Genomic DNA, 115,343 nt, shown 5'->3' with positions numbered 1-115,343 from the left:
CTATATAAAGGGCAACCCAACCATGAAAAAACCAAAAGTCATACGGACAATTACACTCTCACTCTCACTCGGTGCTTTGATTGGCGCAATCGACTCTCCGCTAAACATCTCTAAGGTCTCTACCCCGGTTTCATATTCAACGCCTGGAATGGTCGGCTTTGGAGCCGTGCCTTCGGCGCCAATGCCCCAAATCACGCCAACCTCGGTCGTAATTGGAGCAGCGACAACCCATAGCGGCGCTGGAGAGTGGTACGCAACTGCAAATGGACAGGTAATTACGACCGGCGATGCCAATAGTTACGGCGATCTCTCACAGACCGCTTTGAATTCGCCTATAATCGCATTTGTGCCAACTCCAGATCAGAGAGGTTACTGGATGGCGGCCTCAGATGGAGCAGTCTATGCCTTTGGTGACGCCAAGAACTACGGCGATCTCTCACAGACCAAACTAAATGGACCAATAGTCGCCATGCTTTCGACACCGTCAGGCGGAGGATACTGGCTAGTAGCAACCGATGGAGGGGTCTTTACCTTTGGTGATGCCCGCTTTTATGGCTCCATGGGAGGGCAACATCTAAATGCTGCCGTAGTAGGAGCCGGCGCGACTCCATCAGGACTCGGTTACTGGCTTGCTGCAAGCGATGGAGGGGTCTTTACCTTTGGGGATGCTCCATTTTATGGCTCCATGGGCGGACAGAGTCTAAATGCTCAGGTTATGGCTATGGCCCCTACCTCTGATGGCAAAGGCTATTGGTTGGTGGCCAACGATGGAGGGGTCTTTACCTTTGGGGATGCCCGCTTTTATGGCTCACTTGGATCAGCTCTACCTAATACACCAATCAGTTCGATCATTCCTTCTCCAAACAATCTCGGCTACTGGCTACTGTCACCTGACTCCTTCAAATACAGCTTTTCCACCATCGCAAATGAAAGAACCTTCAGTAACTCTTCCGCAATCGTGGCAGCAGCTCAATCTCAAGTAGGACCAGTCACTAGTGGAGGATTTTGCAACCCTTATGGACCTTGTGAAGAGTGGTGCGCCTTATTTAGCTCCTGGGTCTGGAATCGAGGTGGCGTACCCAGCGTGTCAGATGGCTTTACTGGCGACCTCTATAATTGGGCTGCCACCCACACGAATGTTATTAGCGGCACCTCCACGCCAGCCGCTGGAGACATAGCATTCTACGGAACAAGTCCAGCCAATACCGCAACGTCGGTCCACGCTGGCGTTGTTGTCCAAGTATGGCCCGATGGATCTATTATTACCGTAGAAGGCGACTCAGGGCCAGGCCCGGATGGATACCTTGGAGTCACGATCAATGGTCCATTTCAAGCTGGTCGTTCCACAGAGGTGAATGGCGACCCTATCTATGGCTATGGCGAGCCCCAATAACCTCAGACATAAGACTATAAAGAGTTGAAAGACGCATCAAAGGGTCGCAGATGACCGGTTAGTGCATTTGCCATCCTCCACTGAATCTCAGCCACGGATATATATATATACATACTTATCAAGTTTCGTAAGCAAGAGCCATTTTGGAATCAGATTCGCGGAGTAGCGGATGTGGAGACGCAAACACACATGTATTGAGAAGTCGCTCTACCAAGGACATTTCAAAGTGCCTTCGGTTGAATCGGTATGCGAATTCCTCGAGGTAAAGTTGCTTATGTTCCTCACGTCCGTGGTATGTTCCGTCGATAAATTTCTTGCAGTTCCCTATCAGGATGTTGAGCCATTTGAATGTTACATGTGCTTGTTCGTCTTTGGATAGAGTGATCGAATGCGCTAGTCCAAGGTCTCGAGCACATACCCCGTAACTTGGGTTACCATCACTTATCAGCTTGGTATCGGAATCTAAACGTCTCACAAAAACATCTTTGGGTGATTTAGCAGTGGTATCTTTGATTACTTCCATGAAGCAATGAGTAGGAGCACCATTGCTAATCGACACTCCAATTAGGACATTGGTTTGTTTTGTTCCCTTTCCTCTTCTGCCTTCGCCATGGCTCTCACCACCTAAAAAGAACTCATCTACCTGGACGTTTCCTCCAAGTTTATATAAACCATTTCGGTCAGCCATTGCTTTTCGTAGCTTATTTAGCATCAACCAGCCAGTCGAATAAGATACTTGAACGAATTTAGCAATGGTAGTAGCCGAAAGACCACGCTTGTCGTTGGACAATAGATAGATAGCGGAGAACCACTTGGATAAAGAGATATGGCTTCGATGGAAGATGGTTCCGGAGGTAACGCTAGTTTGACGGTGACAAGATTTACATTGAAAAAGTGGAGCTCGAGATGCTGCATTTCTTCGATGGTTTGGCCTGATTAAGGTAAACTGGTCAGAGTCACACTTTGGGCATCTAAATCCCTCTTTCCACCGCAATTTGATCAAATGATCTTCACATGCTTCCTCTGAAGCGAAGCGTACCATAAAGCCTGAGATATCCACCATGCCTCCTTAATCGAACATCTGTTCTACTAAAGATTAGCTCCAATCTGGTCTCGGTGGAGGCGAAACTTACGAAACTTGATAAGTATGTATATATATATCAAAAAAAACCAACTGTCAACGGCCATTTGGAATGGATGAATATGAACACGAAAAATACATATCGGATGACCGCCTAGCGTGACGGCCTAGCGTGACGGCCTAGCGTGACGGCCTAGCGTGACGGCCCACTCTCGGTTCCCCTGGACCCTAGAGTGGGCACGCAAAATCCCTCTGGCTATCACTTCTTGAGAAAAAAAAGAATGAAGGCCATTATCTCGCGCCATTATGGATTTACACACGGTCCTAATGCCGAGGCTGGGCCCCAAATAAAAGATAACAAAGAATCCATGGAAATCATTGAAGCTTTGGTTGGTTTTGGATATAAAACTAAACCTTCGCAAGTTGGTTGGGGTTTTCCCAATGACCGCCCGAGAAGTTTTCAGGGCAATCTGGCCGAGCATCGTAAATGTTGCTTTATCCATCTTGGCACTTGAGAAGGACAGCTGATCACGATGGTCTCCCGTAAAGCAAGAATCTGGCCCTCACCGGCTAATGGCGATACTTTTAACGCAAAAGATAACAGTATCGTTTACTTCTGACACCTTCAGTGTTATACAACTTCTTGACTAGAAAGTTGGCATACTGTGTTACAATCCTAGAAATCCGTGTTCATAACTTCAAATTTAGGGTTCAAGAAGTTCTGCACGTTTCATTCAATTCTTGCAAACACCCAAAAGTTGTTATCGCAGGAACAACAGATCGGTTTTAGGGTCTTGCTGACCCACATTAGTGTTAGGAGCGTCATTTTTACTCATTATAGATCTGAGTCAGCTAACTTTTTTAATTGATAACTCTCGGTTAGACCATATATGAATCGACTAAAACCGTTACATTCACATGATACCCTAGAATCGGCTGAAAAAAAGACTGAAATATAGTAGAAATGGCGAAAGTAGTAGAGGTAGCCAAGTAGCCAAGTAGCCAAGTAGCCAGGTAGCCAGGTAGCCAGGTAGCCAGGTAGCCAGGTAGCCAGGTAGCCAGGTGCATATTAGAAAAGCAAGGCGAAATGCCCGCACTTCCTTTGGTATCCGCATTTTTTAAGACACCAAAGAAAGTTAATCAGACGAAAAATCAGTTGGTCCGAATATTTCGGCGAGGTAGTCCAAAAATTATGGAATCAACGTTCAAAGATAACAGAGAAGTCATCCAAGGGCCCAAAAAAAACGAGCGACTTAAATGCCATTCTCCCCTATGGCAAGGGTGGGAAGAGACCAATATCTAGACCTCTACGAGTCCCCTTGGTCAATGCAATAAACTTAAGTAGCAACTGGAACCCTCTAGAATCTACTTTACAAGTCACAAAAAGCCGACTAATATGGTCAACAATATATATTGTAAGTCATGACCTCAAATTACAAGGGCTTTGAAACCCGCCAAATTCATGCTGGAGCAACGTCAGATCCAACAACAGGAGCACGTGCCGTTCCGATCTATCAGACCACGTCTTATGAATTTAGAGACTCCGATCACGCCGCTGCGCTCTTTGGACTGACAGAAGTCGGCAATATCTACACGCGAATCATGAACCCAACACAGGCAGTTATGGAGGAGCGCATAGCCAGCCTCGAAGGTGGCGTAGCCGCATTAGCAACCTCTTCGGGACAAGCAGCTGAAACCTTGGCTATCTTGAACTTGGCCGGTGCTAACGACCACATAGTAGCCTCATCGTCACTATATGGTGGCACCTACTCCCTGTTTCGTTACACCTTCGAAAAGCTAGGCATCTCGGTAAGCTTTGTATCCAATCCTGACGATCTCAAGGAGTGGGAAGCTCTAATTCAGCCAAACACCAAAGCACTCTATGGCGAAATGATCGGCAACCCACGCGGTGATGTCCTTGACGTCCCTGGAATAGCCGGCGTAGCACATCGGAATTCTTTGCCACTGATCGTCGACAACACACTTGCCTCACCATACCTAGCCCGTCCACTAGAGCATGGAGCCGACATCGTAGTTCACTCGGCAACTAAATTCATTGGCGGCCACGGCACCTCTGTCGCTGGCGTCATCGTCGATGGCGGAACATTCAACTTCGGTGAGAGCCCACGTCACCCTGGATTTTCCGAGCCAGACCCATCCTATCATGGCCTCAAATTCTGGGAGGCACTAGGTCCAGGCGCCTATGCAGCTAAAGCTCGCCTCCAAGGCCTTCGAGACCTCGGGGCAGCTATCTCTCCATTCAATGCATTTCTAATCATCCAAGGCCTTGAGACCCTTTCGCTGCGAATGGAACGACATGTTCAAAATGCACAGGCAGTTGCAGAGTTCCTAGAGTCGCGATCAGAGGTAGGCTGGGTCAACTATCCAGGCCTAAAGTCCTCAAAGTGGAACGCACGAGCAAGCCAACTTCTACCTCGTGGGGCAGGAGCAGTCCTAAGCTTTGGGATAGAAGGCGGCCTAAAAGCCGGAAAGACATTCGTAGACTCGCTTGAACTTCACACAAACCTTGCTAACGTAGGAGATGTGCGTTCACTCGTTATACATCCGGCATCGACAACACATTCGCAACTAACTCCCCAGGAACAACTGGCCTCGGGCGTAAGTGAGGATCTGATTCGTATCTCAGTCGGACTAGAGAGTATTGACGATATCATCGCCGACCTTGAAGCCGGATTCCGGGCTGCAAAGTAGAAGTGGCTGACCATGGCGAACCGACCGAGCTGCACGGTCTCATAAGCAGGCAAATTCATTTACCTGAATCTGATCCCGGTCACAAGCGGTTCGCCACCCTATTTTCTGACACTCCCCTCCACCTCGAATACGGAGGGGAGCTCAGGGGTACTATTGTCGCCTATGAGACATGGGGAGAGCTAAAGGCTGACAAGTCAAATGCGATTCTTGTTTTACATGCCTTAACTGGTGACTCTCATGCCGTAGGAAATGCGGGTCCAGGTCATCCTACACCGGGTTGGTGGGATGGCCAGATAGGACCAGGCATGGCTATTGATACCAACCGCTACTACGTGGTCTGCCCAAATGTTCTTGGCGGATGCCAAGGAACTACTGGCCCATCCTCAATCGATTCTTCCTCCATGTTGCCCTTTGGCTCACGCTTTCCCAAAATTACAATTCGTGACCAAGCAAGGCTCGAAATAGAACTCTCACGTTACCTTGGAATTGAGAGATGGCAGGCGGTCATCGGGGGCTCCATGGGAGGGATGAGGGCACTTGAACACGCCGTCTTAGAGCCCGATTCAACTGAAAGATTGATAGTACTAGCTACAACCGCATCGGCATCCGCCGAGCAGATTGCCCTTTGCTCAATCCAAATCGAAGCTATCGAATTAGACTCTAACTTTCATGGCGGCGACTATTACAGCGTGGGTGACGGCCAAGGACCAACCGCAGGGATGATGATCGCTAGAAAATTGGCGATGTTGAGTTATCGAAGCGATTTAGAATTTGGCGATCGGTTTGGTCGCACATTGGTAAAAGGCAAGGAACCTCTAGACCCACGTGCATTTGAGGTTGAAAGCTACCTCCATTACCACGGTGAGAAGCTCAATCGACGCTTCGACCCAAATACCTATATAGCCCTGTCACGAGCTATGAACAGCCACGATCTTGGACGTGATCGTGGGGGTGTAGACCGAGCATTGGGTCAAATCAAAGCCCGGACTTTCGTGGCTGGCATCGAATCGGATCGCCTCTATCCCCTCTATCAACAAAAAGAGATTGCCAGCTCCATAAGGGCAACCGAATCATTTGTCGGTATCGAATCATCCTATGGACACGATGGTTTTCTGATTGAAGAGAGCGCAGTCGCCACTTTCATAAACAAGGCGCTGGCCTAGTTCAATCCATCCTGGCCTAGTTCAATCTTTTAGGAAGATCCCCCTGGATAGTTTTTAGAAATGACAAATCTCATCTCGATTCGCCCATAACTCAATCTCTAATGAAAATCCAGAGTCGACCACACACCCATCTTCAACCAGTGAGGCCTTCGAACGCTCCAAAGTTGGAGCCATTTTGGTCTAGCGTTTCCAAAAAAGGCGCGCTCGACTCTTAGAAAGATCGTTACTAGCTGCATCGCTAATAGTTGTATGGTTATTAGACATAGAGCTACTGGGCCAAAGCCTAACTAGCAAAACCAACCGGGCAAAGCTCCATGGTAGATCCTTAGGTCGATCTAGAAGTGCTCTGGGAGTAAATAGAACACGCTCACCTTAACCACTAAGGAGTGCCATTGAGGAAGATCCCTCAATTGAAATAGTCGATTGTCCCTTCGACAATGGTCATTTGACTGATCAGTTCCTGCAAATCGAGAGGTGCTGGAGCACTAAATCGAACTTCCTCATTAGTTCGAGGATGCAAAAAACTCAGTTCGTAGGCGTGTAAAAAGACTCGAGGGCCAAAGTCGTACTTTGATCCATAGACCACATCCCCCACGATCGGAAATCCATGAGAAGATAGGTGAACCCGAATCTGATGGGTCCGCCCAGTCTCCAGCGAACAGTCCACCAAAGAGTAGATCTCATCACCTAGGCTTAGGATGGCCAAACGGCTATAGTGAGTCCGTGCCCACTTACCTTGGGCACTAACAGACATGATTCCAAAACCACGAGTTGACTTTCCAATTGGCCCTTCCAAAAGTGCACTCGGAGGTAGTATTACTCCGTGTACCAGGGCCAGATAACGGCGTTCAACGCTGTGGTTGCTGAGTTGACCAACGAGCAGGTCATAGGCTAAAGCCGAACGAGCCACCACCATCAACCCTGTTGTGGGACGATCAAGGCGATGCACAATTCCTGGCCGCAAAGGAGAACCTATACCAACAATCTCTGGATATCTAAATAACAATCCAGAGGCGAGAGTCCCTGAGGGATTTCCAACTCCAGGATGGACAACTAAGTTAGCAGGCTTATCGATAACTATGATGTCCTCATCTGCATAGATCACATCGAAGTCAACGCTCCCATCAGCCTCAATAGGGATATCCTCGACGCCCTCTAGTAATGTGGCTGGAAAGGTAATTACGTTGGCGCTAGAAAGCTTTGTAGAGCGAGACGTTGCCAACTTGCCGTCGATTCCAACTTGACCGTTGTCAATAGTTGAACCCGCGAGCGCCCTTGAGCAACCCGTAAGGGTCGACAACGCCCGATCAAGCCTCAGTCCTACACACGACTCCGGCACATCATAAGATACCAAGGTGTCGTCGTCACTAGGTTCATCGATTCGGATCACATTGCTCAAATTTACCTGCAGTCTTCTAGTCCGAACTTCTTTCTACTTCGAACAAAAAAGTTGAAGCAGAAACAGTACCTATTAGCCTAGCGACCTTAACGATTTGATGACGATGATGCCTGTCGCTGACGAGAACCAACCATAATAACAATCAGTCCCACCACTACACCCATATCAGCCAGGTTGAACGTCGGCCAAAATCCTGAATGGATAAAGTCAATTACCGCGCCCCCATTGTGACGAAAGAGGCGATCCACCACATTGCCCAAGGCACCCCCCAAGACGAGGCCAATTCCTAGGGCAATCGTCCTACGTGAAGTACGCCATAGGGCGAAGATTAAGCCTGCTGATACGATAAGGCCAAAGATAGTGATGATTGCCGAAGAGCCCGAGGCGATGCCAAAAGCAAACCCAGAGTTATAGATCAACTCGAAGCCAACATGTCCAAATAAGAAACGAGGATGACCCATTAAATTACTCTGAGCCCAGGTCTTTGATATCTGATCTAGAACTATCCAGATTCCCGCGACAAGCAATCCAAGAAATCGGAGCCTCAAAAGTCGAGCCGTCAATAATCTTCCTTTACAAAAAGTCAAAGGGTCTATCTGAGTCTTCAAGGCAGGAAGATAAACCCGCCTCTTCATCTTTAGGTAGGCACCTACCAAAAGATGATAGCTAGGATCAACGCCTTATTATCGATCCACTCTTGCAGTGAACACAAAGTCGCGCATACGGCAGAGCCCTTAGACGAATTCTCGGAATCTCACTATGGCAGTTCTCACACTTACCATAGGCGGCCTTAGCAATCTTTTCAATCGCCTCGTCAATCTCAGAGACCGTTGCCATATGCGAGGCAAGCAACGCTAGATCGCGCTCACGCTCCATAGTCGAATTGCCACCTTCACCAGACTCTTCATCGAATTGAACGTCGCCGGGCTCGGACTCTCTTGCTAAGGTTGCAGCCTCTTCTTTGAACATCTCAGCCTGGGTGAGATAGACCGACTTCTCTGCCTCAAGGAGAATTACTTGAGCTGCTATGAAATCTTCGTGGCTCAAAGAATCATACTCGTCGTCGCTAAGAGCATCGATCTCTTGTTTGGTCAATGTTGCCATCACAGCCTCCTGATTGCCTTTGACATCTCCTCGGTCGTCCATTATTGAATCGGCCGATATGGCGTTACTTTTTATACCTGCGGGTCGTTTATTCATTGGTGAAACTACCTTAGCAACATTCTTTTTTTCTGTCATCAACCTTCAAATCTTGTAAACCTAAGATCACATTCGCCGTTAGAGATCAAACGACGAGCCTTTCAAACTTATGCCCGTATACAGATTGAGTCAATTTTTCGAGATCGACTCATAATCGACTGACACAATATCTGCAAACTTCCAATTGGCTGCTAAATCGACGATGGCAAAACAAAGAAATCATGCGAATTAGCCTCTGGATGCTGGAGTTAACCATCCACCTTCAAACCATTACGAAGACAAAATACCTTATCACTTTTCTAGTGCTCTAATGTTTTCGAAGATTATACACTATCCGAGAATTACCTAGGCCCTGTAGCTCACCGCCAGCTTGTATCCCAATCGCATTGCTCTAGACGGATTCGATTGCCACTAAAACCGCCTAATTTGGTTAAATGGCCTTTAATCACCCAAACGAGAACAACGATAAAACGCAATATCCAAAGTTGACCCCTGGATTACGTCTTCCACAAATTGAAGAATCGATTCTCGACTTCTGGAAGATAGACGACACATTTAAAGCGTCGATAGAAAATCGTCGCCAAGGTGACAAAGAGTTCGTCTTTTATGACGGCCCCCCATTTGCCAATGGCCTCCCACATTACGGCCATCTATTGACCGGATTCGTAAAAGATGCTGTCCCACGATATCAGACGATGAAAGGGTTTCGAGTCGAGAGGCGCTTCGGATGGGACTGCCACGGTCTGCCCGCAGAGATGGCGACAGAAAAAGAGCTGGGAGTCACCGGACGAAATGAAGTCATCAACTTTGGAATAGACAAGTTCAATGACCATTGTCGAGGTCTAGTTCAGCGCACTACTGACGAGTGGCATCGATACGTCAGTAGGCAAGCACGATGGGTCGATTTCGTAAACGACTACAAGACGATGGATATCGACTTTATGGAATCGGTGATTTGGGCATTCGCAAAACTTCATCGCCAAGGACTGATATATGAAGGCAGAAGAGTTCTGCCTTACTGCTGGGAGTGTGAAACCCCTCTATCCAACTTTGAAACTCGACAGGACGACTCCTATCGACCCAGAGTCGATCCTTCGGTTACTGTTGGTTTTCGCCTCATAGAGGATGCAAATGAGACCAATCCCCTTCTTAGTGGAGAGATCGAGATTTGGGCGTGGACGACGACGCCCTGGACCCTGCCGTCCAATCTTGGAATAGCACTGGGCTCTGAGATCTCCTACAGCGTCTTTGACCACCCCCTAAGGGGTCGTAAGGTCCTTCTGGCAGCCGCTTGCGCCTCAAACTATGCCCAAGAGCTTGAAGGAGCAACCTACCTAGGTGAAGTTCTGGGCCGTGAAGTCGAAGGGCGCAGATTCAAGCCGATCTTTGACTACTTTAGCGATGCTCCCAATGCATTCTTAGTAATGGTCGGAGACTTTGTAGCCACAGAAGAAGGTACTGGCGCAGTCCAAATGGCTCCTGGCTTTGGCGAGGATGACCAGAAGTTGTGTGAGAGTTACGGAATCGAAGTCGTCTGCCCAGTCGACTCAAGAGCTCGATTCATAGATCCGGTCGTGGACTATGTAGGACTTCAGGTCTTTGAAGCAAACCCAGAGATCGTAAAATACCTAACCGAACACCAATTCTTGATCTCCCTTTTGAACTATGAACACTCCTACCCGCACTGCTGGCGTACCGATACCCCACTTATATACAAGGCTGAAAGCTCATGGTTCGTAAGCGTTTCAGCCATCAAAGATCGCCTGCTCGCCAAAAATCAAATGATCAACTGGACGCCAAGCCACATAAAAGATGGATCGTTCGGGAAGTGGCTCGAAGGATCGCGAGACTGGACGCTCACGCGAAATCGATTCTGGGGTGCTCCGATTCCAATCTGGAAGAGCGACAACCCCCAATACCCCCGTGTCGACGTCTATGGCTCATTGGATGAACTTGAGGCAGACTTTGGAGTTAGGCCCAAGGATCTTCATAGGCCCTATATAGATGAGCTTACGCGACCAAACCCAGACGATCCCAGCGGACAATCCAAAATGGTCCGAGTTACTGACGTTCTAGATTGTTGGTTTGAATCTGGGTCAATGCCATATGCGCAATTGCACTATCCCTTTGAAAATCGCGAAAACTTCGAAGAACACTTCCCTGCTGACTTTATTGTGGAATACATTGGCCAAACTAGGGGCTGGTTCTACACCCTCCATGTCCTTGGCGTTGCCCTTTTTGATCGACCGCCATTTAAAAACTGTATGGCCCACGGCATCCTATTGGGACAAGATGGACGAAAGCTCTCAAAGAGATTGGGCAACTACCCCGACCCATGGGAAGTCTTCGAAGAAATTGGCGCCGATGCCATGCGTTGGTTCCTTCTGTCGTCACCGGTTCTAAGGGGACAAGACGCTATTGTCGATCGCGAATCGATAGTTGACGCTCTAAAGCGAGTCATAAACCCAATCTGGAACGCTTATTACTTCCTAAGCCTCTATGGCAACGCAGATGGAATCAAAGGTACCCTAGATTCCTCGTCCACGAATCTAATCGATAGATATATCCTCGCAAAGACGTCGGCATTGATTGAGTCCACTACCAATGCTCTCGATGAATACGACCTATACGGTGCTGCAACTGGGATAGAAGACTACCTAGAGGCTCTTACGAACTGGTATATCCGTCGCTCAAGAGATCGGTTCTGGCGCGAGACTCCTAAAAAGGTCACCGACGACCAAGATAAGTTAGATGCATACAATACCCTCCACACCGCCTTGGTCTACCTATGCAAAATAGTGGCGCCAATGCTTCCTATGGTCTCGGAATATGTCTATAAAGGTCTCACAGATGAGAGAAGTGTTCACCTAGTTGACTGGCCCACAACACAAGGACTACCCTTAGATAACGACCTAGTTTCGCAGATGGATCTAGTGCGTGAAGCCTGTTCGCAGGCCCACTCGATTAGAAAAGCACGAGGGCTCAGGGCCCGCCTCCCTCTAGCCAGCCTGACGATAGCCACTAAAGGCGCCCTTAGTCTGACACCATTTATCGACCTAATCGCCTCAGAGACCAACGTAAAAGAGGTGATACTCCTCGAAGATACGTCCGTCTTAGCTAAAGAGACCCTTGCGATAGTACCCCGCAAGCTAGGACCTCGCCTTGGTGGAGCAACTCAAACGGTAATTGACGCGGCAAAAACAAACAACTGGATAAAAACACCGGAGGGAATGGTCACAGCTGGTGGCTATGAGCTTCTAGAAGGCGAATTCCAACTCACAGTGGATGTGATCTCAAAAGAGGCGTCTCGGCCCCTCTTTGAACAGACCGGGGTAGTGGTACTTGACATTGAGCCCGGAGAAGAATTGATCGCTGAAGGTGTAGCCCGAGACTTCGTTCGCCAGGTTCAAAATCTTCGAAAAGAAGCTGATCTAAACATAACAGACCGCATTAATATTACGGTATCCGTAAGGGAAGATGCTAACTTAATTGGAGCACTAAGAAAGTGGATCGACTACATCCTTACTCAAACCTTAGCAGATTCGCTCTCTATGGATGAAGCAAGTACATCCAGCGAAAACTGGACAATTGAGGTAGAAAAGGCCTAGCCCAGGAAGAACCAAGACCAGGAGTTGTAGCAAATTAACTGCTTACAAAGAACCATGATTGTCGACCATATTCAATTGCCGCGGTAAAGGCATTAATTACAGATAGCTATTGCTTACAGCTACCAGTACAACTATCTATGAGGGCGATTTAGAATAATAATTCGCCCTCATAGATCTTTTTACTTCGCACATAATAGATAGCACTGAGCACACAACTATCTGGTTATAGTAGCCGCAATAAGATGAAATCCCTAGTCGGGTAGGCATGCTAGCCGATGAATCCATTGACAATACGACCGGAAGTTCTATCGCTACCTAGTGCTAAATATAGCCAAATCGAATATCTCAAGATCCGATGAATTCGACCAAATAGCTAGATCGCCCTTATAAGACGTCATCAACAATCCTCGTAAGGGCGATCTTAAAAGGACCAATATTCGACATATCTCCACTTATTAGAATCGACATTACAAGTTTTTAGCAGTTTCTAAGAATGCAACTCCAGCTCAAAAAGACCAGTTTAACTGATCCCTTCGGACGCTTAATGGGTGATTTAATGAGAAGTAGATCTCGATTCAATTGAGTCAGTCTAGGGCCATCCTGAAACCTATAGATCCCGAAATGACCGATCATTCAATTCCAACACCTGGCTTATTTAGCGGAATTGATCCCATCGAACCATAAAACGTTGCATCTCCAAAAGAGAAGATGCCTCCATCGGCTGCAACTAACCAATAGCCTTTTCCATCAGGTGTGGAGGCGATTCCAACTATTGGTTGGTTTAGATTATGGTTAGCCAGTGAACCATAAAACGTTGCATCTCCAAAAGAGAAGATGCCTCCATCGGCTGCAACTAACCAATAGCCTTTTCCATCAGGTGTGGAGGCGATTCCAACTATTGGTTGGTTTAGATTATGGTTAGCCAGTGAACCATAAAACGTTGCATCTCCAAAAGAGAAGATGCCTCCATCGGCTGCAACTAACCAATAGCCTTTCCCATCAGGTGTGGAGGCGATTCCAACTATTGGTTGGTTTAGATTATGGTTAGCCAGTGAACCATAAAACGTTGCATCTCCAAAAGAGAAGATGCCTCCATCGGCTGCAACTAACCAATAGCCTTTTCCATCAGGTGTGGAGGCGATTCCAACTATTGGTTGGTTTAGATTATGGTTAGCCAGTGAACCATAAAACGTTGCATCTCCAAAAGAGAAGATGCCTCCATCGGCTGCAACTAACCAATAGCCTTTTCCATCAGGTGTGGAGGCGATTCCAACTATTGGTTGGTTTAGATGGCTATTAGCCAACGAGCCGTAGAATGCCGCTGATCCGTAGTCAAAGACTCCCCCGTCTCCAGCTGTGAATCTATATCCCTCCGAGATCGCAGATGGAGATAGAGCCGGGGTCAAAGTGGACGGAGATAGCGCCGAAGTTGTAGCCGAAAGCTCATTTGAGCTTTGAGAGAAGCCCGCTTGGTTAAGTGCCTTTACGTAAAAATAATACGTTGTTGCTTCTTTTAGGTTTGTTATCACATAGGAAGTTCCCACAATCGGAGATGAATTGACCGCGACGGCTGACTCCGATCCCGCAGAGGTACCTTCGTAGATGTAATATCCACTCACCACGGAGCCACCGTCGTTAGCTGGAGGATTCCAATTAAGACTTACAGATGCTGGCGACGAGCTAGGAGATGGCGCTGTCGGCGAGCCCAACGAGGAGGTAGCTGAAGTTAGAGTTGGGGGAGTTGGCACTGTTATGGCAGCAACTATTGGTTGGTATTGAAATGAACCTATAGAACAATAACTAGATCCACCAGTTGGACGAGGAAATCCTCGCTGATCACTTGAAGGTATCACAGCACCGCTTGGAACAAAGCTAGTTGAAGTTGCAGGCGGACCACAAAGTCCACTTGAAACCGGCACAACATCATAAGCAGGCGAACCTGGCACAATGGCCATCGTTAGAGTTGGTCCAGAGTTATCGACCAGAGATCCAAGGTTGGGAGCAGTGGTACTTAGCGAAAATGTCGAGGTAAATCCACATGAGCTATCGCTTGAAAGGTTGTAGCCGAAGTCAAAAAAACTACTAGTCGCACTTTTTTCAGCACAGTTGGCCGTAATTGCAGCAGTTGCGGGCGGTGATCCAGTGGTGGACGCTGCACCGGAGGTGGAATTAGCGAGAATATCCCCAGCAAGTGTGGTTTTTGCAGCGGATGAATCATAGATTGCTCCACCTCCTCTAGTTGGGGCGCTGTTACCAGAGAAGGTCGAATTCGTTACAGTTGCTGAATTGTCATTATAGAATCCGCCGCCCGACTTCTTTGCCAAATTACCGGAGAATGTCGTATTCGTCAGGGTAACCGAACCCGCATTATAGAATCCGCCGCCAGACTTCTTTGCCAAATTACCGGAGAATGTCGTATTCGTCAGGGTAACCGAACCCGCATTATAGAATCCGCCGCCAGACCAGGCACTATTATTAGAGATTTCGTCATCATTCAATTGGCCGCCAACATAACTGAATATTCCACCCCCAAGGCCATGACCTCCCTTGGCGCTATTGTTCTCTATCTGATCCATAGATGACTTAAAAGTGCCAAACCAGTTGCAGATAGCCCCGCCGTAACCAGATTTACCACCGCCGTTTTTACCAACACGATTATTCGATATAATGTCGTAACTAGAGTTCACTGTGCCTTTGAGGATATAGATTCCACCGCCTTGTCCCCGTGCACCGGAGACATTATGGGTGATTGAATCGTTGGACAGACTAATTTTGGCCGAACTCGAACCATTTATGGCCAATCCACCACCACCGCTGAGCGCCCCTGGTGTTGCGTTGTAGCTAAATATATCATTGGTTGCAACCAGGCTCTTACTGCCAGAAAAATAGAGTCCGCCACCCTCGCCATCTTGTCCGCGAGCATGGTTGTGTGAGATCTTATCGCCTATAAGTTTTGCCTTTCCATCGATAGAAATTCCACCTCCCAAACCGCCCTTGGAGGATTTGGCTCGATTGTAGGAAATCACATCATTTTTCGCCAGTAATATACCCGATGCGCCACTGTAGATTCCACCGCCACCGAGAGAGCTATGTAAAGCCACATTGTGCGAGATAGTGTCATTGAAAAGAGTTAGATTACCTTTGTTGTAGATTCCCCCACCGCCATTGTGAGACGGATGAGTCTTGTGGATACCATTGCCATATTGAATGGTCAAACCCGATATTGAAACAGTCGTATTCTTTTTTATTCTAAACACAGGGCCTAGAACCCTTTTATTCTTTGCAGTTCCACCTACAAAAGTTGTCGAGGAACCCGCCCCAAGAATCTTTATATCTTTACCTATGACGATAGTTCCACTTGCTGATGTATTATAGTTCCCTGCCAAAACATCGATAGTATCATCGGCATTGGACTGCGCTATTGCGTATGCAATAGTCAAACATGGAGATGCGAAAGTACAACCACCGTTATCAGTTCCACTCGTAGATACGTACCTTGTGATAGAAGAAGAACCAGCATAAGCTGGTCCAGGTCCGGCTATCAAAATCCCAACCATGCCAAAAAGACAAACGATTGACAGCGCTATATCTCGCGTACGCCTCAAACCTCGAGTACCCAAAAGGGACCACATTCTTCTATTGTTACCATACCTATTGGCACGATGCTCATTGGCACTATCGGATGACAATACTTTGAAGGGCCAAAGACGTAAGTTGCAACTATTAAACATATCTGGTGCGACCCTTCATTTAAATACACAATCCCAGAGGTAACTTCTAAAAACTTCAAGAGCAGTATTTGATTCCCCAACAAATAACCACGCTATCACATGCTACGCATAAACCTGGCGGATAAGCTGTCCTTAAATACGTAAATCAAAATTCCATAATAAGGATCAAGGCGAGCCCATCGACCTATTCAAAACCATCTACTTCTAAGCATCTTTTGGGCTCGGCAAAAAATTCAAAGTTCAATATATAAAAAACAAAGATCGTCACCCTTGGTAGTCACTCGAAAATACCACGGCTCACCAGATCTCTTTTAACTACACTTTGACTCATGCCCGCCACAAACCAGTCGAGTGTGAATCAGAGTGGCTATTCATAGTCCTCCACATCGGTCTTGGTGACCTCAGTGTCTCAAAAATGATGGGCTTAAATAAGGCAGTACCCGTTATAAGCGATCGTGCATCAACCAGCACAAACTCAGTAATCTCAGAAGACCAAAAACCAACGACCAACGACTCCAGAAGAAGAGAGATGGCAACAGAAAAAGAGATGGAGCCAGAAAAAGAGAGATGACAACGGACTACCTAGAAGTAAAATAAAATATCAGACGTTCCGATAGTACCAATTTATCAATTTGGCCTTCAATAGCTTTGGAGGCAGGAGCGAACCGAACAATACCTTGCGCAGCTTAGGCCTTATGAGCTAATTTCTGTCCCAGCTATCGCATATATTCATCGGGATTGTGGGTTACCATCCATTGACTTCATTTCTCCTTTGAATTATTTTGTGAAGGCGAGAACAGCTGTAGCGATTCGCCATCTAAAACTGCAATGAAAACATCCAATCAAAAGGTATCCTGGACGCCACTAACTATTAATCTAAATGCTAAAATCCTCTTGCACCCGGCACAAGCGAAGTCGTATAAAGCCATCGCTTCATCGCTTATTTGGGCTCCACCGACCACCTATGACATCGCCACGACTAAAAAAGCTCATTTCACCCTCACCGCTCGGAAGAAGGAGCCTATCTCGACTGTCAAGTGGCTTTAAAATAAAATACCCATTGGCACCTAGGAAGAGTATCAACCTAAGTACCAATGGATCCATCCAAAGCTACAAAAACTATCCGTTGAACTCCGACGGAGACTCTGTTGACTCCGGAAGTTGAGGGTTCTCGCCCTCTTCGCTGTATAAATCAGCAAATGAGTTCTCAACCGCGTCAAGCGCACTGTGAAGGGCTAGACGAACCGTAGAACGGGCTTCAGAGGCTACAGCGCCCAAACGCTTAATATCGCTCTTGAGCTCATCCCTACGCCTCTTGTGATCCGAGACGTCCATCTCGAGTCGTGTCAATTCGGCATCCCGCATCTCAGCTACCTCTTGCGCAACCTTTGTACGCATCATGTCGGACTCTTGGCGAGCCCTAAACAAGGTATCCTCAGCGGTGAATTTAGCCTTTTCGATGATCTCGTCCGCCGATTGTTCGGCATGGAGGAAGATCGACAAGATTCGATCTCCGGCAGGAATAGAAGAGGCTGGTGGTGCCTGTGCCGGTATCGGCTCGACTTGGAATGAGCCACCACCTTGAGTTGCCTCAGCTTGGGCTAATCGAACCTTCAATCGCTCGACCTCTTGTTCAGATCGAAGCAGTTTGGAAGTTAAATCTCTGATCTCTTTTTCACGACTTTCAGCACCGGCTGCAACCTGCTCTAAAAAAGCATCGACATCGTCTGGGTTGTAACCTCGCATCTTCTCGCGAAATTGCGCTTCTCTTATCGCCTTTGCGTCAAAGTCCATCCTTTAAAGGGTAGCAACTTACAAAACTACAAGGATGGTTTTTTCAAACAAATTCAAAGGATTGCGGTCATATGTACCCTTTGGCAGCACGATCACACCCCAATGAGAGAATCGACGATCCTCTTTGATGTACTCTTGCCCCTCAAAGTAGCTCTAGAGCGCAAATTTGGGCAACTCGACCCTAGGGGCCCGGGTTGACGATCCTCATCAAAATCTGTATTACCAAAAGGATGATCAGTGGAGATAGATCCAGAGCCGCCGAGCCAAAAGCTACCGGAGGAATAATCCGACGAAGAGGTAGATATACCGGATCTGTGGCTCTTCTGAGATAGATGTTGACCCTATACAAGGGGCTTCCTGGGTGTGTTGGAAAGAAACTCAAGAGAATCTGTCCAATTATTATTAGAACATAGACCTCGAGGCCTCGGTAAAGAATTTCCTGTAGGATCCTCAATGCTCTACTCCTAAAATACTCCGCGTTCGGACAGATTTGCGCGTTCCTCTTGAGAAACAGTAACGTTGCTCGGACTCAATAAAAATACGCCATCGGCTACTCGCTCCATCTTACCCTGCAAAGCATAGGTAACTCCAGAACAAAAGTCAATCATACGTCTTGGCAGGTCGCTCTCTACGTTTTGAAGGTTCAAAATAACAGGAAGGCCATCTCGCATAAGATCGGCCACCTCAGTGGCATCCCTAAACCTCTTGGGGTAGACGATATGAACTGTAGGCTTTACCTGATTTATAATTGGACGTATAGTTGGAATTCCGCTTGCCATCTTACCTCTATCTGGTAGATCCACTGGTTGCCTCGATCTCGCCTCATTTTTGAGGGCGACATCCGAATCTATGCCAAAGGGATTTCGTCCCCCATGTGCAGCATTTTCTGGTGCCTTGGCGTGAACCTGGGAAGGCGCCTGCCTTGGAGGTCGTTCCGGATTATCTTGGTAAACCTGAACGTTGGGACCCCTTGGATAGGTTTCTTCTCTGAGCTCGGAACCATTTCGAACCCCATAAGGGGGATCATATTCCGGATCAAATTCTTCAGGCGAATCGGTGAGACCCAGCCATTCAAGTACTTTCCTCATAGCGGGAGCCATTATCTCTCCATACTTTTCATCTATGTTCCAACTTGCAAACCGATTGGAGCTTTACTACCCAAATCAAAACGATTTACGATCTTTAATTCTAAAAGCGAGCAATTCATCCTAGAGGATGATCTCAAAATACTTAACATTCTATGAACGTTCGTAGTTGTTCATATTGTCAGTTCTTGCCTTGAACTATCTCCCGATCCCCAAAGATCGCTCGACCCACCCTTACAATCGTAGACCCTTCTGAGACCGCCGCCTCAAAATCATCTGTCATTCCCATTGAAAATTCCGAAAGATCCAAAGATCTACCAAGTTGATAAAGATCCCTAAAGATAAAAATGCGCTCTGGCATAGAGACAACCGGGGTTATTGTCATTAGACCGACTACGTTCAAAGAAAGCGATAATCCCTTCTTTAGGGCCTGTTCAACCTCCGATACAGCAAATCCCGACCGTTGCTGCAACTTCGAGTAATCAACTTGCAAAAAAAGCTTTGATTTTGAGTCATTAGCAGCCAATAGTTCGAGCTCTTTTATCCTCGAAACACTGTGCCATACCCCAACGACACCAGCAAGACTGGGAATTCTACGACTTTGTATCGCACCTATCATATGCCAGTTGAGAACGGAATTTGAAAGAACGGTGGCCTTCTCCAAAAGTTCATTAGGGTAATTTTCTCCAAAATCAACTATTCCCAATTTATTGACCTTTGAAATCACATCAACGTCAATTCGCTTTGAAACAGCCACGACACTAACTTGAGACCCACCAGCACGAAGGACCCTGTCTTTTACCTTTTGGTAGTTTTCATAGATAAGTTCAGATCTGTCTTCCAAAGGTGCCATCTCCTAGTTCGATATGCAGATCAACTCGAGAATTATCCCTACTTCCACAGTTATGAATCCGAGCCTACGACAAACATGGCCATTCTAGAGGCAAGATCTCCACCTCTATATGAAAAATACCTCTCATCACAGATCGTGCAAGGCGGCCGCGTACTTTGCAGAAGGACGCCACTTTTTTGAAAGAGATGCGAAATTGATCCATAGATGTCAAGCGCAACAGCTCCGCCCTCGAGCGGGACGCTGGCATTGGTTCCAACCTTTTGGGAGAAGATATCGGCGTCACCGCTGGAGAATTCATAACAACAAATCCCCGCATGAGGACCAACCACGCCAATCAGTTCACCAGATCCGGCTGCCCTTAAGCGATCGATAGCCCCTTGAATAATGCCGCCATAGATTCCACGCCAGCCCGCATGAATAGCGACATAGCACAATGAGGAAGAATCAAAGATAACAACAGGGGCACAATCTGCCACCAAGATTATTGGGACGGAACGGGGTTCATCAACAAAAATCGCATCTCCCTCTAGAGGTTCTCTCAGTTGCCCCTTGCCAATTTCACCGTCTTGAGAAAGCTCTGCACTATCTCTTATGATGCTGGAGTGGGTCTGACGTAGTAAAGCTCGACTTTGGTATCTGCCGCCTGCCGCGACAATCAGCTTTTCGGCCACTTCGCTATTCCTAGCGTTGCCATCGCTTCGATTCGAGAAAAAGGCGGACCTTCCATCTGCATGGCGATAAAGAAGCTCCATCAAAAGACCCCAATCAATATATGAAGAACGCCTAATGTCACTAGCGGTACCTTCCTTCACGCAAACAAGGACAAGACCAAACAGTTAGATAATGCCCAAATAGAAACCAAGAGCAAATAGCACAATCTCTGTCGGGCTTATCTCAGGTCCATCTGCCAAAATACTCGATCGAAAGGTTCGATTCGATCCCTCGGCTAGACGATTGCTAAAAAGCAAAAAACAGAAACATCCGATAGACCGATTGGATCACATGCCTACCCAGGTGACCTTTGAGTCTTGTCTTGTCCTAGTATCCTCTCCCGGTATCGTTAAGTACTGCTCAGGATCATCCTCGTCGTAAAACCTTATCCATCGTTGGCGAAATATCTCCACCTTGAATTCAAAACTCGATTTCTTGGTCTGATCTCTTAGCTCAGCATGGTCCTAATTATTAAGATGCAAATAAATTACTTAGACGGCAATGCGCGTTAGTGAGGCCATCGATCAAAACAACGGTAAAAACAGACCAGAGAGATCTACCTAAAAGTAAAATTTAATCCCATTTGGGAAAAGTCTTCAAGTTAGAGGTTCTTTAAAAAAGACGGAACGTCGATATCTCCATTGTCATCCTCGTCAAAGTTAGCTTTATGATTGGAGCCATTGCTTGACTTCTTAGATGCTAACGAATCGTGATCGCCATTCAACCCTTCAGTTGCGCCGCCACGAACACTCGCGCTATTAGCCTCGTTATTAAACTTATCGATTGAAGAAATATCGATTTTCTTCATAATCGATTCGACTGTTTGGCTCTTAGCGTCATTGAGTCCAAAACCGGTGGCGATAACGGTAACCCTTATCGAATCCCCGAGACTCTCATCAATCACATTTCCAAAGATGATATTAGCATCTTCATGCGCCAACTCTTGGACGACTTGCGCCGCACGATTCACCTCTAGAACCTTGATATCGTGACTTCCCGCGATATTTATCAGAACACCCCGAGCACCTTCCATTGAAGATTCAAGGAGATGCGAGGTAGTTGCTAGCTTGACGGCCGTGACTGCTCGATCCTCACCCGTAGCGGTGGCCACGCCCATGATCGCAGTTCCGGCATTTTCCATTATCTTTCGAAGATCGGCAAAGTCAGTATTGACCAATCCTGGCTTGGTTATAAGATCGGTGATACCTTGAACGCCCTGCATCAACACTTCATCTGCCATCTTGAAGCCATCCTCAAGAGTGGTCCGATCGGTTGCAGCTGAGATAATCCTATCGTTCGGTATCACAATAAGGGTATCGACCTCTTCGCGAAGGCGTAGAATACCCGCCTCTGCCTGTCTTGAGCGATTACGTCCTTCAAATGCAAACGGACGTGTAACAACGCCGATGGTAAGCGCTCCTAGGGATCTTGCAATCTGTGCTACTACAGGTGCGCCACCAGTACCAGTACCGCCGCCTTCTCCAGCTGCTATGAAGACCATGTCCGCCCCTCGGAGCGCCTCTTCAATCTCCTCACGGTGATCTTCAGCGGCCAATTTGCCAACCTCTGGATCACTGCCTGCACCCAAACCTCTGGTTGTGTCCTTACCGATCTGCAACTGAATATCTGCATCAGAGCCAACCAATGCCTGTGCATCCGTGTTGATAACTATAAATTCAACTCCACGAAGCCCAGCGTCGATCATTCGATTGACGGCATTACTACCGCCACCACCGATACCCACCACTCGAATCATCGCCACATAATTATGCGAATCGACATTGATCATCGATATTCACCCCATCAGAAATCTCTTAGACAATTGCACCGAGTCTTTGAATCAAACCAGGTCCCCCCAACATAGCCACGTAGAACGTGCCATCTCGTAAGTTCATGCCTAGATGTAATCTCCAACTTTTACGGCTCGACACATAGCGGCCGATATCGCAAGTCCGTGCGGATTATTCTAGCGGTTTCAACTCTCCACCAACCGATAGAACACTAAAGGAATTAAGCATTTCTGGAAGTACTTCTCTGCGCGCACTAATAACGCTGAGTATGTAATTCTCTCAGTACTTTGAGGAACTTTCAAGAGATAATTATTTATAAAATAGCGACTAGCGACTTTGGTAATTGCGCCATCTAATTGCCGGCGGCCCAACCATCGCGCCAATATGATCGTATTTCCATAATTTCGTATCCATTGTAATTGGGTGGACTAAGTGAGCACTCAAAGCGCAAATCAGAACATTCTCTAGCTACGACATGGATACTTAATAAATTTCAAGAAACAATCAACCTAGCACCGGAGTCGAAAAGTCCATCCAGCCACCAGATCGCCAACTCTGGATGTTCTGTCGATGCGACTAAAAGTGACCGTCATGATCAATTCATCAACATCGGCCCAAGAGATCTTTCAAAGCAACAATTCAATTGCATATCAATCAAATAATTCCACATAATAATGATATCTACCATGCACAATTTAAAAATCCTCAAAAGCTATTTATGGGGTTTCTTTTATCGCAACTTACTAAAACAACCTCAAATAAGGACCTTCTCATTTTCCGTCTTTCACAACTCCTAGGGGCAAAATCCCAATTCACCGCCCCTAGATCAATTACCGCAAAAATAAATAGCCCCTTTTCGCAGCGAATCGATCCAAACCACAAACCGCAATTACACGCCAAAACCATTCCAAAATAATCAAGACAACATCGCACTCTCCCGAAGGTAAACGATTCGCTTAAATTCAAATTCCAAGCTCATCGCTTGGGAAAAGGAATATCTTGAAGGGTCAATCAAACGACGAGCCCTTATGACAGTTTCAGAGTTAGATAAGTCCAGAGCTCCCCAAAAGGCACCTCTGCCCTTTTGACTTGGCCACTATCAACGAATCAGCCCCGGCAAAATCAACGACACAAAGGGCCGTTCTTCACCCAACCCGTCGCCGAATAAGATGCAAAACCCAGAGAAAATAGACCAGAAAGAGAGTAACCCAGAGTCAATAGGCGATAGGCCACTTTCGATCCATCTATTGCGCTTGCCCATTCAAACATCACACAGCAGAATCACACAGTTAACTTTTGGTAACTTTTGGCCTAAGCGACCTGACCAAGATTACCCTGGCCCTCTAGGAAGAAGATGGCGGTATCAACGACGGATGAGAGATATCGGTCAAGTCCAAGATGCTTCCTGGGGCAAGTGGAGTCGCCTTCTCTAAAAGTCCAAGTTCAGCAACGGTAGCACTGATCTTATCTTGATTGGAGATGTAGACAAATGTATGGTTTGAATCCTCAAACCCCACACCTGTTCCCGGAAAGACGAAATATTCAATCGGCAGATTCAATAGACCACCAAGGTGCCCCTCGATATATGCAATCCTAGAAAATGCTGGTTTCACCATCGAAACCGAGGTGTATGTGGCGCAGTTAAAGTCCACTATCACTCCGCCATAGGGGTCGGTTGCCTTACAGATTGCTGGCATGGCGACTGGGGGCGTAACGCCCGGGAGGACTTGTCCTCTTTGACCTATCACTATGCGATGAATGGAGAGTGAGTCTGTGGCTACGACAAAAGTTGCCTGGGCAGAGGTGACTAGCACATCCAAAGTATTTGGAAACTTCTTCTCAACTAAGGCCGAATTGATCTTTGGATTTTTGAGCAATAAAGCTTGGATCGTACTTGTGGGGACAGAAAAATAGCTAATGTGAAGATACTTCGAGACGATCCCGCTGACAAAAGAAGAACTTGCCAAAGTGCCTTTTATGACAATATTCGTCTTTGTAATCTTAAAGATAGAAAGAGAGGAGATGACCCCCAAGTAGCCTAGGCAAAAGAGACCAAGTGAAGCCAGAGCGATAGCAACTCTACGCCGGAGAAATCGCTTCGCAATCTGGTTCCTTCGACGCTTTATCCGCGGGTCAATTCCACTCTTATCATCCAATTTTATAAAAAACGCTTTCTAGTCAAAAAGTACTATAGAGATTCGACCGAATCGGTCGTGGAACGATCCATCGACAAAACAAAGATAACACGCCACCCATATCCAGCAACCATAGTGTTCGGAAAATCTAAGGCGAGATCGTCACCAAAGAGAGCTCCAACCTAGTGAGATTTGACGGTGTTTAACCCTTCCAATCCGTAGGTCTCGTCGAATCCTAAAAATCGAATCTCGCTATGAAGTCGTATCGAGAACTTAGCATCGACAATATCACGAACTTTAGCCATAAGAGTTATGACGTCAAGGGCCGAAGCTCCGGGCTCTGCCTGAATAAAATTCGCATGCTTTTGTGAAACACTGGCACCGCGATAGGTAAATCCCTTTAGCCCCGCTTGTTCAATGAGGCTACCGGCGCTTATTGAAGGAGGATTAACGAAGACACTTCCAGCATTTTGCCCACCTGGCTGATTGTTCCGACGCCATGTCACAATCTCGCTAATTCTGGCTTTGGACAGCTGCGGATCCCCCTCCACCATTCGAATCGTCGCACCTAAAACTACCGCTGTGGGTGACAGTCCCGAACTTCGATATCCAAATCCGCATTGACTAACGCTCAAACTTTTGTAGCCCAAAGGCTCATTTGGATCATAGATCTCGATCGATTCAACCGAATCCGCCATAGTCGAACCATGGCCACCTGCATTCATACGAATAGCACCACCAATCGACCCTGGCACCCCTACTGCCCACTCAAAGCCACTCAACCCGATGCCGCCCGACCGTCGAGCAAGAATGGGTAAATGCACAGAAGATCCTGCCCTAGCGGACAAACCTTCAAAGTCAATGCGATCAAAGTCACCCCCTAAGCAAAGTGCAACCCCAGAAAAACCAGAGTCAGAGACCAACAAATTCGAACCATTACCGATCACAAAAATCGGTATCTCACCCTCATTTCTGATCAGCTCATAGAAGGTCAAAAGGTGCTCTTTAGTCCCAAGAGTTACACCAATTGCAGTAGAGCCGCCCACTCGATAAGTAGTACGAGAAGCTAGAGATGGATCAGACCAGATCGACAAACCAGCCAGCGCAAGGGCATCTCTCAAACCATTGAAATTCCAGTGGTGATCCATCAGCCTCTTTGTGCTCCATCCCGTCGCAGCCCTGCACGATCGATCATCTCTTGGGCCAAAGATGTGATGTCTCCCGCGCCAAGTGTTAAAAAGATATCGCCCTCTGAAATAAGGGCCAAGGAAAAGTCAGCCATATCGCTGCGACTAGGGTGATACAAAACCTCAACATTCGGATGGTTGGTATTCATATGTACAGCAATCAGCTCACCAGATACTCCAGGAATTTGATCCTCACCTGCGGAATATACGTCGCCTATAATGACTAAGTCCCCGCCGGCTAACGCGTCTCCAAATTCGTCAGCCAATCTCGCAGTCCGGCTGTAACGATGTGGCTGAAAAGCCACAACTATGCGACTATGTGGCCATTGAGCCCTCGTAGCCTCAATCACCGCACGAATCTCTGAAGGCAAATGGGCATAGTCATCGATAAATTGAACTCCTCGAACCTCCCCTTTTCGCTGATATCTGCGAGAAACCCCGGTAAATTCCAAAAGCGAATTAGCCGCCACTTCAATCCCGACACCTAATGAGACCGCCATTGCGATCGCTCCAGCAGCGTTCAATGCGTTATGCATCCCCGGTACCACTAATTCAACCCTCTGGGACACTGAACCTCTCTGGTTCAGGTCAAAGTGCGTCTGATACTCCCCAAAAGAGACATTAGAGATACAGAAGTCATCGGTCTCGCGGACTCCAAAGGTTTTAACGCCCTCTATCGAAAGAAGGTCACCTACATCTCCAAGATAGGAGCCAATCAACTTAGGCCCCTCGGCGTTCTTGACAAATCTAAAGAAGTGGTCTTTTAGGTCTTCATAGCCGTTGTAATTTTCAATATGGTCGGGTTCTAAGTTTCCAACAATTACACCATAAGCACCTAGCGCCATAAAGCTCTTATCGCTCTCGTCGGCCTCGATCACAAAATAGTCCCCAGCACCCTTAGCTGCAGAGGTTCCCGTCTCGTTCAGTTCGCCACCGATAATGTAAGATGGAGAAAGGCCCCCAGCCAACAGGCAAAGTGTCAGCATCGATGTAGTTGTGGTTTTACCATGTGTTCCCGCCACGCCAATCACCTTGCTATCGCCTAGGAGAATCGGGAAAAACTCAGACCTATCCAAAACGGGTATTCCCTTTTGAAGTGCCGCCAGCACCTCTGGATTACTCTGTCGAATCGCAGATGAGATAACTACCACTTGTGCATCTCTAACGTTTGAGGATTGGTGGCCTAGATACAGTTCGACCCCATAGCCCCTGAGCCGCTCAAAGGAGGACGACGCCTTCAAATCTGAGCCACTAACTTCTACACCACGCTCAGATAGAACCATAGCTATTGCTGACATTCCAGCTCCGCCAATGCCAACTATATGGACTCGTTCCGGCATAACAAGGTCTTTCATGGCGACTCCTTTCATGGAAGTATCCCTAGAGATCTATGCGGACAAACCTTTATTAAAGAGCATAATCAATGGCTCTTTTCGCGATCCGTATTGCAGCATCGCCAACTTCGTCGTCACTTGGCTTATTGGGAAAACTTTGGTGAAAAACTTTGGTTGGCGAGCTGATCAATTTCTCGATCATGTCGCCAAGAAGTGCCGGGGAAAAGTCGCCTTCTCTTACAAAGACTGCCTCGCTTCTCTCGCAATACCAACGAGCATTCTTTGTCTGGTGGTCGCCTGGGGAGTTCGGAAGCGGAATCAAAATAGCTGGCACTCCAAAGTAGTCGAGCTCAGCCACCGTATTCGAACCTGCGCGCGAGATCACAAGATCCGCATTTCCCATATATGAATAGAGCTCGTCACTATAGTTTTCAAAGACGACCTGCGCCGATGACACCTTTGATACTTCTGTTAGTTCTTGTCGAACCTCCCCGAAGTCACGCTCTCCTGTAATAACAAAAAAGCCCACCTTTGGGAAGCGATTTGGGAAGTTAGATAAGGTAGCAATAATTGCATCATTTATTCTTCTTGAACCTAGCGAACCGCCAAAGATAACAACAAAGCTATCTATCTCATCAACCTCGAAGCCCGCTTTCGAAAAGAGATCCCGCCTTGCCTCTTTGGAGACATCGACAGCCATTATCTCTCTTCTTAGAGGGACTCCCGAGCGGTTCGCAAAACCATTGGGATCGATCTTGCCCCGATGGATCTTTGACTCTTCAAAACTTAAAAAGATCTCCTTGGCTAGTTTGGAGATCAACCGGTTGGCTCGCCCCATAACAGAGTTTGTCTCCACTACTAAAACTGGAATCCCCAAGCTATAACTAGCCAGTGCAACAACGACTGAGATGTAGCCCCCAAAGACGATGGCGACCTTCGGCCTCTGCACCTTGAGCAAAGCCCTTATCGCAAAAGATGCAGATACAAGGGAGGCAACGCCTCGTACTTTGGATAGTACTGTTGAGCTAGCGGTAATTCCCCTTACATCAAGTCTTTCTCTACCATAGGGCAATTGCGAAAAAATAGCATCCTCGACCGGCCTACTAGAGGTCACAAAACAGATTTCGCTCGCCGAAATCGATCTATCCTCAAGACACTGCGCTACTGCCACCGCTGGATAGATATGACCGCCGGTGCCTGCCGCACCTATGACAACCTTCATATCGTACCTACTTTTTAACTTTAAGACTTCGAGTTGCAACTCTCGAGAATCGAGTTTGAAAATTTCACCATCTTTGGACCATCATCGCACGCACCAAGCAACGCTATGGCCGCCTCGTTGCGCGCTCGGACATCTATTCAATAGATGCATCCGGCGCACACTACAGCCAGCGACGATTTCCTTTTGAAGAATAACCCTAGCGCCTAATGCCTTGGCGGGCTTGCGCCCTGAGTTAGGTTTTCGCATCCATGGTCGCAATGTAATCGATCACTCAACGGTTCATCCACTAAGATTTAATGGCGACAATAAAGGCCAAACCAATGCGTCAAAGTCCGCTCAAATAAGATCCAAAGGCCTCAGCTTTACCGAGGCCAATTAATCAAGGGCATTCAAAGACCTTTGTTAGCAACACTATTAGCAACATAAAATATGAATACGCACTAACGAGATAGCAATCACATGCCCTAGCGCTAAGGCAAATCAAAAACAAAGTGTGATTACTCGCTCAACAAGAAAGTCCAAATTCCAAGGTTGATAGCAATGGGACAATTTTTACCTTCAAAATCACCATCAAAGTCACCTTCAAAAATCAAGCCCTAGCACTCTTTGAATCTTCTAATCGCAGTAGCACAATTGCCTCAACAGATAGGGTCAACTAGCATATCCACCTCATATGCATGACCCAACTCGCTCTATGGGAGGATTCGTTGCCAAGCTTTTTAATCTCTGCCGATCAGCTCTGTCGATCGTCTCTTGCCGCTAAGAAATCGACGCGATAGCTGATATAGAGACCTGAGGAAGAGAAACGACGATGATCTTCCATCCAACAGCTTTCTCCTTGGCAGTTCGATTGAAGCTACAGGTCTATTGAGACTGTAGTCACATGGACAAGCAACCCTCAAGGAGTCACTTTCTTACTCGCAGACAGCCTTACTCGCAGACAGCCAAGAACCACCTGCCGAAACCCCTACCATGTAAATCAAAGCCAGATCAAAGCCAGATCAAAGCCAGATCAAAGCCAGATCAAAGCACAGACTACTTCGGCAAAAGGTTTTATATTAAAAATAAATTCACCCTTCACTAGCGAGATCCAACCTCTCAACGATTAAAATAACCCTTATAAAATACCAAGTTCAAAACGCGACAATACTAAGATATTAATCACAGCCATGAAAAACTTTAAATGATTTCTAGTTGCCCCTATAGATAAGTCACTGGAATCAAATCTTCAACTTTAATAAACCATGGTAATTATTTGCAATGACCGCCATTTAGTCAGCCAAAAAGTAGCAACATATTCATTTACTGCCATCTTTATCAATTCAAGATAGGTCATCAAACAACCTATCTCCTAACCAATCACCGCAAATTATAAGACTCATTACGCGACAATTATCAAGAGCCATCGACCAAGTCAAAGACGACCAATTGTCGATGGCTGCTCAACAGCAGCTAATTACATCTCTATGAAATACAAATCGCGACCACTTCGAGGAGCACTTCGAGGAGTACTCTCACGACCACAGGGAGAAGGCACCGGTTATGAGGTCTTGATGATCCAAATGATGAAGGGGAAGCCAAAAAAGCCAAGGCCGTCCCAAAATAGCAAAATCACAGATCCAAGGCGATGATGACCTTCAGAATTGGAATACCGCTTGTTATGGACTGGAGCGTTCCGGAGACTAGTGTCATCACACTAATGGTAAACTCCAAATATTACGATAAGTCGGCGCTATTGTTCCTGATAATTTTCGACCGTAACTACTTTTTTTTGATTTCGCTATCGCCCAAAACCTGCCATTAACTTCATTACCATCCGCATCGAATCGAAGCAGTAACAACCCAAAGTTACTTAATAAACAAACCCGAAGGGCAAGAATTTGAATCAACATTTGATTCAAAATCGATTAGAAAAGCGTAGTTAGTCGCAAAAAGGAAAGTCCCAAGGGGAACTAGCTTCACTCCTGGCATAAAAAATACCACGGATCTTGCGCTACTTTTTCAATAAAAGGTGCCACCTTTTCCGGCAACATTGGCCTGGCAATAAGATATCCCTGCACGTTTGCACAACCCATACGTTGCAGAACCTCAAATTGTGCTATAGTTTCGACCCCCTCCGCCACGATCTCAGCGCCCAGAGCATCTGCAATCCTTATGACCGACTCTACTATGGTGCTAACTTCAACGTTCTCAACCAATTCACTCGTAAAGCTTTGGTCGATCTTGATCGTTGTGGCGGGAAATTTACGAAGATAGCTGAGAGACGAATAGCCTGTGCCAAAATCGTCGATGGAGATGCCCACGCCTAAATCTTTTAGCTTTTCGATCTGTACCTGTGACTCATCAACATTTGTCATAGCGATAGTTTCAGTAATCTCCACCTCTACCACGCCATTTCCAAGACCATATTGGCGTAGCTTGTCTCCCAAGATCGAGACCAAGCTGCCGTCTAAAAACTGAATCGCTGATACATTGATCGAGAGCATCGCCACATCGACCCCATCACGATGCCAGCTAGCCAACTGCGCGAGGGCTCGACTAATTATCCAATTTCCCAGTGGAATTATAAACCCAGATCGCTCAGCGATTCGGATTATTTCGGATGGCGGGACCTCACCCAATTTAGGATGATTCCAACGTAAGAGAGCCTCAAAACTTCGAATTGACCCATCCCTGAGCGAAACTATCGGCTGATAAACCAAGTACAGCTCATCATTGGAAAGCGCCCTTCGGAAAGACTTCTGGATCTCGAGGGATCGAGTATAGGCCCCAATATTCGAGGAGTCGAAAAGAAGGATCTTATTTGAACCACCATGACGAGCGCGTTCTAGAGCCGAATTAGCCAAGATAAAGAGTGACTCAAAGTCACTAGAATCATCCGGGTAAAGCGAGATGCCAATGAAAGCTCCTAAGTGAACTTCACCGGCATCCGTCTCAATTGGCTGAATTATCAATCCCAAAACAGACTGTGCGAAATCCAGCGCATCGAGTGGATCCTTCGTGGCAACGGCCATCGCAAATTCATCGCCGCCCAAGCGACAGATCGGCCTCTTTGGATCTATCATAGCTTCAAACCGACTACCAAGCCTCTGCAATGCGACGTCGCCTATCGAATAGCCATAGGCCTCATTGACAGCTTTAAAGTGATCGAGGTTGACAAGCAAAAGAGCAACGCCACCCATTGCCTTTGACTCTGACTCAAAGAGTTCAACCGTGGCCACCATGAAGGAGTTGCGGTTCATAAGACCGGTCAAAGAGTCAGTCATCTCGGCGTTACGAAGGCGTTCCTCGTTTGATCTCTCCTGGGTGACATCCTTATAAAATCCGGCGTAGCCCACCACCATCTCTCGATCGTCACGAATGTGGCGAATTGAAAATCGATTCAAATACCCGAATCCATCCTTGCGATGGCTCCATAGGTCGCCGTCAAACTCACCGTTCCGCAACAGCTTCGACCAATCCTCACCGAAACCACCATCAAAGACCATCGGTGAATCAGTCGGTGCTACATAAGTACCGATTGCATCTTCTTCGCTATAGCCGGTAATCCTCGTAAAAGAGGAGTTGATAGCAGTGACCCTAAAGTCGGCGTCAGCAATCGCTATGCCTTCTCTACTGTTAGTAAAGAGACTCGCCGCAGTAAGAAGACGATCTCGACTCTCAATCCGAGCGGTAATATCCAATACAACAGCGACGAAGAAACGCTCCTCGCCCACTTCGGCAATCTGAAGGTGAACTTCTACTGGATATCTTGACCCATCTTTGCGTTGATGGACCGACTCAAAGACCAATATCTCCTTAGTCTTATCCAATAGCGGTGAGGCCAGCTCCATGAAGCTGGCCAAATCAAAATCAGGCTTAATCGCCAGAGCATCCATCTCATTTAGCTCTAAAGCGCTATAACCAAGGTTAACCAATGATCCACGGTTGGCCCATGTAAAGCGCAGCGACTTGGCTTCATAGATTAGCACTTCGTTGAGAGAATTATCGATAATTCGACCGAGTAACTCTATCCGATTGCGCCGTTCGTCACGCTCATTTACATTTTCAACTGCAGCGACTAAATAGTCGAAGTTACCCAAAGCATCAGTGACCACCCCTACGGTATTATGAACACGAATAGTTGAGCCATCCTTATGGATGTAGCGCTTATCTAGGACAAAATAACCACCAGTCGCCTGAGAAGCTCTAGCTAAAAACGCCTTACTCAGCTCAATGTCATCGGGGTGCGAGAGGCCATATACGATATTTCTGGGGAGCTCATCTTGTTTGTAACCGAGCATCTCACAAAAGCGACTATTCGCCTCTAGGATCATCCCATCCTTGGTTAATGCTATCATTCCAACCATCGAATGCTCGAAATAGGCGCGGAAGTGGCGCTCCTTAGCAGCGAGCTCAGAGGAACTTCTCTCGATTTCCGCGTTTCGGTCAAAGTTTTCAAGAGCAAAAGTTACATCACGAGATAGCTCGTCCAAGAGCGCAACAACATCGCTATCGAAAGCACCTATCTGTTCGTGATAGGCCGTAAAGATCGCAAAGATCTCACCGCCACGAAAGATTGGGAAAGATCCACATGAATTAATTCTATTGGTAACAGCACGCTCTTTCCATGGATCTGTCATTTCAGAAGAGTGAAAATCATTGATTATGACATTTTGACCTTCACGCCAAACGTGTCCAGTTGGGCCTTGTCCGAAGTCAGAAGATGGATCGACGAAGATCTCAATTCCATCTAAATACGCAGTAGCCCCAGAAGAGACTAGGCGAGTCATACTTCCTGATTCGAGATCCGGGCGCCCAATCCAAGCAAGTCTCATTCCACCAAGAGAAACCGCAATGTCGCAGATCAGCGGAAAGAGGTGGCTTTCATCTTCGAGACGCAAAATAGCTTCATTGATCTCATAGAGGGCCTGATAAAGACGTGACATCTTCTCGAACTTCTCGTCCATTTAGCTCCTCCCTCTATCCAAAACTGACTCCGGGCTTACCTCTGGCAATGATCTATCCAAAACTACCCAGCGAGTGAAAATAAAGCAATCAATACACCCCTCATAAACGCCTGAATCTCTCATTTAGAATCTCAAATTCGGATCGTCCTTTTAGCAATACGAATTATCTCTCAGTGATATGGCCAATAGAGACCCCAAACTCATAAGCAATGCGCAACTCAATCCCATGAGCCTCATCTTTATTCACCTGATGCCACAAAAAACCGTCTTGTAATAGAGCTTCCTTGATCCATTTGATCTCTCGAAACTCTACTTTCAAAGCTCATCGGAGCTGAAGCTCACCTACGCATAACCACAGTCTTGCCCCAATTTAGGCGTTCCGCTCCTAGAAAACCTATCAATGGATATCGACCTATAATCGATTCTCATTAGTTGAACTTAAATAACTATAGTAATTTATAATTTCATCAAACTATAAATCAAACTTTTAATTTCGCCTATCTGGCCTCGTGCCGCCCCAGTTAGAAAAGAGCGATCTCATAGACGGCGGACAAAAGGCTATACAATGAACCGAAACTTATCACACAAAATGACCATTTGGAAAAGCAAAAGCTCCCAATTGCATAAAAATCATGAACTACTCACCAGCAATCTAGTGCGAATTGATCTCTTGGTAATATCTGCACTGATCCACTATCGCCATCTCATCCCAGATATTGTAATGTGAATGCTCGATAGGATATCAGCCATGAGGGATTCCCTAAGGCGTATCATGATCTGGCACCAAAGAAAGAGCGTTCGACAATTTTGCCTTTGCCTTGATATCGATCTAACACTGCATGGCACGACGGATAGAAAATCGATCAATTCCATGGTTCATAAACTTGCCTAAGCATTTCAAACGGTCAACTTTAGATATCTATATCCACTGGTAATAGACCCAAGAGTCGTAATCTTGGTCACCCCAAAACTCCTTTGGCATTCAGTCAATGCCTTAGGGTGTCCAATCGACAACTATAAACGAATCTAGCCAAGCCTCAGAAAGACCAGTGTTCACTCTGACTCGAGCTTTTAGAAACTCACCTTGATGAGCGCGGTCTCGAATCATCACAGCCCAGAATTAGGGGTGAAAACACCCTCTATTGACACATGCTAGTCAATTGATGCAATAGAGTGTCGCGCTCGAGAAACAATCTAGTATTCCAAAAAAAACAAAACCCAAAAGACTTTCGACCGGCCCGATGCTCATATTACCCCGCGCCTAAGTAGATCAATCGATCCTAGGAGCAAATATCAACCAGTAGATCTCGCTCACTCGCCAATCTAACATATTCTTGGGTTGCCTAGGTAGTTACCCTCTCCTGGCAATCTCCTTCGGAACCTGCAATAGCTTTGTAACTTTTATACGATCTAAGCCACCTCCATTCTTGTACCGTTAGTCGTATCTCAAACTGAATTATTCGTGGGGATAATCGGTACCTCAACTAGGAGTTCGAGACAACCTATTCTCCTTTTCCTGGGAAGATTTAGATTTTTGAGACCATCTACCTCTAAGCCCATAAACAAATCATCTTTCCTAATCATCGATGAGATTAGAGTCGAAAAAGATGGACCGAAAGTCTTATACCACAGCGCAACACAGCTTCTCCATGCAACCCTCAAGTACTTTTCCAAAAAGGTTTGGCCAAGAAAAGCGCGATCTCCTGGCCAAATCAATAATATCGACTGATCGAAGGGGTCGCCTTAGCACTTGGTTATCACGGTATTGCTAATCTCTGTTTCGCTAATCCGAGTGTGGTTGAAAAACCGCATCAACAGCACGATGCTCCATGCGGAGGTAAGGATTCCGCCTCGATCAGCTATGTTGCTTTTGGAAGTTAACTCTGCAACCATTACAACAAAAGTAGTAGTCGATGCCACCTAAATTGACAGTAATGGCGCTGGCGTCGATCACTACATCCATCCCACAGATTGGGTCAATCCCAATCTGTGGATAGTTGGGCGCCAAAGTTTCAGCTCGGTGCGACCTTGAATTTCTTCGGGTAACTATCTCTGCCAAGATGGATATTGCAATCTCACCAGGAGTCCGCCCACCGATGTCTAGTCCAGCTGGAGACTTTATCCTACTTAGGTCATAGCCCTTATCCTCTAGAAGACTTAGAACGCCAGCTCCCCGCCTCTTTGAAGCCACAAGGCCGATATAACTTGCCTTTGACTCCAAGGCCTCAATAAGCGCCGGCTCTTCGTCGATCCCATGGGTAGCGATGACGACGAAGTCACTTTCAAGCTCCTTAGATCCCATGAAAGTGCCCTCAAGTGGCCTAAAGCCAACAACTGCCGCTGCATCTAAAAGTGCCTGAGCAATTGGAGAGTCACCATAGATCACAATCGTCGGCTCAGGAAGTGAAGGTTCTAAAAACATCTCCAAGGTCCCGCCTGAAAGGCAAGGGTTGAAGGCCCTTATCACCTCGCCATCTGAGTCATTTTCATCGCTTTGAGTACTATGGGGCGAGATGATCAAAAGTGCCGAGGACTCTCTTGAGAGAACCCGCAGCGACTCAGCCTTAACTGTAGTCAAGGCACAAGAGCCACCAACAAAACCTTCGATCGTCCCATCCGAAAGAATCACCGCACAGTCTCCTGGCCTTGCACTCGTTGGCGATTGGGCCCGCACTACAGTTGCCAAGACAAAGGGAACCCTCTGTCGTCGCAACTCCGCTGCTCTATCCATTACATCGATTCGTGTCACTGGATTGCCAAATCCGTCCTATAGGGCGCACCTTGCATTGCCTGCCAGACTTGAGCTGGCGTAAGCGGCATATCTGCGTGCTTGACGCCATACGGAGCTAGCGCATCAATGACTGCATTGACAACCGCCGGCGGCGATCCTACTGTAGCCGATTCACCAACCCCCTTTAGCCCAAGAGGATGATGTGGGGACGGCGTTACAGTGGCACCGGTCTCCCAAGAAGGACATTCTAAGGAAGTAGGAATAAGGTAGTCCATAAACGACGCACCAAGGTTATTGCCATCTTCATCAAAGGCAATAACTTCCATGAGGGCCATTCCCACTCCGTCTGCAAGACCACCATGTACCTGACCTTCAACGATCATCGGATTGATTCTTGGACCACAGTCATCGACAGCAATGAATCGCCGTACCGAAACCTTGGCAGTTGCAGGATCCACATCAACAACACAAATATAGGCTCCGAATGGATAAGTCAAATTCGGCGGATCATAGACACACTCAGCATTTAGGTGACCTTCTACCCCTTCTGGTAGCTCTACCGTTCCGTGAGCACCAAGTGCTATCTCGGCCATGGTTTTGCCCACTGACTTATCACCTTTGATGTTGAAGCGGCCCTTCTCCCATTCCAGGTCTTCAGGTGCGCACTCCAGCATGGCACTAGCCACAATTCGTGCTTTATCAACCACACGTCGTGCAGCTATAGCTGCGGCTGCGCCAGATACCGGGGTCGAACGAGATCCATAGGTGCCAAGGCCAAATGGGGTATTGTCGGTGTCACCGTGTACCACGTCAATATCTTCTGGTGGAATACCAGTTACCTCAGAGACGATCTGAGCAAATGTAGTTTCATGGCCCTGTCCTTGACTCTGAACCGATAGCCGAACAACCGCCTTACCGGTAGGATGAACACGAACTTCACAGCCGTCAGCCATTCCGAGCCCTAAAATATCCATATGGCGCTTAGGACCAGCGCCAACCGTCTCGGTAAAAAAGCTAATGCCTATTCCCATTAGCTCGCCTTTGGCCCGTTTTTGTGCCTGCTCCTTTCGAAGCTCCTCATAACCAGCTATATCCATTGCTAAGCGAAGGGCCCGAGGATATTCACCGGAGTCGTACTCCCAACCCGTCGGAGATGTATATGGGAATTGCTCTGGGCGAAGGAGGTTCTTCATTCTCAGTTCTGCAGGGTCCATTTTTAGCTCTTGAGCCAAACGATCAACCATTCGTTCAACGAGATAGACAGCCTCAGTAACCCTAAACGAACATGCGTAGGCGACGCCCCCTGGTGCTTTATTGGTATAGACACCCCGAACAGAACAATGTGCAGCCATGAGATCGTATGAACCCGTAAAGACGTGGAAGAACCCTGCGGGAAACTTGGTCGGCTGAGCGGTATTATTGAAAGCACCGTGGTCGGCTAAGACATCTACCCTTAGACCCAAAATCTTTCCATCGGCGCTAGCTGCAATCGAACCCTTCATGTGGTAGTCACGTGCGAAGGAGGTGCTCATCAAATTCTCAGAGCGATCCTCCATCCACTTGACTGGTCGCTTGGTAAGGATCGATCCAACTATAGCCAGCACATAACCCGGGTAGATTCCAACCTTGTTTCCAAAGCCGCCACCAATATCAGGGGAGACCACCCTCAACTTATGCTCTGGCAATCCCGCCACTAGGGCATATAGGGTTCTGTGTGCATGTGGAGCTTGAGTTGTGGAATAGATCGTAAGTTTTTGATCTATCGGATCCATATAGGCAACAGCCCCGCAAGTCTCCATCGGTGCAGGATGGACTCGAGGATATAACATATCTTGGTCGACTACAATGGCAGCGTTCGCAAAGACCTCATCTGTAGCAGCTTTGTCACCCGACTCCCAATCGAAAATAAAGTTATCAACCTTGCCAGCGATGTCATCTCGAATCACCGGCGCATCTTTATCAAGTGCTTTTTTGGCATCCACCACCGGTGGTAAAACTTCGTAGTCAACCTCAATAAGTTCCAGCGCATCTCTTGCGGAATAACGATCCTCAGCAACCACAAAGGCAACCTCTTGACCTTGAAAGCGAACTTTATCGGTCGCTAAAACAGCTACCACGTCATGAGAGAGTGATGGGATCCAAGCCAGATTCAGCGTCTCAAGGATTTCCCCAGTGATAACCGCTTTTACTTTAGGATGAGCTTGAGCTGCGGAGATATCAATTGACTTGATGCGAGCATGGGCATAGGGAGATCGCAGAACCGCACCGTGCAACATCCCAGGCAAATTGAGGTCATCTACATAGTTTCCCTTGCCCCGAAGAAAACGTGCGTCTTCTTTGCGCAACATTCTTCCAAAGCCAATCGGATTTGCTTGATTTTCTGTGGTCGTCATTGCGCAACCTCCGCTACATCCAAAGCGCCATTCGAAGAAGAGTTTGCAGCCGCCCATCGAATCGCTCTAACAATATTTTCATAACCCGTACATCTACAGATCTGTCCTGAGATCGCCTCTCGAATCTCAAGGTCGCTTGGATTGGGATTTCTATCCAAAAGGGCACGAGCGGTCATCAGCATTCCTGGGGTGCAAAAGCCACACTGAAGGCCGTGTTCTTGCATGAAGCCCTTCTGCACTGGGTCCAGTTCCCCACCTTGTTCAAGATCCTCTACCGTTCGCACTCTGTGGCCATCTGCCATTGCCGTCAAGACAGTACAGGACTTAACTGGAAGATCATCCAACCACAAGACACACGTACCGCAGTTGGATGTGTCACAGCCCCAATGCGTTCCGGTTAGCCCGATTTGATCTCTTATAAAGTGAACCAACAGAAGTCTAGGCTCTATCTCCTCGGAATAGTTGACTCCATTTACCTCAATATTCACACGCACTGCTAGTTTGCCTTTCCCTTGGAATTACTTAGTGCCCCATCGAGAGCCCTCCTGGTTAATACCTCCACCAAGTGTCGCTTATATGCGCTTGGTCCACGCTGGTCAGAGTTAGGATTACACTCCGCACTAGCCATTCTTGCTGCCTCATCAAATAGGTCGGGGGTGGCATCCTTACCCAATAGATATGCCTCCGCGCGACTGGCACGAAAATCAGGAGCACCAACAGCGGCCAAGCCGATTCCTGCTCTTTGAATCTTTCCATCTTGGAGAGCGATAACGGCACCCGCAGCCGCAATAGCCCAATCGCCAACGCGGCGCTCTACCTTTTCATAGGCACTACCTAAATTCTTTTGTGTTACAAATGAGACTTCAGTCAAGATCTCATCGGGCTCCACAACCGTAGAATAGGGGCCCGTATGAAAACCATTTACTGAGACAACTCTGGTCCCTCGTGGCCCTCGAATCTCAACCATGGCATCTAGGGCGGCAAAGACTGCAGAGAGGTCTTCAGCGGGATCTGCTTGACACATGGAACCACCTACAGTTCCACGATTCCTTACAATCGGATCCGCAATGACAGCTTCAGCGTCTGGGATTATCTTCGCAACTTCGGAAATGACCTGAGAAGCCAAAAGCTCGCTATGGCGCGTCATAGCACCAATCCGAAGCACATTCCCGTCACGTCTTATGAAAGAGAGATCTGCCAATCCATTTATATCGATCAGACATTCGGGTCTAGCTAGTCTCAGCTTCATCATTGGTAATAGGCTGTGTCCTCCCGCTACCAATCGAGCCTCGGGCCCTAAGCGAGTGAGACGCTCGATAGCGTCATCTACACTCAGAGCGCGTTCATATTCCACCGGTGCTGGCACCTGCATGCATATCCCCCAACTTCATAGTGCGCCTAAGCTTCAGAAGCAAACCCAGGCAACCACATAAGTACATCTTGTAGCTAAGCGATATTACACCACATTTAATTGGCGAATCGGAATTTAACTTCAAATGTCAAAGTGATATCAAATTTTCCAAAGCCACCAAAAAGAAGAGCAAGCTGGCTTCGAATCACCGATCTACCGTCAACAAAAAGAACGATCAAGAAGAGGTCTCTTTGAGTCACTACGGATCTTTGAGTCATTACGGATCTTTGGAGGTACGAACCAGAGGTAGTCTCCTCAGCAAGGTGCTTTCGTAGATCCTCATTTCAAAGAGGCGTTGATTCAAGAAATACAAGAAATAGCCCTTGTTCGGCGTGGGATAATCTCAGAGTGATCCAGAAATTCCAAAATTATATTGCAATGAAGAAATATAAAAATTAATTCACCAAAGATCATTCAAAGTAATAGATGCCATTTCACGAACTAATTGCTATCTAATTACCCAGCAAGCAAGAGGTTCAACTTTCATAAAAATCAATAACAACGGTATTCAAAAACAGCCTATAGAAAGGACCGGGTAACCAATATCTTCCTTAGAGACAACGAATCACGCACTTACCCAAGAAAAACCAAATAGTGAGGCACAAAGGTGTCACTTTCTCTTGTGAAAGAAGCTCACCGATCGCCGAACAATTTGACTAGCTATTAGAGCAACTTCGGCACGAACCGCAAACCTTAGTCAACAAAGTGTCTGTTCCAAAAAAACATGCACCATTTTCTGACCCTAAAATATACCTGTGAGCTGCAGATTTAAAATCTAACTACGGAATCTGGTAACGCTACAATGTAACATCGAGCCATGGAGTTCAACACAATAATAGAACCATTTCGAATTCATTCCGTGGAGCCGATCAAGCTAATGAGCCGGGATGAACGAAAGAGTGCTATCGAAAAAGCAAAGTACAACGTCTTTAATATTCCCGCCAAAGACGTCCTAATAGATCTGCTCACCGATTCTGGAACCGGAGCGATGAGCAGGGACCAATGGGCGGCAATTCAACATGGGGATGAATCCTATGCTGGCTCACCATCCTGGGAGATCTTTCGTGAAGCAGTCGTTGATTTATTCGACTTCAAGCACATAATTCCAACCCATCAGGGTCGAGCGGCAGAGAAGATTCTCTTTTCATCTATCGCTGGAGATGGCATGGTCATCCCCTCCAATACACACTTTGATACAACCCGAGCCAACATTGAATTTGTTGGAGCTCAAGGGGTAGATCTGGTCATCGAAGAGGGAAAAGACCCAGCAACTATTCATCCCTTTAAGGGAAATATGAATACTGACGCTCTAAGAGAGTTGATCGACCGAGTTGGTCCTCAAAATATCCCAATTATCATGCTGACGATAACAAACAACTCAGGTGGGGGCCAACCCGTTTCGATGGCCAACATTGAAGAGGTCTCTAAGATTGCACATGAATTCAACATAGCGTTCTTCTTGGATGCCTGTCGATTTGCAGAAAACGCCTGGTTCATACGTCTTCGAGAAGCCGGCTATGAGAATATGGATGTAAAAGAAATAGTAAAAAAGATGATATCCTACGCTGATGGAATGACCATGAGCGCCAAGAAGGATCCTCTGGCAAATATCGGCGGATGGCTCGCCTGTAACGACGACCTTCTAGCCGAAAAAGCACGAAACATGCTCATTCTCACCGAGGGCTTTCCAACCTACGGGGGCCTTGCCGGAAGAGACCTAGAGGCAATCGCAGTAGGGCTCAAGGAGGCGATCTCACACGACTACCTCCAATATCGAATCACATCCACCTCCTACCTAGGCGATGCACTCGACAAGGCGGGCATTCCTGTAGTAAAGCCCTACGGCGGCCACGCAATCTACATAGATGCCCGTGCTTTTCTATCCCACATTCCACCGCTACAATACCCTGGACAAGCTCTAGCCGTTGCCCTCTATGAGATGGGCGGAATTCGCGGATGCGAGATCGGTACTGTCATGTTTGGGATGACTCCGCAGGGAACTGAAGTTCCAGCCACTATGGATCTAGTTCGCCTTGCGATCCCAAGGCGAACCTACACCCAAAGCCACATTGACTATGTTATAGAGGTCGCAAAAAAGGTAGCTGAGGATGCCAAGGGTTTAAAGGGGTACAAGATAACTAAAGCTCCGCAATTTCTGAGGCACTTTACCGCGGAATTTGAAAGACTCAATTAACCCTAAAATCAAAGACCTAAAGTAAAAGTTTTCAACCGACTACTTCGTTTACCTTTTGATTTCCCATGATCGATCCATAGCCATCACCATCACAATCACCGTCCTAGGTGCAAAAATCCAGAGGTGCAACAACCATGGCGCCTCTGGAGCAAACGTCCTGAATCGAACCAGCCCTGAAAGATCCACAAAGTGGCAATGACATGGCAATAGAAATGGACAGCTGTCAACTTAGAAGAAGAGATCTCCGCCGGATAAATCCCCATAAGAAGCAAAAATTACCTTTGGCCGCGTCCATCTACCATCCAGCCCAAAAAGCACCTAAAGTGGGTAGAGTTCAACCCTTTTTCGACACAGAGATCATGCAATCCTAAATGGCGCATCCTTATATCTCCGTGACATCATCCCCGCCCTTACGGACGGGGTTTTCCGGCGCGCTTTGATAAAAACAAAAGAGCTACCTTTTATCTTCAAATCGCAAGACAAAGCCACAGACAAAGCTAAACCACGATTCAACTGGGTTCAACATTATAATCACCCGCTGGGAATAACCAAAAGTCGGCTATTTCGCTCTGTATTAATCAGCTCCGTATCAATCAGATGCTGGTATTAACGTCGCAGAGATGGATCACTATGACGAGCAACCCCTAGAACTATTCCAAGGCCAGCCATCATAAAGAGGAGCGAGGAGCCTCCGGCAGAGATCAACGGCAAGGGAACCCCGGTCACGGGCAAGAGACCCAAAACAGCGCCAATATTTAGCAGTGTTTGGCTCCCCACCCAAAGAGCCATGCCTATACAAACCAAAAACTCAAACCGACTTGGCGCTCTCAGCCCCACCCTAAAGATGGCATAGGTCAAACCTGCCAATAGTCCAAGCACAAAAAGACCGCCGATTACACCGGCTTCTTGGCCAATTACAGCGAAAATAAAGTCCGTCTGGCTGTTGGGCAGGTACCCCCACTTTGCTGAACCGGCGCCGATTCCAACACCATGAACTCCACCTGTAGCAAATGCAACAAGCCCCTGTACCTCCTGATAGGAGTAGCTCAACCGATTCTGCCAAGGATGAAGAAATGAGAGGAGTCTCTGGCGTCGATAACTTCGAGCAAGCGCTGCCACTGTGGCAAGGCAAATAGTTGCGAAGGCAAATGGTGCAAAGACCCTCATACGCATACCCGCTAGAAAGAGCATCCCAATCAGAATCGATCCGACCACCATGGCGGTACCCATATCGGGCTCAAGCAGAACCTGACCACAGATCAATCCAACCAGCAATATAGCCGGAAGAGCCTTTGAAAATCGTTGCAAACGAATAGGAACCGCCGGCGTAAAGAAGCCAGCCAGGTACAAGATGACAGCTAACTTCGCAAATTCAGAGGGCTGAAAACGTAAGAAGGAGATCCCAAGCCATCGCTTGGCCCCACCTACAGCAAGTCCCACGCCTGGCACAAGCACAATTATTAGAAATACTATGGCTGGAACAATTCCCAATCGAGCAAATGGTGCAATTCGCTTGGGGTTGATTCGAGCGATACCAAAGAATAGAAACAAGCCCATCACGATCCAGATCGCCTGGCGTTCAAAGATCGAAAAGGGAGAGCCCGAACCCTTTAAACCAAGTGAAGGGACGAATGACGTTGATAGGACCATGGCAGAGCCAACCAAGAGAAGGACCAAAACCAGAGCGATTAATGAAAAACTAAGCGAGCTTCGCTCATAGATGCGATCGCTCTGACTTAACTCATCCTCTAGTTCGTCATAGCCCATTCCATCGAGAGATAGAGTCCCTAAACGCCCACTAGTGCGCCTGCGAGAAAAAATGCCATGGCCCGAATCGGACTCCGAACCAGATACCTCGCCAGGTAGATCTTCCTGATCAGTCTCCAAATTCGATTCCGCTGTCGAGACGTTGGAGTTGCCACCGCTGATCAGATGAAATCTTCGATCCGGCTTTGCCTTTGAATCCAAATTCATACCAGTTCCTCCGAAACCCCACTCAAATCATGGGATAAGATACAACGACCTAACATCATGAACCAAAAACTCTCATATCAGCCCACGCAACCGAGCACTTTTTTTAATTGAACTCTGAAAGTCCAAGCCTCGCTCAACGTAGGAAGAGTACCAATCCCAGGAGGTACAACCAGGTGAAAGAACGATGGAATCACCCATTTGAGCCATACCAAAGGCACCTTCGACCGCATCAGCCATAGAGAAAGCTCGCACGACAGAAAGGTCGTGACCCACAAAGGCACCTTCAATATCACTTGCGGACTCTCCGATTGCAACTACACCACGTAACTTTGGTGCCAAAATCGCCAAAACCGATAGGTCCAACCCCTTGTTCTTGCCACCTGCAATCAAGACCACGTCCTGCAGAGACTCCATGTCACAGATAACAGCATCCGGAGTGGTTGCCTTGGAGTCATCAAAGACCTGATACCCCCCAAAGGAGCCAACGTATTGCATACGATGGGCCAACCCCTCAAATTCAAGGCACGTTGAACGAATTGCATCGTAGTCACAACCAAAGGAGGCTGCTATCGCACCTGCAAATAGAAAGTTCGTCAAATCGTGGTTGAACTGTCTCTTGAGGTCAGAGATCGGCCCGATCGATCGCCCTAGAACTATCAACTCGTTCTCAAAGATGTCGCCACCCTCGCCTAAAATCTGCCTGTAGGAACGCCCGATAGCGTCCAAGGAGCCAGATACTTCGGGTGAGAAGTTCGAAATCCAAACCTGCGCATCGTCATCCATCCCCTCAACGATTCGCATCTTCGAAGCTAGATAGTGCTCAATAGAGCCATGCCAATCCAGGTGGTCAGGGGCAAAGTTTAAAATCGCCGCCTGAATAGGTGCAAGGTTAGAGGTATAGGCCAATTGAAAAGAGGAGGCTTCAAGTACTATAAGGTCAAGATTAGAACCAACAGCCTCACTTAGGGGCGTTCCGATATTTCCAAGAGCCCTAACGCTGCTCCCCGATCGCTCAGCCATCTCAGCCAATAGCGTTGATACAGTCGTCTTTCCATTCGTCCCCGTAATAGCGATAATAGGTGAAGTAATGCGCTCTCTGGCGAAAGCCATCTCACTTTGAACCTTTGATGGATCGCTAAAGAGACCATGGGTTGGTTCTATACCCGGGGAGACGATGACCTTATCAACATCGACGATCAGATCCGCAAGTTCATTTTCATCTCGAATCACGCTCAGATCTCCAGGAAGATCGATAGCCAAATTCGACTCAAAGACTATCACGTTGCATCCAAGTTGTCTTGCTAGCCTTACCGCGCTCTTACCCGCGCGTCCGTAGCCTCCCACCAGAATTGATTGGCTAGAATGTCCAGTCGCTGAATCACCTTGGTTCTCCTGGGTCAAAGGCTTCATCGGCCACCTCGAGGTCCCAAGGTAGCGTGTCGCAACCAACCGCAACGATCCATGGATATGCCCTCTGCTAAAGATGGGGTCGTAGGCTCAATCATTGTTTGATCAGATTTCCAATAGAGAGAAAGTCAGCATAGAAAAGGCCAAGCGCGATCGCTGTAAAGATTCCGGCCATCATCCAAAAACGGACGATAACTGTCGTTTCGGGCCATCCAATCAATTCAAAGTGATGGTGAAGTGGTGCCATCCTAAAGACACGACGATGAAATACTCTAAATGAGATGACCTGAATAACCACGCTCAATGTTACGATAACAAATAGCCCCGCAAGAATAGCCAGCCAAAGATCTAGCCCCATGATCAGTGTGGTAGCTCCTAAGGCCGCCCCAATCGCTAAGGAGCCCGTATCTCCCATAAATATCTTTGCGGGCGCAGCATTCCACCATAGAAATCCAGCTAAAGCCCCACACATCGCTACGGTTATTATTCCTATATCGATAGCACTAGAGACGTGATAGACAGATTCGTGACGGAATTGCCAATATCCAATAATCGTCAAGCACCCAAAGGCAAAGATTGCCGATCCTGCGGCCAATCCATCCAATCCATCAGTCAGATTGACGGCATTTGAAGAACCTATGACTACCAAGGTCGCAAAGACTATCCAAGCCCAGACGGGAACGTGGAAAGCAAAACCACTGAAACGCACAAAGTCGATCGACGATGGCACATGTGCCCAAAAGTGGGCGCCAAAGGCGAAGAGGCCTGCCACAATAATCTGACCAAGGATCTTGGCCGACTTTGTAAGACCAAGGGAACGAGCCTTCCTGATCTTGATAAAGTCGTCCAAGAAGCCAACCAACCCCGCTCCAAGAGCAGCAAACAGAACGAGCAAGCCACCAGAGGAGATTGGAATTCCCAAGTTGGCATGAGCTCCCAAATATCCGACTAGAACTCCCAGTAAAATTACAATGCCACCCATCGTTGGGGTTCCAGCCTTAGAGACGTGACGCTTTGGCCCATCTTCTCTGATCTGCTGGCCAATCTTATAGGCCCGTAAAAACTTAATCAGATAACTGGTTGCCAGGACAGCAACCAAAAATGCAAGTGCCGACGAGACAAGAATCGCGATCACGTTATCAGCTCCTGCCTCTTTAAATTCAAAACCAATCGAGCCACGTCACCATCGATAAATTCAAAACGATTAGGTCCAATCAATTGATAGCGTTCATGGCCCTTGCCTGCAATCAAAACAACGTCCTTATCGCCCGCAGCCATAATCGCATGCTCAATTGCGCTACGACGATCGTAGATAACGACGCTGGGAACGTCTCTTTTAGAATCGCTCAAACCGGCCAATATCGCCATAGCTATCGCTTTGGGATCCTCATTTCGAGGATTGTCATTGGTCACAACGACCATATCTGCGTACCTGCCAGCTACCTCACCCATCAGTGAACGCTTGATAGAGTCGCGATTACCACCAGCTCCGAAGACCAAAATAAGACGACCCTCATCCTCTAAAAGATTCTTTAGCGAGGAAAGAACATGCTCTAGAGCATCGGGAGAGTGCGCATAGTCAACAAAGACCCGGGTTGGATCGTCACCACTAACTAGCTCTAGCCGTCCTGGAACCCCACTAAAGGTGGATAGGGCGCTAGAGATCTCCCCAAGTCCAAAACCCATCAATCGAAGGACCTCAATTGCCCCAAGCGAATTTGAAAGGTTATGTTCTCCGGTCAATGGAACCATAAAGCCACGACCGCAGTAGGTGAAGGTGATCTCACTCATCTTCAAGGAAAGATCTGTCGCGTCACTTATGCTATAGCTAGTGCCCGAAATGTTGCCAGACAAAAGCAGTCTAAGTCCATATGGAGTATCTCTGTTGATCACACAAAAACGGCTTCGACCGCCCTGGAAGAGCTTGGTTTTGGCTAAAAAATAGCTCTCTATGTCGCCATGATAGTCAAGGTGATCTGGAGTGAGATTAGTAAAGACCGAGACGAAAAAGGTGAGGTTATTGATTCGCCCCTGATCGATCGCGATCGAGGACGCCTCCATCGCCAGGTTGGAGGCACCATCTGAGATGGCACTTGCGATCCTGCTAAACAGTTCAGGCGACTCGGGGGTCGTGAGCTCACCATTTAAGGTACCAATCACTCGAGATGGTGAACCAAGCACATTTAAGACGTGTGCAACCATATGGGTGATAGTTGTCTTGCCGTTGGTTCCAGTTACACCTATAAGTCTAATTTTTTCTGAGATATCACCATAGAACGCATAGACAAGATCAGCTAAAACTTTACGATCCAGCCTTTCAATGACTAACAGACCCTCCAGTTCAGCCTCTAGATCGTCTTTGTGATAATCACTGATAATCGCACTACAGGCACCACGACTTAAGGCATCCCTCGCAAATGTGGCGCCATCATAACTTCTTCCTGGAAGACCAACAAAAAGATTACCAGGGGTCACCTTTCGAGAATCGATGGTAATCCCGGTAACTTCGCGATCTGGGCAGTGGTGAGCAAAATCACCGATCCCTGCAGCCATGAGTAGCCTCGATAATCGAATGAGATCCTCCTCAAAGAGAAATGCATTTTTTAGTTCCCGGCTTGCCCAGTCTAACAACTCACAGTGATCCATGATACCGCTACCTAATCAAGCCGAATACGAGATATTAGTGGAGCCTGAGTGGTTCCTAGGCACTTTGTGGCGATCAAACTAGCACCAAAACGAGCAAGCGGAAGCGAGCAGGTTGAAATGGCCGTCCCAGGAACTTTCGAATTTACCGTTGGCCTAGTCACTATTGACGAGGAAGGAGGAGTCGAAGGGGCTACAACCTTAGCGCCAAGATGGTATAGGGCATATGTCATGCTTGATGAAAAGACTTTTGCCGCGGTAAGGCCACCATAGAGTTGATTCGGCTCAGTCAGGACTACCATCTCCGATAGGGGAACCGAAGAATCGGTCGTAAATCCAACAAAGGTAGCCATGTATTGATGGGGAATGTAGCCAGCTCTTCCGTTCGGATAGGCAATCGATGCAGTTCCGGTCTTACCCGATATCGAAAAACCTGATACCGTCGCGGCTGGCGCTGTCCCGTTAGCACCAGTTACACCACTTAGAAGTCCAGTCATCACCGATGCTAGGGGTTTCGATATTACCCTGCGCTTTATTACCTTTGCTGGTGTGGTTCCCACTGCTTGTACAAGTCGAGGAGTTGCCATGACGCCCCCGTTGGCAATAGCGTTATAGGAGTCAATAACTTGCAGAGGGGTCACTGCTTCATCCTGGCCAATTGGCGCTGAGCCAGGAGCTGTTCCTGACCACTTCTTAGACGGATCCAAAAACCCCAAAGACTCTCCAGGAAGATTCAATCCCGATGCCACACCCCACCCAAAATTGCGAAACGATGCATTGATCTCATGGGGAGTGAGATGCGAAGCGATGGTGATTGTGCCGACATTAGAGGATTGCGCCAAGATATCCTTAGGGGTCATAATTGTAGGCGGATGAACTTCAGCGTCGTGGAAGTTAGTACCACCAACAATTATTTGATCTGGAACAACCATCTCTGTTCCAGGGGTGATTATCCCCCTAGAGAGGGCGGCCGCAAAGGTGGCAATCTTGGCGACCGAACCTGGCTCATAGACGTAGTCAACAGCCATATTGATCGAAGACTGTTGAGTAAAGGTAAATTTAGGCTGAGGAAGGTTTATTGGAGCTTCGCCAGTCAACGCACTTGAGGTGGGAGGTGCGCCAGCTACCAGATTAGCCATCGCCAAAATATTGCCATTTGTCGGATTCATAACTATTGCAACGCCAGCCCGTGCCTGAGTGGCCACCATCTCATTCGAAAGAGCCGTTTCAGTCTGAAGTTGAATAGCAGTATTTAAGGTAGTTGTGAGATTCTTTCCCTGTCGCGATGGAGTCAAGATCTTGGTTCCACCCGGAAGTGCACCCCCCGAAGGAGCAGTATTGACTAATTCGGTTCCTGGAGTTCCAGTGAGCAGAGAGTTGTAACTCTGTTCAATCCCGCCCACTCCCCCGTTGAACGTTGAGACACCACCGATAACCGATGCCGCCATCGCCTGATTAGGACGCACTCGAAGAGGCTCTTGGATTAAAGCGATCCCCGCCAGTGACGAAAGCTCTTTATTTATCTTTGCGGTCTGACTTTGAGTTATCTGATGGGCGATATATTGAAACTGGCCACTGGCCACCAAATGAGCACGAATAACCGATGGTGAAATCGCCAAAATAGAAGAAAGAATCTGCGACTCCGCAATTGGATTCTTAACTTGTAAGGGGTCCGCGACAACAGTATAACGAGGCTCTGATACGGCCAAAACGTTACCTGACGAATCAAAAATAGTTCCTCTTGACGGAGTGATTTTAAAGATTGAGTAGCCCTCTCCAGCTGCCAATAGTCGGTAATTCGTAGATGGTGCAAGACTAACTACGCTAAGGCGAACGATAAGGGCGCCTAAGACCAAGAGTGAAACTACCTTAATAAAGCCGACGCGCGAACGAGAGACTGGAAGCCATGAAAGGCCTCTATGACCCTTTGGGCCAGCCCCTTTAAAAGCGCTAGGCTCAAAGTCGCGCTGATACGAGCGCGACTTTGGCGATGGTGAAGCTGGCCTACCGCCCCCACCCTTGTTATCTTTACCTAAAGTGTTATCTTTACCTAAACGTGGAAATCTGGCCACAGTCAACCTCCATTGCGGGCCGTCTTTGAGCTCTGCATTGTAATCGTACGAATAGGCGCCGAAGTAGTAGTAGTCGAAGCAGCTGACGGCTGGGTGGTCGCCGACGCCGACGAGCTCGCTGAAACCGAAGACGAAGAGCTACCAGATGCAACCTGTGTAGCAGCAGTGGCAGATGACGACGCACTTGAAGGAGCAGCTGTCTTCACAACCTTGGATCCAGAGACATTCGTGGTAACTGGAGCACTTCCGCCAGGAGTGTAATAGAGAGAAAGAGGGGTCGAGGTGGGGGAAATTCCGGAACTATTCGTATAGGTCGAAGTGGTTCCAGGTCCAGATGAAAAGACCATATGCAACTTAGTCTGGGCATATTGCGCAATCCGAGCTGGCGCAGAAAGGGCCTCGCTGCGAAGGGCTAGCTCATTATTTGTCGTAGTCAAAGATGCAATCTCTGGTGCGATAGTGTTTACCTCTAACTGCATCTTTGCAATCTCTGCCCTAGCCATGACCGAGACGAAGATACCGCCAAACAAAACTACTATCGCGATGCCTAGATAGACACGTCGCAAAAGCACATTCCGCCGCGAATTCCTAAATGTCTTACCTGTTGGAAGTGACTTTAAGTGGCGAGGCGCATGTGTTAGAGGTTGCGGAGTCGGCGGCGAATCAACTCTTTCGATAGGTGCGTTTATGGCAACCCCGCTAAATCTTGTTCGGCGGGCCCTGCCACCACCCGAGGAAGTTCGCAGATGTGAAGGCGAGCCTTCGGTGGAGCTCTCCTTGGGAACAGTTGGAAGCCCGTGAACGAGTGGAACCTGATCTGTAGCGGTTCTAGTCAAAGACGGACTTTCACGAAAGCTGCGACCCGAGAGCCACTCCTCGAATGAGCTTAGCCTTGCACTTTCAAAGTCGTCTAAATGCTCGATCTGGCTCATTTTGACCGTCCTTTTATCGTTGAAATAGCGATCGGCTCGATGAACTCAATCGCTCGCATCTTGGCCGAGCGACTCCTGGGATTTATAGCGACTTCATCTTCTTTAGCGGTTGCCAATCGAACAATTGACCGCGCTCGGGCTACTGCTCCACAGACACATCCAAGCTGGGCCAGACAGTGACAATCTCCCTTTAGCATCAAAGAGATAAAGGATTTGACCTTTGCATCTTCCCCGGAATGATAAGAGATAAAAACGACGTGCGAACCAACAGGAAAAACCTCAGGGATATTTTCAAGAAGAGAGGAAAGCTCCTCCATCTCAACATTCACCAAAACCCGTATAGCTTGAAACACCCGCGCCTGAGAATCACGTCTTCCCTTGGTATATCCCTTAGGAAGAACTCGGTCTATCAATTCACTTAGTTCAAAGGTGCTCGACAAGCCAGCGCGAATCTCCATCTTTATCGCCCTAGCCAAAGCCTTGGCATATCGACCTTCGCCATTTGCACGTATTGCATCGGCTAGTTGGTTTTCGGAGATATTTGACAAAACCCCAATCGCATCCAATTGGGAATCCCTGTCCATCCTCATATCTAAAGCACCATCCAAACGCAAGGAAAACCCTCGCTCGGCACTATCGAATTGATGTGAACTCACACCAAAGTCAAAGAGACCGCCCACTAGCGGTGATTCTGCCATAAAACTCTCTGCTTCAGCACCGCGAAGTAGATCGGCGAGCTTTGAAAAAGGCGCCTTGAAGCTCAAGAACCGTCCTTCAAAGGCCGAGAGACGCGCAATCGAAAAGTCAATCGCGTCTTGGTCTCGATCTATCCCAATAACTCGCATGGCAGCTAGGTTGGCCAAAATGGAATGGCTATGACCCCCTCCGCCAAGCGTCCCATCCAGAACAGTTCCGCCAAGATCGCCGAAGATCTCCACCACTTCGCGCCACATAACTGGCGCGTGATATGAAGATGAAAACTCTCCAGGAGCAAATTCAAAGTTAGGATGCTGCATTAACACCCCTAAATTCATCCCAGTTGGATGGAGACCACAGCTCAATGGTGTCGAGCGCACCTATGACGACGACCTCACGGGTCAAATCTGCCATATTTCGCAATCGCTGCGGGATGGCTAGACGACCGCTGGCATCTATCTCCTGGTCAAACGTATCCGCCAGCCAGACCTTGACAGGTCGTCTTACGTCGATATCGCTAATATCTTTCGCTCGTTGAATAGCGCAATAGTCGTCAAAATCGCTCATGCGCCAAAGAACTAGACACTTATCTCCATATTGGGAAACTGAAATTACACAGGCGTCGCCAAGATTGCTGCGGAAGCGTGACGGGAGCGTGATACGTCCCTTCGCATCGAGCGAATGTTCATGAGTACCAATGAAATGGCTCAACGTGCCTGCCATCAGTACCCCCTTTCGAACATTTGCCCCACAATCATCCCTAATGACCCACTCTACACCATATTCACCCACTGTCAAGCAATTTTCAAGCACTTGACCTCGCAATATCACAAATTGTGGGTGACCAAATGCCCGGCGTGAATTCATAGGGGCGATTTAGGATGCAATTGGTAGAAAATCTCCCATCTCGAAGTACAACTTGTCGCGCAAATGAGCACGAAAGTAACGATTAGATTAGGAATATAAAATCGGGGGGGGGGACGGGGAACGATTGCCCACGTCCCCCAAAGGACGCTTTAGGGAAACAAGCCCCCACTAATGAGTCGATACGATCATTCAAAAGGTGATTTTGTCAATTGCGCCAGATCTCAACGAATGAAAGCCACAACTATCGAAGATCAATTAGCACAGTTTGCTCCAGCAAAATCTAAGTCCTATTTGCAACAAGATGCCCTTAGCCAGGAAAAGGCTCAAAAGCAAGGCAGCGCCACGTTTAGGCGACAAAAGGTTAGAGATCCTTCAACCTGGATCTAAGTGCTAAAAGATTGCCTCTCCGATAAGATTGCCAATCGTAAGATCATCGCTTTGGGCAACCCAAGGCGCTACATCGATGAGATCTGTTACCATCTGACGTAGGTGATCTACACTATCAATCTCTCCCAATAGGAGTTGCGATGTTAGATCGTAAGGAAATTTTATGTAACACATCGTGTGAATAAAACACGCGTGGCGACTTCGTCGTTGCGCCATTCCTACTAGCTTCCTGCCGCCGACCAAGATCTCACCCGGAGCTTTGCTGGTAAAGCAGACTTGTGAAGCCAATGGGTCCATCACGATCGGTCGACCTTTGACCTCAAGGCCAGAAACACCCAAAAAAGAAAGTGCGTCGAACCACCCTCGCGCAACTAGGTCAAACGATCTACTCACATTTGCCTCAATTAGAGGATCATCTACAGGAAAAGAGATATCGATCCAGACACATTCGTGAGGAAGCGCAATGACACCTGTGCCGCCCGAAGATCGTCGAACCAGTTCAAAGTCGATTTCCTTGGCTTTTGATACCATATCATCGGACAGTTTTTGGGTTGAACCAAGTATGATAGCTGGCCGTTGAAGGCGAGACACAAACACGCTGCGCGTGAGCGGTGGTATGATATGGTCTCGGTGAAAGTCTGCGGCACCACCTTCGACGACATGCAATTCAAATCCCACCAAGGGGCCACCCTTCACCTATAGCCACTCCAGCACAGACACCTTAGTATGGTTTTTAGAAGCCTTTCACCTTAAAACTCTAACGTTACAAATGCCAACGAATGTAACGAATAAGGCCAAAATGCCCAGAATTCTCCGGCTGGTTGGAAGAACGTCTCTTTGTGACCTGTGGTAACGACCAACGGTTCCACTTTCAAAAGTTCAACGAATCCTTAGCGAGGGTCTCGAAGCACCTTGAAAGCTGCTCATCGAATAGTAACTTAATTCCGTCGATTATTCAGAGCACATTTCGACGATATGGTTGCTCATTTATCTAATTTGAAAACAAAGAATTAACTGAAGAATCGAAATATGAAGTTGGATATCATATTTTCAACTTTTATAATGACCCTAGACGCCATGGCGAATAGGGCTCAAAATCACCCATAGAAAAAGAGACGTCCCAGATCAACAGCAGACCACAAATAAATAGCCGGTACAAAAACCGATATAAGCAAGATCTCCTGCTGGATATGAAGGAGCATTATTTATAGCGGTAGCATTGCTTAGGGTTTATTAGATGGATTTGATGGGACTGACTAAGTAGTAATTTTGATGAAAGAGATCGCTAAGGTAGAAGATGAGGTGGAATTAGCTGTTGCAATAGAGCACTTCGGAACGAACTTGAGACGGCTTGGGCAAACAGTGCGAGCAAACCCATTTGCTTGGAGCTGTCAGGGCTTACAATAGCTTTTCAGGCTGCAATCAAGTCCGCCAACGACGTCTCTGGTGCAGTTCCCTAGTACGCACTAAATGCCAGAGGTACTCAATCCTCAAACACAGAGCGTTTTGCTGACGTTCAAACCCGGCCTCTATAAAAAACAGCAAATCCTCCCCATTGAATGTCGCTGCCAATCAAGTTAAGTCATGTAGATAGGAATAGATATGACAAGCCCTTGGAATGATCGTTTAGCCCAAGTTTGGGCAGGCTCCCATAAGCCTCGAGCAAAAGTATTAGCCGATGAACCCCAGAGTCAAGCTGGAACGGGAGTGATCATTGGAGATGATGGAGTACTAACTGCCCGTCACGTTATTGCAGGTGCACTAAATGGGGGTACGATTCTGGCTCGGATGGTCAAACAAGGTGCGACAACATCTTCTTGGGCGACCATGAAAGTTATAAGTCACGACTTAGATTGGGACCTTGCGCTGTTACAAGTTGATGACCCAAAAAGTGACAATCAATGGCAAAAACCCAATTCTCCATCGCCACAAGTCGTAATGCTAGATGGGGATGCCGAACATAATTGCGAAGTTTTGGGTTTCCCTGAGACCGCTATCCAACCTAGTGAATCGGGCCTTCCATCTGAGGATATTTACCAGAGCGAACAAGCTCTAGGGACATTACTTCTTACAAACCAAGCAAAGCCTGCCCAGACCAATAAAAAGACCTTGCCCAAGCGTACCTTTCTCTTGGATGTTGATAGATCTCACCCCAAAACAAGTAAAGGTTGGCAGGAGATGTCGGGTAGTGGAGTCATCTTGTCCGCTGGACGATTGGTAGGTGTTGTAGCTTCTGTCGATCAAGAGCGGGATACTCATCGTCTTTTTGTAACTCCATTAGCTGATGCTATAAGTGACTCGCCTGGCCTAGCCGAAGGCTTCACGAAGTTGTTGGGACACCCAATACCAGTCGAAATAGAGGCTGCACCACTTATCGAAGAACTCCTCCAAGGTGTCTGTCTCGGTGCTAGCGGACTACCTATTACTCTTGGTGAAGCCGAATTAGAGGCCTTCGGGGTGAAGCGTGCAAATATCATTGGTGAGCCTGCCTATTTGGACTATACCAAACGAGACCAAGATGGTGAACTAACAAAAGCTCTCGATGAAGCCATATCTAGTCACCGCATGTTATTAATCGTTGGTAGTTCTGCTTCCGGCAAATCACGCTCAATGGCAGAACTAGCCAAAGCCAAGCTTGCTAACTACCATCTCCTATGCCCAAAGGCTACTTTGTTCAGTCAGCTTTTAGAGTTGCCTCTAGATTCAATCAAACCAGCAGTGGTCTGGCTAGAGGATGTAGAGAACTATGTGGGGTTAAATTTCAAAGGCACAATCAGCGAGCTGCTTAGCGAAGGCTTAGTAGTAATTGGCACCATTCGACAAAATCAACTAGAGATGCATAAACCCTTCGGTGATGCCAAGATGCACAAAACTTTAGTATTACAGAAAGAATGGTCAAACAGCTGGAGCAAAAAAGAGCGATCAGAACTCCAAAATCATGTCAAAAATAAAGCTCTCCGCCAGTGGGTCAAGAAGAACAACTCCCCAAGTGTTTGGTGTGCAGCTGGAACGGAACTAGCAGACAAACTCAGGATAGCAAAATCAAATGATGACAAACCTTATCGTTATCAACTAGTGCGTACCGTGTTGGATTGGTACCGTACCGGCAATGCTAGGCCAATTGCAATTGCCACAGCCACTTCCTTGCTCACTGAGTCGATCGCACTTTCTCTAGCCCCTGACGAACAAGAAGTAAGTGATGCACTTACTTGGGCAACGGAACCAGTCGTTGGCAAAGGCCGCATGTCAAGCCAGTCACTTCTATCCAAGGTAGATGATACCTATCTAAAAGTCCATAACTACCTCCAGGATGAAGATGCAAAAAGCATAACCGCCGAAGTTCCCGATGCGATTTGGCGTGCCACACTAGATGCTGTGGGCTCAGATGACGAAAGATTTACAATTGGACTATTTGCCTGCAATCAGTCGAATTCCAAGTGGGCTGAATCGGCCTGGCGTCCCCTCTCCGATGGTGGCAACTCTAGGGCAATGCTCACTATGGGAATGTTATGTAGCGAACAGGGCCGCCACAAAGATGCAATTGCGATCTATGACGAGGTGATAGCTCGCTTTGGAGATGATCCAACACCAGAGACACACGAGGTGGCCGTCGGGGCACTTTTCTCAAAAGGTGCAGCGCTAGGTCAATACGGTCAGCACGAAGCTGCAGCCGAGGTCTATGACGAGGTGATAGCTCGCTTTGGAGATGATCCAACACCAGAGACACACGAGGTGGCCGTCGGGGCGCTATCATCCAAAGGCGCGACACTCGGGGAATTGGGTCGGTTCCGAGATGCGGTCCCAATATTTAATGCAGTAGTTAATCGCTTTGGAGACGATCGGACGCCGGAGATACGCGAATTGGTTGTCAAGGCGCTGTTAGCCAAGGGTATTGCACTAGAGGAATTAATCGCATAACACTCTGAAATGCTCCAATGAGCCCTTTTAATTTCTTGTAAAGTGTGTTAATCTTCTCATGACATGCTTACACCCGAGGAACTCGCCACTATTGAAGCATTCATGGCGAAGACTGAAAACATCGACGAATATAAGCGGGCGCTGGCAGTTCTCACCCTTGAAGATGGGAGTCCCCTCAACAGGACAGGCCTCTCTGTCAAGCATGTACAGCGAATTCGACGGTCATTCCGCAGCGTTGGCACTGAGGCATTCAAGGACAAGCGCCATAACAACGCTCCGGTACTTCTCTCAAAGTCTCAAAGAGATGAAGTGGCAATCATGCTCACGACTACAACTCCCAATGACCACGGCTATAGCAGTTCCCCGTTTTGGTCAACACGGATCCTGGCTACAGTACTCAAGCGCAGATACGGTGTTCTCTATGCCTCTAGGACTAGCTATTACGTTCTGTTTCGGGAAAGTAAGTTCAGCTTCCATCTGCCGGGCAAACAGTACGAGAAGGCTGATCCACAAGCGGTAGCTGAATGGAAAGACGAGCAGCAAGAACGTCTGAAAGAGGCATTCTCTGATCCAGATACGGTGATTCTCTGTGAAGACGAGATGGTTCTCACTCAGGCGACAACTACTCAGAAAGTGTGGATACCGAAAGGAACCACACCAGCTGTAATTGAGACCAATGGAACCAGAATGAACCGGAGCATCTATGGGTTTTTGAACCTCAAGACAGGCAAGGAGCATGCATTTGCAACAGAGCGCCAGACTATGCATGAAACAGCGGCCATACTGCTGGCGATCCGCAAGATCTACCCAAGAGAGAAGATTCTGCTTATATGGGATGGGGCAGGATGGCACAGAGGGAGCGTCGCTCAAGAGGCAATTAGGGAGCATCACATCGAAGCAGTCCATTTCCCTCCGTATTCTCCGCAACTCAATCCCCAGGAACACGTTTGGAAGCAAGGGCGCTCTGCTGTAACCCACAATCGCTTCATTCCCAAGATTGAACCAGTCACAAAGGAATTAGTCGACTATCTCAACACGACGACATTCCCATACTCTTTACTTGATTTCAAGGAGCAAGTCAGAGTGTGAGCTCTATAGGTCGGCTCCGAGATGCGGTCACGGTCTTCAATGCAGTAGTTAATCGCTTTGGAGATGATCCGACGCCAGAGATACATGAATTGGTTGTGCATGCGCTGATGGCCAAGGCCGTGGTATTAAAGGAATCGAGTCGACCCCGAGATGCGGTCACGGTATTTAATTCAGTAGTTAATCGCTTTGGAAACGATCCGACACCAAAGATACGCGAATTGGTAGCGACAGCACTACTATCCATGGGCATACTACTAGGTCAAAATGGTCAGCCCGAAGATGCAACTGCGGTCTTCAATGAAGTGGATACTAACTTTGGAGATGATCCGACGCCAGAGATACATGAATTGGTTGTTAGGACGATGTACTCCAGGGGAGTAACGCTAACTCTAAACGATCAGCACGAAGATGCGATCGCGGTCTTCAACGAAGTGGTGGCTCGCCATGGAGACGATCCGACGCCAGAAATACGCGAGGTGGTTTTTGATGCGCTGCTCTCAAAAGGTACACCCTAGGTCAAATGGATCAGTTCGACGAGGCAGTAGAGGCATACGACGAGGTGATGGACCGCTTTGGAGATGATCCGACACCAGAGATACGCGAATTAGTCGCCTCGGCGCTATTGTCCAAGGGCTTAATGCTAAGTCAAACTGATCAGCTAGACGAGGCAGCCGAACTCTACGACGAAGTGGTGGCTCGCTTTGGAGACGATCCGACGCCAGAGATACGCGAATTGGTCGCCATGGCGATGGTGACTAGATACATAACACTGGGCGAACTTAGTCAGATCGAAGATGCAGCCGAACTCTACGACGAAGTGGTGGCTCGCTTTGGAGACGATCCGACACCAAAGATACGCGAATTGGTGGCGACAGCGGCAGAGTACATGAGTGAATCTCTAGAATAAATCGGTTACCCCGTGGACGCACTCGAAGTCTATGACGAGATGGTGGCTCGCTTTGGAGACGATCCGACACCAAAGATACGCGAATTGGTGGCGACAGCGGCGGTAAACAGGCGGTAAACAAAGGTGCACGACTGCAACAACTGGGTCTCGGCGCGAAAAACAAGTCTGAGTCAGAGACGATGCCAAGGAATGAGTAGAGAGGAACTTGGAAGAACTGTCACTGAGTTCGAAAATCTAAAAATACGCAACTCCAACGCATCTAACTTCGGAACTTTGATCCCAGGGGATTTCAGTAGCATTGGAGCTGGTGGTGCTTGCCATCAGCTCCCGTTGATTCCATGTCCTCCAAAGCGCTTTTGGAAAGCGACGGTGGTCGAACACATCATCGTTATAACAACCAAATGGCCAACAGGGTCTCCCGCTCTGGCTATTTGGTTGTGACTACCCCGGCGACGGTGGTCCATAATTCAAACCAAAGTCGGACCATTCACAAGAGGCTCCTCAGGCGGAAATTGAAGGTTCGCCTATATAGGGAAGCCATTCGTCTCTAGGATTGCCCAAAAGCCAGATCCACGCTTTTGCACGTGGTTGCATAGGAGCTCGGCGAAGGACAAAATTAGTCTCGTGTAGAAACCGGTCTTCCTTTCTGGAGTTGCACGGTTTGCACGAAGCCACCACATTATCCCAAGAGTGGCCACCACCTCTGGATTTAGGAACTACGTGGTCGATATTTTCAGCTGGTGCACCACAATATTGGCACCTATAGTTGTCGCGAGCAAAGACAGCACGACGGGTTAGAGCCACCCGTTTTGGGAATGGAACCTTTACGTAGTACTTGAGGCGAATAACCGATGGTTCAGGGAAAACACAGCGCTCCGAGTGAAAGTAGTCGCCGGTCTCGTGCAATACCTCAGCCTTATTGCAAAGGACCAATGAAATTGCCCGCCGAGACGACACGATGGCAAGGGCTTCGTAACTTGCATTAAGTACGAGAGCCCGACTCATCATCGACTCAATTCATCAAATCGGATCGGACTGAGGTAAAAAAGAGCGACGGCTATACCCCGTCGAAAGCCATCATCTCTTTTGTATGAATGCATCGCCGTCATACCAGCCTCGCAAAGAAATCTTGACTTTTATCTTATACCCATAGACTTCGTTGTGTGCGACACCATCGAAGATATTCTAAAAGGTCCTTGCTTGCCGGCAGAGCATCGGGGGTCCCATAGACCGTCTCCATCCGAAATCTCAAATAATTCAAGTCTGGTATTGGCAAATACGGGAAAGCCCGATACCAATCGCGCCTGATATAGGCAAGGCTTTGTCTTATGGCAATAACATACAAATTGGGATGGCTCAAAACTGCTACGATAGCGACGGTCGTCCATATAAGCAATCGAATAGTCGCTTTAAACCTTCTAAACATCGTCGATTAGCCACCGTCTTTAAATAGATCCCTGGGTATCTACCCTAATAGCAATAGCTCTAACCATTGAGAATAAACCAATAGTTAGAGCTATCGTTTTGCCTTAATTCACAGACTGCGGGATCTTCGACCAAGGACCCTCATCCATGCGAGGCTCTTTAGGAAGCCCGAGGACCATTTCACCCAAGATATTTCGCTGAACCTGAGATGTTCCAGCGTATATGGTACCTGCCCTGGCATTCAAAAAGGTGGTATCCCACGAACCTGAGGAGTTCGGGGAGCCTGGATCGTCGGTTTGGAAAGCAGAGGTAGGCTTCCGCCCTGTAACTTCTAGGGCTCGACTTCCAAGAATGTCCACGGCCAACTCAGTGACAACCTGATGGTATTCACTCCAATAAAGCTTAGAGATCGATCCTTCAGGACCGGGATGTTGACCCGCAAGAAAACCGCTCAAAGTCCTAAGGCCCAGGTAGCGCATAACTTCCACACGGGAAAAGCACCATGCGATACGTTGGCGAATAATTGGATCGTTGTTAGCTCCGGTCTCCTTAGCAAGAGCAATTAAGCGGTCAAGTTCAATTCGGAAACGAATGGGCAAGGTAGCTGCTGCCTCACCGCGCTCGTAGCCCAGAAGTGTCATAGCGACTGACCATCCTTGGCCAACCGACCCAACCACATTGCCAGCTGCGGTTCGAGCATCGGTGAAAAAGACTTCGTTGAACTCTGACTCACCCGATAGCATCCGAATTGGACGCACCTCAACACCAGGCTGACTCATAGGAACTAGCAAGAATGTGATTCCCTTATGCTTTGGAGCATCAGGATCGGTGCGTGTCAGCACAAAGATCCAGTTAGCCAAGTGACCGGCGGAAGTCCAAATCTTTTGGCCATTTATGACCCACTCATCCCCATCAAGGTAAGCACGCGTTCCAAGGTTGGCAAGGTCAGATCCTGCATTGGGCTCGCTATACCCTTGGCACCAAAGGTCCTCTCCAGAGAGGATTCGAGGAAGAAAGTATCGCTTTTGCTCTTCAGTACCCCAACGAATAATGGTGTTTCCAACCATTTGAATTCCAAAGGTATCATTAGGGCCACCCATGGGAGCTCCAGCTTTGGCAAACTCCTCGGCTAGGACGACCTGTTCCATTGCGCTTAGACCAGCACCGCCGTATTCCTTGGGCCATGCAAGGGCAAGGTAGTTCGCTTGAAAGAGCGTTTTGCGCCACTTGTTGGTGAATTCGGGGACATCTTCCGATGGGAGTGCGCCGATTCCGGCCCATCCTGAGGGCAAATTCGATTGTAAAAATTCCTGAACGCTTCTACGAAATTCCTGAGCTTGTGGTGGGTAACTAATCTCCATAGCTCAAACGTTATCGCAAAATAGGAGTGAAAACGAACCAAAATCAATTTGCCACACAAAAGACTCTCTGAGCAATATCAAAGAGTCTTTCCCTCCAAGGCCGATCTAACCTTGCCATCATCTAGCAAAACTAGAAGGTCAAGTATGGACTACTTGTCCTTCTTTCCAAACTTATTCTTGATCTTAGAACCAAGATCTTTAGCCTTGACTGTGGAACCAGATGGTTTTCTCCCACTTGTCAAATCCGCCCAACCCGCTTTTCCGAGGCGACGTAGATTTTGCTCAAATATTACGGCTGACGCCAACATTATCAAAAACCCAAAAATGCCAAGGAAAACAGAGATGGAAAAGGTCAAGACCGTCACGACCAATCCGACTACAAAGGTCAACGTTGACCACTTGCAGTTTCGGCCTGCGTGTCTATAAACCGTCTCTTCTCTTACGCGAGCCGCGAAATTCGGATCCGACTCGTAAAAATTTCTCTCTATCTCTCGCAGAATGTTCTGCTCATGCTCTGAAAGAGGCAAGGTATCCTCCTTTGAAGCTCGTGATAACACTAACCTGTTATTCAACAATATCTCATAACAATGCTACAACCCAAAACTTCCTTTAATAAGTCGACAAACAAGAGTTATGCCTTTAGCTGCGGAATATTTTTGCCAATTAAGATAAATTTTGACAGATCTCAGATAAATGACGAAATTCTTGCTCATCTGTCGAAGATATGACTCGAGATTTGACAGGATCGCTTCCAGCTCTCAGAGTCAAATTCACCAACCCCGGCCCATCGACGTTGTGCTGTAGGACTTCATCTTCAGTCGATCCTGTCACGATCGCCTTAACTCCCGAACCCGACAAGATCGCCTGTGAAGCGCCCGCCCTTATCAACTCTGAAAGATCGTCGCTAAGCCTAGGTCGAAGAGTTGCATGAACCACAACTTTATATCCGGCCTCGGTAAGCCTCTCGATCAAACCCACAGAGTATAAATTTCGCTCGTGATATGAAGAGCCTTCCACCTCAATAATTCTCATCTATGACTCCACCTGATTTACAATACGTCGAAACGTCTCTGCATACGGAACGCCTAAACGTCGCCCCAAAGTTTTAGCAGTCGTATCGATCGACTCTCCAAGGCGGACAAAACGACCCCCCACTTGCGTACGATGGCTCAAGACTGCCTTTGTCTTTAATTCCAAACCAAGCGAAATATCGATGGCCACATTTGGCTCTTGGGTTCCCGAGAGCAAGACGGTCGACACCCTATGGGGCGCTCCAGCTTCGGGGAAATAGTGAGGAAGATGGCTAGCAGGAAAGACTGAATCCAAAACGGCAAAGCCGAGTTCCCGATGGTCCCTGTGATTAAAGTAGGTAGAACCAAAAAAGGTCGCCGTCGGATCGTGTGTCAGAACCACCTGGGGTTGCAAGGAACGAAGCCTCTCAACGATGCGACCACGCAGTACGAGATCATTTTCAACCTCTCCATCAGGAATCGAAAACGACTCTACCAACGATACTCCTAAGCATTTTGAAGCCTCAGAGATCTCCTTAACTCTCAATTGAGAGAGACGCTCGGTCGAGATCAAAGAGTCGGTAGTTCCCTTTTCCCCTAGGCATGCAATAATGAGCGTTACCGCCGCTCCTTTTTGTGCCCATGTCGCAATCGTTCCGCCTGCCCCTATGTCTGCATCATCTGGATGGGCAAAAACACAAAGCACAGATTTGGGCACTTGCTTGATCAATTGCATTGCCATCTAATAATGCACCCTGTGATGAAAGAGAACTTCGCTAAGAGAGTTAAAGATCATCTGGGATATCTACAATGACTTTATAGGCATAGTCCAATTGGGAGTCATCTACGTCTTTGTGAGTAACAAAGCGCAACTTTCTGGGACCAATTGGATTCACCAAGACACCTTGAGAGTTGAGGTAGGTTGAGATTGCATCTGCTTGAGGATGGTCAAAGACGATAATATTGGTCTCAGGCAGATAATCTTCTCCAACGTAGCTACCGAAGCGCGCTTTGACCGCCTCTGAAAGATGACGCGCTCGAGCATGATCCTCAGCTAGACGGTCCACCATCGTCTCCAAAGCTACGATCCCCGCTGCTGCCAATACCCCTACTTGTCGCATCTGACCACCAAGCACACCTCTTTCATAGCGAGCACGCTCTATGAACTCACTACTACCAGCCAATAAAGAACCAACCGGGGCAGCTAAACCCTTAGAAACACATGTCATTACCGAATCGGCATAAGATGCAAATGTTGCAGCTGCAACCCCACTGGCAACCTCGGCATTGAAAAGCCGTGCACCATCCATATGAATCGCTAGGCCCCCAGCGGCTTGACGGACGCTTTCGAGGCGCTCGATGGGCCAGATACGGCCTCCCGATGGCATGTGGGTATTTTCCAGGCAAATAAGAGAAAATTGGACGTCCCAATAACCCTGAGAAGATGTCGCCTCTTGGATCGCCTCGCCACCAAATGACCCCGACTCGTCATCCAAGAGATAGAAAGTCGTTCCTGCATTTCTAGCTGAACCGCCGTACTCAAAGACCACAACGTGCTGATATCGCCCAGCGGCAACCCAACTTCCCGGTTGGGCATGGCATCGTATAGCGATCTGATTCGCCATCACTCCAGATGGAACAAAGAGCGCGGCCTCCTTACCCACTCGCTCGGCATAGATAGCTTCGAGCTTGGCTACTGTTGGATCTTCTCGGTACAGGTCGTCCCCTACCTCAGCATTGGCCATAGCGTTACGCATTTGAGGAGTAGGCTTTGTAACTGTATCGGATCTCAGGTCAACTTGAGTTATTGTCATAATTAATCAAGCTTAGCTACCGTTGTAATAGACGATAGTTATCATTTGTGGTTCGAACTACAAACAAATTGGATGATTAAGTCTATGTCACCAACCTCACAAGCCCTATCCATCAGCGAGCTATCATAGCCCAAGATATTTTCAACAAACCATCACAGTGCAACATCACAGTACGACATCACAGGGCGACATCACAGGGCGACCCTATCTAAATCGACTGAGAAAAGTGTAACCAAAGATGCTCATGCAATTATCCCTTTCCCTTTCCCTCTCCTCCGTGTGAAGCCAAAAAGAAGACCTTTGGTCAAAAATCTCTCCAAAGAGGTAAAAATTTAATTAAAGTTTGGAATTTTTTTGAAATAAATTGAAAAACATTTCTTCGAGAAGAAGGTGCTTTTGACAAGGGCGCAAAATATCCAAATCAATATAGTAAATACCTATCAGTAATGACAAATAGATCAACCCTTCATCGTTATATGTCAACAGCACTCTATCGACACCGAAATAGGAACCAATAGATGAAAAACTAACCCTAAATTACCGAGACCAGCTTCCGATTAAGGGCAAAAGCAAGGCGATAAAATCCAAAGTGGTCAACAACTATCAGGTAAAGCAAAAAATTGTAAAACAACAAACCTAAAGCCCATCGCAAGTTCGATCTAGAAAGGTCGATCCCTAACCAACACTCTCATAAGAGCAAACAACGGCTCATGGAATCGCCATGAACTCCAGCGCCCCCTAAGTCACATGGCCATACCGGAGTCATCGACGTATTAGCTCTTTTGGAGATATGTGTGAGGAATGAGAAATAACTGACATCCATTTGGCAATCTTGTGTAATTCAGATAATGCCGCGGTGCGATAAGGTGACAAGGTTCGCTCAAACAAAGCTACGAAAATGTATTAACGAAGAATCACGTCAGCGATCGAAAAGCAACAATCACTAAGACATGAGCGCAATGAGACCATGGCTGTAATGAAATCTTGGGTGTAATAAGGCAACGACCTCAAGCACCTACCTCGCTCTTAACTACCCAACCATAACCACTCACTCATAGCCATCGGGCAAGTAACTACCTCCGTAAAAGGCAATAACCACTTCCAGAAGCTATCGTTTAGTCGATCCAAAAAGCAGGTCTTACAGCCTTTAGCAAGACCCCAAAGAGTCGCCCAGAGACAAATCGAACTAAGTTCATAGTCATGAACGAGATAACACTACGCCACAATGCCGCCCTCGAGATTGCGCTTATCGCCTCGAACTTCATAACCGAATCAATATCAGCACCAGAATTCAAACTCGCAGTCACCACCAAATCCTCCCGAACCGACATGGTTACCCAGATCGACGGAGGAGTAGAGTCCCTAATACAAAAAGAGATCATCACTCGGTTCCCAGACGATTCCATCCTCGGAGAAGAACATGGATCGATCACCGGCACCAGTGACTACGAGTGGGTAGTCGATCCGATCGATGGAACCACAAACTTTGTCTATGGATTTCCTGCATACGCCATATCCATAGCGATCCGCGATCGCAATACAAAAAAGGCAGTTGCTGGCGTGGTACGCGATATCCCCCGAAGGCGTGTTTTTGAAGCGATTGCTGGTGAGGGTGCCATGCTTGATGGGATAAAGATAAGGGTCACAGACCTATCTGAGATCTCCGGAGCACTCATCGGAACGGGATTCTCCTATTCCGACACAATTCGTATTCGTCAGGGAGAGGTAATTTCAAGGATCATAACTAAAATCCGAGATATTCGACGAATGGGCGCGGCATCGCTTGACCTTTGCATGGTCGCATGTGGCGAACTTGATGGCTATTACGAAATTGGCCTTCAGCCATGGGACTACATGGCAGGAGCCCTAATAGTAACTGAAGCCGGCGGACAAATAAGCGGCGGAGATTTAGATGAACCGTCATATGAAATGATGGTCGCCTCAAATTCACTCATTCACAAAGAGCTGCGAGCCCTGATCAAGAAGTGACGATCTCTACCTTTTTTCTACCTTTTTCGAGTCAAAATACTACATCTATTCGCTCGTTACAAATGTCCAATTATCCAACAAGAATAGATTTCAATGGTTATGACTCGAAAATAGCTCCCTGGATTAGAACTGTATTCTTGATCAATTAGAGTCATTTCTACTAAAACCTATACAGCGTAAATTAGCAAATTAAACGACATAAAACTAGTATTTGCTATGCAAAATCGCACCGACCATACGGCTTGGCTAGGTAATCAAAATAGATTTTACTAATAGTGAAATCTAACTATTTCATCTTGATAATCAATTATCAAAAAATAAATAAGAATGCCCCAAAACTCAATTCACTTGAAAAAAAACGTCCAGGGGTGAATTGAAATATTAATATCATGTGACTAATGTCATTCGAGAAAGCTTCTAAGCGGGGTGCTTGGGGCAACTAAAACATCATCTTTGATGGGGGTAAAATAACAATGAAATCAAGCCGGACAAATTCCAGACTCAAAGGACTAGCGGGGTTCAACAGTTCCAATGGGAGCCGGATCGCCCGAGGCGCACTTGCTGCGGCAGCTCTGGCATTGATCGCAGGAGCGTGCGGTAGCACTTCATCTTCGTCATCTTCGTCAAGCACAACAGCTGCAGCTGCGACCTCGACAACGGCGGCGGTCCCTCAGGTAACAACTTCATCGCTCGACAGCACATTCGCTGCTATGTCTAGCCTCAAGCCACTTGTAAGCCAAGGAAAAGGTAAAGTTGCAGTCATCCTTCCTGACACTCAGTCTTCTGCTCGTTATGTGGCCTTCGATGCTCCATATCTAGCCAAAGCCTTTGCAGACGCTGGTTACTCATCGAGCAACTACATCATCGAAAACGCACAGGGCAGCGACGCAACACAGCTCTCTGATGCACAAGCTGCGATCACCAACGGTGCTAGCGTCTTGGCAGTGGATCCGATCGACTCCGGCGTAGGTGCCTCAATCGAGTCATACGCTGCAGCACACGGCGTAAAAGTCATCGACTATGACCGCATTACCCTCAAGGGCAGCGCCAGCTATTACGTTAGCTTCAACAACGTACAGGTAGGAAAGCTAATTGGACAATCCTTCTTGAGCTGCGTAACTGCATGGAACGTAAAGAATCCACAGGTTTACATCCTTGATGGTTCGCCAACAGACAACAACGCAACCCTCTTCGCTCAGGGCTACAACTCAGTCTTAGCTCCTGCGTTCGCCTCAGGTAAACTCACCAAAGTCGGCGAGCAAGCTGTTACCAACTGGGACAACCAAGTCGCATTGACCGACTTCCAGCAGGCCTATACCGCACATCCAAATATCAATGCGGTTGTAACGGCTAACGACGGACTCGGAAATGCTGTCGTTTCCGCCCTCAAGACACTAAATGTCAAGCCATTTACGGTACCTACCACAGGCCAGGATGCAACCCTTCAAGGAATGACAAATATCCTCCAAGGATACCAGTGCTCCTCGATCTACAAGCCAATCTACCTTGAGGCTCAGGCAACTGTAGCCTTGGCAACCTACCTCCGAGCTGGCATTACGCCTCCTTCGGGCTTGGTAAATGGCACGACCAACAATCAAACCACCAATGTTCCATCCGTACTCTTGACTCCAATTACGGTTACGGCTAGCAACATGGCATCAACTGTTATCAAAGATGGATTCATCCAAAAGTCTGCACTTTGTGTTGGAACAGTCGCCGCCCTTTGTACAAAGAACGGCATCTAAGTCAATCAAACTAAATAGTTGACTGCACCATTGGGGACAGCCTTCAACTAACAAAACCGAACCGGGATCTCCAAGCAACTGCTGGGATCCCGGTTCTTGTATTGTTCATGTTGCAATGCAACGCATCAAGAAGGAAGGATGTGGAGATGCCAGAAAGTCAAACTATGGCTAACTCTCATGAATTACTTGAACTCTATAAAGTATCGAAAAGTTTCGGACCAGTTCAGTCATTAGCGGATGTAGACCTAACGATTCCCCTAGCCAAAGTAACTGCTCTCGTTGGCGATAACGGCGCTGGGAAATCTAGTCTCGTAAAGTGCATAGCTGGCATTCATAGCGCTGATAGCGGCGAGATAGTCTTTGAAGGAAAACACATCAAATTAAAGAGTCCCAGGGATGCCGCGGATCTCGGCATCGAGACTGTTTACCAAGATCTAGCGCTCTGTGACAACTTAGACATCGTACAAAACATGTTTTTAGGTCGCGAACGAACCAGAAAAGGTCTCTTAGACGAAGACTCCATGGAACAATCTGCCAAAGAGACACTCGCGAGTCTGTCAGTGACAACAGTTCGTTCAATTCGCCAACCAGTAGCATCACTGTCTGGCGGTCAACGTCAAGCTGTCGCTGTAGCCAAAGCCGTGATGTGGAATGCAAAGTTGGTCATCATGGACGAACCAACCGCAGCACTAGGCGTAGCTCAGACGAGAATGGTACTTGATTTAGTACGCCGATTAGCCGAACGTGGTCTTGGAGTGCTAATCATCTCCCACAATATGAATGACGTCTTCGAAGTTGCAGATCGAATCGCGGTACTACGATTGGGACGAATGGTCGCCCAAGAAGATGTAAAAGCATTTGATCGCCAAATCATAGTTGACCTTATGACAACTGGATCATCAACGCGAACAGCTGCCAAGGCCAACTCGCATGGAATTGAAAGCAAGGAGAATTGACGATGGCTCCAAATATGCAACCTTATGAATCGGCTCTCGACACCAATGAGAACCAGCCAAAAGACGATATCGTCGCTAAAGTGGCCGAAGACGACGCGCTTCCCGCCGCTGCTGGGGCAAACTACGTCGAAGTAAACACCCTTTCGGAATATATCTCTAGTTCAATCTCCAAGGTAAAAAATGGGGATTCAGGGATCCTTCCCGTACTGGTTGGCCTCATAATCATCGCGATTATCTTCCAATCGCTGAATTCAAACTTTCTCTCTGCTGGAAACCTGGTCAACCTACTCTCCCAAGGTGCGGTATATATCATGCTCGCACTAGGAGAGATCTATGCATTGCTCCTGGGCGAGATCGACCTCTCCATTGGCTATGTAGCTGGCGTTGCTGGAATCATAACTGCGCAGTTGGCCTCTGCACAACACAACTGGCCATGGTGGGCAGCCATAATTGTTGCACTCTTGGTAGCTGGAGCAATTGGAGCCATACAGGGAACCATCATCACTCGAGTAGGATTACCCTCCTTTGTCGTGACACTTGCGGGTCTTCTAGGCTGGCAAGGGGTAATGCTCCTCATTCTTGGAAATGGTGGAACTCTACCAATAAGCTCGAACGTTCTCAACGATCTAGCAAATGCGAGTATTACTCCGACCGCAGGTTGGATAGTGATTATTGCGCTTGTGGCGGTATACGCCGCCATAACGCTGGCTCGTGAATTCAGACAACGCAAGAATTCACTCCACCATACACCAGCCTCTCTCGTATATTTTAAGATCGCCGGAGCCGCAATTGCGGGTGTGGTCTTGGTCTTGATATCCAATGCGAACCGTGGCGTATTAGTGCCGATCGAAGGACTCCCCTGGGTGGTCCTCATCGTCATAGCCTTTGTAGCGGCTTGGAGCCTTCTTCTCGGAAGAACAAAGTATGGTCGCTACGTCTATGCTGTCGGTGGTAACGGCGAAGCAGCGCGTCGAGGTGGCGTCAATCTTGCCGTTATCAAGACAATCGCATTCGCCTTAGCATCCTTCACCGCTGGAGCTGCGGGCATTCTCTATGCGTCGCGTCTTCGTTCGGTCTCAACAAGCCTCGACGGAGGCACCTTGGTGCTCTATGCGGTAGCTGCGGCAGTCATAGGTGGAACCAGCCTATTTGGTGGCAAGGGCAAGCCAATACATGCTGTACTTGGTGGCATTGTCATCGCAGGTATCGACAATGGAATGGGCCTTCTTGGAATTAGCGCTGCGCTTCGACTCATCGTTACTGGACTAGTTCTACTAGCAGCTGTAGTTATCGATGCACTAGCACGTAGAGGAAAAACCACCCGCTAATAAACCCACAGGGCTATAAGATCCCCCAACCAAATAAGACAAGAGGCAGCTTCCCCCACTTAAGGCTGTCTCTTGTCTTATCTTCACGATCAAGCCAAATCCGACCATAGACTATTTCGCATTCGCGGAGCTGACCTGGTATGCGTGATACTCATAACTTCGAGATCACCAAAAACCAAAGAATAAGTCAAATCTGGCGAAATCTTTATAGCCCCTGCGAGTAAGATAAGCATCGCAAGGCTTGGGGACCACCGTAGGCAAAAAAGCTTAGAACTTCAATGAATCAATCGATCAGAGTTCAAGATCGATCTTTAGGCTCGCTACCTCTTTTTCAAAGTCATCTGGGTCTTCAAAATCCTTATAGACCGAGGCAAACCTAAGATAACCGACCTTGTCGATTTGGCGCAGGACATCTAATACCGCAATCCCAATCGCAGAGGAATTTACGTCGGAGGATGCTAAGCGAAACCGCTCTTCTATGTCGGCCACAGTTGCTTCTATAAAGGACGAATCAAATGGTCGATTCTTTAGAGCTGCCGCAATTCCGCCAAAAAGCTTTCCACGGTCAAAAGGTTCGCGAATCCCCGAGCGCTTTATGACCACCAAGGGGACTTCTTCAATCCTCTCGAAAGTCGAAAAACGGCGCTGGCACGAGATACATTCGCGGCGCCGACGAATAGTCCTACCATCCTCAATCACTCGGGAATCAACAACTTTGTCTTCGTGATTCCCACAAGTAGGACAGCGCACTATTTCTCCCTGGTCACTTTCCCCTAGTTAACTTGACCCTGATTCTATCATATGGAGCCAAAGACTAAGCGTAGTCCAAAATACACTACCATAGGACGATACCAAAAGAGAAATGCCTAGACAAAGCTGATAAACAAGGTCCGTCCCCGATGCTAAAGGGCTCTGAGGGACAATCAAAAACTGGACTATTGGCCTTTGGACTTCTAAAGTCCTTTACTAAAGCACCACATAACAAAGAAACCACAACGAAAGAGAAAAGGTGTCACCAAAAATTATGGATCCTTGAACGCTTCGATAGCCTCCTAGGGGATCGCAATAACTTCGCCTGGATAGATCGTCGTCGTACCCAATTTAGCCAAGATACGCTCTTCAACCGAGAATACGCTTTGACCATTCGCAAAGCGTTGCGAAATCGTCCATACCGTATCTCCGGGTTGAACCACATAGTGACGAACCGAAGCCAAAGCGATCTTTGATGGCACTCCCATGGAGCTGAAATAGAGAGATAAGCAGAGAGAGAGCAACACAAAACCTACCAAGATCGCGCCTTTCATCGTCTCCGACAATGAAAGGCGATCATCCTTTGCGGTCCTGGTTTTAGCGTGTAACGCCACGGCGCTCGAGGCATAGACTGCCCGATAATTTGGCCGATCTTTCAGATATGATCCAAAACTCATTTGAGAGTGGCTCATATTATCACCTTCATAAAGATAGACGTCGGACCTAATCCGAGGTGGTATGGCTGATCTGTCGATTCCATACTTAGTGGTATCTAAATAACCTGACGCCGAATTTTCGCTAGACAACATTGAAATTACTCCCCAATCGCAATAACCTCTCGAACACTGATACTAGTTTATCGAACACATGTACGTTCGATAAAATAGAACAAATGTTGTATTTCCTCGAACAAAGTGATAACATGTCACTATGACAACTGAGCCGCCAAATAACGAGATTTTGACCGTCAAGCGTCGTGAGATCCTCACGTATATAGAGCGGACTCAAATTGAGCGTGGATATCCGCCATCTGTAAGAGAGATCGCTACAGCATGTTCGCTCTCGTCACCAGCGTCTGTTCAGTTTCACCTGAAAGTTCTCCAAAAACAGGGATTCCTCATGCGCGACCTATCCAAGCCACGCGCGCTAACCGTGAACATGTCATCGAGGTCCTTATCCTCATCTAATGACGATGCCCTTTCGATCCCCGTAATCGGACTTATTGCAGCTGGATCAGGAGCCCTCGCCCTTGAAAATCCAACCGATGAAGTTGCACTAATACCGGCTTTTCTTGGGGACGCCACGACCCTCTTTGCCCTGAGAGTAAAGGGTGATTCAATGATTGGCGATGGAATCTTCGAGCGCGACATCATCGTCGCTCGAAAACAGTCCACCGCTACAACTGGTGAATTAGTAATTGCCGGCCTAAGGGACGAAACCGAGGCTACGGTAAAGAGAATTGAGATCGATAGGGCAAAAAATAGAATCGTCCTAAAGCCGTCCAACCCAGCCTATAGCCCAATGCAATATCCGATGGATCAAGTAGCAATCTATGGCCGCGTTGTCTTTCTTCAAAGACAATTTTAAAGATTTGCTAGCTTAGTATTTCACCATTGTCCAAAGGTGACGCTCACAACCAAGTCGACAACTTCGTTAAAATCAACTCTCAACGAAGTTGAGATATAGTTAGGGGCAAAAGATACGAAAGGGCTATTTCTCCGACCGTAATCCAATTACTTGAGATCCAATTACTTGAGATAAAGTCAAATAGCAGAAATCTAGCTCTTGTATAGATACAATCTCTTGATCGGTATGGGCCAAAGTTGGATCACCAGGTCCAAAGTTACAAGCTGAAACTTGACGCTCCCAAAAAAATGCAACATCCGTCCAGCCCAGTTTGGCCCTTACCTTCCCACCAGCGACATCTGACAAGCTAGAGATAAGGCTATTTCCAAGATTGGGTGGGGCCGAAGGAGCCCAGTCAACAAGCTCTACCTTATCTCCGTAATCACTGGAAATTTTCGAAGTTAGAAACTCCTCGATCTCCAAAAGCGATTGCGAATCATTCCCCGCTGGTGCAAATCGGTAATTTACGCCGATCTCGACCCGATCCGGGACAACATTGCCGGCTATTCCCCCATTGATCGAGGTAGCAAGAAGCGACTCCTTGAAGTCACAGCTATCAATAGAAACCGCTTTGGATACATAGCTGTCGAGCGCTCCAAGAAGTGCATAACTACGATGGATTGCATTGACTCCCATCCAAGGTCGAGCGCTATGAGCTCGCTCTCCGGCAATTGTCACTTTGAATTTAGCAGTACCCTGGCAACCTGCCTCTATATATCCTCCGGTTGGCTCCATGAGCACTGCCCCCGATGCCCTCAAAAGCCCTCGGTTAAAAGCTTCAATCTCAAGAAGTCCAGAGAAGCTCCGGCTTATCTCTTCACTGGCATAAAATACATATCTAACGTACTTGCCGCCAATTTGCGATAGAAGTAGCTTCATCATTACCGCAATGCCGCCCTTCATGTCGACAGCACCTAAACCACATAGGGAATCTGCGACAATCTTTGGCTTCAAGTTAGGCGATGGTGGGACAGTATCAATATGACCAGCGATTATTATTCCTTGGTCATCCATGTAGCCGCTAGGGGTCGCCACTATATTGTTGCCGATTCGAACCAGATCATAGAAGTCCGAGACCCTCAGTCGACCCTCGATAAAATCAGCAATCTCTCGTTCATTTCTTGAGAGAGAGTCGATGCAGACTAACTCATAGGCCAGATCAAGAAGGTCTCTACTTTCCATGTTAAAGAGCAACTCCACTCTCGCGTAGAAAATCATTTAGAGCGGTCTTGTCGTGGCGTTGCCCCTTGTCTAGTCGCTTTATCACAAGGACACAGGGTAGGTAGAACTCTCCACCGCTAAATTGCTTACGACGTGAACCCGCTACTGCGACTGCCCACGGAGGAATGTGGCCCCTTGATATCTCCTCGCCAGATTCTGTATCAATGACTGGAATCGACGGATTCAAAATCACTCCAGCGCCCACGACCGCACCCTTACCAACTCGAGCCCCCTCGGTGATCATCGCACGGGACCCAATGAACGCCTCGTCCTCTATTATTACAGGTGCCGCTTGAGGAGGCTCAAGGACTCCACCGATTCCAACCCCACCTGCCAAATGAACGCGCTTGCCAATCTGCGCACACGAACCCACGGTCGCCCAAGTGTCCACCATGGTATCTTCCTCAACACGGGCGCCAAGATTGACGTAACTTGGCATCATTGTGACTCCTGGTGCGAGATATGATCCCCAGCGCGCAGAGGCTCCTGGAACCACTCGAACTCCTATGGCCTCATAGTTAGACTTGAGCGGAATCTTATCTCGAAACTCAAAGGGGTTGGAGTTGGTCGTTTCCATAGGAGAGACCCTAAAGAGCAAGAGGATTGCTCGTTTGATCCATTCATTCACAAAGACACTGCCATCTTCTTGAATAAAGGCGACGCGCAGATCACCAGAGTCCAATTGATCGATAACCTTAGCAATAGTTCGATAGGCATCTAAATCATTCGGATTTAATTTATCACGCGATTGCCATAATTCTTCGATTTGCGACTCGAGCACAAATCCTCCATTTCCAATGTCAAACAAATTTTGGTACACAAAGTTTCAATTTCAATATCGAACTATCACACTACCAAGGCCAATGTCACACAAGTCGCATTTGGGCCCAACCAAACAATTACAATTCGACAAATAGGATAATTCTCATGGCCATTGCTAAGGCAAAAAGGCCAGCCCCCAATTTCTAGAATCTCTTAGTAGAGCTGCTTGGTAAGATCTCAAGGGAAGTTCCAAAACAAGACCACAGCCTTTTTGGGTTCGACAGCTCCAAACGGCAGCCCTAAAAGTCCACGTGCTAGCGCAATCTCTCTAAGATCCCAAAGAGTGTTTGAGTTGGTGCCACAGCTGCCAGGCGAAGATAGTTACGACTACTTTGACCATAGAACTCTCCTGGACTGCCAATAATCCCTGTCGCCTTGGCGAATGCGGCGGCGATGGCAAAACCATCCTCGTTGTCCTGGCCATGTAACCAAATGTAAAAACCACCTTGGGGAAATGTCGCTAAATAGCCAAGCCTCTCAACGATCTCTAGCAAGATCGTCAATCTCTCTCGATATATGTTTGCTTGGTGGTTTACGTGAACTTGGTCTCCAAGCAACTTGGTTGCAATAGCCTGCATCGGACCAGGGATCATCAAGCCGCCATGTTTTCTCACCTCGGCTAGGTATTCAACCAGAGTGGCATCTCCAGCATAAAAGCCAACTCGACCACCTGCAAAGTTTGATCGCTTAGAGAGAGAGTGTATAGCTAGCAAATCTTGAGTTCCGTGCTCTAATATCGTTCTAGGCGGACCGTCCCAAGTGAATTCAACGTAACACTCATCAGAGATGACCACAAATCCAAATCTTCGCCCGATGGCAACTGCGCGGGATAAATCGCTCACCGCTCCAGCCGGATTCGAAGGCGAATTGACCCACAGACAGAGAGTCCTCTCCAAGATCGCCTCGTCGATGGCTCCAAGGTTAAGCTCACCTGAGGGCAAGAGGGGTACTGCGATGGGTGTACATCCACCGAGAAGCGCCCCCATTGCATAGGTAGGATAGGACACCTGGGGATACAACACAACATCGCGATCTGGGGTTCGCAACCGCAGATAATTAGGGGTCGATGCCACAAACTCCTTGAGTCCGACACAAGCCGCTAGCTGATTTGCCTCTAGTTCAACTCCGAGTCGCTCATAATTCCACTTTAAACAGGCATCTCTAAGGTCAGCCGATCCAATCGAACTTGGATAACCACGCGCACTCACAAGTTGAGAGGAGAGCTCACCGACAAAATCAGGAAGGGGGTCGATCGGAGTTCCGATCGAGAGATCAACGACCTCCAGACCGGCTTCGATTGGCAGTTTTTTAATCTCACCGAGACGATCATGAGGATATGGAGGAGGAACAAAACCACTAGTCATATTAAAGACAATAGATCCTCATATCCATAGAATGAAACGTTGTTGAGGCATCAAAACTGAGAGTTGGACCGAAGTCAAAGTGACGGAACGACAAACTCCTCAAAGAGACCAAGACTTCCACTATCTAAACGTGCTGTTATCTCATAGCCTTCGTCGGTTGAGGTCATAGATAGAATCTCACCCTCACTATGGAGTCGAGCTAAAATATCCCCTCTAGATAGGGCGATTTTGAGATAATAGATCTTGGTCTGTTCCCTTATCAATGCAGCAATTTGAAGACGAAGTTCCTCCAAGCCATCACCACGAACCGCCGATACAAATACAGCTTGAGGAAAGTCCAGCCGCAAAGTCGATAGGTCTTCGACTAAGTCAATCTTATTAAAGACCAATAATTCGCGAACGTTCTCAGCATCTATTTCAATCAGAACCTCCCGAACCGCACGCATCTGACCGTGAGGATCCGGTGAAGTTGCATCTACGACATGTAGCAAGAAGTCTGACTCACGAACGACCTCGAGGGTTGACCTAAAGGACTCGATTAATTGGTGTGGCAACTTCTTTATAAAGCCGACGGTATCCGAGAGCAGAAACCCCTCGCCACCTGGGAGCAACATCCTACGGGTTCGAGTGTCGAGCGTTGCAAACAACTTGTTCTCTACAAAGACATCCGAATCACACAGAGCATTTATCAATGACGACTTCCCTGCATTGGTGTAGCCAACTAAAGAAGCAGTCTGAGTTCTTGATGCCACCCGCGAAGATGCTTGGACTCGCCTATTCTTTGCATAGTCATCCAATTGATGTTTGAGGCGTGATATCCGGGCCTGAATTCTACGGCGATCCTCTTCAAGTTTGGTCTCGCCTGGACCTCGCGTTCCGATCCTACCGGTCTGCTGGGAAAGCGAGATCCCTCTACCCCGTAGACGTGGAAGACGATAACTCAAAAGCGCCAATTCGACTTGGGCTTTACCCTCCATCGACTTTGCATTTTGTGCGAAGATATCCAAGATCAGTGCGGTTCTGTCGATTGCAGTCCTACCAAGAACCTTTTCAAGATTCCGCTGTTGAGCCGGAGTTAGCTCATCGTCAAAGATAACAGTATCGCAATCAGTTGCATATGAAAGCTCCTTGAGTTCTTCAACCTTTCCCTTTCCAAGGAAATACCCTGGATCCCGAGCGGCCATGCGCTGAGTAAGACGGCCAACTACGTCGGCCCCCGCAGTATCGACAAGAAGTGCCAACTCAGTAAGCGACTCCTCAACTGCCATTGGTGAATCCCCAGGGAAGACTGCGCCGACAAGCACAATCTTCTCCCTAAAACTACGTTCAATTAATGTCATTTGACTACTTCAAACCAAGAAATGGCTTCACAAGGAAAATACCTCGTGGGATGTTTCGATTGTACCAATAAAATTGCTCTCCCCGTTTAATATAGTCTCGCCACTTTTTTCATCATAGAAGACACCAACACGACCACCAGGATTTATTACCTCGACTGGATTTTGGACCATACCTTGAGAGATCAGCAAGTACGCGCTCGCCGTCGAACCTGATCCACAAGCTAAAGTTACACCTACCCCGCGTTCAAAGACGCGCATATCGACGAAATCTGACAATGTGTCACCAATTTGAGCAAGATTGAGCCACTCTACATTGATTCCACCGTCAAATTCGCCTTGAAGATCCAAACCATACCTTTGGATATCCAAGTTATGAAAGATCTCTTTACTAACTCCGCTGCGTGATATCGACCCAGTTGACTCTAGTTTGGGGACTAATACCAAATGGGGATTGCCCACATTTAGCACAGTTCCCATCCAGTCAACTCCCAAAAAGGAGTAGGAACGTGAAAAGACCTCTCCCACCACGGATACCTCGCCCATCGAAACCGAAAATTCACATCTCGTATCTTTCGGATCCCCTAGCACAGAGATCGAGCGAACTCCTCCTTTGGTAGAGATATCAAAGTGATCATCGTTCAGAATTGCAAACTTCCTACTTGCATGAGCCAAGCATCGAATACCATTCCCGCTGATTTCTGCTTCCGAGCCATCGGCATTAAAAAGTCTCATATTTAGACGCGAGCTTTCGTCAACAAATCCGACTATCAGCCCGTCTGCGCCTACTCCATGCCTGCGATCCAAAAGTGAGACAACTCGCTTTGAGATGTCATCTGGGAGATCATTATTTGAATCGATAAAGGTGACTAGAAAATCGTTACCGAGCCCTTCGAATTTATATAAGGAGCGCAAATTGTTCACCACTACAAGCATAACTTTGAACCGACTACTTCATGATATTACAACGAGTACTCGTAAGTCACCGATTACAGCCAGGATCAATTGAAAGCGATACCGGGTTGGAAGATTGTCGACGGACTCCAAAATATCATTAGGTCCAGATTTCTCCTTGAACGAACTGGGCGCGATAGTTCAGCTAATCTTATGAAAGATTTGATCTAAATTTAATGCAACTTTACCCTTTTATTAATCCAGACATAATTGAATGTTACATTAGAGAAAGGCGTTAGAGATTCACCTTCAGGAGTTAGATTGAACCACCCCCATGGCACACCCCGCTTAGGTACAATCGTCAACCTGATCTTGAAAGTATCACAGCTATTATGTTGATCCCCATCTCATATATGCAGCTAAGATACCAAGCGCCTTTTCCAGGTTTAGAAACTTTATGAGCGTCTCATCAACTAGAGATACTTCTCAAATCGAGATACTTGTTGAATCGATAGATACGGATCGAGACGCTCTAGTGACTCTTGATGGATCAAAAGAGACAAAGAAAAGCCAAAACCTCTGCTTCTAATAGGGAACAGCTCCAAAGATATCCTTCAAGCGACCTAAAGGCTATCTTGAAAACGGATTTAGAGTTTTATGGATCAGGATCCAAACAACTAGGAGTAAAAAAGATGGACACTTCGCTGGAGAGACTATCCGAGGGAGAGGTCATTCAAACGGGCAGGTCACGGGAGTTCCTGGCTCTTAGAGCCATCGAAGGCCAGCCTCACCTCGACCGCGAAGATCTCCATAGCAAGTTCGCTTCACCTAGGCCAAGTGAGCCTCGCGCTCGGCTGGTTCACATCACAGACTTCCAACTCTGTGATCCTTCCTCCCCGACACGGTTTGAATTTGTCAATAAGCTATTTGGAATCGCAAGTGCCAAAGATCTCTTTCCGGGTCACAGGGCTCAAGAAACCCTAATCCCCTTTGCGATCGCTCAAGCAATTGCATACATCAACGAACTCTCTTCGAAGAGTTCGATTGATATGTGTTTGATAACTGGCGACACCATCGACAACTCACAAGCAAACGAAGCCGAAACTTTGCTCAGTCTACTTAGTGGTGAAGCATTGGAGCTCAAAAAGACCTTCGGCCAATACTTTGGGGTTCAGTCAACGGAGTGGAACGATGACTTCTTTTGGCACCCAGATTCTATCGACGACCAACCTAAATCCGAACTAGGCTACCCCACCCTAGAGGGCCTATTCAAAGCAATCAATGACAAATACCCAAACCAAGGGCTATTGGTACCGTGGCTGCTCTCCAACGGAAATCACGAAGTTCTTATCCAAGGAATGGGAGCTTGCACCGAGGCTTCAAATGCCCTCGCGGTTGGAGGCCAAAAAGCATTTGACTTTGGAGACAACATCGACTACCTTGTGGCCTCAAGGAAGTTCGAGACCGATCCGTCCACGGTCTTTTCAAAGGCGGAAAGACGCCCAGTCGAGCCAAGCTCCCAGCGCCGACTAATTCAATCTCACGAATTCATAGAGATGATTAGAGAAACTCCTGGCCTTCCTAACGGCCACGGCTTCCTAGATAAAGGCGGACTCGAAGCCAACTTCAACTTCGTCCATCTCGATCGGATCAAAGGAATCGTTTATATCTTTTTGGACACCGCTGTTCGATCTGGTGGTGCCAGGGGAGGCATTGACAACGAGCAATTTGAATGGCTCAAATCAGCGCTTGCTCAAAGCTTCGATGAGATCCAATCCCCATCACCCATTGGCATCATCGTCTCTCACCATGGCCTAGATGAGATCGACTTCAATGGCAACCCGGAGGTAACAAGGTCATCCTTAGTTGATCTTATTCACAGTTATCGCCAAATTCGCCTTTGGTTCTGCGGTCATACCCATGAAAACCGAATTCTAGCAATCCCTAATCCAAATAGAGCTGACACTGGACTCTTTCAGATCACCTCCGCTTCAATGATGGACTGGCCCTGTTCTATCCGCGAAGCCTCGATCTACGATTATGAGAATGGCGAAATCGAGGTAGAACTTACGATGCATCATTCCAATTCTGCTAAGCCAAAGACGATAACGAGCATCTACGACTTAGCAAGCTGGCACCAGCTCATAGCAGCAAACTCGCCCTACATCGGAATCGACTCATTCCTAGAAGGAGCCCCAGAGGACCAAAACGTTCGTCTATGGTTTGGAGCCATCGACTAGGTCCATCTAGTTCTGTTTAAATCGGTCTCGGCGATCATTCTCGTTGCTCAAATCTTGCCACACCTCATCAACGCCCCCAGCCGTTGGCAACCAAAGGTGACAAAATAGCCAAGCGGGTGCACGAGCAAGCCATTTCTCAGTTTTGACCCTCTCACGCGTAATCCTCTGGTGAAAAAACATCAAATGCTACGCTGCTTACCGTTATGATGCCATGTCTTGCGATTTGATCAATAACCTTTTCGGAAGCGGCCTTTGGACGGCGCCATAAAGGCATGCATCGTTCGATTGGCGTAGTTGCTTGATCTATATTCTTAGCTGATCGATATCGGACCTTGGTCTCCCAGCCAAGAAGCCAAAAACTATCACTTGATCACCCTTAGCAAATCTGCCAGCACTTTAGACAATTACCACTCATGGGTGGGGAGATTGCCTAATTCAAAGAATCTCGGCCAAGATCATAAATCCAACTTTGTTTGACCACGTCACTAAAGATGGATCATATCTTTAGAGTTCCTTGGAGTCATTCACCTTCAAAGACATAGCAATTCCCCCCACGGCGCTTTGCTTCATACATCAAATGGTCCGCACGCCTCAATAGCGCATCAGGATCATCGTTACCCGTCTTAGAAAATGAAACGCCAATAGAGGCGGTTATCGTCACCCACTGAGTACACTCTTCATTGATTGCAACTGGAGCTCCAATGGCCTGCATTATCCGGCCAATAATCTCACTAGCAACCTCTATTTCATCGATAGACCCTAAAATGCATACAAATTCGTCCCCTCCGATTCGCGCTACAGTATCAACCTCGCGAATTGCGGACTCAATCCTCCTAGCCAATGTAATCAGCAATTCATCCCCGGTCCTATGGCCATACCTGTCATTGACGGGCTTAAAGTTATCAAGGTCCAAAAATGCCAATGCAGTCATACCGCCAAAGCGCCGATTAAGGGCTAACTGGTCGGCCATCTTTTCTCCGACGAGACTTCTATTTGGAAGATTGGTTAGGTGGTCAAAATATGCCAATTTAGCCAGTCGGCTTTGATAGTCCATCAAATCCGAGATGTCAGAAAAGAGCACAACATAAAGTTCGGGCGCACCTCGTTTCCCAAATATGGTGGAGATGTTGACAAAGGCCGAAAAAGTTGACCCATCCTTACGCCTTTGCTCCAGCGATCCACTCCAGTGGCCCTCGGATCGCAATTGGGTGTTCATGTAATCATAAAAGGTGAAGTCCGCAGACTCACTAGCGAGAAAACGAGAACTCTGGCCAATTAAATCCTCACGTTGGAAACCAGTCATTCGTACGCAGGCAGGGTTTATGTCAATTATTCGGGAATCAGCGTCAACTATCACAATGGCTTCGGAGGTATGTTCAAAGACCACTGCTGCCTTTTGAAGTTGCTTCTCGGCGATCCGAGCCTCGGTGATATCCGTTCCTACAATAACAAAGGACGAGGCCAGGCCATCAAGATCATAGATTGCACTATTGATCCACTCGATAACCCGACGCTCACCGTCTCCGCGAATCCAAGCTGATATAGTTTTTTGGCTCACGTTGCCAGCCAATGCGTCCACAAACCATGCTCGAACCACCGGTTGTGCCTCTGGAGAAAAGTATTCGACTATCCGAAATGGCTCTCGCATTATCTCCTCCAGTGAAGTCCCCGTGAACTCCAAGACAACGCGATTACAACGTATAACTCGACCAGAGCGATCCAAGACAAAGATCAGCTTGGGAATTGCCTCTATAACCTGAGCGATAAAGTCCAAGTCGTCGCGGACCAGAGCGGCATTACGACTCCTTTCGGTGACGTCAATGCCATAGATGACAATGGCTGCATTGGAGTCGCCAAGCTCCTGCAATACCGACGTGTAGTGCATCTCCACCAGTCGTTTCGTCCCATCTAGATGATGGTGCCACACCTCGTTTACCCCGGAGTCACCATGTTTCATAACCCTAAGAAAGGTCTCCTCAATTAGAGTTTGGTCCTTCGGGTCGATCCAGCTTCTCCATAATTCAGGGTTCGCAAGTACTTCATGGCTACTACGGCCAGTTAGAAGTTCGGCCCCACGATTAAATCGTGTGATTTGGCCCCTTTTGTCCAAGACCATAACTGATGCAGCCACCGAAGCCATAATTCGATCATTTAAAGTTCTTTCATGTCTAAATTGAGCGACTAATTCATCCCCGTCTCGAAACTCAACAAGTGCCAGAAAGAGCTCGGCATCCTCTCCCTCGCCATGGAGAGCCGTATGGTAATGCATGCGAAAGCTACCACCTAGATGATCACGGACGACAAGCTCTCCCGCCCACTCACTTGTGACGCCGTAACGAAATTGAAGGACTAACGAACGTCTTCTATCCAACTCCGGGATTAAATCAAAGACACTAAGGGTCCTTATTACATCTTCTTTATAACCAAAACGATCGATGGCTTCACGATTAGCTTGGACGATTCCGCCATCACTAGCTCTTATTGAAAACTTATAAGCAGTTGGAAGTTCAAAAAGTGTCGACAAAAACTCCTGGCGACTTGCACCTATCTCATCGGCCTTCTTGAGTTTCAAACATAGAGAGATAATCGAACCAACCATCTGCAACAACATCGAGTCAAACTCTCGAACAATCCCCTCATTAAATATAAAAATCGAGAGTACTCCAATAGTATCGGCCGAGTTCTCCCTCAGGGGAACCGACCAGCAGGCTGAGATTCCAAGGATTTCAACTGCTTCTCGAAGATCGCTCCATCCCGGGTCAGATCGGACATTGCTTACAAAGATCTCCTTGTTTTGAAGAATTGCAAGACCATCTAATCCATTAAAGTTCGAAATACTAAGGCCACTAAGCAAAGGCCATTTAAGCGGAGGCAAGCTTGGAGACCAAGCAACATTAAGATTCGCGTCATCATCCAAGATTAGAACGCTCGCCATGGAGCCAGGAATCAACTTCTCAATCTCGATCAATGCATCCTCGACGACTTGAGATGGAGAAATGCCCTCTTCAATCTCTGCGAGCAATCGGCCCTGAAGAGAATGGAGATCCTTCATTTGGCGTAGTGAAATAGAATTTAAAGTAGAAAGTTCAAAGGCTGATCCCTCGTGCGCGGTTGGCGCAGGCATCGATCGAGAGATCTCTAAATTGAGATTTATCAATCGAGCTAGGTCTTCCTCTAAACGCAAGAGTGAACCTAGGCCAGCATTTTGCCTAGAATCCTCGACAAATTCTAAGATTCTCCGATCTATGAGGTCGCTGTTTAAGCCACCTATCCTCAATTTAAGATCTGAGACCAGATCGCTCACATCGATTGACTTCAGAAAAGTCTCCAGAGCAATTACCCGTCTGGACCATTTTCTAAGATAGGCCAGCGCTCCAAGTGAAGTGCGAACACTAGCAGCTGGCTCGTCATATCGAAAGCGGTTAGACCACTCAACAATACCCTCAAAACTAACCGGATGGCCCAAACCGTAACCTTGCCCGAAGTCCGCACCCAAGATAGCCACGGCCTCTACCAGGGAGTCGTTTTCGAGACCCTCTACTACGACACGCATTCCAAGGTCATGGGCTAAATCTGTCAAATGCGCCACCAAGTCTACAGAATGCGCAACGTCGGTTGGAGATCTAATTAGCTCTTGGTCGATCTTTACTTCATCAAAGCCGACACTCTCAAGACGCAAAAGCGAGCTGTATCCAGCCCCTAGGTCATCTTGTGCAAGGTGGACCCCCATAGCGCGAGCGCGATGTAAAACTGTGGAAGAAAGACCATCGCCTAGCAGAAGATCTTCATCCTCTGTAAGCTCAAGGGTCAAAAGATAAGGATCGACACCAGACTCGCTAAGGTTGCGTTCGATGCTCTTTATATATCTATCATCGAACATGCCCTGAGGCGGAAAATTTACGCTAAGGCCACATGAAAGACCATGTCTTCTCCAGGCCAAGATAGCAGACAGACCAGTATTCAAGCCCTGTTCAAATAGATAAAATAGGTCATCCGATCCAAAGGCACGAAGGAATCGCGCCGGCGACAACAACTCTCCATTCGAATCTCGAAGGCGAGCTAGCGCTTCAACCTTATAGAGATCACCACTGCGTAAGTTGACGATAGGTTGATAGACGATCTCAAGTCCACCACCATAGAGTAACGATCTAAAAAGTTTACGCTCGCCATGGGAAATTATCAGATCCGAACTATCCAGCCGAGAAAGTGCGTCACTAAATAGGTGGCAGACGTGTTCTAGAATACGCCGCCTGCGATTCATACCAAAATACCCAAGAACCCTGGAATATCCATTTATGACCGCAACAACATCACCATTGCCAGCTGTAACTGGAAGCCCGACTCCCGAGCGCAATCCAAGAGAGATTAGATCCTCTCTCCAAGGAGCCATTCCTGGATCCATTGCAATCGAGTTGCAGACCTCTACGCGACCAGATCGAAACGATCTTCCGCTAGGTCCCATCCCCGAAGCAGCACTCGATCGGACCGAGATCGGCGAGACATTTCCTAGCTCCATTTGTCTTTGATATTTTGAGAATTTATCGCCCACATAATACTCGTACTGGACAACCCCGTTACCATCAGGTCGTCCAAATGCAACCATATCAACACCATCGAGGCCATGAAGCAGTCCTAGAAAATTTCTTATCAAATCAGCCGAGGTACTCGCTTGAGCCACCATCTCGCTTACGCGATCGAACAGTAAATCCAGCTCCTCTTCGATCGCGGTCTCGCTATCAAATACAGACTTGATCAACATGTCAAGGCGCATAGATACGCCAAAACAATACTCGTCAACCAGCGGGCGAGCAATGCCTCCTCCTAAAAGGTGGGTCGAAAGCATCTCGATCAATTGGTGATTCAACGCAATAGTCCAAGCCGGTCGAACTCCAATGGTCGCATGCGCTTGACCGAGTCCGCCGAAGAGACCAAGGAGATCTTCCACCGTCTTTTGTGGATCAAGCAGGTCGATTAAAAGTTTAACAAATTGGTGCCGTAAATTCTCGGTCTCCTCGGGCGTCAGGAGGCTAAATATATCCGCCACATGAGAAAACTTGGAGTACGAGCTAAAGAAGAAGTCAACAAAACTGTCTATCGCCCCGGCAATGATCTCACGAGGCGCGTTAGTTAATTTATGACCTCTGGGCTCCAAATTCTCGAAATCAATCACTTAGACGCCGTTTCTCATTGCGACCATTTGGCCTCTCAAATTATTATCGATTCCTGATAACCATTTCCTTTAGCCATTTCCGAACCAATTCCTTTGGATTCCCCAACTTGAAGTGCCAACATCCCACCCATTACTGCCACCGAGAAGCAAAACCGATACAAATGCGAATTGAAGGTCACGAATTACCTATTCGTTTAGAAAAAATGATCCTTGACCAAATCATCCGATCGGCAAAATAATGGATCCAAACCTTGTGGGGAGAAAAAGATATCAATAAACTAAACCCAATGTACTACGCTTTCAAAGTAGTACCATCCAACACTATAATTCAAGCAAATCGCGGATTCAATATAAAGAATACAAAAGCCAAGCTAAGAAATATCCCGAGCGTCAAAAGCTCCATGGATCCCGAGCTACGCTCTCCCATGCAAGGCACAAAGGCAACTAGTGACGGTGGATTCTATGACCAACAGTCGCATAGAGGGATCTTCTGACTCATGCTGGGCCCACTTATTATTAGCCCAGGTAATTATTAGAAAAGTGAAGGCGAATTCACGGCGAATTCACCACAAGCTAGCCATTTTGAGCAAAGGCAGCGGATAATTCCGACAAATGGGAGCCCCTGGGAGTCCTAAATCGCTGAGACGTCACAAGGTGTCGATTTGGTCCAGGATATATTTTTGAGCTTCTTTAATCTCTCGAAACCAAACGATACGAGGATCGCGTCCGAACCAAGATCGTTGCCTTTTGGCGAATTGAAGCGTCCTAGTCAAAGTGGCTTCCTTGGCTTCTTCAAGAGAGAGAGCGCCATCGATATATCTAAATAGCTCTAAATAGCCAATCGCATGAAGGGCAGTCCGCGACAGGTCAAAGTTCTCCTTGAGCCACCGCGCCTCCTCAATCCAGCCATAGTCAATCAATCGATCAATTCGATACGCTAAGTCAATTCGAGCCTTCAAAAGGTCCGTTTCGATTCCGACTATCTCACCACTGGATAAAGGATAGGCATCTACCCCTCCCCCAAATTCTGAAAACCTTCGGCCAGTAATTTCAATAACTTCGAGAGCCCGAATAATTCGCCTCGAATTATTCGGGTCAATCCTACTGGATGCAACCGGATCCAATCGGACGAGGTCCGCCCAAAGGGGGGCCAAGCCACGCTCAAGCGCTTGTTCTTCCAAAAAAGCTCTAACTGTTGGATTATTCGGAGGAATCTCTAGATTATCAAAGACCGCAGTGTGGTAAAGCCCTGATCCTCCAACAAAGAGCGCGATCTCATCTCTAGAAAGTTGCCCTAAATACCAATTTGAGGCTTGGCGAAATTGAGCGATCGAAAACTCTTCGTCTGGATCGACAAGGTCGATCAACCCATAGTGTATTCCACCAAGTTCGTCAGCACTAGGTTTGGCAGTCCCGATGTCCATGTAACGATAGATAGCCATGGAATCGCAAGAAAGAAGAGCTACTTTGGGCCATGCGTGAGCAATCTCAATAGAAATAGCCGTCTTTCCCACACCGGTTGCGCCCACAATGGCCATCTTTCGTGGATCATTGGTCCCTCGGTGCTCTGACATCTCGGTTTGATCGCTCCAGTCGGTTCATACTTGCATCTTCAACATAACGTGCAAAATCCATCTCCAGCCTCATTTCTTAGCTGGCAAGCATCTTCGGGCTGCATAGTTACTCGCCGTTAGTTCCACTAACCCACTGCCAGCTTTACCCCATTTATAGCGAGTCATATTGAGCTTGGACCTATACGAATACTTGACTATAACTCAAGGCAAGTCTCCCCGCTCAAGAGCAAAATCAAATCAACAAGACAATGTAGCCATCAACCATGCCGGGTTGAATTTCGCTGTTCTTGAATTTTGCTAGGTTTAAATCTTGCTGAGTTTAAAACAAATCCATACAATTCAAATAGCGAGCGCATCTGAAAGCAACACCCTATCGTTCGAAAACGGATAGGATTCAATCTCTTCTAAAGTCAAACTCGTTGACCTATTCACCAGCGAAATAATCTGACTTTTCTGGTGAGTAATGCTAACTGTATTTCCGAATTTGAAGCGTGCTAAGCTAGAGTACTGTGGGCGCGAGTCATCTTATAGCTAGAGATGCTGCTTTTAAATTGGTCATGGGTGTGATGTTTTCGGTCTTGGTGGTCGAACCGCTTTACTTCACCACTAAATACCACGGCAGACCATGAGGCTCTACACTCTCAAGGCGGTTCGCGTCAGTGTTGGCTCATCCTCACTGCTGGGTTGACTAGTCCGTTACGGCCCGTTCGCCTGGGGCCTTTGCTCCACCCTCATTACAAGAGCTTCATCGCTAATGCACCCCAGTCCGCCCCAGTGGTGACATCCGGCACTCTCGTCTTCGCCTTTCGGCCTCGGCGTACTCCCGTTCCCTGAGTTTTGCCACAAGGACAACTAAACGACTGGTTCCTAAGTTCGATAGAAAGCCAGTACTACGCTCATGCCACCTAAACGCCGGACACCGCCTGGCCAGAAACGAGAACGCCCGCCATCTTCATTGTCGCCAGTTCGCGGCAATTCTAGCCGTGGCGTAGAAAACGACGATCTGGCTAGTATTGGCCAATTGCGATGTCGACATTTACAAAAATGCGAAAAAAACTTGTATTGACAAGTTCTCTTTTTCTTGATATGCGGCCTGAAACTTTGTACCTAGCGGAAACAATATAGGTGTGACAATACAAAATCAAGAGAAGTTTATCAAACCAGGTGCAACTTGGAACGAAGTATATGCTCGTGCTAGGGCCGAAGCCCCAGCCGCCTTTGAGAGCGATAGGATCAACAACCTTTGGGACGGCAAGTGGCAACGTATTGGACATCCACACAACGCCATCTCATCGATTGATGCAAGCTCCATAATCGGACCTTCAATGCTGGATGCAGAAGACGCACATCAGGCTCTGATCGCCTGTGTAAAAGACCATCAAAACTGGTCCTTAGTCGATCTAAGCGAACGAAAAGAACGAGTTCGCCGGGCAATCGATAGAATCAAGGCGAACCGTGAACTTCTAGCTCTCCTGCTTGTCTGGGAGATTGGGAAGCCATATCGACAGGCCCTCACCTCGGTGGATCGAACCACCGGAGGAGTGGAATGGTATCTAGACAATATTGATGCCATGATGGCTGGTCGCACCCCACTACCAGGACCAGTCTCCAACATTGCCTCATGGAATTACCCGCTTTCGGTATTAGCACATTCAATGTTTGTGCAGATGTTAGCTGGAAATGCCGTTATCGCAAAGTCTCCTACTGATGGTGGCGTAGCAGCTCTTACCTTGGCGATGCATTACGCCAACGAAGAAGGGCTACCAGTGACTCTGGTCTCTGGCTCTGGCGGACGTCTCAGCCCCGTTTTAGTTCGATCACCCGAAATTGGCTGCCTCGCCTTCGTAGGAGGTAGGGATACTGGAGGACAGATCGCATCGGAACTAGTAAGAGTCGACAAGCGGCACATGCTTGAGCAAGAAGGCCTTAATGCTTGGGGAATTTGGGACTTCTCAGATTGGAAGACGCTTTCGGGTCACATGAAAAAAGGGTTCGAATATGCAAAACAGCGATGCACTGCGTACCCAAGATTTGTCGTACAAAGGTCCCTCTTTGATCAATTCCTAGAGACCTATATTCCCGTTCTCGACTCCCTCACCATCGGAAATCCCCTAGCCGTCTCCAATGTGAACGACCCCTTGCCCGATGTTGACTTCGGCCCCGTAATCAATGCAACCAAAGCGAGAGAACTTGCACTCAAGGTCGAGGAGGCTATGGCAAAAGGAGGTATCCCGCTCTTTCGTGGAGAATTAGCAGAGAGTAGGTTCGTTCCTGGTCAAAACAAGGATGCATATTTTGCCCCAGTTTCCATACTCAACCCACCGAGTTCGTCGGCACTTTATCACTCCGAACCATTCGGACCAGTAGATACAGTAGTTATCGTGGACACGCCAGCTGAGATGCTAAGCGCCATGAACGTCTCCAACGGTGCATTGGTCTCCTCGATTGCCTGTGACAATATCGACCTAGCCAAACGTCTCGCCGAAGAGGTAAATGCATACAAAGTAGGAATCAATCAACCTCGTTCAAGAGGCGACCGCGAAGAGCCCTTTGGCGGCACGGGAGCATCTTGGAAAGGTGCCTTTGTCGGAGGTCAGTACCTAGTACAGGCCGTTACTGAAGGACCGGTTGGCGAACGACTATTTGGAAACTTCCCCGACTACCACCTCTATCCAAACATCTAATAAAACACCAACACAAAACCTTTGAATCAGGTGACTAATCGAAGATTGCGGTATAAAATCCGACTCAGCACAATAGCCACCTGATTCATCGCAGAGCCCCTATGAATCGTTTGGTTCTCGAAGGAGATACCACTTCGCCATAACTTTGATGGGCACTATAAAGTTTCAGTGACTTGCCAGTGAAACGGCGACTAACATCAATTTTGCAATCTAATTTTTGGAGCAAATAAATGGATTCACCACTCGATCTAGGAGCTAAACGAAATCCATTTGCATTCCGTCGTAACTTAAATCAGACAAGTTATGACCAAAATGCCATATACCAATTCATAGATCAATACGCGACCTGCACCATTGGCGTAGAAATTGACGGCACCGTCCAAATGGTTCCAACACTCTATGCAAGAGTTGGTGACACGATCCTACTCCATGGATCTAGAGCGTCATCAATCATTCGTGCATCTCTAAAAAACCAAAAGATTACAATTCTGATCAATGCCACCTCTGCGTTAGTATTACCAGACTCCATCTTTGATCACACAATGGACTACAAAAGTGTACTAATCGCAGGCTCGCCTAAAGAGATAGTAAATTCTGCTCTAAAGCTAAAGGCACTAAAACAACTGACGGATTTCATCCTCCCTGGCCGCTGGGATCAAGTGCGAGCACCCAACGAAAAGGAGATGCGACAAACCGTAATTATCGAGGTAGCAATCGAGGATGCTCTATTGAAATTCTCAAAAACTGAACTCTCACAACTGGAATCTAAAACAACTTGGACCGCAAAGATCAATCTAGGCAACCGAAGCTTCGATGTACAAAACGCACCTTCGCCAGCACCTTCGCCAGCAACGGACCCAGCTAAGATCGCTGAAAAGTTCCTTCGATAATCAACACTTGGCGCTATTACCCCCTGGAATTAATAAAATCCGCCATCGCTCCTAAGCCTGAATCCACAGAATTGGACCAGCTTGAGCCCTTCGGTGTGAATCCAAGTCGGTTTTTCGGAACTGATTTAGGTTTGACGGAGGGTCTATGACTCGTAACTGGTTTCAGAGTGCCAAATATGACCTATTCCCTTTGTGGTTGAGCCTTTTTGGTCATTTTTGAGATTCTGAAATCTCATTTTGGGTATAGCGACCTAATCCCTTGTCTTCTAGAGCAGTTGTTTCAAGTAATATTCAGTGTGTTAGGTAACCAGATGTTCAGGTGATGGCGATCTCAAACTTTCTGATCCGATCAAGAGCCTCTAAGAACTTATCCTTATGGTGCCAGTGTTCTTCAAGATGCAGTATTACTTTTCTAGCTGAACGAGTGATATGTCCTGCGATCTGAAAGTAACACCGTCGAAGCTTTGGTGTGGTTATTACAGTTTCTGTAATAGCACCTATTCGTGCAGTGAACCGTGCCAGGTTGTGCAGTTGCACCGTGCCAGGTTGTGCAGTTGCACCGTGCCAGGTTGTGCAGTTGCACCGTGCCAGGTTGTGCAGTTGCACCGTGCCAGGTTGTGCAGTTGCACCGTGCCAGGTTGTGCAGTTGCACCGCGCCAGGTTGTGCAGTTGCACCGCGCCAGGTTGTGTGCAATTGCACCAATGGCTAACCAGACCAGAGCCAACCAAACGGCATTAGCGTTCTTGTATCGGGATGGAACATGATTCCACCTAGAACCTCCTTTGAGATCCTTGATGACTAGTTCGATCTGGGCATGTGCTCGGTGATCAGCCTCAAGGAAAAGCGTTTCGCCTTGTCGATCGGTAATAAATGCGTGATAGTCATAGTCACTAAATAGTGCCAGCTGAGACCCTGGAGTAGGCTTGACCCTTCGTACGATAAGACGAACGTCTTGTCTATCTCTTGCAAATGCGCGATATTTCACTTCTGCTACATCAGCTCCACCTTCAAGCCAGTAGACAATTGAAGTCCAGGCATCCTCTTGGATATCGGAGATGATACCTTTTAGTCTCTTGGACATCCGTGTTGTAATGCAAATGCGAACATCACCCGCACTAGCTGCGTCTCTAACGGCTCTTGAGAAGAACCCAGAGTCAAAACGCATGGTTATTTCACCAGTTGCTCCAGCGGCTCTGGCATTGTTGATTACCTGGGTTACAAACTCCCCGGCACCACGAGCGGTATTGGCGTTGCCTTCACGTGTCACTATTCCAAGAATGTCACCTGTTTTACCAACTGCTGCTAGGTGTGGGTTATATCCCCTTACTTTGGTATAACCAAAGTAAGCTCCTTCTTTTTTGTTTCCATATACCTGACATATTGTGGAATCAACATCAATGGTGAGTGACTCATCACCTGGACCTGCTCCAGCTAGCCAGGCTCGTTTTAGCAACAAAGCTGCAACTCGTTCAACATCTGCGATGTCGCTGGTCTCAAAACTACGCAAGAAGACACCAAACCTAGATGGTGCTGGCATTATCTGACCAAGAATCACTTGTGCATTTGGGCTTTCAAGGATTGCAGTGTCATCAATGCAATCACCACCGGCCAAGATAGATGCGATGCAAGATAGATGCAATGATAGCCATAGCTTTTCTGCCAACATCTACTCGTCCAGGACGATCCTCGAGGTCAATGTGTAAATCAAAGAGATCCCTAAGGCCAAGTCTCTCAGCAAGGGTGATAGGGAGTATTAACCCACTGTTGGAAACTGCGTTCGAATCGTCAAAGGTGACTATCAAACACTCTAAAGCACTAGTAGATGCTCGCATCTAAAAGGTGCTCCTTGAACTGATGGATTTGAAGTGTCTTCAAACATCATTCTACCAGTTCAGAGCACCTTTTCTATGCCAAAATCAAAGTTGAGCGGCTAAATTTTCGGTGGATCCAGGCTAAGACTAAAATCGATTATGTGACTCAACCCTAAAATCACTAAGCTCGAGCTAAGCAGGTATATAAACATTGCCTACGAGCGAACAATTGCCCTTTGGTCCAAGTTCGCCAAACAAATCCCTAAGCTAACCTACCTCGAGCATCAACCTCAAAATAAGAACCAACTCCAGAGAGCGAATTCAATAAGCCGCTACCTGCAACTTTCTTCGATGCCTCGGAGAACGCACCACGTTCAGCAATCTTCCCCTTAGGAAATATGGCGTAGCTGAAGTAATCTCCACTTCCACATAAGAACCCACGCCCAACCGCTCAGCACTGTTGAATTGCGGTTCCTTGTTGAAGTGCACCAACTTATTCTGTGCAGTTCTTCCACTCATATGATCTGGATTCTTCTTACTCGGCCCTTCGACCAAGACCTCCTCAACCCTACCAATGCGAGCCTCGTGCCGGGCCAGAGCGCTTCGCTCAATCACAACCTTAAGACGATCGAAACGATCAGAGATCACCTCCGGAGCTATGAAGCGATCCACCATGGCAGCGGCCTCGGTTCCAGGTCGAGGAGAGTAGATAAAGGTATAGGCTCCGTCATATTGTGCACTCGCCGCCACCTCCAATGTGGCCTCGAAGTCCTCTTCGGTTTCACCGGGAAAGCCGACGATAATATCTGTAGTAACAGCTAAGTCGTCAATACCAAGGCGTGCATCACGGAGTTTCTCTAGGTAGCGCTCTGCGCTATATCCACGGTGCATGAGAGCAAGAATCCGATCGGACCCCGATTGAAGAGGAAAATGCAGGTGGTTCATTATCTCTTTAGTCGAGGCCATTGCCTCAATTGTCTCGGGCCTCAAATCCTTTGGATGAGGGGAGGTAAAGCGAACTCGAGAAATGCCGTCTATTTGAGCTACCTCTCGCATAAGGTCGCCAAAGAGCGGCCGTAGCCTTGCCCCTTCCTCACTTAGATATTGTTCACCAACGATCTTAGAATCAAAGACTCCACTGCGCCGTGCGTCAACCGTAAGGTCACGACCATACGAATTTACATTCTGCCCCAAGAGCGTTATCTCGGTAACTCCATCTTGAGCTAGTTGTCGAACTTCACCAAGGAGTTCACCAAAGGGACGAGAGATCTCTTTACCGCGAACTTGCGGGACTATGCAAAAGGCGCAGTTATTATCGCATCCAATTTGCACGGTCACATAAGCCGAATAGGGAAGACTCAATCGAGGACCCGGCGACGAAAAGAACTCTTGATCTAAGATCGACTCCTCAAGGATCTCCACTATTGGCCCTTTGGTAGAAGTCTCCTCCAGAAGTGTTGCTACCCTTGAAACATTGTGGGTACCCACCACCAAATCTACCCAGGGAGCACGCTTGCGGATAAGATCGCGATCCTTCTGGGCCAGACAACCGGCCACTACAATCTTGAAATCCTCTCGCTCGTCCTTGATAGCCTTTAAATGCCCTAGGTTTCCATAGAGCTTGGTGTCAGCATTCTCTCGGATACAACAAGTATTTAGAACCACTACATCGGCCGTGAGGGCATTATCGCTCGAGACATAACCATCGCGAATCAAAAGATTAGATATTCGCTCTGAATCATGCTCATTCATCTGACAACCAAATGTCCTAACAAAAAAACTTTTCTCCACGACTTATAGCCTATCAACCAATGCTCGATTGTCTTTTTGAGATTACCCAGAGTGAGATCAAGTTAAACCTCGCATGGTTGTCCAATGCCAACCCAGACTCCGACAACTTCCGCGAGACCCATAAAACGCGAACCTCATTTAAATGATTTGCCCCTGAAGTATTGATATGCACACTAAATCATAAAATGAAATATTTATAAAAAGTGCTAACAACAAAAGTGCCAAAGGCACCTCGAGGAAAATCATAAAAAAAGGGGTGGGTGAATTCGCTAAGTTCATGAGGGTAAAGGCGATCGACCAAGTGATCGACACACACCAAACCTAAGCCAACCCAAAGCTACCGGATATTAATGGTCTGGTTGCAATTTGGGCACAACTAAAACCTTGATGAAAGAGCATTCTGGCTGTTCACAAAAGTGAACAGCCAGAATGCTCCAAATGCGCACGGGGAGTGCTGTATAAAAAGTGCCGTATAAAGCTGATTACTAGGCTCACTAACAGTGCAGCGATAACCTTCCGCACCCACCCCGTTAGGGCGTTAGTACCATTCCTATTGCCTTTGAATAGATATAATCAAAGAGCAGCCTAAATCAAATTTCATAGAAACCGCAAAAAAGCGAATTTCATCGAGAAAGAATCACTCGTCTAAATAGATCGGCTCGTCGTCTTCCTCTGTAAATTCCGCCTTATGATCCACGACGACGACAGCTCTAATCTTCTCATCAAGCTCGGCCATCAAAACTGGGTTTGACTCGATATAGGACTTCACGTTCTCACGCCCCTGACCTAGCTGCTCGCCCTCATAGGTATACCATGCGCCAGCCTTCTTTATCAATCCCAGGTCCACTCCCACATCAAGGAGCGACCCCTCCCTTGAGATGCCCTTACCATACATAATGTCAAACTCTGCTTGTTGGAAAGGCGGGGCTACCTTATTTTTAACAACCTTGACACGGGTACGATTACCTACAATATCGGCGCCATCTTTAATCTGATCGATACGCCTAATATCCAATCGGACTGAAGCGTAAAACTTCAGAGCCCTTCCACCTGGAGTCACCTCCGGAGATCCGTACATAACGCCGATCTTTTCACGAAGTTGGTTGATAAAGACAGCAATTGTGTTAGAACGATTCAAGTTAGCTGTCAACTTACGAAGTGCTTGAGACATCAGCCGAGCTTGCAACCCTACGTGAGAGTCACCCATCTCCCCTTCAATTTCGGCACGAGGCGTAAGTGCTGCCACAGAGTCAATGATGAGAACGTCCAAGGCACCTGATCGAACTAGGGTATCAGCGATCTCTAGGGCCTGTTCTCCGGTATCAGGCTGCGAGATCAAAAGGGCATCGATATCCACCCCGATAGCCTTAGCGTAGACTGGATCCAGCGCATGCTCAGCGTCCACGTAAGCGCAAATACCACCCGTACGCTGAGCTTCTGCAACTACGTGTAGCGCCAGTGTTGATTTACCTGAGGACTCTGGGCCAAAGATCTCCACTACCCTACCTCGAGGTAGGCCACCAACGCCAAGAGCAAGATCAAGTGCCATAGCCCCGGTGGAGATGGATTCTATTGCCATCTTAGGAGCCGCGCCCATCCGCATAATTGAGCCTTTGCCGAATTGACGCTCTATCTGGCCTATCGCCATCTCGAGGGCTTTATTTTTGTCCATTCCCTCGCTACTCTGCTTTGGAACTCTTGCGGCCATTTTATCTCCTCTTACTTTCTTTTCAAATTGATCTGCACCACGGACTTTTCTTCCGGGACGAAACTTATCAGTTCAAAGTAACAACGAACTTCAATTGTGTAGTTTAAAAACCTAAGGTACTAGATTAGCACGAATAAGAACATATGTTCGATAGCAGAGAGTTATTTCTAATTGAGTATAGGATATATCTATATCTTTCATTGGAGGTGAGATACTCTCTTTTTCAACCTTGGCTTTAGTATTACCGGCTTTCCCAAAACCGATATTGCTTCGATAGCAGATGACAAACAGAAATAGAGAGAACCAAGGGCGCAGCTTTTAGGTTTTCACCTTTTAGCTTTCCACATTGCCCGACCATAATATGCACAATAGACGACTTCCTACAGCCAAAGCGAATCTTGGGTCAAGTAGCTATTGCATAAGCATCTTTATCGAAATCTCATAAGAGACCGCCGACCTAACTCAAGATCGATCACACGATCACTGCAATCGCCTACGACCTATCAGTTCAATCAGATTCGCCGCGAATTCATCACTTGAAATGACTATTCAAAGGACGCACAAAAGATGCATAGATCCCCAATGAACAATAGATTCACACAATCGCTATCAAAGACCCTACATCGGCCATTCTGGATAGACAACCAAGGGCCGAAAGAATACTCCTCGCCTAGATTGACGACCTCAATCAGGGTTGACCTAGCAATCATAGGAGGTGGCTTTAGCGGCCTTTGGAGTGCAATTTTAGCAAAAGAGGCCAACCCCGCAATTAGAGTCGCAGTTTTAGAGGCGCAAAGTATTGGAAGTGGCGCAAGTGGACGAAATGGAGGCTTTGTCCAACACAGCCTCACACACGGCCTAGAGCAGGGACAATCGCAATTTAACGACGAACTCTATGATCTAGAAAAGTTAGGGGTTGAGAACTTCCTAGCCATTGGCAAATTCATCGAGAACAACTCCATCGAGTGTGACTACCAAGTAGTTGGATCATTGGAATTTGCCACTAGAAAAGATCAGGACCTCAAAGAGACAGTGGACCTTCGCAACCGATATGGTCAAAATGCGAAGCTCCTTAGTGCCAAAGATGCAAAATCAATGATCAATGTCACTGGCTATCAAGAGGCGATCTTCAACCCGAAGCTAACCGCAATCGTTGATCCATATCGCCTTAGCATCGGACTCTACAACCATGCAATAGAGCTCGGTATCGAATTCTTTGAAAATACGCCAGTCACTTCGCTACGAGCTAGGGGTAGTGGCCTGCATCTGCAAAGTGACTTTGGGGAGGTTATCTCATCCAAAGCAATTCTGGCCACCAATGTGGCGACCTCGTTGAACCCTCAGATTCGCCGTTACATTCTGCCCGTTTACGACTATGTTCTAATGACCGAACCATTAGAGAGGGCACAACTAGAAGAGATTAAGTGGGAAGGACGATGGGGACTTTCAGATATCGCCAATCAATTTCACTACTGCCGCCTCACGTCTGACAATCGCATACTTTGGGGCGGATACGACGCGATCTACCACTACGGAGGCAGACTTGACGCTGGTTATGAATGGAGGCCAAAGACATACGAGAAGTTGGCCAACCAATTCTTCGTGACATTTCCCAACTTGGAGGGGATTGGATTTAGCCACGCCTGGTCCGGAGCCATAGACACCTGCACTAGATTTTCCCCATTTTTCGGTACCATATTCGATAAAAAAGTTGCATATTCAACCGGCTACACCGGCCTTGGAGTAGCAGCTACTCGCTTTGGCGCACAGGTCACCAATGACCTTTTATTCAACCCAAACTCAAAGCTACTCTGCCTAAAATATACGAAATCAAAGCCAAGAATCTTGCCCCCTGAACCCTTTAGGTACGCAGCGGTCCAGGTCACACGCCATGCTCTTGCCAGAGAAGACCTCACTGCCAAAGAGGGGCTGTGGCTCAGAACAACCAGAGCCCTAGGCTATGGATTTGACTCGTAACCAAATAGACATCTATTAAGTACTCAAAGGAGTGGCTACCCTTTGAGTATCCGACGACGAAGCAGATCCAAACCCGAGATTGTTGAGAACTGTCGAATTCGCTCGCGATCCCCCGGCAGTTTTAGCTCATGGGCAAAAGGAGCTCCATCACCAAGGTCAACCCCAACAAAGACAGTTCCTACGGCATGATCTCCAACGCCCTCCGGTCCCCCAACTCCACTAAAAGCTAAGCCGACGTCACTTTTGATCGCCGATCGAACCCCAATCGCCATCTCTATCACGGCCTGGGCGGTTATCACATCGTCGGCTACTACTCCCAATAGGGTTCGCTTTACCTCGGTGTCATAGCTCACAACACCTCCCCTAAACCACCGCGATGCTCCTGGAACCGCAACGATACGAGATGCCACTAAACCTCCAGTTACAGACTCCGCAACAGCCAAGGTGAGAGATCTCTCTAAAAGTAACTCACCGACAGCGGCCTCCATGGTGGTATCGTCATAGCCAAAGACATGGTCGCCAACGACTTCAAGAACCTTTGCCTCGTATCGGCTTATCACCTGACTTGCCGCCTCTTTGGTATCAGCCCGGGCACTAAGGCGAACCTTTATACCCTCAATGCCGCTGGCCAAAAAGGCCAATGTGATCGGAGCCTTAGTTGAGTCGATCTCTTGAAAAAGCGGATCAAGGCGTTCAGCTAATGCCGACTCTGAGAGACCCCAACATCGAATCACACGAGAGACGATGCTTGCTTTGTCACCTTGGCGCTCCAAAAGATCAGGGATAATAGCACGATCTAACATCTCAGATAGTTCGTATGGAACTCCAGGTGCTGCATAGATTACTTTTCTACCTACAGGTGCTATCAGTCCAGGTGCGGTACCTCGCACTTGAGTTATGGCACTAGCTCCGACAGGGACCATGGCTTGGAGTAGGTTATTCTGAGACATCGTCCGTCCCCTAGACGAAAAGATCGCCTTGATAGACTCAGCAATATCTTCATGCATCTCAAGGGGAACACCCATAACGCCAGCGATAGCCTCCCTGGTTATATCGTCCTGGGTTGGCCCAAGCCCACCACAGACAATAACCGCATCACTTCGAGAAAGGGCGTCACGAAGGACAAGCTTGATACGCTCTAGGTTATCTCCCACCTTGGCTTGAAAGAAACAGTCCAAACCAACATCCGCGAGCCTTTGCGAGATCATAGTTGAATTCGTATCAACAATTTGACCCAACAGCAACTCAGTTCCAACCGCAACGATCTCTACGCGCAACTTTGCTACTTTCTTTAGAAAACAAAAACCTTAGAGACCTAGCCACAAACCAAAAGGCTGATCGCCTTTACATTTGGCAACTCATAGCTCTATTGGATCACAATGAAAAAAAAATGCAAACGACTCCAGATTATCTCTAAAGTGCCCTAGGCGCAGGGTGAGATCCATCGATGAAATAAAAATAACCTGAGACCAATGCTAGAACTGCTGCAATCCAAATCAAAGAGACCGAAAGAGGACCACGCAATCCACCGATTCCTGGAGTGACTATGACAAAGATCGCCAATAGCTGTGCCACAGTCTTAGCCTTGCCCAATGGCCGAGCTGGTACGGATACTCCTCGCCGACCCAGGTGTGCGCGGTAATACGACATAGCAACCTCCCGAACGGCCATCACTGCTATCGGCAACCACCAAGCATATCCCTTAGCAACAATTGCAAAGAAGACGCCAAAGACCAATATCTTGTCTGCCAATGGGTCTAAAAAAGCGCCAGATCGAGTGGTACCTTGACGTCGTGCCAACCATCCGTCAGCACCGTCTGTCACCGAGACAAAGACCCACAGCAGAGCAACTAAAACGGAAGGCCCCTTATGAATAAATAATATTGCTATGACTGGGGTGAATGCGACCCTAACCGCGGTAATGATATTAGCCGGAGTCGCAATTGCGCTAGGTCCAAATGTGTAGCTCGACACCTCTAAACTATCTCCCGCTCTCCTTGTCCGAAACAACCTCAACTGGCTCACCAACAAGGTCTAACCCGATACAATCTAGGATTTTCACCAATTGTAAAGAGCCTACCTTAAGATTTGATGGAACGACGATCAGACCATCAATCTCAGGCGACTCCATATATGAGCGACCAACCCCTTTACTCTGGACCACGACCTCAAGCTGGCGTCCAATATGAGAGCGTCGCCTAAGGGCCGTGATCGCCTCCTGAGCTTGGGATACCTGTGCGAGTCGATCTACTATAACCTCACTTGGGATTTGGCCCTCTAAGGAGTCAGCATAGGTCCCTTGCTCTTTGGAATAGCCAAAAAATCCAACCCAGTCCAGCTGGGCAGCCTCAATAAATTCAAGCAATTCGTCGTGATCATCCTCAGTCTCACCAGGATATCCGATGATAAAATTGCTTCGAAAGACTGCACTTGGGTAAAGCTCGCGAATCCTTCTAATCTTCTCTAAAAACTCAGAACCAGATCCCGGTCGACGCATTTGTCTCAAAAGCGTCTTTGAAACATGTTGTAGAGAAAGATCAAAATAATTTACTCTAGATGAACCTATCAAATCAATAAGCTCAGAGTTCAGCTGACTCGGATAGAGGTACAAAAGGCGAACCCATTCTATCTTATCCATCAACTCCCGAACCAGTTCAACCAACCGAGCGCTGCCGTATAGATCCCTGCCATAACTAGCCAAATCCTGAGCGATAACGATAATCTCTGGAGAAGCTAAAGTCTCAGCCTCCGCTACCAAGTCATCAAAGTCTCGGCTTTGTTGCTTGCCTCGAAAAGATGGAATTGCGCAAAATCCACACTTGCGGTCACAACCCTCAGCTACTTTGAGGTATGAAAAAGGGCTATTGCTAGGACCAATTGGCAGATTCAATAGGTCAAAGGAGCGATCGAGATCCATCGATGGCGCCCCTTTGCGTCTAGTCTTTGAGATCTTAATAGAAGAGCCCTCTATGCCAGAGGTCTCGTGATGCATAAATTCCTCGCCAAAGCCAACTATTAGATCAACCTCTGGAAGAGCGTCAGTCAATTCCTGCCTGTAGCGCTCTGCCATGCAACCGGTCACAACGATCTTGGCCTCTTTTGCCTTATCTTCTAGGGCATCTAAGATCACTGAGATAGATTCCGCCCTCGCAGCCTCTATAAAGGCACAAGTATTTATCACAACCATGGATGCATCCTTGATTGTCTTGGCGCTTTCGTAACCCAAACCTTGAGCTCGAAAGTGCAACTTCTGAGAATCTACCTCATTCTTAGCGCAACCGAGTGTCTCGATCCAGATGCTCTCATTTACCTTCTTTGTCATAAATCGCCCTTAGCTTCGATCGTCGAGATCATCTGGATCGTCAAGATCCTCCAAAAAACAGATTCCCTCGGTATCTATCGCTACGTCAAACACCTCAGCCGCAACATTCGCCGAAGCTAGTTCATCACGGATCGTCGAGATAGAGGTTGCAATGTCATATCGATCGAATAGCCCAATCATTGAACTTCCCGCGCCGGACCAGGTGGCGAGAAGTGCACCGTTATCGCCAAGTATCTCTTTGATGGTAATCGCCCCAGGGAATATAACCTCACGATATGGTTCGTGCAACTTATCCTCTCCAAATTCAAATCGCATCGCCTCAATATTTGCTAGACCGCCCATCAGCAAAGCCATACGCCCTAGATTAAAGACGGCGTCACCAAAGGCAATGGATTTAGGAAGAACTGCTCTAGCATCTTTAGTAGGTATCTCAATCTCTGGAACCACAATAATGACCCCGTACCGGGGATCAATAGGAATGGAGATAGCCTCCCAAGAGTCTCCAACCCTGCTCCCTGCTACCAACCCACCAAAGTAACTAGCCGCTGCGTTCTCACAGTGACCATCAAAATCACTGCCAACTACAAAAGCATCATAGGCTCCACAGGCTCCTGCAACAGCAACAGACAGTGCTGCCGACGAACCTAAACCTCGAGCCAGGGGAATCTGAGAATCAATCTCTATAGAAACATTGCTATGGCCTAGAACTTCTTGAGCAACAACCGCCGCCAAATGGCTTGCATTGTTTGGCACATCACAACCAAAGCCACTAGAGACTATAGAAAGGCTCTCTGCTTCGTTCACTTCTACCGTTACATAGATCGACAGTGCCAACCCAAGAACATCAAAACCTGGACCCAAATTGGCACTCGAAGCCGGTACCCTTACCTTCATGAAAAATCAACCTCTTGACCTAGGAAACTCAATATGTGGGCCAATCCTTACTTAGTTAATAGCCCATATTTACCTAAAGAGGGCTAGCTGTTGATGAAGATAGGATCGCGATTTGAAAGAAACTGGAAAAGATACGATGTCTACTTAGCCATCACATTGAAGAAAATCATAACTGATAATATCTGCCGACCGCCACAACGTCCCCTAAAGTCTTCGCAATCTCCAAGCTATTGTAGGGGCCTTTACGCTACCGTTGACAATGAGATTTACACTAGCGCTCTCCGAACCGATTGTCGCGGTCAAGGTCCCAACCTTGAAGCCACTACCAAAGGAGGAGGGCAAATTCTTCAACGTTTGGACCCTGTATCGAACTGTCAGTCCGGGCCATCCAACCAATGATATTGAGGCGGCGGTAACGACTGAAACCGCGCTCTGTCCCGGGGCCGAGATCGAACCGACAATCGCACCCTGGTTGATAACTTTGATATTCTTGGGAATCTTCCGAAAAGAATCAAGCAATGCTTTTCCTGCAGATAGCGCGGTAGGAAGCGGGGTGTAGCCCTGTTGTCCCAAGATCACACCAATTACCTGAGGATTCGAACTAACACTTCGAGGCAGGGCGGGGTTCGCTGGAAGTGTAGTGGTTCCAGAAAATACAAAGTTACCACCCGCTGGCGTGGAGCCTGTCTTTACTCCAGTGATATTGTCGTGGCCCACAAGTCCATTCACATTATAGACGACTCCAGCTACCGGTAGAGTAGCCTGGGGCATCGCCACAATCTGAGCCAAGACCGGATTGGCTAGTAGAGCTTGAGCCGCACGAAGTTGATCCGGAGCGGTACCTGCTGTATTGGAATCCAATCCACTCGGATCGACGTACTTCGAATTCTTCATGCCCAACGAGGCAGCCATCTGATTCATCTTCTGAGTAAAGGCACTTATAGAGCCGGCATCCCACTGAGCCAAAAGGCTAGCCACATTATCAGCAGAAGGAATCAAGAGCGCTTCAAGCGCCTGATACTCCGTTAGAACTTCACCAGAAACGACAGCCATCACCGAATCCTGAGCGGCAAGCATGGATTGATAGTTGCTCACATCGCCTGGAGCTACAGTAAGATTGGGCCCCTGGGCGCCCACAGCGAGAGGGTGATCATGGATGATAACCAAGGCTGTGATTATCTTAGCCACCGAAGCCAACCCTATCGGAGTCTTTGTCCCGTGATTTCCAACACTGCCCACTCCTTCCAATCCAACGTCTGCCGCGCCTTGAGATGGCCATGTAAGAGTTGGAGCGGGGCCCGCGATAGCCTGGCTGGAGGAGATCGATGTCGTTAATTTTGGTTGGGGAGGCGTCCTAAGAAGCTGAAACGCCCCTAGGGCACCAACTAAAACCAAGATCACAAGCAGCCCAATTAGTAATCTCTTAGCTCCCCTGGCACGATCTCTTCGATAATAGCCGTAACCTCCGCCTGATGTTTTAGCACGAGGCACCCATGAATCGTTTCTACCCAACTACCGAATCCCATCTAAATTAAAAAAATAAAAAATTCAATTGAAAAGGTCGTCCTACGAACCGCTACAAATTGAACTTCTCCGATGAAATAGAATAATTGAAGTTGGAAGATCTGGTTCATGGCTTTGGCGCCAACTAACCAAAAAGATAGCTAATAGCCATTCTTGAGCTGGTGTAATCATCAAAAGTAATTAACCAGAATCACCCAAGAGCTAACCTATCAGTCGCTGATCTTTATAACTCTCAAACTCCTCTTTACCCATCAATACCACTCTCGGCTTCGAGCCCTCTAGCGGGCCGACAATACCCCTACGCTCAAGCAAATCCATAAGGCGACCGGCGCGTGAAAACCCGACCCGCAACTTTCTCTGGAGCATTGAGGTGGACCCGAGTTGAGAGCTAACAACTAGCTCCAACGCTGCCATGAACAATTCGTCCTCATCCTCTTTGGAATCGGAACTGTCGCTTGTAGTCTCAACCACTTCGAAGTCACCTACAAAGCTGGTTCTACCCTGTCGAATCCAGGAAGCTACTACCTTGCGAATCTCCTCTTCCGCGACCCACGGAGCTTGAAGCCTCTGGGGGTGAGACGTTGATGCTCCTAGCATCAACATGTCACCCTTACCGATCAATCTTTCAGCTCCTGGTTGGTCCAAGATGACTCTCGAATCCGCTAAGGATGAGACAGAAAAGGCCATACGAGAGGGGATGTTGGCCTTTATCAACCCCGTAATCACATCTACGCTAGGACGTTGAGTGGCAATCACCAGATGGATTCCGACGGCTCTAGCCATCTGAGCAATACGACAGATCGACTCTTCTACGTCCCTAGCGGCTACCATCATTAGATCATTGAGCTCATCAACGACAACAACGATGTAAGGAAGGTGGCGATAGGACTTCTCTTTGATGGAATCGAACAATGGAGATGGACCCAACTCAATCTCGGATGAGGTCTCATTTGCAGCATCAACGAACGGCAAATCCGCTTTATCTTCTTCAGAGGCCTCCCTCTGAAGGTTTTCGACTATCTGGTTGTAACCCACGATATCTCGAGCACCAAGCTCAGATAGGAGATCATAGCGCTGCTCCATCTCCTTGACCGCCCAGGCTAAGGCGTTCGCCGCCTTTTTGGGATTGGTGACCACAGGAGTCAGAAGGTGCGGGACACCATTATATTGACCTAGCTCTACCCTCTTTGGGTCGATCAGAATCATCCGAACTTCATCTGGGGTGGAACGCATCAGGATTGAGGTCAGAATAGAATTCAAACAAGAAGACTTACCAGAACCGGTCGACCCGGCTATCAGAACGTGAGGCATCTCTGCGAGATTCGCCAATGTCGCCTTGCCCGAGATATCTCGACCAATAGCCACAGCTAGAGGGTGCAAATTAGCCGCCGCCTCTGGAGCGCCAAGAACGTCACCCAATGCAACAATTACTCTGCGCTCATTTGGGACTTCCACCCCAATGGCACTCCTACCTGGAATAGGCGCCAATATTCGGACATCGGCCGCCGCCATGGCATAAGCAATATCTTTGTTTAAAGATGTCACACGAGCCACCTTGACGCCCGCACCAAGTTCCAACTCGTAACGAGTTACAGTAGGACCCACAGTCATTCCAACCAGTGAAGTCTCTACCTTATGGGTTGCTAGGGCGTCGCATAGAATACGACCACGCTTCCAAAGTTCATCTTTGTCTAAGGCGCGGACCGCTGAACGTCGTAAAATATTACCCGGAGGAAGCTTCCACGCAACAACTCGCTCATCTGCCTTTTCGTCAAAGTCCTGAGCAACCCCATCTTGGCTATCCAGATCCTCATCGGCTGGAGAGGAGTCGAAAGCATCTGCATTTGAGCCCCCAAGTAGCAGCTCTTCATCTAGCTCTTGTGAATCCGACCCCTCGGCCACAGCTTCTAACGGCTGCACCGGTATGTTTATGACCTTTGATTCAGGATTTCCAAGATCCTTGCTTCCCCGATCAGCCCCTAAATAAGCCTCATTCGATAGAGAATCCTCGGCGTAGTCATATACCGGAACCGATGGCATCCTAGATCGAGATCTAGACCTAGTTGGCTTATGCACCAGAGGAGGAGAGCTAGTGTGCGGCTCGTCCAAGGACAAAGGCGCTCCTTGAATCTCTCTGGCGTCGGATCCGTCGTTGAAATGGCGAGCAATACGGTAGCGATAACGCCGAACGATAGCGATTGGGGAATGGCCAAAAAGATCCAAAAGAGAAAAGACAACTACGACAAAGATTAATATACCAGCACCACCGGGAGAGACCAATGCGGCAATGCCTCGAAAGGTATACCACCCGATAAGGCCGCCTCGCTCCGCTAATGATGGATTGCGATGAGGATGTAGAAGCTCAAAGATCAAAAAGGAGGAAAAGGCCAACAAAGCCACTATTGTAAGTGCCCCGCTAGATAGATACCGACGCTTGAGCGATGGCCTTATATCTAAGACAAGCACCAGTCCATAATATCCGATATAAGCGTAGAACAAGACCCTTCCATAGCCAAAGGCCGCGGCGAAGAGATGATCAAACGAAGTTCCAACTCCACCTAGTACTGAAAAGAGAGATAGTACTCCAAAGATAACGCCACCAAGAATGATCAAACCTGCTACATCCGCCTCTGTCCTTCTGGCACGCAAATGAGCAGGACGCCTATTGCTGGTTGATGATCCCTTTGAAGGGACAGTGGCTATGGCTGACGTTCGAGGAGAGGTTGCCCTGCTCTTTGAAGTCGACCCCGAAGATCGCTTTGCTATCGGCTTTGGCTCCTGGATAATACGGCTCGAACTTGCTTTTTTACGGGTTTCACCAGTGCTTTTCAGTGTCTCAACCTCCAATCTGAACAACTAGACGATTCATTCATCTGAAATTACAAGCATCCAAAATTTGAATAACTACATAAGTGTAGTACCGTGCATCACTAAAGGCTAGACCTATCGTAGAGTTGAGCACAATTTGGTACTATAGATCACTTGAACCCGAAAAGTCTAGGAAAAACCCAAAGAAATCAATTTTAATACTCTTGAGATAAACCGAAGATGAAAAGACCTATAGATTTATCCAGCCAACGGAGAGCTAAATCTCTGTCAGAACTGGGATAACCATCGGTCGCATCTTGGTACGCTTCTCGATTAGTTTCGCAGTCGTGGTACGAATATGTCGAGATACCGTGTCGTAGTCAGAGCCTGCCTCACCAATCGTGGTGGTAATAGTCGCCCTAATCGCTGCCTTTAGATCCTCAATAAGCTCGGCAATAGAGTCAGGACGATCATTGTCACTATGGGCCCATCCTCGGGTTACGATCTCAGGACCGGTAATTATCGTAGCACTAGCTACATCGACAGAGACCACAACTACTACAACACCCTCTGAGGCGAGGGTCTTTCTATCCCGAAGGACACCTTTAGAGAGGCCATCCACAACCCCATCGACATAAAGATAGCTCGCGGGGACCTTGCCATCTCTGGTCAAGCTCTCGCGATCCAATCGAAGCACATCACCGTCTAGGCAGACAACTATGTTATCCTTTGGCACACCCATCTCATTTGCAAGTCGGGAATGAGAATTCAAATGTCGAAATTCACCATGTACTGGAACAAAAAAACGTGGTTTACAGATCGTCTGCAATAGCCTCAACTCTTGACGCTTGGCATGGCCAGATGTGTGAACCTTGGCTATCCCTGCATGGACCACGTCAGCTCCACGACGGTGAAGTCCATCGATAACCTTGCCAACAGCTGACTCATTACCGGGGATCACATCAGCGGAGATGATTACAAGGTCATTTTGATTCAATTTAAGAAACTTATTCTCATTGGCCGCCATTAGGGTAAGAGCAGACATCGCCTCGCCCTGACTTCCTGTGGAGATAACACAGATACGATCATCAGGATAGGAATTAACCTTCTCTATATCAGCTAGTGATGCTTCGGGTATATTCAATAGACCAATAGAGCGAGCAAGCGCAATGTTTTTCCCCATAGAACGCCCAAGGGGAAAGATCATTCTGCCTGCCTCCAGAGCTGCATTAGCAATCTGTTGCATTCTGTGGATATGCGAAGCAAAGCAGGTGACCACGATTCTTTTGGTCTTATTGGTCGCAAACAGCTGTCCGAGCACCGGGCCGACCTCTGACTCAGAGTCAGAGTGACCTGACTCCTCTGCGTTGGTCGAATCAGCCAACAGCAGGGCTATGCCCTCAGAACTAGCGATCTGACCAAGACGTGCGAGATCGGGCAGTCGCCCATCCACAGGGGTAAGGTCAATCTTAAAGTCGCCCGAATGAACAATTGTGCCGATCGAAGTTCGTATTGCAAGCGCAAAAGAGTCGGGCACAGAGTGGGTAACCGGGATAAATTCTACAACAAAGCTACCTATATCTCGGACCTCGCGGTCAGAGACGTAGTGCATCCGGGCTTTTGCGCCTAGGCCTGCTTCTTCTATCCTTGAGCTAGCTAGCGAAAGCGCTAGCTGCGAGCCGTAGATATCAAGGCTCATCTCTCGTAAGAGAAATTGAAGTGCACCGATATGATCTTCGTGACCATGGGTTATGACGACCCCAATCACCTTATCTTTATTTTCCAAGAGGTAAGAGAAGTCCGGAAGAATCAAATCCACACCAGGGGTGTCGTGAGTTGGAAACATCAAACCGCAGTCGATGATCAAGATCTCATCACCCATCTCAATCGCTGCGCAGTTGCGACCTATCTCACCTAACCCGCCAAGGAAAACTACCCTGACGTGATCTTGGCTGTTATCAATTTTGCTTGTCAAAAATTCACCTTAATTGAATAGTTTTGGGCGCTTTCCTTCAAATTAGCCAAGACTCGCTTCGCATCTTCTTGAAGGCCGAGAGGGGGTGCTCCCATGGGAAGTCGACACTGACCAACCCTAAAGCCCATTTCGTTCATCATTACCTTTGTTGGCATGGGATTAGGCGCGAAATCGCCTGTCTCAAAGCCATACGATTCAAATAGTGCTGCATTGATCGACATGGCACGGCGATGGTCGCCAGAATTAAAGGCCTCTATCATCGCTGAAAAAAATTCACTCGCCCAATGCGTCGCGACACCAATGGCGCCTATTGCACCTACGGCCATCAAGGGCAACGTCATAGCGTCATCACCTGAATAGACGTCAAAGCCGCTTCCAAGGCCGGCAATCACTGTAGCGGTGGCACTAGGGTCACCCGCTGCATCCTTGAGTCCAACTATGTTGTCACAACTGTTGGCTAACTCAAAGATCGTAGAAGTAGCGATCTTTCGACCGGTGCGAACGGGAATATCGTAGATAATCACAGGTAGATCGGTCGCATTGGCCATCTCTCGGATATGACCGAAGATTCCACTTTGAGGGGGGCGATTGTAATAGGGAGCAACCGCCAAGACACCAGCGATCTTCAGCTTTGTCGCCTGCTTGGTAAGGGAAACAGAGTGCAGGGTGTCATTACTTCCAGAGCCAGCAATTACCGGGATATTCACACTTGAGGAGACTGCATCCCATATAGAGAGCTTCTCGTCATCGGTAAGCGTCGAAGCCTCGCCAGTTGTACCCGAAACAACCAATGCACTGTTGCCGGCAGTTTCTAGATACTTAGCAACTGAAACCGTCGCATCTAAGTCCAACTCGCCATCTTCATCAAAGGCGGTGATCATAGCTGTGACTACTGAACCAAACTGATCTAGCGCTCTTCCCATTCCCTACTCCCCAGCTAACCAATAACGTCAAATACCGACTAGCTCTCTTGTCAAACCAGATCAAATGCAAGTCATTCGAACCAATTGACTATCTCTACCTTAAACCCAAATAATCATCCAAAATCGACTCAATTCCAATGGTCAACCCATCGCGCTCGGAGATCGCTTTAATCGCTAACAGCACCCCTGGCATAAAAGAATTCCGATCATAGGAGTCGTGCCTGATACTCAAGGTCTGGCCCGTAGTCCCAAAGATAACCTCTTGATGTGCGACCATTCCGGCCATTCGCACAGAATGAATAGAGATATTTTTATCGACCCGACTACCTCGTGCTCCATCAAGCTCAGCGGAGGTTACATCTTGAGCAAAACCACCGTTCTTGGCCGAGGCGATTCGACCAGCAGTTACAAGTGCGGTGCCACTCGGTGCATCAGCTTTTCGATTGTGATGAAACTCAATTATCTCGCACGTCTCAAATAACGGAGCGGCCAACTCGGCAAAACGCATCATCAAGACCGCGCCAATCGCAAAGTTCGGAGCGATTAGACAATTTGAATTCGACTTTGAAAAAGCCTCTTTGAGAATCTCAATCTGCCGGCTTGTCAACCCAGTCGTGCCTATCACGATATGAATTGAATTCCTGGCGCAAAAAAGAGCATTCTCGAAAGAAGCTTCCGCTTCGGTAAAGTCAACTGCTACGTCAACCTTATCTGGCTCAAGAGCATCCCGTTCTCCCAAGATACTAAGGCCGGTTCCGAGGATTGACGTCGCTTGCCCTAGATCGATCCCAGCTAAGCGAGGATCTAGGGCGCTACTAAGTTCACAATCATCATCGTTAAGCACAGCCCTACAGACGCTTGCGCCCATCTGACCACCCGCGCCAAACACTGCTACTCGAATCTTATTGATAAGTCAATCCTCCGACCAAAATCCAACGAAATATCAGATACTATCTACGACTGTCACGACGTGGACGGGAACGACGATTTCGGTCACGATCTCGACCACCATCATTGCCGGCGAATGCTCGAGGCTCAGCTTGCTCGGGACCTAGATCACCGTATTCAGCACGCAGTTGATCCTCAAAAGCAGCTTCAAAGGAGACGACCTCAATGTCGTCCTCTTCGTACTTATTTCGCTCTATCCGATCGCCGCCTCTGGGTGTAGCTGGCTCGTGAGCAACGGGGGCTCGATCATGAATGGGACTTTGGCTACCACCGCCAAATCTATCGCCACCATCATCATCGTCGTCGTCGTTGTCATCGTCGTCGTCACGATCTGTCACCAACGAGAGCGAAAGTTTACCATTTGGATCAATGTCATCAACTACAACACGTAGCTCTTGGCCCATGGATAAAACATCCTCAACCCGATCAATTCGACGTCCTCCGCCGATCTTTGAGATATGCAACAGTCCGTCACGACCAGGAAGAATATTTACGAAAGCGCCAAATTTGGCTATGCCAACGACCTTACCCGAGTAATGGCCACCGACTTGCGCTAGAGGTGGATTGATGATCGCAAGAATGCGGTCTCTAGCCTCATTGACGGCTGCCATCTCCTTGGCACCGATGGTGACCATTGCGGTCTCTCCATCTTCATCTAGCGTTATCTCTGTCCCAGTCTCTTGTTGGATTGCGTTTATCACTTTGCCCTTCGGCCCAATGATTTCACCCATCTTGTCAAGTGGAATCTCAAAATTAACGATCTTTGGAGCATTGTGATTGAGCTCAAGCCTTGGAGCCGGAAGGGTTTCTAGGATAACTCGCAAAACCTCTAATCGGGCCGTCTTTGCCTGCGAAAGAGCACTAGCCAAAACGCTTGCTGGAATGCCGTCGATCTTGGTATCAAGTTGAAGTGCAGTCACAAACTCTGAGGTCCCAGCCACTTTGAAGTCCATGTCACCAAAGGCATCTTCGGCACCCAAAATATCTGTAAGAGTGGTGTATTTGCCATCATGGAGCACTAGGCCCATCGCTATGCCACCAACAGGAGCCTTAATGGGAACACCTGCATCCATCAAAGAAAGAGTCGATCCACAGACTGACGCCATTGAGGTTGAACCATTTGAGGCCAGCGCCTCTGAAACCAAACGTAGCGTGTAAGGAAATTCATCCTCTGGTGGAATAACAGGTAGCAAAGCTCGCTCAGCCAGAAGACCATGACCAATCTCTCGTCGCTTTGGTGCCCGCATGAATCCAACCTCTCCGGTAGAAAAAGGTGGGAAGTTGTAGTGGTGCATATAACGCTTGAAGTCATCGGTGCCAAGCGAATCCAGCATCTGGTTCATCTTTGGCATACCCAAGGTGCAGACATTTAGGACTTGAGTCTCGCCACGCTGAAAGAGCCCCGACCCGTGAGCAGTAGGAATAAGACCTACAGCCGCTGTCAATGGACGGATGGTTGTCGTATCCCGACCATCAATTCGAACACCATCGTTTACTATTCGCTCGCGAATAACTGTCTTGGTGATAGATCGAATTGCTGCCGAGATCTCTTTCGAAGCATCTGGGAATTCCCCAGCTAGCTCTTCTTGAACACTTATGGCTACACCATCGAGTGCTGCGGCCCTCTCTGTCTTACCGGCAACGACGTTTGCTTGTCGCATTCGATCCATAGCTATGGCAGACACTCGGCTATAGACTTCATCGGAATAGTCAACCACTGGCGTGTATGCCATCGGAACGACGTTTCCAAAGGCCTCTACTAGAGAGTGCTGAAGTGCAATCGACTCACGTATCCAAGTCTTAGCGGCCTCTAATCCCTCAGCAATGACCTCTTCGGTTACCATAGGTGCTCCACTTTGGTAATTCTTCCAAGATGCCGCCGTGCCACCAGCCTCTACCATAATTATTGCAATGTCGCCCGTACTTTCGCCAGAACGCACTTGTCGACCAGCAACAACTAGTTCAAAAGAGGAGTCATCTCCATCTTGATAGGATGGATTTGCAATCCATGAACCATCGCTCGAGTATGCAATCCTAACCGCACCAACTGGTCCATTGAATGGAATTCCAGAGATCATCAAAGCGGCAGATGCAGCGTTTATAAAAAGAACGTCATAAGGATTCTCGGAGTCAGCGCCCAAGACAGTTCCCACGATATGTACATCGTGACGAAAATCCTTTGGAAAACACGGTCGAATCGGACGATCTGTAAGCCGCGATGCCAATACGGCAAAGTCTGTCGCCTTTCCTTCACGACGGAAGAACGAGCCCGGAATCTTTCCTGCTGCGTACATTCGCTCTTCGACATCGACTGTCAATGGGAAAAAATCGATACCCTCTTTGACTGATTTTGAAGCTACGGCTGTAGCCAAAACCATCGTGTCTCCCAATCGAGCCACGACTGATCCATCTGCAAGCGGCGCTAAGAGGCCTGTTTCAAATGAGATGGTCTTCTCAGTCCCTGATATTTGGGCCTGAACTTTTATAATTTCTTTCATACTTCCTCTGATTTGATACGTCGAACTAATCGCTCATGCGAAGAGTTCGACTCTATAGTTGAGCACCATTTTTATAACTAGGCGGGCCTATACCTAGATAACAAGTCGCACCAGCTTCGCCTTGGCAAATTCGCATTCTCACAGTTCCCAGTGGACTAGGTCCAAACCCAATTGAAGTTTCAATTCGGGCCCACTCCACTGGCAGCTGCAAGCCTTACACCCTTGACATGGAAATTGCGGCTTATATGGTGCGATTCATTCTGCTACATATTACAAATTAGCCGATTCCAACGCATATATCGCCGAAGATATAGACGTCCTTTCAAATGAAGCTTGACATAGACAAAGAGCCTGGCGAATAAACGCCAGGCCCGAGACGTAAACTTCAAGCTCACACTCTAAAAAATCGACTAACGACGAATTCCTAAACGAGCGATAATACTTCTATAACGCTCCACATCATTGGACTTTACGTAGTCCAAAAGACGTCGCCTTTGACCAATTAGCATCATAAGTCCACGACGCGTATGGTGGTCACCTTTATGCTGCCTTAAGTGATCGGTTAGATGCGAGATTCTGGAACTAAGAAGTGCTATTTGCACCTCGGGAGATCCAGTATCTGCCTCATTTTTACCAAACTCTGCGATTATCGCCTTTTTGTCAATCATTCCTGCACCTTGCGAAGAGCTTCTAAAAACTTCTGTGAAACACGAATTCATAAGCTTAGTTGCTCAGATGTAATTTGCCTACCTTTGCTTTACCTTTACATCCTCAACGTCAAGTTCAATCTGATCGACTAACTCCTTTGAATTGGAGAAAGTCTTCTGTGGCCTCAAAAAGTGAGTAAATCCCACTTGGATCTCCCGCCCATAGAGATCACCATCAAAGTCCAAAAGAAACGCCTCAATCAATCGATTACCCTCTTTGGGGTAGTAAGTTGGACGAGTTCCTACAGATACTGCAGCCATGTAACGACTCTGCTGATACTGAACCCACCCGGCGTAAACACCATCCACTGGCAGAACTCTATTATCCTGATAGGAGACGTTCGCCGTTGGATAGCCCAACTCTGAACCACCTCTACCATCGCCCGACGTGACTAAACCAACTATGTAGAAGTCTCTGCCCAAAAGGCGATGCGCCAATTCGACACTACCGAGCGAGATCAACCTTCGAATCAACGTAGAGGAGACCACCACCTCTCCTTCATCTTGTAGCTCCGGAAGAACCTTTCCAACCGATGCGGCGATCTCACCTACCAATTTGACCAATAGATCAGATTCAACTACAAAACCACAGTCTCCAGCCATCTCTTGGAGCAGGTCCACATTACCGGCTCGTTTCGAACCAAATCGGAAATCCGGGCCAACTATCACAACCTTCGCGCCCAGATCTCCAACCAACGTCCCCTTTACAAAATCTGACGCCAATTCTTGGGATCTGGCTAGGTCAAACTCAACCAGGTAGCAATAGTCCACTCCCAACTCTTCAAACAGCGCTAGCCGCTCCTCAAAAGAGTTGATCAAAGCTGGTGCAGATCCACCTCTGACTATGGTTGCTGGGTGAGGATTAAAGGTTATTGCTACACTGGGAATTCCCAAGGCGTCACCTCGCCGCTTAGCATGTTCCAAAAGATTGCGATGGCCAAGGTGAACACCATCAAAGGTTCCAATGGTTACAACCGACGCCGCTAACGGCGTCTGCGTGGCTGGGGTCAAAAGTTTCATATCTCTCCAACAATCGATTCCTTGCCGTCATTGCAACTTCTCTAATCGCATCGACTACCGAGAATTATCACTATCTCTATCTATGAATGATAGCCCTACGAAGTCGGCCACCGGAAACTCATTTTGCCAACGTTCGATCGCAAAGCTCACTTTGAATGTTCGCTCACCTCATACTTAGCCCACGCACAAAAAGCTCGACTTCAAAACAATCTCTTCGACTTTTCCTAAGGAAACGGCCGTCTCCTTCCGATAAATGCCCATAGACAAT

Annotated in this window: 81 protein-coding genes; 20 read left to right on the top strand and 61 right to left on the bottom strand. The window is 47.7% G+C overall.

All coding sequences use genetic code 11. The features are described from left to right. Window positions 1-22 precede the first annotated feature (22 nt). The gene (locus tag ACIDITHRIX25_RS87555) at window positions 23-1,393 is read left to right on the top strand and encodes a CHAP domain-containing protein (RefSeq protein WP_201732272.1); all 1,371 of its coding nucleotides are present in this window, start codon (window positions 23-25) and stop codon (window positions 1,391-1,393) included. A gap of 118 nt (window positions 1,394-1,511) precedes the next feature. On the opposite strand, the gene ACIDITHRIX25_RS87550 is transcribed toward ACIDITHRIX25_RS87555, so the two are convergent. Further along, a complete protein-coding gene (locus ACIDITHRIX25_RS87550) occupies window positions 1,512-2,453 on the bottom strand; it encodes an IS1595-like element ISAxf1 family transposase (RefSeq protein WP_201732933.1) in 942 nt (313 codons plus the stop codon). A 254-nt stretch (window positions 2,454-2,707) separates the two neighbouring features. Here ACIDITHRIX25_RS87550 and ACIDITHRIX25_RS87545 point away from each other — a divergent pair, with 254 nt between their 5' ends. From ACIDITHRIX25_RS87545 to metX, 3 genes are all read left to right on the top strand, one after another. Then, window positions 2,708-2,989: a hypothetical protein gene (locus tag ACIDITHRIX25_RS87545; RefSeq protein WP_201732271.1), complete on the top strand. Its 282-nt coding sequence runs from the start codon at window positions 2,708-2,710 to the stop codon at window positions 2,987-2,989. A gap of 907 nt (window positions 2,990-3,896) precedes the next feature. Continuing rightward, complete coding sequence (locus ACIDITHRIX25_RS87540; protein ID WP_052603944.1) at window positions 3,897-5,186, top strand: bifunctional o-acetylhomoserine/o-acetylserine sulfhydrylase; 1,290 nt, start codon at window positions 3,897-3,899, stop codon at window positions 5,184-5,186. Between the two features lie 29 nt (window positions 5,187-5,215). Next, window positions 5,216-6,349 carry a homoserine O-acetyltransferase MetX gene (gene metX, locus ACIDITHRIX25_RS87535; RefSeq protein WP_052603987.1) on the top strand — a complete coding sequence of 378 codons (1,134 nt, stop codon included), beginning with the start codon at window positions 5,216-5,218 and terminating at the stop codon, window positions 6,347-6,349. 406 nt (window positions 6,350-6,755) lie between these two features. Here the strand turns inward: metX and ACIDITHRIX25_RS87530 are convergent, their stop codons facing one another. The 3 genes from ACIDITHRIX25_RS87530 to ACIDITHRIX25_RS87520 form a co-directional block, all read right to left on the bottom strand. After that, entirely contained in the window at window positions 6,756-7,739 is a 984-nt protein-coding gene (locus tag ACIDITHRIX25_RS87530) for an RluA family pseudouridine synthase (protein ID WP_235347493.1), read from the bottom strand. A 95-nt stretch (window positions 7,740-7,834) separates the two neighbouring features. Beyond that, on the bottom strand, window positions 7,835-8,383 hold the full coding sequence (locus tag ACIDITHRIX25_RS87525; protein WP_213333386.1) for a signal peptidase II: 549 nt from the start codon (window positions 8,381-8,383) through the stop codon (window positions 7,835-7,837). 37 nt (window positions 8,384-8,420) lie between these two features. Then, on the bottom strand, window positions 8,421-8,987 hold the full coding sequence (locus ACIDITHRIX25_RS87520) for a TraR/DksA family transcriptional regulator (RefSeq protein ID WP_201732269.1): 567 nt from the start codon (window positions 8,985-8,987) through the stop codon (window positions 8,421-8,423). A 395-nt stretch (window positions 8,988-9,382) separates the two neighbouring features. On the opposite strand from ACIDITHRIX25_RS87520, the gene ileS reads away from it, so the two are divergent. Continuing rightward, window positions 9,383-12,556, top strand: a complete 3,174-nt coding sequence (gene ileS, locus ACIDITHRIX25_RS87515; RefSeq protein WP_201732268.1) for an isoleucine--tRNA ligase — start codon at window positions 9,383-9,385, stop codon at window positions 12,554-12,556. Window positions 12,557-13,185: 629 nt separating this feature from the next. On the opposite strand, the gene ACIDITHRIX25_RS87510 is transcribed toward ileS, so the two are convergent. The 16 genes from ACIDITHRIX25_RS87510 to ACIDITHRIX25_RS87435 all read right to left on the bottom strand — a co-directional run bounded on the left by ACIDITHRIX25_RS87510 (window position 13,186) and on the right by ACIDITHRIX25_RS87435 (window position 39,843). Beyond that, on the bottom strand, window positions 13,186-16,287 hold the full coding sequence (locus tag ACIDITHRIX25_RS87510; RefSeq protein ID WP_213333385.1) for a fibronectin type III domain-containing protein: 3,102 nt from the start codon (window positions 16,285-16,287) through the stop codon (window positions 13,186-13,188). Between the two features lie 1,119 nt (window positions 16,288-17,406). Next, the gene (locus ACIDITHRIX25_RS87505; protein ID WP_201732266.1) at window positions 17,407-18,081 is read right to left on the bottom strand and encodes a DivIVA domain-containing protein; all 675 of its coding nucleotides are present in this window, start codon (window positions 18,079-18,081) and stop codon (window positions 17,407-17,409) included. 181 nt (window positions 18,082-18,262) lie between these two features. Beyond that, window positions 18,263-18,535 (bottom strand): YggT family protein, encoded by a 273-nt coding sequence (locus ACIDITHRIX25_RS87500; protein ID WP_201732265.1) that lies wholly within the window; start codon window positions 18,533-18,535, stop codon window positions 18,263-18,265. Between the two features lie 10 nt (window positions 18,536-18,545). After that, window positions 18,546-19,181: a cell division protein SepF gene (locus ACIDITHRIX25_RS87495; protein ID WP_052603935.1), complete on the bottom strand. Its 636-nt coding sequence runs from the start codon at window positions 19,179-19,181 to the stop codon at window positions 18,546-18,548. A 166-nt stretch (window positions 19,182-19,347) separates the two neighbouring features. Continuing rightward, entirely contained in the window at window positions 19,348-20,010 is a 663-nt protein-coding gene (locus ACIDITHRIX25_RS87490) for an alanine racemase (protein WP_201732264.1), read from the bottom strand. Window positions 20,011-20,069: 59 nt separating this feature from the next. Next, on the bottom strand, window positions 20,070-20,831 hold the full coding sequence (locus tag ACIDITHRIX25_RS87485; protein ID WP_201732263.1) for a purine nucleoside phosphorylase YfiH/LACC1 family protein: 762 nt from the start codon (window positions 20,829-20,831) through the stop codon (window positions 20,070-20,072). A gap of 500 nt (window positions 20,832-21,331) precedes the next feature. After that, window positions 21,332-22,519: a cell division protein FtsZ gene (gene ftsZ / locus ACIDITHRIX25_RS87480; RefSeq protein WP_201732262.1), complete on the bottom strand. Its 1,188-nt coding sequence runs from the start codon at window positions 22,517-22,519 to the stop codon at window positions 21,332-21,334. A gap of 1,344 nt (window positions 22,520-23,863) precedes the next feature. After that, window positions 23,864-24,676 (bottom strand): cell division protein FtsQ/DivIB, encoded by an 813-nt coding sequence (locus ACIDITHRIX25_RS87475; protein WP_201732261.1) that lies wholly within the window; start codon window positions 24,674-24,676, stop codon window positions 23,864-23,866. Between the two features lie 161 nt (window positions 24,677-24,837). Beyond that, window positions 24,838-25,803 (bottom strand): UDP-N-acetylmuramate dehydrogenase, encoded by a 966-nt coding sequence (gene murB, locus ACIDITHRIX25_RS87470; protein WP_201732260.1) that lies wholly within the window; start codon window positions 25,801-25,803, stop codon window positions 24,838-24,840. After that, complete coding sequence (gene murC / locus ACIDITHRIX25_RS87465) at window positions 25,803-27,197, bottom strand: UDP-N-acetylmuramate--L-alanine ligase (RefSeq protein WP_201732259.1); 1,395 nt, start codon at window positions 27,195-27,197, stop codon at window positions 25,803-25,805. The genes murB and murC overlap by 1 nt, the downstream gene beginning before the upstream one ends. A gap of 52 nt (window positions 27,198-27,249) precedes the next feature. Beyond that, window positions 27,250-28,398, bottom strand: coding sequence for a UDP-N-acetylglucosamine--N-acetylmuramyl-(pentapeptide) pyrophosphoryl-undecaprenol N-acetylglucosamine transferase (locus ACIDITHRIX25_RS87460; protein WP_152625759.1), 1,149 nt, complete (start codon window positions 28,396-28,398; stop codon window positions 27,250-27,252). Window positions 28,399-30,356: 1,958 nt separating this feature from the next. Then, on the bottom strand, window positions 30,357-33,347 hold the full coding sequence (locus tag ACIDITHRIX25_RS87455; RefSeq protein ID WP_201732258.1) for a bifunctional diguanylate cyclase/phosphodiesterase: 2,991 nt from the start codon (window positions 33,345-33,347) through the stop codon (window positions 30,357-30,359). A gap of 1,855 nt (window positions 33,348-35,202) precedes the next feature. Next, complete coding sequence (locus ACIDITHRIX25_RS87450) at window positions 35,203-36,096, bottom strand: XdhC family protein (protein WP_201732257.1); 894 nt, start codon at window positions 36,094-36,096, stop codon at window positions 35,203-35,205. Further along, window positions 36,093-38,471 carry an aerobic carbon-monoxide dehydrogenase large subunit gene (locus tag ACIDITHRIX25_RS87445; RefSeq protein WP_201732256.1) on the bottom strand — a complete coding sequence of 793 codons (2,379 nt, stop codon included), beginning with the start codon at window positions 38,469-38,471 and terminating at the stop codon, window positions 36,093-36,095. Before ACIDITHRIX25_RS87445 ends, ACIDITHRIX25_RS87450 begins: the two co-directional genes overlap by 4 nt. Further along, the gene (locus ACIDITHRIX25_RS87440) at window positions 38,468-38,965 is read right to left on the bottom strand and encodes a (2Fe-2S)-binding protein (RefSeq protein ID WP_052603922.1); all 498 of its coding nucleotides are present in this window, start codon (window positions 38,963-38,965) and stop codon (window positions 38,468-38,470) included. Before ACIDITHRIX25_RS87440 ends, ACIDITHRIX25_RS87445 begins: the two co-directional genes overlap by 4 nt. A gap of 2 nt (window positions 38,966-38,967) precedes the next feature. After that, the gene (locus ACIDITHRIX25_RS87435; protein ID WP_502756195.1) at window positions 38,968-39,843 is read right to left on the bottom strand and encodes an FAD binding domain-containing protein; all 876 of its coding nucleotides are present in this window, start codon (window positions 39,841-39,843) and stop codon (window positions 38,968-38,970) included. 856 nt (window positions 39,844-40,699) lie between these two features. On the opposite strand from ACIDITHRIX25_RS87435, the gene ACIDITHRIX25_RS87430 reads away from it, so the two are divergent. After that, window positions 40,700-42,076 (top strand): tryptophanase, encoded by a 1,377-nt coding sequence (locus ACIDITHRIX25_RS87430; RefSeq protein WP_052603920.1) that lies wholly within the window; start codon window positions 40,700-40,702, stop codon window positions 42,074-42,076. A 606-nt stretch (window positions 42,077-42,682) separates the two neighbouring features. Here the strand turns inward: ACIDITHRIX25_RS87430 and ftsW are convergent. The 9 genes from ftsW to ACIDITHRIX25_RS87385 form a co-directional block, all read right to left on the bottom strand. After that, complete coding sequence (ftsW, locus tag ACIDITHRIX25_RS87425) at window positions 42,683-44,050, bottom strand: putative lipid II flippase FtsW (protein WP_052603919.1); 1,368 nt, start codon at window positions 44,048-44,050, stop codon at window positions 42,683-42,685. Window positions 44,051-44,122: 72 nt separating this feature from the next. After that, on the bottom strand, window positions 44,123-45,460 hold the full coding sequence (gene murD / locus ACIDITHRIX25_RS87420; RefSeq protein ID WP_201732254.1) for a UDP-N-acetylmuramoyl-L-alanine--D-glutamate ligase: 1,338 nt from the start codon (window positions 45,458-45,460) through the stop codon (window positions 44,123-44,125). Window positions 45,461-45,551: 91 nt separating this feature from the next. After that, complete coding sequence (gene mraY, locus ACIDITHRIX25_RS87415) at window positions 45,552-46,592, bottom strand: phospho-N-acetylmuramoyl-pentapeptide-transferase (RefSeq protein WP_052603917.1); 1,041 nt, start codon at window positions 46,590-46,592, stop codon at window positions 45,552-45,554. Beyond that, on the bottom strand, window positions 46,589-48,088 hold the full coding sequence (locus ACIDITHRIX25_RS87410; RefSeq protein WP_201732253.1) for a UDP-N-acetylmuramoyl-L-alanyl-D-glutamate--2,6-diaminopimelate ligase: 1,500 nt from the start codon (window positions 48,086-48,088) through the stop codon (window positions 46,589-46,591). Before ACIDITHRIX25_RS87410 ends, mraY begins: the two co-directional genes overlap by 4 nt. A gap of 26 nt (window positions 48,089-48,114) precedes the next feature. After that, a complete protein-coding gene (locus ACIDITHRIX25_RS87405) occupies window positions 48,115-50,172 on the bottom strand; it encodes a peptidoglycan D,D-transpeptidase FtsI family protein (RefSeq protein ID WP_201732252.1) in 2,058 nt (685 codons plus the stop codon). 2 nt (window positions 50,173-50,174) lie between these two features. Then, window positions 50,175-51,104, bottom strand: coding sequence for a hypothetical protein (locus tag ACIDITHRIX25_RS87400; RefSeq protein ID WP_052603914.1), 930 nt, complete (start codon window positions 51,102-51,104; stop codon window positions 50,175-50,177). Further along, window positions 51,101-52,120: a 16S rRNA (cytosine(1402)-N(4))-methyltransferase RsmH gene (rsmH, locus tag ACIDITHRIX25_RS87395; protein ID WP_052603913.1), complete on the bottom strand. Its 1,020-nt coding sequence runs from the start codon at window positions 52,118-52,120 to the stop codon at window positions 51,101-51,103. The genes ACIDITHRIX25_RS87400 and rsmH overlap by 4 nt, the downstream gene beginning before the upstream one ends. Further along, window positions 52,107-52,667 carry a division/cell wall cluster transcriptional repressor MraZ gene (locus ACIDITHRIX25_RS87390; protein WP_052603912.1) on the bottom strand — a complete coding sequence of 187 codons (561 nt, stop codon included), beginning with the start codon at window positions 52,665-52,667 and terminating at the stop codon, window positions 52,107-52,109. The genes rsmH and ACIDITHRIX25_RS87390 overlap by 14 nt, the downstream gene beginning before the upstream one ends. 390 nt (window positions 52,668-53,057) lie before the next feature. Further along, window positions 53,058-53,750, bottom strand: coding sequence for a lipoyl protein ligase domain-containing protein (locus ACIDITHRIX25_RS87385; RefSeq protein WP_052603910.1), 693 nt, complete (start codon window positions 53,748-53,750; stop codon window positions 53,058-53,060). 906 nt (window positions 53,751-54,656) lie between these two features. Here ACIDITHRIX25_RS87385 and ACIDITHRIX25_RS87380 point away from each other — a divergent pair. From ACIDITHRIX25_RS87380 to ACIDITHRIX25_RS87365, 4 genes are all read left to right on the top strand, one after another. After that, complete coding sequence (locus tag ACIDITHRIX25_RS87380) at window positions 54,657-56,972, top strand: trypsin-like peptidase domain-containing protein (RefSeq protein WP_201732251.1); 2,316 nt, start codon at window positions 54,657-54,659, stop codon at window positions 56,970-56,972. A 63-nt stretch (window positions 56,973-57,035) separates the two neighbouring features. Then, window positions 57,036-58,061, top strand: a complete 1,026-nt coding sequence (locus tag ACIDITHRIX25_RS87375) for an IS630 family transposase (protein WP_201732178.1) — start codon at window positions 57,036-57,038, stop codon at window positions 58,059-58,061. After that, window positions 58,058-58,576, top strand: coding sequence for a tetratricopeptide repeat protein (locus tag ACIDITHRIX25_RS87370; RefSeq protein WP_052603907.1), 519 nt, complete (start codon window positions 58,058-58,060; stop codon window positions 58,574-58,576). The genes ACIDITHRIX25_RS87375 and ACIDITHRIX25_RS87370 overlap by 4 nt, the downstream gene beginning before the upstream one ends. 5 nt (window positions 58,577-58,581) lie before the next feature. Continuing rightward, the gene (locus tag ACIDITHRIX25_RS87365) at window positions 58,582-58,968 is read left to right on the top strand and encodes a tetratricopeptide repeat protein (RefSeq protein WP_201732250.1); all 387 of its coding nucleotides are present in this window, start codon (window positions 58,582-58,584) and stop codon (window positions 58,966-58,968) included. A 501-nt stretch (window positions 58,969-59,469) separates the two neighbouring features. Here the strand turns inward: ACIDITHRIX25_RS87365 and ACIDITHRIX25_RS87360 are convergent. The 6 genes from ACIDITHRIX25_RS87360 to ACIDITHRIX25_RS87335 form a co-directional block, all read right to left on the bottom strand. Further along, window positions 59,470-59,973: an HNH endonuclease gene (locus tag ACIDITHRIX25_RS87360; protein ID WP_201732932.1), complete on the bottom strand. Its 504-nt coding sequence runs from the start codon at window positions 59,971-59,973 to the stop codon at window positions 59,470-59,472. Between the two features lie 524 nt (window positions 59,974-60,497). Next, window positions 60,498-61,754, bottom strand: a complete 1,257-nt coding sequence (locus ACIDITHRIX25_RS87355; RefSeq protein ID WP_201732249.1) for an acyl-CoA dehydrogenase — start codon at window positions 61,752-61,754, stop codon at window positions 60,498-60,500. A gap of 149 nt (window positions 61,755-61,903) precedes the next feature. Then, window positions 61,904-62,281, bottom strand: a complete 378-nt coding sequence (locus ACIDITHRIX25_RS87350) for a DUF3040 domain-containing protein (RefSeq protein ID WP_052603902.1) — start codon at window positions 62,279-62,281, stop codon at window positions 61,904-61,906. 136 nt (window positions 62,282-62,417) lie between these two features. Next, the gene (locus tag ACIDITHRIX25_RS87345; protein WP_052603901.1) at window positions 62,418-62,786 is read right to left on the bottom strand and encodes a uroporphyrinogen-III synthase; all 369 of its coding nucleotides are present in this window, start codon (window positions 62,784-62,786) and stop codon (window positions 62,418-62,420) included. Next, window positions 62,787-63,506 carry a PIG-L deacetylase family protein gene (locus ACIDITHRIX25_RS87340; RefSeq protein ID WP_052603900.1) on the bottom strand — a complete coding sequence of 240 codons (720 nt, stop codon included), beginning with the start codon at window positions 63,504-63,506 and terminating at the stop codon, window positions 62,787-62,789. 43 nt (window positions 63,507-63,549) lie between these two features. Then, window positions 63,550-64,578 carry a GntG family PLP-dependent aldolase gene (locus ACIDITHRIX25_RS87335; RefSeq protein WP_052603899.1) on the bottom strand — a complete coding sequence of 343 codons (1,029 nt, stop codon included), beginning with the start codon at window positions 64,576-64,578 and terminating at the stop codon, window positions 63,550-63,552. A 1,200-nt stretch (window positions 64,579-65,778) separates the two neighbouring features. Between ACIDITHRIX25_RS87335 and ACIDITHRIX25_RS87330 the strand changes: the two genes are divergently transcribed. From ACIDITHRIX25_RS87330 to ACIDITHRIX25_RS87315, 4 genes are all read left to right on the top strand, one after another. Then, window positions 65,779-66,567 carry an inositol monophosphatase family protein gene (locus ACIDITHRIX25_RS87330; RefSeq protein WP_052603898.1) on the top strand — a complete coding sequence of 263 codons (789 nt, stop codon included), beginning with the start codon at window positions 65,779-65,781 and terminating at the stop codon, window positions 66,565-66,567. A 473-nt stretch (window positions 66,568-67,040) separates the two neighbouring features. Further along, a complete protein-coding gene (locus ACIDITHRIX25_RS87325) occupies window positions 67,041-68,312 on the top strand; it encodes a sugar ABC transporter substrate-binding protein (RefSeq protein WP_052603897.1) in 1,272 nt (423 codons plus the stop codon). A gap of 146 nt (window positions 68,313-68,458) precedes the next feature. Next, window positions 68,459-69,268, top strand: coding sequence for an ATP-binding cassette domain-containing protein (locus ACIDITHRIX25_RS87320; protein WP_235347486.1), 810 nt, complete (start codon window positions 68,459-68,461; stop codon window positions 69,266-69,268). A 2-nt stretch (window positions 69,269-69,270) separates the two neighbouring features. Further along, window positions 69,271-70,596 (top strand): sugar ABC transporter permease, encoded by a 1,326-nt coding sequence (locus ACIDITHRIX25_RS87315; protein WP_052603896.1) that lies wholly within the window; start codon window positions 69,271-69,273, stop codon window positions 70,594-70,596. Between the two features lie 291 nt (window positions 70,597-70,887). On the opposite strand, the gene nrdR is transcribed toward ACIDITHRIX25_RS87315, so the two are convergent. Beyond that, window positions 70,888-71,346 (bottom strand): transcriptional regulator NrdR, encoded by a 459-nt coding sequence (gene nrdR / locus ACIDITHRIX25_RS87310; protein WP_052603895.1) that lies wholly within the window; start codon window positions 71,344-71,346, stop codon window positions 70,888-70,890. A 302-nt stretch (window positions 71,347-71,648) separates the two neighbouring features. After that, complete coding sequence (locus ACIDITHRIX25_RS87305) at window positions 71,649-72,155, bottom strand: LysM peptidoglycan-binding domain-containing protein (protein ID WP_201732248.1); 507 nt, start codon at window positions 72,153-72,155, stop codon at window positions 71,649-71,651. A 121-nt stretch (window positions 72,156-72,276) separates the two neighbouring features. Between ACIDITHRIX25_RS87305 and lexA the strand changes: the two genes are divergently transcribed. Continuing rightward, window positions 72,277-72,933 (top strand): transcriptional repressor LexA, encoded by a 657-nt coding sequence (lexA, locus tag ACIDITHRIX25_RS87300; protein WP_052603893.1) that lies wholly within the window; start codon window positions 72,277-72,279, stop codon window positions 72,931-72,933. A gap of 123 nt (window positions 72,934-73,056) precedes the next feature. Here the strand turns inward: lexA and dapE are convergent, their stop codons facing one another. The 5 genes from dapE to dapF all read right to left on the bottom strand — a co-directional run bounded on the left by dapE (window position 73,057) and on the right by dapF (window position 78,652). Then, window positions 73,057-74,154, bottom strand: a complete 1,098-nt coding sequence (gene dapE, locus ACIDITHRIX25_RS87295; protein WP_201732247.1) for a succinyl-diaminopimelate desuccinylase — start codon at window positions 74,152-74,154, stop codon at window positions 73,057-73,059. 1 nt (window position 74,155) lies between these two features. Continuing rightward, window positions 74,156-74,974: a 2,3,4,5-tetrahydropyridine-2,6-dicarboxylate N-succinyltransferase gene (locus ACIDITHRIX25_RS87290; RefSeq protein ID WP_201732246.1), complete on the bottom strand. Its 819-nt coding sequence runs from the start codon at window positions 74,972-74,974 to the stop codon at window positions 74,156-74,158. A gap of 295 nt (window positions 74,975-75,269) precedes the next feature. Then, entirely contained in the window at window positions 75,270-76,379 is a 1,110-nt protein-coding gene (locus tag ACIDITHRIX25_RS87285; protein WP_201732245.1) for an aminotransferase class I/II-fold pyridoxal phosphate-dependent enzyme, read from the bottom strand. 74 nt (window positions 76,380-76,453) lie between these two features. Further along, window positions 76,454-77,719, bottom strand: coding sequence for a GTPase HflX (gene hflX, locus ACIDITHRIX25_RS87280; protein ID WP_082058345.1), 1,266 nt, complete (start codon window positions 77,717-77,719; stop codon window positions 76,454-76,456). Window positions 77,720-77,746: 27 nt separating this feature from the next. Continuing rightward, window positions 77,747-78,652 carry a diaminopimelate epimerase gene (dapF, locus tag ACIDITHRIX25_RS87275; protein ID WP_213333384.1) on the bottom strand — a complete coding sequence of 302 codons (906 nt, stop codon included), beginning with the start codon at window positions 78,650-78,652 and terminating at the stop codon, window positions 77,747-77,749. Window positions 78,653-79,302: 650 nt separating this feature from the next. Here dapF and ACIDITHRIX25_RS87270 point away from each other — a divergent pair. After that, the gene (locus ACIDITHRIX25_RS87270; RefSeq protein WP_201732243.1) at window positions 79,303-80,850 is read left to right on the top strand and encodes a metallophosphoesterase; all 1,548 of its coding nucleotides are present in this window, start codon (window positions 79,303-79,305) and stop codon (window positions 80,848-80,850) included. A 520-nt stretch (window positions 80,851-81,370) separates the two neighbouring features. Here ACIDITHRIX25_RS87270 and ACIDITHRIX25_RS87265 read toward each other — a convergent pair. Both ACIDITHRIX25_RS87265 and miaA read right to left on the bottom strand, forming a co-directional pair. Beyond that, a complete protein-coding gene (locus tag ACIDITHRIX25_RS87265) occupies window positions 81,371-86,020 on the bottom strand; it encodes a PAS domain S-box protein (RefSeq protein WP_201732242.1) in 4,650 nt (1,549 codons plus the stop codon). Between the two features lie 647 nt (window positions 86,021-86,667). Beyond that, a complete protein-coding gene (gene miaA / locus ACIDITHRIX25_RS87260; protein ID WP_201732241.1) occupies window positions 86,668-87,594 on the bottom strand; it encodes a tRNA (adenosine(37)-N6)-dimethylallyltransferase MiaA in 927 nt (308 codons plus the stop codon). Between the two features lie 1,127 nt (window positions 87,595-88,721). On the opposite strand from miaA, the gene ACIDITHRIX25_RS87255 reads away from it, so the two are divergent. Further along, window positions 88,722-90,278 carry an aldehyde dehydrogenase family protein gene (locus ACIDITHRIX25_RS87255; protein ID WP_200891137.1) on the top strand — a complete coding sequence of 519 codons (1,557 nt, stop codon included), beginning with the start codon at window positions 88,722-88,724 and terminating at the stop codon, window positions 90,276-90,278. 230 nt (window positions 90,279-90,508) lie between these two features. Next, entirely contained in the window at window positions 90,509-91,168 is a 660-nt protein-coding gene (locus tag ACIDITHRIX25_RS87250) for a pyridoxamine 5'-phosphate oxidase family protein (RefSeq protein WP_201732240.1), read from the top strand. Between the two features lie 315 nt (window positions 91,169-91,483). Here ACIDITHRIX25_RS87250 and ACIDITHRIX25_RS87245 read toward each other — a convergent pair whose 3' ends face one another. The 5 genes from ACIDITHRIX25_RS87245 to recA form a co-directional block, all read right to left on the bottom strand. Beyond that, window positions 91,484-91,705 carry a hypothetical protein gene (locus ACIDITHRIX25_RS87245; protein WP_201732239.1) on the bottom strand — a complete coding sequence of 74 codons (222 nt, stop codon included), beginning with the start codon at window positions 91,703-91,705 and terminating at the stop codon, window positions 91,484-91,486. Further along, on the bottom strand, window positions 91,666-92,808 hold the full coding sequence (locus ACIDITHRIX25_RS87240; protein WP_201732238.1) for an IS1380 family transposase: 1,143 nt from the start codon (window positions 92,806-92,808) through the stop codon (window positions 91,666-91,668). Before ACIDITHRIX25_RS87240 ends, ACIDITHRIX25_RS87245 begins: the two co-directional genes overlap by 40 nt. Then, entirely contained in the window at window positions 92,768-93,001 is a 234-nt protein-coding gene (locus ACIDITHRIX25_RS87235; protein ID WP_201732237.1) for a hypothetical protein, read from the bottom strand. Before ACIDITHRIX25_RS87235 ends, ACIDITHRIX25_RS87240 begins: the two co-directional genes overlap by 41 nt. 300 nt (window positions 93,002-93,301) lie before the next feature. Further along, a complete protein-coding gene (gene miaB, locus ACIDITHRIX25_RS87230; protein ID WP_201732236.1) occupies window positions 93,302-94,771 on the bottom strand; it encodes a tRNA (N6-isopentenyl adenosine(37)-C2)-methylthiotransferase MiaB in 1,470 nt (489 codons plus the stop codon). A gap of 637 nt (window positions 94,772-95,408) precedes the next feature. Then, the gene (recA, locus tag ACIDITHRIX25_RS87225; protein WP_052603880.1) at window positions 95,409-96,479 is read right to left on the bottom strand and encodes a recombinase RecA; all 1,071 of its coding nucleotides are present in this window, start codon (window positions 96,477-96,479) and stop codon (window positions 95,409-95,411) included. Window positions 96,480-97,061: 582 nt separating this feature from the next. Here recA and ACIDITHRIX25_RS87220 point away from each other — a divergent pair. Then, window positions 97,062-98,456 (top strand): NAD(P)/FAD-dependent oxidoreductase, encoded by a 1,395-nt coding sequence (locus ACIDITHRIX25_RS87220; RefSeq protein ID WP_201732235.1) that lies wholly within the window; start codon window positions 97,062-97,064, stop codon window positions 98,454-98,456. Between the two features lie 35 nt (window positions 98,457-98,491). On the opposite strand, the gene ACIDITHRIX25_RS87215 is transcribed toward ACIDITHRIX25_RS87220, so the two are convergent. The 6 genes from ACIDITHRIX25_RS87215 to ACIDITHRIX25_RS87190 all read right to left on the bottom strand — a co-directional run bounded on the left by ACIDITHRIX25_RS87215 (window position 98,492) and on the right by ACIDITHRIX25_RS87190 (window position 106,845). Beyond that, window positions 98,492-99,733 carry a competence/damage-inducible protein A gene (locus ACIDITHRIX25_RS87215; RefSeq protein ID WP_201732234.1) on the bottom strand — a complete coding sequence of 414 codons (1,242 nt, stop codon included), beginning with the start codon at window positions 99,731-99,733 and terminating at the stop codon, window positions 98,492-98,494. Window positions 99,734-99,869: 136 nt separating this feature from the next. Further along, window positions 99,870-100,430 (bottom strand): CDP-alcohol phosphatidyltransferase family protein, encoded by a 561-nt coding sequence (locus ACIDITHRIX25_RS87210; RefSeq protein WP_052603877.1) that lies wholly within the window; start codon window positions 100,428-100,430, stop codon window positions 99,870-99,872. 7 nt (window positions 100,431-100,437) lie between these two features. Then, window positions 100,438-101,778, bottom strand: a complete 1,341-nt coding sequence (gene rimO / locus ACIDITHRIX25_RS87205; RefSeq protein WP_052603876.1) for a 30S ribosomal protein S12 methylthiotransferase RimO — start codon at window positions 101,776-101,778, stop codon at window positions 100,438-100,440. A gap of 9 nt (window positions 101,779-101,787) precedes the next feature. Then, entirely contained in the window at window positions 101,788-102,672 is an 885-nt protein-coding gene (gene thrB, locus ACIDITHRIX25_RS87200; protein ID WP_201732233.1) for a homoserine kinase, read from the bottom strand. Between the two features lie 204 nt (window positions 102,673-102,876). Further along, complete coding sequence (locus tag ACIDITHRIX25_RS87195; RefSeq protein ID WP_201732232.1) at window positions 102,877-104,163, bottom strand: D-alanyl-D-alanine carboxypeptidase family protein; 1,287 nt, start codon at window positions 104,161-104,163, stop codon at window positions 102,877-102,879. 234 nt (window positions 104,164-104,397) lie between these two features. Then, complete coding sequence (locus tag ACIDITHRIX25_RS87190; RefSeq protein ID WP_201732231.1) at window positions 104,398-106,845, bottom strand: FtsK/SpoIIIE family DNA translocase; 2,448 nt, start codon at window positions 106,843-106,845, stop codon at window positions 104,398-104,400. A 52-nt stretch (window positions 106,846-106,897) separates the two neighbouring features. On the opposite strand from ACIDITHRIX25_RS87190, the gene ACIDITHRIX25_RS87185 reads away from it, so the two are divergent. Further along, entirely contained in the window at window positions 106,898-107,056 is a 159-nt protein-coding gene (locus ACIDITHRIX25_RS87185) for a hypothetical protein (RefSeq protein ID WP_213333383.1), read from the top strand. A 225-nt stretch (window positions 107,057-107,281) separates the two neighbouring features. On the opposite strand, the gene ACIDITHRIX25_RS87180 is transcribed toward ACIDITHRIX25_RS87185, so the two are convergent. The 6 genes from ACIDITHRIX25_RS87180 to ACIDITHRIX25_RS87155 all read right to left on the bottom strand — a co-directional run bounded on the left by ACIDITHRIX25_RS87180 (window position 107,282) and on the right by ACIDITHRIX25_RS87155 (window position 115,075). After that, entirely contained in the window at window positions 107,282-108,979 is a 1,698-nt protein-coding gene (locus ACIDITHRIX25_RS87180; RefSeq protein WP_201732229.1) for a ribonuclease J, read from the bottom strand. Continuing rightward, entirely contained in the window at window positions 108,976-109,902 is a 927-nt protein-coding gene (dapA, locus tag ACIDITHRIX25_RS87175; RefSeq protein WP_052603870.1) for a 4-hydroxy-tetrahydrodipicolinate synthase, read from the bottom strand. Before dapA ends, ACIDITHRIX25_RS87180 begins: the two co-directional genes overlap by 4 nt. Window positions 109,903-109,996: 94 nt before the next feature. Continuing rightward, window positions 109,997-110,803 (bottom strand): 4-hydroxy-tetrahydrodipicolinate reductase, encoded by an 807-nt coding sequence (dapB, locus tag ACIDITHRIX25_RS87170; protein WP_082058341.1) that lies wholly within the window; start codon window positions 110,801-110,803, stop codon window positions 109,997-109,999. 49 nt (window positions 110,804-110,852) lie between these two features. Beyond that, window positions 110,853-113,348, bottom strand: a complete 2,496-nt coding sequence (locus ACIDITHRIX25_RS87165) for a polyribonucleotide nucleotidyltransferase (protein WP_201732228.1) — start codon at window positions 113,346-113,348, stop codon at window positions 110,853-110,855. A 410-nt stretch (window positions 113,349-113,758) separates the two neighbouring features. After that, on the bottom strand, window positions 113,759-114,016 hold the full coding sequence (gene rpsO, locus ACIDITHRIX25_RS87160) for a 30S ribosomal protein S15 (protein WP_201732227.1): 258 nt from the start codon (window positions 114,014-114,016) through the stop codon (window positions 113,759-113,761). Window positions 114,017-114,094: 78 nt separating this feature from the next. Next, the gene (locus tag ACIDITHRIX25_RS87155; protein WP_201732226.1) at window positions 114,095-115,075 is read right to left on the bottom strand and encodes a bifunctional riboflavin kinase/FAD synthetase; all 981 of its coding nucleotides are present in this window, start codon (window positions 115,073-115,075) and stop codon (window positions 114,095-114,097) included. Between the last annotated feature and the right edge of the window lie 268 nt (window positions 115,076-115,343).

The sequence above is a fragment of the Acidithrix sp. C25 genome (assembly GCF_904848545.2).
The sequence above is the reverse complement of the archived record's forward strand: the minus strand, read 5'-3'. Positions and strand labels throughout refer to the sequence as shown.

Coding starts and splice junctions, on each gene's coding strand:
- ACIDITHRIX25_RS87555 (WP_201732272.1), top strand. CDS start 23: ATGAAAAAACCAAAAGTCATACGGACAATTACACTCTCACTCTCACTC.
- ACIDITHRIX25_RS87540 (WP_052603944.1), top strand. CDS start 3,897: ATGACCTCAAATTACAAGGGCTTTGAAACCCGCCAAATTCATGCTGGA.
- ACIDITHRIX25_RS87525 (WP_213333386.1), bottom strand. CDS start 8,383: ATGAAGAGGCGGGTTTATCTTCCTGCCTTGAAGACTCAGATAGACCCT.
- ACIDITHRIX25_RS87520 (WP_201732269.1), bottom strand. CDS start 8,987: ATGACAGAAAAAAAGAATGTTGCTAAGGTAGTTTCACCAATGAATAAA.
- ileS (WP_201732268.1), top strand. CDS start 9,383: ATGGCCTTTAATCACCCAAACGAGAACAACGATAAAACGCAATATCCA.
- ACIDITHRIX25_RS87510 (WP_213333385.1), bottom strand. CDS start 16,287: ATGTTTAATAGTTGCAACTTACGTCTTTGGCCCTTCAAAGTATTGTCA.
- ACIDITHRIX25_RS87505 (WP_201732266.1), bottom strand. CDS start 18,081: ATGGACTTTGACGCAAAGGCGATAAGAGAAGCGCAATTTCGCGAGAAG.
- ACIDITHRIX25_RS87495 (WP_052603935.1), bottom strand. CDS start 19,181: ATGGCTCCCGCTATGAGGAAAGTACTTGAATGGCTGGGTCTCACCGAT.
- ftsZ (WP_201732262.1), bottom strand. CDS start 22,519: ATGATCAATGTCGATTCGCATAATTATGTGGCGATGATTCGAGTGGTG.
- murB (WP_201732260.1), bottom strand. CDS start 25,803: ATGGATCACCACTGGAATTTCAATGGTTTGAGAGATGCCCTTGCGCTG.
- murC (WP_201732259.1), bottom strand. CDS start 27,197: ATGAAAGACCTTGTTATGCCGGAACGAGTCCATATAGTTGGCATTGGC.
- ACIDITHRIX25_RS87460 (WP_152625759.1), bottom strand. CDS start 28,398: ATGAAGGTTGTCATAGGTGCGGCAGGCACCGGCGGTCATATCTATCCA.
- ACIDITHRIX25_RS87455 (WP_201732258.1), bottom strand. CDS start 33,347: ATGGACGAGAAGTTCGAGAAGATGTCACGTCTTTATCAGGCCCTCTAT.
- ACIDITHRIX25_RS87445 (WP_201732256.1), bottom strand. CDS start 38,471: ATGACGACCACAGAAAATCAAGCAAATCCGATTGGCTTTGGAAGAATG.
- ACIDITHRIX25_RS87435 (WP_502756195.1), bottom strand. CDS start 39,843: ATGCAGGTGCCAGCACCGGTGGAATATGAACGCGCTCTGAGTGTAGAT.
- ACIDITHRIX25_RS87430 (WP_052603920.1), top strand. CDS start 40,700: ATGGAGTTCAACACAATAATAGAACCATTTCGAATTCATTCCGTGGAG.
- ftsW (WP_052603919.1), bottom strand. CDS start 44,050: ATGAATTTGGATTCAAAGGCAAAGCCGGATCGAAGATTTCATCTGATC.
- murD (WP_201732254.1), bottom strand. CDS start 45,460: ATGAAGCCTTTGACCCAGGAGAACCAAGGTGATTCAGCGACTGGACAT.
- ACIDITHRIX25_RS87400 (WP_052603914.1), bottom strand. CDS start 51,104: ATGAGCCAGATCGAGCATTTAGACGACTTTGAAAGTGCAAGGCTAAGC.
- rsmH (WP_052603913.1), bottom strand. CDS start 52,120: ATGCAGCATCCTAACTTTGAATTTGCTCCTGGAGAGTTTTCATCTTCA.
- ACIDITHRIX25_RS87390 (WP_052603912.1), bottom strand. CDS start 52,667: ATGAATTCACGCCGGGCATTTGGTCACCCACAATTTGTGATATTGCGA.
- ACIDITHRIX25_RS87380 (WP_201732251.1), top strand. CDS start 54,657: ATGACAAGCCCTTGGAATGATCGTTTAGCCCAAGTTTGGGCAGGCTCC.
- ACIDITHRIX25_RS87375 (WP_201732178.1), top strand. CDS start 57,036: ATGCTTACACCCGAGGAACTCGCCACTATTGAAGCATTCATGGCGAAG.
- ACIDITHRIX25_RS87365 (WP_201732250.1), top strand. CDS start 58,582: ATGGATCAGTTCGACGAGGCAGTAGAGGCATACGACGAGGTGATGGAC.
- ACIDITHRIX25_RS87360 (WP_201732932.1), bottom strand. CDS start 59,973: ATGAGTCGGGCTCTCGTACTTAATGCAAGTTACGAAGCCCTTGCCATC.
- ACIDITHRIX25_RS87355 (WP_201732249.1), bottom strand. CDS start 61,754: ATGGAGATTAGTTACCCACCACAAGCTCAGGAATTTCGTAGAAGCGTT.
- ACIDITHRIX25_RS87345 (WP_052603901.1), bottom strand. CDS start 62,786: ATGAGAATTATTGAGGTGGAAGGCTCTTCATATCACGAGCGAAATTTA.
- ACIDITHRIX25_RS87340 (WP_052603900.1), bottom strand. CDS start 63,506: ATGGCAATGCAATTGATCAAGCAAGTGCCCAAATCTGTGCTTTGTGTT.
- ACIDITHRIX25_RS87335 (WP_052603899.1), bottom strand. CDS start 64,578: ATGACAATAACTCAAGTTGACCTGAGATCCGATACAGTTACAAAGCCT.
- ACIDITHRIX25_RS87330 (WP_052603898.1), top strand. CDS start 65,779: ATGAACGAGATAACACTACGCCACAATGCCGCCCTCGAGATTGCGCTT.
- ACIDITHRIX25_RS87325 (WP_052603897.1), top strand. CDS start 67,041: ATGAAATCAAGCCGGACAAATTCCAGACTCAAAGGACTAGCGGGGTTC.
- ACIDITHRIX25_RS87320 (WP_235347486.1), top strand. CDS start 68,459: ATGCCAGAAAGTCAAACTATGGCTAACTCTCATGAATTACTTGAACTC.
- ACIDITHRIX25_RS87315 (WP_052603896.1), top strand. CDS start 69,271: ATGGCTCCAAATATGCAACCTTATGAATCGGCTCTCGACACCAATGAG.
- ACIDITHRIX25_RS87305 (WP_201732248.1), bottom strand. CDS start 72,155: ATGTTGTCTAGCGAAAATTCGGCGTCAGGTTATTTAGATACCACTAAG.
- lexA (WP_052603893.1), top strand. CDS start 72,277: ATGACAACTGAGCCGCCAAATAACGAGATTTTGACCGTCAAGCGTCGT.
- dapE (WP_201732247.1), bottom strand. CDS start 74,154: ATGGAAAGTAGAGACCTTCTTGATCTGGCCTATGAGTTAGTCTGCATC.
- ACIDITHRIX25_RS87285 (WP_201732245.1), bottom strand. CDS start 76,379: ATGACTAGTGGTTTTGTTCCTCCTCCATATCCTCATGATCGTCTCGGT.
- hflX (WP_082058345.1), bottom strand. CDS start 77,719: ATGACATTAATTGAACGTAGTTTTAGGGAGAAGATTGTGCTTGTCGGC.
- dapF (WP_213333384.1), bottom strand. CDS start 78,652: ATGCTTGTAGTGGTGAACAATTTGCGCTCCTTATATAAATTCGAAGGG.
- ACIDITHRIX25_RS87270 (WP_201732243.1), top strand. CDS start 79,303: ATGGACACTTCGCTGGAGAGACTATCCGAGGGAGAGGTCATTCAAACG.
- miaA (WP_201732241.1), bottom strand. CDS start 87,594: ATGTCAGAGCACCGAGGGACCAATGATCCACGAAAGATGGCCATTGTG.
- ACIDITHRIX25_RS87250 (WP_201732240.1), top strand. CDS start 90,509: ATGGATTCACCACTCGATCTAGGAGCTAAACGAAATCCATTTGCATTC.
- ACIDITHRIX25_RS87235 (WP_201732237.1), bottom strand. CDS start 93,001: ATGCGAGCATCTACTAGTGCTTTAGAGTGTTTGATAGTCACCTTTGAC.
- recA (WP_052603880.1), bottom strand. CDS start 96,479: ATGGCCGCAAGAGTTCCAAAGCAGAGTAGCGAGGGAATGGACAAAAAT.
- ACIDITHRIX25_RS87220 (WP_201732235.1), top strand. CDS start 97,062: ATGAACAATAGATTCACACAATCGCTATCAAAGACCCTACATCGGCCA.
- rimO (WP_052603876.1), bottom strand. CDS start 101,778: ATGACAAAGAAGGTAAATGAGAGCATCTGGATCGAGACACTCGGTTGC.
- thrB (WP_201732233.1), bottom strand. CDS start 102,672: ATGAAGGTAAGGGTACCGGCTTCGAGTGCCAATTTGGGTCCAGGTTTT.
- ACIDITHRIX25_RS87185 (WP_213333383.1), top strand. CDS start 106,898: ATGGCTGACGTTCGAGGAGAGGTTGCCCTGCTCTTTGAAGTCGACCCC.
- dapA (WP_052603870.1), bottom strand. CDS start 109,902: ATGGGAAGAGCGCTAGATCAGTTTGGTTCAGTAGTCACAGCTATGATC.
- ACIDITHRIX25_RS87165 (WP_201732228.1), bottom strand. CDS start 113,348: ATGAAAGAAATTATAAAAGTTCAGGCCCAAATATCAGGGACTGAGAAG.
- rpsO (WP_201732227.1), bottom strand. CDS start 114,016: ATGATTGACAAAAAGGCGATAATCGCAGAGTTTGGTAAAAATGAGGCA.
- ACIDITHRIX25_RS87155 (WP_201732226.1), bottom strand. CDS start 115,075: ATGAAACTTTTGACCCCAGCCACGCAGACGCCGTTAGCGGCGTCGGTT.